Below are 115,343 nucleotides of genomic sequence, written 5' to 3'. Positions count from 1 at the left end.
CAAATAATTGCTTTTATTCAGTCTTTTTAATAGTATACTTTCTAAAAAACTCTTAGCCAAAATTATAACATTTTTTTAAAAATCCTTTGACATACCGACTGACGGCACTGAACCTATTATAGGTTTGGTGACTTTCTTTTATGGACTTTATTAATTTATAAGCTCATTTTACAGAAAAAAACCTCCCCAATCAGCTGGGAAGGCTTTACTAGTTTACATACTTGTATTCAGCGGTTTCTTTATATTTCTGTTTGCAAGACTGCTGGCTAAATAGATAGCAAACAGAAGCAGGAGCAGAATGCTGGAAAATCCGAATGTGGCATTGTAGCCGACCAGCCCTGCTACATTGCCGAGCGAAGCCGATCCAATGGCCATGCCCAGGTCCATAAAGCTTAATGACATGGCATTTGCAGTTCCCTTTTTATCAGGCGAAACCCTTTTGACAGCCCATGCCTGGAAGGTAGGCTGCATAACGCCATATGCCACACCATAAAAGATACCGGAGACGGCCAGCATTGAAAAGCTATGGGTACCCGCAAGAAACATAAGGCCAATGACTCCAAAAATGCTTCCGGGATAAATGAGATAGCGGTGGCCCAGGCGGTCAAAAATTTTCCCGGAGAAGGGACGAGTCAGGACCATCATTGCTGCAATAATAAGGAAGAACAAGGACACTTTTCCGCCAAAGTGATTTTCTGTTCCCAAGCCATCGAGAAAGTTTACGATGCCTGAGAAGGTAATGTAGAACAAGCACACTAAAATACAAGGAAGAAATGCCTTTTTATCAAACGCATAATCCACTAATGACTGGTTATTTCTCACAGGACGGGCCGTGGGAGCATTCTTTTTATTTTTAATGAACAGGCTTCCAATGACTGTGAGCACCACAATGACTAGTGACATGGCAATCAGGTTGTTGAAGGAATAGGAATGAACCATAAACAGTGCAACCATGGGGCCGAATGTCGTCCCAAGGCTCGTAGCCATTCCAAAATAACCGATTCCCTCTCCTGTCCGTTCACTTGGAATTAAATTGGTCGCAAGAGTCGCCAAAAGAGTCGTACTGATTCCAAAGCAAATCCCCTGGAGTATGCGCAAAAGAATTAAATAAGAGTAAGCTTCCTGGCCGAAGCTAAGAATGATGGTGACAAGCAAGAAAAGAACAGTGAGAATAAGAGTGGTTTTCATATTGAGCTTATGCATTAAAATTCCGATAAAGGGGCGGGTGATAATTCCCGCAAGCATAAAGGAGGTGGTCATCAATCCGCCTTTTGATGGATCATGCGTTAATCCGCTGACAAAAACGGGAAAGCCGCCCATCAATGCCTGCAGGCCAAGAAAAAATAAAAAGGTAATGAGTATGATAAGTACATACTGCCAAGTCCACAATTTTGTTGGTTCCTGTTGTTCCAAAATACAATCCTTCTTTCTAATAATTGGTTTATAGCGGCTGTTTTCACAAGACATTTATAACGTATACATGCCGAAATACATGCTTAGATTGCATTACGACTCAAAGCGAGGTTTACTCATAAAAGTCGCTAGTGAAAAGGGCGAGTAAAAGAAAAAACGCCTGTAAGGCATTTTAAAGAGAGGTCTTTACTGCAGATTTTGCAGGGGATTTTTAAAGAAGATCTCTTGCAGGGCTCACATTCTCGCCCAAATATCGATTCACACTTTGTTCGTGTAATGCTACTCCTGCAGCTCCTTAATGTTTTGCTGAATTTGCAGCAGGACTTCCATAAAGTTATCTAGCTGCTCTTTGGATAAATGGTTTAAGATTTTTTCATATAGGCCTTCAATATCCGGTATTACTTTCTCAACCAGCCTTCGTCCTTCATCAGTAATTTGAATACAAAAAGAACGTCGGTCTTCTGGATTGGGAAGCCTTACAATGAAATGATTCTGTTCAAGCAAATCCAATATCTTGGTGAGTGTAGCCTGGTCTTTATCTGTCCTTTGTGACAATTCCTTTTGATTGATGCCGCTGACGAATGACAGCTGTTTTAATACTGTCCATTGTTCAGCTGTAACATTGTAGGCTTTGAGTGATTTACTGACAAGTGCCTTGATTTTTTTGCTGGTGGTCGATGCGGTAAAACCTATATCATCCTTTAACATACATGATTCAGCTCCTTACCTTTCTTATTATACGCTTAAATATTATATGCGTAAATATAATTTGTATACAAACTATTTGAGGCAGTTTAGCAATTGCATGAAGCTCATTGAGCGTGCTCTTATCTTCCTGCTGGTTGGTTTACGCTGCAGCTTTCCGCTGAGCGGCCGGAAGCCTTCTCGTTCTAGCTCCTGTGGGGGGCTTCCTATGCCAGCTTTTCCAGCAGGAGTCTCGCACCTTCCTCTCCAATCAACCTTTGAGTTAAATCAAATTGGGAATTGTACATAGATAGAGACTGCGTTCTGTTTATCCTGCTGGGTTGATTTCCGCTGCAATCAACAAAGAGATCAGTTTAAAAATGGGCTTTAACAGAGACATTGGCAGTGTCGTGTATTTCCTGCAGGTTGATTTCCGCTGCTGGCACTCGCTTTCCGCGGGGCGGTAGTGGAGCCTCCTCGTCGCAAGCTCCTGCGGGGTCTCCCCTAACCGCTGATCCCGCAGGAGTCTCGTGCCTTTCGCTCCAATCAACTTTGGATTCAGTTCTACTCCAGGCTTTAATTGAGATAGGGGGGAGTGCTCCAGTCATCCTGCTGGTTGATTCTCTTCCAAGCATTCGCTTCCTCTTCCATCAAACAATTAGAATCCATACTAAGCCTTAACAGAGCTAATAAAAAAACTCCGTCCCATCTAGGAGCCGGAATTTTTTAAAGCTACTTCATCACTTCCATTTCATTAAACGGCCAAAATCGGACTTCTACCTTTCCTATTACTGCGTTCTTTGAAATAAAACCAAAGTAGCGGCTGTCCTTGCTGTTTGTCCGGTTATCCCCGAGGACAAACAACGAATTAGGCGGTACTTTTGACTTTCCGGTTAAATCCTTCAGTGTAAAATCCTCTGTTAAATTTACACCCGTCTTACGGTTCGGATTCAGATAGGATTCTTTGTAGCTTCTTCCATTTACATACAGCACATCATTTTTCATGGAAATGGTATCACCCGGAAGCCCGATTACCCGTTTGACATAATTGGCATTTTCATCAGGAGCTTTAAAGGTTATTTCATCAAACCGGTGAATGCTTCCAACCTTGCTTACGATCAGGCGGTTGCCATCCTGGAGATTAGGCATCATCGATTCACCGTGCACAATGGTGGGAACGAACAAGAAGGATCGGCAAATATAAAGAAGGACCAGCGCAACCACTATACTTTTAAACCAGGAAAACATTTCTCTTGTAAAACTGTTCATTATTTAACCTCCCTTAAATATGCATATAGATTTCCCGTCATACTCACCGCTCAATATAAAGGAAGATTACCAAATCGTATCAAAGCTTGTCCGCATAAAGTGAAAATGCTTTTTTGAAAAAAGCTCATTTGAGGCTTCATACTCCTTTTGTTCCCTCAGCGAAAGAGCTTCTTCTATGATTTTTTCCTTATTTTCTTCTGTCATATGCCCAGTTCCTCCTCCTGCTGTCTCCTTACTCTTATATATTCTGAGTCAAACAACATTTTCCTCTATAACCTTCCGTTGAAAAAAAGGATTTATCTGGATTATGTGATGACAGCTTACTCAAATAAAGTCCATTGAACGGCACATACGCCCGCCAGCCTTTTATCCATTTATAACGGACACCCTCTTTTATACTGCACCGGCATACGAAAGAAGGATTTCACTGATGTTATCCTTTTGCCCGTTCCTGTCTCAGATATTCCTCCAGCACCATGCGATGGCTTCCTATCATCCGTTCCGGAAACTCCTCGGGCTTGAAGAAACGAAAAGTAAGTGTTTCCGCTTTATCGCGATTCTCCAGCGTTCCGGTATATTGTTTTGAATAGTAAGCTGCGGTAACAACATAAAATTCATCTCCATTTGCCGCTTTTGTAAAGTGTTCAGGTCCCGAAAAAACGTGAATTAACTGCAAATCCTCGACGATCAGTCCTGTTTCCTCCAATACCTCTCTTCTCGCGGTGTCTTCTGTCGATTCGCCCAGCTCCATTAAGCCTCCCGGCAGCCCCCACTTCCCCCGTGGAAAAGTTCTTTCCTGAAGTAAAACGCGGTCCTGCTCATCTACAATCACTACGACAGATCCTACCAGTATGACAGGGCGGTGTCCGATCAATTTTCTTAAATCTTCTATATATCCCATTTCATTCATCCTTCCATATCTTATCTGCAGTACGCCCAATGTAAAAAATCATAGGGTGTCTGCCTTTCATGTCATCTTTCCTGCACAGGTTAGCTGATCCTGCCTGTTGACTGCCGCTTCAGACACTCGTTCTCCGCAATCAGCGATTGCAATCGAGGCGTACATCCTTAGCGAGTTAAACTATGTTTTCCATCCTGCTTTATGTACCTTATCATTATTTCCTTACCGTCTACGAAGGATTAGCTCCTCCAAATTGTTCAATATGGGCAGTACGTAATGGGCTTTTTTACAAATTTTGCTTCTCTAATGTATATTCCTCCCTTATTTCGAAAAAATAACATTAATATTGGAGGTGTCCCGATGAATGAGAAAAATGAGCCCTTGAATGCTGCTGAGCTTGCGAATATGTGGACGCAATATATGAATGATACGATGGCATATTGCTTTTTAGCGCATCTTTTAAAGCACTGTAAAGATGCGGAGGTAAAAAAGATACTAGAATATGCAAGAAGCATCTCTAAGTTTCATATAGAAAGCATAACCAGAATTCTGTCAGATGAAAAGTACCCTATCCCCCGAGGATTTTCAAAAGAAGATGTCTATATGGACGCCCCTCCCCTTTTTCCAGATAATTTAATATTGATCTATCTTCAGGTCATGTCTTTTCATGGGCTGAGTGGTTATGCTCTTGCTGCAGGAACGTCCATCCGCTCCGACCAAAGGGAGCATTTTGCAAAATGCCTGAAAGAAACAACAGATTTGCATGACAGGGTTGTAGGAGTCCTGCAGGAGAAAGGGATTATCAGCCGGCCTCCCCATATCCCTCCATCCCAAACAGTCGATTTCATAAAAGACGAAAGCTATGGAACGGGCTGGTTTGGCAAGAAAAGACCGTTAAATTCACTGGAAATATCTGGACTTTTCTATAACATGGAGAAAACGGTGTTAAAGGTTATGCTTGATGTAGGCTTTGGCCAGGTAGCCCATTCAAAGGAAGTGCGGGAGTATTTTATGAAGGGTGCGAAGCTATGCGAAAAACAACTGGAAATCATGTCTTCGATCCTAAGCAAGGATTTTCTTTCTGCACCGAAATATTGGCAGTCTGAAGTAACCAATTCTATTGTTGCTCCATTTTCCGATAAGCTGATGCTTTACCATGTGATTTCTTTAGTTTCTGTAGCTGTTGCCTATTATAGTGCTGCATTATCCGTTGGGCAAAGACGAGATTTAACCCTCGCCTATACCCGAATGATTGCAGATATCGGTCTTTTTGCTGAGGATGGTGTCCAGCTTATGATTAAAAACGGCTGGCTTGAAGAGCCGCCATCTGTCCAGGACAGGGAGGCACTTTCTAAAAGGGATTAAATGCAATAAGGTTGTTCGCATTGAAAACTTCAAAAAAATCATATTAAAAAGGATACCCTAAAAAAATTGCTGATCTTTCAGGGTATCCTTTTATTATTTCTTCAAATGAAATGGCACTGTGGTGACAATAACATTTCTTTTATAAAGCAAATAGGCTCTAATCAGAAAGCTTGATTGGTTGTGCAAAATATCATGCCATCTCTTTTTTGGAATAAACTGCGGAATGATAACCGTTACACAATAAGAGGATTCAGATGCCTTGTATTCAATGGTATCAATGAATTTAGTTAAAGGCTGAATAACGGAACGATAATGGGAATGCAGTGTCACAAGACGGACATCCGGCTGCCAAACCTTCCATTGTTCCTCAAACTTTTTCTCCTGCTCTCGATCAAAGGCAACATAGACTGCAATGATAACATCAGGATCCATGGACTTTGCATAGTTGATTGAATTTTGAACCACCTGTGTAATTCCTGCTACCGGAACGATGATAACATTTCCTTTTATCTGGAGAGCCTCGGCTTTTTCTTTAGGCTGAATCCTCAGTTGATCTCCCACACGGTCATAATGCCGTTTAATTCTGAGAAAGAGGACCACGATTAATGGAAGGAAAATCAGAACCGGCCACACCTGTGTAAATTTTGTAATAAAGAAAATCATGAGAACCGTAAAGCTGATCAAGGCTCCCACAAAGTTTGTAATTAGTTTTCCCATCCAGCCTTTTGGTTTTTCCCTCACCCATTTCACAAGCATGCCTGACTGCGACAAGGTAAAAGGAAGAAATACACCAACGGCATAGAGAGGAATAAGCGCCTCTGTCTTTCCTCCAAACGCAATAATTAACAGAACAGAAGCAATCCCAAGAGTAATAATTCCGTTTGAATACCCTAAACGGTCGCCGCGCATGGTAAACATTCTGGCAATATATTTATCCTTAGCAAGGTTAAAGGCAAGCTGCGGGAACGCTGAGAAGCCCGTGTTCGCTGCCAGTACCAGAATTAAGGCTGTTGTTCCCTGGATAAAGTAATACATGTAATTACGCCCAAAAGTATGATCGGCAATTTGCGAAACAACTGTTTCCTGTGAATTTGGGGCAATTCCATAATAATAAGCCATAAAGACCGTTCCGGAGAAAAGTACTGCAAGAATTCCTCCCATTAACAAAAGGGTTTTTGCAGCATTCTTTGGTGCAGGATTCTTGAAATTCGGAATCGCATTCGAAATGGCTTCTACTCCGGTCAAAGCCGAACATCCAGATGCGAAGGCTTTTAATAGCAAAAAGGTCGTAATTCCTGGAACCGGCGTCCCGATTGCAGCATGTGAAGAGGCAGGCACATCCCCGTGCATGATCCGGATTAAACCAACTACTATTAAAATAAGCAGTGCCAGCACGAACAAATAAACGGGATACGCCAAAATAGACGCAGATTCGGTAATACCCCTTAAGTTTAAGAGTGTAATAAAAATAACAAGAACGACAGCGATCGGTACATTATAAGGGTGCAAAAACGGAAAAGCGGATGTGATGGCATCGGTACCCGATGATACACTAACGGCAACTGTCAGTATGTAATCGACCAGCAGAGATCCTCCCGCTAAAAGGCCGGGCTTCTCTCCCAGGTTTTCCTTGGAAACGACATAGGCGCCCCCGCCATGCGGATAGGCAAAAATAATTTGCCTGTACGATAAAATCAGGGCTGTTAACAAAATTAATACCCCTACAGCAATGGGGATGGAATACCAGAAGGCCACCGCACTAATGGTCATGAGCACAATCAATATCTGCTCAGGACCGTATGCCACTGATGATAGTGCATCAGAAGAAAGGATGGCAAGTGCTTTAAAAATTCCAAGCTTTTGCTCTCCTAATTCTGTCGATTTCAGCGGTCTTCCAATTAAAAATCGTTTTAATGAAGTAAACATGCTATACCCCCGACTGGTGATATTTTTCTTTTATACTTCCCGTTTTAACGAGGAATAAATCTGTTCTTAAAAATAATGCATCTTGAGGATCCATGCTGGCCTGACCAAGAGGATGGAAACAACTCGTCCGGAAATCCAGGGTAAATGAGTCCCCTAAGAAGCTTTCGTATAGAACCAAGTCATCAAGCAGGATGAACAGAGCATAGATATCAAAACACGTTCATGCAGCAATGTATTCAAATCAATATCCTAATAATGGTTAGGATAATGCCGATAGCAAATCCGCAGACTGCACCATTTATACGGATCCATTGAAGATCCTTCCCTACATTGTTTTCAATTAAATAGATAAGCGTTTCGTTATCCAGCTTATCAATGTTTTCTTTTACCAAAATACCAATTTTAGAATGGTTTCGATCGATAAAAGCAGCGATTTGATCCTGAGTCCAGTTTTCGATACGGTTTGTTCTCGCTTCATCCTCCCTCCATTGAAGCAGGGATTTTTCAAGAAAAGGACCGGCGTACACATCAAAGAAATCCGGACCCTCGATAAACGTGAGGATTTTTTGGCGAAGCTGTTCCAACCCTTTATCAACGATCCCTTTTATCGGATATCCCTGTACCAGGCGGTCTTGCCATGCCTCCAGCTCCTTTTTAATTCCTTCCTGTTCCTTCAATTTATCCAGCTGAAGACGCAAAGGGCGGATTAAGACTTCTTGTTTTCTTTCATCATCCTGTTTCATATCATGAATGGATTGTAAAAGATAATTTTGAATAATATGTCCAATCTTTTCTTCGTTTACAATTTTAGTGAATGAACTAATGGCAAAACGGACAAAGCCGTCTCCATCTATCCGGTCCATCATCTGGATGGCTGTTCTTCCAAGCTTTAAAGCTGATTCTTCTTTGGAAAGCCAGTTTCCAGCTTGCCCCAATGCATAATCAATCGCCTTTTCATCGTATCCTCGGGAAACAATTTGATTAATCGCGGAATCGAATAAGGATGAGGGATCCAGCTTTTTAGCATAACCTCTGATTTCATTTTCAATAACAGGGGACACCTTTTCGAGATCAATCTGGCGGATGGTTTTGGCCGCAAAACTTTGAAGAATGCTTTTCACCATTCCCGAATGAAGCTCACGTTCCAGCAAGTCAAATACCTTGTCCACAATCCGGATCGATCTTAGCTTTATCACGATACTTTCTTTTGTCAGCCAATTATTCTCCAGTGTTGAGATTAATCCATTTGTCATCTTATCACGGTTCTTTGGCAAAAGAGCCGTATGCGGAATGGGCAGTCCAAGCGGATGTCGAAATAAAGCGGTCACCGCAAACCAATCTGCGAGCCCGCCCACAAGCCCTGCCTCAAATCCCCCCTGCAGGAGCTTGCCCCACAAAGTGCCTTGGACAGGAATGGTTAGCAGAAAGCCCGCTGCCATAATAAGCAAAAAGAACAGCGCGATATTTTTGGTGTTCTTTCTTTTTACTTGTTTATCCATGGTATTACTCCAATCTTTCTCTTAATAGTTACTCCTCCCAGGCTTCCGATTTCGCTGTCAGACAGCCGGGCAGAAGACTGTTTAGCAGTATGCTTTCGCATAAACCGCTATTTTCCGCACCTTTTCGTCCAATGCTTCAGGAGCTTGCATCCTGAACTATTTTTTGGGCACAAATAACAACAAAGCTTGCGAAAAGATGCCTGTAGTATTTACCTACCTTTTCTTTATTCATTTTAAACGAAACCAATGCCGTTGTTAATGTTTTACTTGACGAATGGGACAAAATTCAGCCAAATATTATTAGAAGCACACGAAAAGCGCAAGCGCCTTGCTCATTCCCCCAAAAAAATAGGATGACTCAAAAGGCCGGACTATGCGGCTAAATGGAGTCACCCTTTTCTTACTTATTTGTTGAAGTGAACAGACAGGTCAAACAGCAGCACGCTTATCTGAGTAGTACCCAATATTCGTTTTAAATTCAATTAAGGTTGGTTGGAGCGGATACGCGAGAGTCCTGCGGATAAGCATGTAAGGGAGACCCCGCAGGAGCTTGCAGCTTGCAACGAGGAGACTCCCGGTTGCCTGCGGAAAGAGAGTGCCTGCAGTGGAAATCAACCTGCAGGAATGAACAGGGCACTTCCCATGTCTCTCTTAAATCCTATTCTTAATCTAAACTCAATGTTGATTGAAACGAAAGGCACGAGACTCCTGCGGGATCAGCCTCTTTTTATTCCAATCAGTCCTATACATTAAGCATCTTCATGTAGAATGCCTGAATGCCCTCAGGCGGAAGAGGCTGGCTGAAATAATAGCCCTGCCCCATTTCACAGCCGTGCTCAGCCAAAAATTTAAACTGATCTTCCTCTTCAATTCCCTCTGCTATTACAGAAAAACCAAGGCTGTGCCCCATGGCAATAATCGCTTTTACAATTGAACCCTGAGTAGGATGGGCGATAATATCCTCCACAAAAGACTTATCAATTTTGAGATGATGAATGGGCAAATGTTTGAGATAGCTTAAGGAGGAATAGCCCTTGCCAAAATCATCTATGGAAAGCTCAACCCCAATGGCCTTCAGTTCATGTAAAATAACCATTGATTGGTCGATATTTTGCATAATACTCTCCGTGATTTCAATCTCTAAATAGCTAGGGCTTACGCCTGTATCAGTCAGGACCTGCTTGAGATACTGGATAAAATCTTCCTCTTCTATTTGGCGGACGGATACATTTACAGCTATTTTAACGGGACCTATTCCTGCCTTTAGCCATTCTATGTGCTGACGGCAGGCCTCCTTTATGACCCATTTCCCTAATGGAAGAATCAATCCCGTTTCCTCAGCGAGTGGGATAAATTCACAGGGTGGAATGATTCCAAGCTCCGGGTCATTCCAGCGAAGCAATGCTTCTACCCCTCTCATCCTTCCGTTTTCCAAATCTAGTTGAGGCTGATAGTGAAGCAATAGCTGCTCTTTTGCAAGTGCTCTGCGCAAGGCCGTTTCCAACTGAATTTTTCTAAAAGCCACCCCGTCCAGCATTGGCGTATAAAACTGAAATCGGTTGCCCCCAAGATCCTTTGCTAAATACATGGCTGTATCCGCATGTTTAATGAGCGACTCCTGGTCTTCACCATCCGCAGGATACAGGCTTATTCCTATGCTGGTTGTTACAAAAAACTCTTCTTCTCCCAGCACAATGGGCTGTGAAAAAGCCTGAATGATGCGATTAGCCATGTCAGAAGCCTGCTCTTTCCCAGCCTTCTCAAGCAGAATGACAAATTCATCGCCGCCCTGCCTGGATACAAAACCAGTTTGTCCAACCGTCGATTGCAATAATGCCGTTGTTTTCTTTAACAGCAAATCGCCAACCGTATGGCCTCTCGTATCATTGATAAGCTTAAAGCGGTCGAGATCCAAAAACATCACGGAGAGCTCCTGATGGTTATTTTTCTCAAGAAGGCTGTTCAGCTGTTTACGAAACATATTGCGGTTTGGCAAGCCGGTTAAAGAATCATAAAATGCAAGATGCTGAATCTTTTTCTCAGATTTTTTTCTTTCCGTAATATCCCTGCCTACTATCTGACGGGCTTTTCTTCCTTCATAAAAAATAGGCATCGTCGAAATCTCAATACACATTTTTTCGCCATCCAGCCGCTGTATGCTTACTTCAATCAGCCTGCTGCCCGGATTTTCCTTAATACTTTCATTTACTAAATCTGTCAAGCTGTTCAAAGACTCCTCTGTAATAAAGTCAAGTGCATACCTTCCAATGACATCGTCCGGGTGGGCAGCTGCAATCAGGCGGCTCCCTTCACCATTTATATACACAATTTTCCCATGTGACACTACAGCAATTAAATCAGGAGACATTTCTACAAGAGTCCGGTAGCGATCTTCACTTTCCTTCCGATTCGTTATATCAAACAAAACACTCGTAAATTCTACAAAGCTGCCATTCTCATCAAGTGTCGGAATGCCTCTGTCCTGAATCCAGCGCACTTCCCCATCAGGCCGTATAATGCGGTAGATACTTGTAGCCGGTTTTCCCTCTTGAAAAAAGGTTTCCCGATTTCTGACACGATGCAAATCAGAAGGATGGATGACCTTTTTCCATAAATCATGATCCTGATAAAAGGCCTCCAAAGAATGTCCATATAGCTTTTCAATTCCGGGCGTAATCAATAGTGTATTAGACTTCATATCGTGAAACCAGATAGCAACATCAAGGGTTTCAAAGATATGCTTCAATTTACCATCACTCGCTTTTAACGCTTTGGATGATTTTTTCATTTCCTGAAGAAGCAGAATGAAGGATAATAGAAACCCTGCCGTGCCGATCAATCGTGTGACTCGAAAAAAAATTTTGTGCCCGGAAAAAATGAAATGTCCAATCTCTCCCGAAAGTTCCACAATCACAAAGAGCAAGGCGGTAATGAATAATTTCTTGCGTGTTGTTTGGCTCTGTCCCGTTAGCATTTTCATCATTCTTCTCCCCAAAGTTCATTTAACATTCATTTTTATAAAAGCCCGCTTATCTTATTAGCTGCTGCTTTTTTCAGGTTTCAATATGTCAGTCTTATCCTTGAACTTATATTAGAAAGGCTTTTCGCTGCTTACTACTTGAACTATAGCAACAGCTTGTAGGATGGAGCCTGAAAGAATATAGTATATTCCTATAATATGGTATAATTGGCAATATGGAAATAAGGGAAAATTAAGGAAATTTTACTAGTTCACTCAGTTAAAGATGAAAAAGGATTGAGCAGCGGAGCCTTATGCTCATATTTATTTTCGAACAAGCCCTGCTAGCCAAAATAAATATGTACAATCTTATATGAAAACACTTCCCAAAAATATGCAATTTAGACGAATGCAGCCTTTATTATTTATGGGAAGATGGTATGATGTTTTCAAGAGAAAAAGTTGTATCTTTTTAAACAGAGGTGACGTGCAGAATGCTTACAGTCGTAAGGCTTTATAAAATGTTATTAGGAATTGTTGAATTATTTTTCGCCATCCCCTTTATAGGGGGTGCAGTCATTATTGCCCATGCATGGGCTCCGCTTGGTGTTTTGATTATGCTCCACTTTGTTGGGCTTGTCCTGTCTTTTGCAGTGGGAAAATCAAAATCGGGACATGTGTTTGGCATCATCGGAAATATCCTGGCCATTATTCCTGTAGTAGGAATGATTCTGCATTTGTTGGTTGGTGCAGTCAACCTTTACCAGGGTGCCAGGAACACTTGAAAAGGAAGGGTGCAGAACTCTTCCTTTTCTAGCTGCCTTCCTGCATTCCCTCACATCTTTCATTACAGCGAATCCAGCGATCTCCCTAAATTCCCACCTATTTCCCCTCAGTCTCGATGCCACTCATGTTAAACAGTCTATTTTGCCGTCGCAAATTGTTGTTTCGTATCTCTTTTGTATAAGTTTTGTATAATGTATTTTAAAATTCTAAATATTAGGCCATAATATAAATATACCTACCTATTAATCAGAGAAGGGAGAACAAGCATGAATATAGAAGAGGTCTCTTTTTTTCTGTACGAGCTTAATCGTCTTATGCTTGATTATCAAAAATGTTCTGATAAAAAAATAAGAAGAGAGATTCTTGAAGATATTCATCTGTTAAAGCACGCACTTCATTATTACTGCTGAAACTATTATTTCCCATCCCCCTCCCTATCTACCAGAAACAAATAATAAAGTTCTTATGCCGGACAAGTCTTTCTCCGCCGCTTGCCGCCCATCTCCAATTATCTGGCCTTTGTCTTTCGATAGTATCTATCATGCCTAAAAAACAGGTTTGCCGTTTTCAGGAAACGTGTATCCTATGGATAAAGAAAATGAAAGGGGAAATCTGTATGAATAAAGTAATTATTGCTGGAGCAGGTCCAACAGGGCTTATGCTCGCTAATCAGCTGGCTTCTTGCGGAATCCGTGTGCGTATTATCGAGAAAAAAACCGAAAGGTCTGTCCATTCCAAAGCTCTTGCCGTCCACGCCCGTACCCTGGAAACACTTGATATCCTCGGTATCGCTGAACGGTTTGTGAAAAACGGGATAAGAGTGGATCAAATGAATATCTTTCCGAATGGGCACGAAAAAATTTCTGTTCATCTTAATACATTAAAAGACAAAACACCATTTCCCTTTGTACTGGTCCTGCCGCAGGGGGAAACAGAAAGAATTCTTGAAGAAGCACTGAATGAACAAACTATTTTTGTAGAAAGAGAGACAGAAATTCTTGCCTGCCAGGAAGAAAACGATGGCGTTCTAGTAAAGCTGAAAAACAGGCAGGGAACGGATACTGTGAAGGCAAGCTATCTGATTGGCTGCGATGGCGCACACAGCACAGTACGAAAAACGCTCAATCTGGATTTTGCCGGAGGCGGTGAGAATGTTCATGCCATGATCGCAGACCTTCCTAGAGAGCTCCATCCTGCAGCAGACGGAAGCCTTTATATCTCAAGCGATGGTGTCTGTTTGCTTCTGCCTGTCGACCACTCTATTATGCGGGTAATTGCGATTGATAAACATCGCCAAAATTTTGATCAAAAACCGATTACACTTCAGGATGTCCAGTCGGCACTCGACCGAATTTCTACACGAACAATTCCCCTTAAAAACCCTGTCTGGCTCACGCATTTTTCCCTGTCACACCGTCAGGTACAGAGCTATGTGCATAGCCATATTATCCTGGCGGGAGATGCAGCCCATATTCATAATCCCATAGGCGGACAAGGAATGAATACGGGTATTCAGGATGCAGCGAACCTGGGCTGGAAGCTGGCCGCCGTCTTAAACGGCGACGCCTCTCCTTCCCTTTTGGATACCTACCAGGATGAACGCCGTCCCATAGCCAGATCCATCATTAAACAAACCAATTTTTTGATCCATGCCTTGATGATCCAAAAGCCTCTGATCATCAAGCTGAGGGAAGCTGTTATGAAAAGGATCCTTCCCCATCGTTTCATTCAGAAAAAAGGAGCAGAAAAAATTAGTGAGATCCATCTCCATTACCGCGATTCATCTGTTTGTAAAAGCCTATACAACAAGGAGCTCCCCCGCAAAGCTCTTCAGGCCGGCGACCGGATGCCAGACGCCAAGCTAAAAGGAATGAATGGCGATGTCCATATATATGAAGTGCTCGCTCCCAGCCATTTTACCGTGCTGATATCCGTTCCAGCAGACAGACTCGATTACGCTCGTAAACTGGCTGCAGGCCTCCCTAGCCTAGCCGCCGTCTTTTTCATTTCAGAGGACGGTTCCCCTTTTCAGACGGATCAATTAGTCGATTCCCTTAAGCAGTTTCAAAAAGGGACCGGTGCTCTCTCTGAAAGTGTGATCGGAATTCGTCCTGACGGGTATATTGCTTTCCATCACCATACGTTGGATGCTGGGAAAATAGAGAGTCTCCTTTCCGTGTGGTTGGGGTAGCTGCTCTTCTAAACACTACCGGGCACTTATCTCTATTAAAATTTTAATCTTATAAAGGATTCTGGTAAGAACATGCAGAATGAATCCTTTAGGAAAGGCTTTTTTCGTAAGCTTTGCTGCTATGTAAAATAAATTCAGACAAACGTTCAAGCATACAACGAACCGCTTAATACGCATAAACAGCAATCGCTGCGAAAACAACCCGAGAAAATGAATTCGTTCACGTAGGAGGCAGTAAATGCTAAATCATCAATTAGACGAGATTCGGAGGCTTCAGCTGGAATGCGAACAATACGATGGTATCCAGCTAAAATTAAATTGGGAGATGCTAAAAACCAGAAACAGCAAGGAGACAAACGACTTTTTCCATTATGAAAAGGGTGAGCTGACCGGATACTTAGCCTTATATGGCTTTGGCAGCAAAATAGAAATATGCGGCATGGTAAAGCCTGACAACAGGAGGAAAGGGATTTTTTCTAATCTTTTTCAGGAAGCGCTAAAAGAAATCACGGACAGAAGGTGCAAGGAAGTTCTATTAAATGCGCCCGCCGCCTCTCCATCTGCAAAAGGCTTTCTACAAACAACGGCAAGCAGCTTTTCGATTACTGAGTATCAAATGAAGTGGAACGGAACAGAGCCCATGGAGCTGGACCACTCTGTCTCTCTTATTCCGGCTGATCCTTCTGATAAAGACCTGGAGATAGAGCTGGATGTACAAGGGTTTGGCCTTGCACGCGAAGATGCAGAGGATCATTACCAGCGCGTTACGCGGGATGAAGCGAATCAGTTCTATATTATTTTATCCAACACCCATAAAGTGGGGAAAATGAGGGTTTCGCACGATGACGGCGAGGCATGGATCTATGGATTTGCCATTCTTCCTGAATTCCAGGCGAAGGGCATTGGCAGAAATGCCTTGAAATGGATCATAAAACAGGAACACAGCAAGGGCTACCCAATTTTCTTGGAGGTAGAAGCCCAAAATTCCAACGCTCTAAAGCTGTATGAGTCCTGTGGGTTCAGAAGCTTTCATGCGCAGGATTACTACCAATTGGATATTCAGGCTGCACTGTCACACGAAAAGCGGATGCGCCTTGCTCATCGGCGTACGGATTCCGTAGTCTTTGACTGAGATAAAGGAAACACAGCGAGGCCGTTCACGAGCTGATGTTGACTTATCATAGGGAAAAGACGGAGAAATCCGCTAGCCGATAGGTGCTGGAGCTGGACACGAAAAGCGGAAGCGCCATTATGTTATATAAAATGTATAATTTATGATAATCTAAAGGAACATCCCGCAGTTCACGGTCTGCGGGATGTTTAATTTAAGGACTGATTTTTGGTTATGGAACTCATATTGGTGGTTATGACATGAGAGAAGTCTATTAAAAAATCTCTTTTGTAAAAACATAACTGACCTGCTCATAGTCCATTTTATCTTTATAAAAACGATGGGCATCTTTTCTTTGCAGCCCGCTGGATAAGGAAACCCTGTTTACACCAATTCCCTTCGCCCACTCGTGAACATAAGAAAGGAGTGCTTTTCCATAACCCTTTGAACGTTGCGATTCGTCAGTGATAAGATCGCAAACCCATACAAAACGTCCATTATACAGTGTAACCATTGGCTGAAACCCGACTACTGCCTTAATTGAATGATCCACCTCTAGAGCCGCCAGCTGATATTGCTCCTTTTCTCTGCACTCCCGGACTAAGGCTACGTACTGCTCCTCATCCAAATGTGTGCGCAGCTGACCCATAACGGCAAACGCCTCGCGCCACTCCTCTTCTGTTTCTAAAATACGAATGACTTCTGATTGTGTTTGTGATTGATTCATACTTACAAATCCCCCCTTGTTTGGTATGATTATACGAAGAAAACTGATCCTGTTAACAGTCCCAGTTCCAAACATTTTTCTGGTAACAGATAGAAAGGAGACTTGAAGGATGGACTTCACGCCTCATTTAAATCCTGCTGCAAAAGAACCCTTGTATGTCCAGCTTTACCACTTTTTCAAAGAAGAAATTCGAAGCGGGAGAATTTCCGCTGGTGAAAAGCTTCCTTCGAAACGAAAGCTTGCTCTTCACCTAAATATAAGTCTGAATACGGTGAACGCTGCCTATGAACAGCTCATCATGGAAGGATATTTACACACAAGGCCGAAAAGCGGTGTGTATGCAAGTCTCCGCCAGCAGGACCTTCATACGGAACACCTGCATCCTCTCACTGCTGAACCACCGCCTGTCTCGGAAACAGAAGACATTCGTTTTGATTTCAGCCATGGGAAAATTGATCTCGGCTCCTTTCCGTATTCCATTTGGAGGCGGCTGACCCAGGAGCTTATATATGATGACCAAGCTGAACTATTACATTCGGGTGACGTCCAGGGTGAATCTTTACTTCGAGAGCAAATTGCAAAGTACATCTACCAGTCACGGGGTGTTCAGGCACTTTCCGAGCAAATCGTCATCGGGGCAGGCACACAGTATCTTCTATGGCTGTTAAGCATGATTTTAGGAAAGGGGCAGGTGATGGGTTTTGAAAATCCCGGCTACCATCGTGCTAAAATCACCTTTGAGCACAGCGGACTTTTAACCGTTCCCATTGAGCTTGATGAGCATGGTATCGATGTCCTTCAACTGGAGAAAAGCCCTGCCAATCATGTGTATGTGACACCCTCACACCAATTTCCATATGGTATGATTATGCCCATCTCAAGGCGGCTGGAGCTTCTGCAATGGGCGCAGCGGAATAACGGTTATATCATTGAGGATGATTACGATGGAGAATTTAGGTACAAGGGCAAACCGATCCCTTCCTTGCAGGGTTTGGATACGCTCCATCGCGTCATTTATTTGGGCACCTTCTCAAAGTCCTTAATCCCATCCATCCGTTTAAACTTTATGGTGCTGCCGCCTGAGCTTCTAGAAATCTATCAAAAAGAATTCACCATTTATAAGCAAACGGTATCCAGGCTTCACCAGCAAACCCTCTATCTTTTTATGAAAAAAGGACATTGGGAAACACATTTAAACAGAATGCGTACACTTTATCGAAAAAAACAGCAAAAACTTTTAACATCAGTCCAGTTTTTTATGGGCCAAAATGTCAAAATTATCGGCGAGCAATCCGGGCTCCATATTTTACTGCGCGTAAATACAGCAATGCCCGAAGAGGTACTTGTTCTGAAAGCAATGGAAGCCGGTGTCAAGGTCTATCCTTCTTCCGTTTATAAGGAGGGGCTCAAAACAGATTGTCCGGAAATTTTGCTCGGATTTGGGGGATTAACAGAGCAAGAAATCAAAAAAGGAATTGAAATGCTTGCCTCTGCATGGTTTGGAGTGTCATAAGACTGCAAAACCTCTCTTTTTATTTATTTTTATAAATTTTTTTACTGCTTTTTTCGAGTTAAAACATGCTTTTTACTGCCTAAAAAAACAAGATATTGTCGCTTGCTAAGTACATTCTCCATATATATAGAATTTCCGGCATTTCCCCGGCAATATTTGTAGATATTTGTTTTGTTTCAATTACATTTAATGGCGGTATTATATGAGTAATACAATAAATGGTAAGCATAATCTTCAACTCTATCAACCAGAACAGCATCCAGACAATTGGAAAAAAATTATCCTGAAAAGGAAAAAATGATAGAGAGGAGCAATAAAGATGAAAATAAAAGTGGGAAGCTGGAGGGCACTAACACAGCAGGACAAGCTCTTTATTTTAAAAGCAATCAGCTTAAATTCAAAACTAAAGAAAAGTGCCTAGCCCCGGATGGTATGGAAGATGTCGCGGAGCCGTCACTGGACCATTATAAAAAAACACGGCTTTCATCAAACCCTATATTCTGGTTAAAAGGAAAACAAACCCCCTTTTAGTTAAATTGTTTTCCTTTTTGCTTTGTCTTTTATGCCTAGGCTCAAGCTGGACGAAGGAGCGCTTCTAAAAAAACGGGATACACATATATTTTTCAAGATACATATAATGCTCTTAAGATGATATTTTTACGAGGGAATGATTAAAATGCCCGCTTTTATTGGAGCCGTACAAATCTTAAATGTCAGTGGGACAGCTGGTGTAACATTCGGTGATGCAGCCTTCATTTCTCCAAAAACCTCCTCAAAAACCTCAAATGGTGCAGGCGGAGGAAATGGAGGAGCTTTCGTTAACTCAAATAATGCCATAAGCACTAATAATGTAGTGGACACAAGTGTTGCAGAACAGCCTATCGTCGGCAATAACTAAAAGGCCCTCTCCTGGAGATGGGTTTTTTATTTTCACTGAGTTGCAGATACGAGGGGTGAAACGTTTTGATGCTGCCTGCTGCGGCGGGCGGGGATTGTTTTGAGCTCTCTTTCACTCGGTACGAGAATGCGGGAACGGGCAAGAATTTGTGCCTCTCTGAGGGGAGGTTACAAGAGAAACCGTTTGAAGAATATCTTCCCTGACTAATTTCTGAGTCATGGCTGAATGCCGCCATCATCATGAAGGACCCTTCTCTTGATCGTTCTCTCTCTTTAGGCCTTCATCACCCTTATGAAGGACTTTTCTCTTGGCGATCCTCCCATAGAAATAGATTGGAAGCCTCCAGAAAAGCGTCGGTAGCCTATTGGCAGGGTTAATCGGGTAAAAAGTGAAGTTAATCGGGTAAAAATGTTCACTAATCGGGCGAAAACTCGAATTTTTCGGGTAAAACAGGTATTTGTACCCACTATCCATTAACTTCACCCCACTAAAGGGGTCAGACCCCTTCTACGCGTTACCACTACACAGCACAAAAAGGGTCAGACCCCTTTCACACGTTACTCCATTAAAGCGCAAACAAACCACAAAAAAGAAGCCTGCTCCACACAGGCTTCTCCTCCCTCGGTCTTACACCCACCACATATCTCCAGGGACATCGTTGATTAAGACAGATTGTAGATTTTTCGCAGCACGCTGGAATCCTTCCTCAATTGACATTAACGGATCCTCGTGCTCGATGCTCACAACGTAATCATAGCCATACGTACGGAGCGCACTCATCATATCTGACCACTCCTGCAGGCTGTGCCCGCAGCCAACGGAACGGAACGTCCAGGCACGCGTTTGTACGTTATTATAAGATTGCATATCCAGTAATCCGTACATGTTCACATTTTCTTGGTCAATGTACGTATCCTTGGCATGGAAATGGTGGATAGCACCCGCTTTGCCGAGGATTTTGATTGCTCCAACAGGATCAATTCCCTGCCACCACAAATGGCTCGGATCCAAATTGGCTCCGATCGCCTCACACGTCGCTTCCCGAAGCTTCAGCAGAGTATACGGTGTATGTACTAAAAAGCCTCCATGCAGCTCAAGCCCAACTTTCACACGATGATCCTGCGCAAATTGGCCCGCTTCCTTCCAATAAGGAATCAACTTTTCCTCCCACTGCCACTTGAATACATCGCCGTACTCATTTGGCCATGGCGCAACTGGCCAGTTTGGATACTTAGCTCCTTCATGGTCACCCGCTGTACCAGAGAAGCAATTCACAACCGGCACTCCAAGCAACTCTGCCAGAAGCACTGTCTTTTTAAACGTTTCTCGGCACTCCTTCGCAAAAGCCTCATCCGGTGAAATCGGATTACCGTGGCAGCTGAACGCACTGATCGTTAATCCTCTGCTCTCTACTTCGTGCAGATAAGCATCACGCTTATCCTTGCTTTCCAAAAGCTCATCCAGAGGGCAATGGGCACCGCCAGGGTAGCCGCCAGTTCCGATTTCAACAGCTGTTAACCCGGAAGCTTTTACATAGTCCAGCATTTCAGTAAAGGATTTATCTGCGAATAGTACCGTGAATACACCTAATTTCATAAAAATTACTCCTCCCCGTCCTGATAATTATCTATTTTTTTCAATGTATTGCTTTCATAAATTTGCTCAATGATTTGGGATACCGTCATGGCCTCTTCAGGCTTCACAATTTGATTTGCACGGTTCAAGCACACATCAACAAAATGCTTTGCCTGAATATCTCCAGGGTCTTCCTCTCCCGGAATCCAGGTTGCCTCGCTGTTAAACAGCAGCCCGTGCTTTGCATAATTCAGGGAAAATGGGAAGACGTTCAGACCGCCTTTATCTCCGGAAATACTGACAATCTCCCTGTCTCCTTCAATGTTAGCAGACCAGGATACCTCTAGTAGCATCGACACGCCATTATCAAATTTCACATACCCCGTGACATGATCATCCACCTCAAAGGTTTCATGATTGAAAACGCCCCATTGGTTTACCTGACCTGCCTGCTTGCTCAATGTATTATACGTGGTGCCATTCACCTCTACAGGCTTTGGACTTCCAATCAGCCAAGTTGCCAGGTCAATTAAATGGCAGCCATAATCAATCAAACTCCCGCCGCCCTGCAAAGCCTTGTTGGTGAATACTCCCCAGCCTGGAACCTTTCTTCGGCGGAGCGCCTGAACCCGAACAACAAGCGGCTGCCCGATTTCTCCAGCGTCAATCATCGTTTTTGCAGCCTGCGATTCCTTCATATAGCGATAATGGAAACCAATATTCAGTACCTTGCTCGCTCTCTTTGAAGCCTCGATCATTTGGCTGCATTCTTCCACGGACATGGCCATCGGTTTTTCACAAAATACATGCTTTCCGGCATTTAAAGCGTCTATGGCAATTTCAGCATGAAACTTGTTCGGCGTACAGATGACCACTGCATCAACAGCAGGCAGCAGGTCATGATAATCCCCATATACCTTTGCAATGCCAAATTGATTGGCTGCTTCTTTCGCTCTTTCCTGATTCACATCCGAGACGGCAGTGAGTTCTACCTCATTTGAAAGTTTCGAAAAAGCAGGGAGGTGGCGTCCCACTGCGATTCCTCCCACCCCAATAAAGCCTAATCTCAATTTCTCCATTACGATCTCTCCAAAAATATTATTTTTGAACCTTTACGATTTTACCGGTTTTGCCGGATTCCAAAGCTGCTAAAATGACGTTTAAGGATTGGCTTCCCTCATATCCGCTAATTGCTGGTTCCGTATCCTCTTTAATGCTGTTTATGAACTTTTCAATAACATAAGACTGATTTTGGCCACCATCTTCATTGGATTGAATTTGTCCCAGTGCAAACTTTTCGGCTTCGCTGTTTGTATATTGAATAATAAGGGAGTATTCCGGATCATCCTCCAAACGGACCGTTGCCTTCTCAGCATAAATGACGGTTGAGTTATCCTCTTTTGCTGAGTAGGACCAGCTGGCAGCCAATGTCCCAATGATGCCGCTTTCCATCTTCAAAATACACACCGCGTTGTCATCCACATCTGATTCCTTGGCAAGCGTTTCAACAAAAGCACCTACTTCCGCGACTTCTTCTCCAAGAATATAACGGATCAGGTCTGCTTTATGGACACCAAGGTCACCCATCGCACCGATGAAGGCTTTTTCTTTTTGAAAAAACCAGCTGTCGCGTCCATCCACACTCCAGCCTTCCGGTCCGCCATGGCCAAAGGCTGTACGGAAGCTGTAAATCTTGCCAAGCTTTCCTGATTGGACGAGTTCACGTGCTTTTTCATGTGACTCGACAAAGCGCTGATTGTGGCCGATCATCAGCTTTTTGCCACTCGCCTTCGCTGCCTCGATCATTTTTCTGGCTTCCTCTTCGGACGTTGCCATTGGCTTCTCGCACAGCACATGCTTTCCGGCATTTAACGCCGCAATCGTAATCGGTGCATGCAGGTAGTTCGGCGTACACACGCTGACCGCTTCAATTTCCTCATTCGTTAACAGTTCTTCATAGCTTTGGTAGGCCTTGCCTCCATATTTTTTTGCCTTTTCCTCAGCTCGCTCCAGAATGACATCACAAAACGCGACAATTTCTACATCCGGATTGGCTGCATATTCCTTAATATGACGATGAATGGCAATACTTCCGCAGCCTATTACTCCAACCTTTACTTTTCCCATGGAAAGTCCCCCTTTTTAATGCCGGCCAGCCAGCTTTTTTATAAAGAAGCATCAATTTTTTTCTATGTTGGAAAACTCTTTTGTCCACATTCATTCGTGTGATTCAGCACGCACATTAGCTATGTTTCCTGCAGCAGCATCCCTTTTATTAAGAAATAGTAAGGTGCTCAAGAGGTTTTGCATTTCCATAGACAGGACGCTCACGTTCCACAGGCGCAGCCCATTTCACTGCATTGGCAATCACCTTTTGCACATCCTTGTTGTAGTAGGTAGGGAACGTTTCGTGTCCCGGACGGAAATAAAAGATTTTTCCATTTCCTCGTCGATAGGTCACACCGCTTCGGAAAACCTCTCCTCCTTCAAACCAGCTTGTGAACACGAGCTCATCCGGTACAGGAATATCAAAATGCTCCCCATACATTTCTTCATGCTCCAATTCAAAATACTCTCCGAGACCGCTTGCAATTGGATGGCTTGGATCGATCACCCAGATGCGCTCCTTCTCGCCGGCTTCACGCCATTTTAGATCACAGGAAGTCCCCATAAGCGTTTTAAAGATTTTTGAAAAATGTCCGGAATGGAGGACGATCAATCCCATGCCATTCAATACTCGTTCCTTAACCTTTTGCACCACCTCATCGGAGACCTCATCGTGTGCGACATGGCCCCACCAGATTAGTACATCTGTTGAGTTCAACACTTCATCGCTCAGTCCATATTCCGGCTCATCAAGCGTTGCTGTCCTTACCTGAAAATCATCGGCTAAAAACGATTGAATGGTGCCGTGAATTCCTTCAGGATAAACCTTTCTTACTGCTTCATTTATTTGCTCATGGCGGTTCTCATTCCATACTGTTACGTTGATCATTGTATTTCTCCTTTTCCCTAAATATTCGCAATAAAGTAAACGTTTACTAATCTTATTCTTTCACAGAACCTGATGTTAGTCCAGATACAATTCTTCTCTGGAAGATCAGTACTAATACAACAAGCGGAACCGTTACAATAACGGTAGCAGCTGCAATTTCTCCCCACGGAATCGTGAACTGCCCCTGGAACATGGCAATCCCGACCGGGACCGTTTTATAGTTATCCTGCGTATTGATGGTTAATGCAAACAGGAATTCATTCCATGCTGCAATAAAGGCCAAAATCGCTGTTGTAAAAATTCCCGGGCCTGCAAGAGGAAGAATGACTTTCCAGTATGTCTGCATCGTTGAAGCACCGTCAATTTTGGCAGCTTCCTCAAGATCGAATGGGATTTTTCTAAAGAACGTCACCAGTATCCAGATGGACAGAGGCAAAGTAATGGTTGTGTAAGGAATGATAAGCCCTAAATAAGAATTGGTCAGATTTAGATTTTTTAGAAAAATATACATAGGCGAAATGGTCGCAATTTGCGGGAACATGGTGACCGAGAGCACCAGGCCAAGAATAAAGGTTTTTCCTTTGAAATCAAGGCGGGCAATCGCATAAGCTGCAAAGGATGCCACAAACACCGTGTAAATGGTCGTAATCGAAGCGACCACAAAACTGTTCCATAAATAGTGGCCAAACGGATAATTTTTAAAGACTGAAACATAATTTTCAAAGGTAGGATGCGCTGTAAAAGGTGTAAAAGCCTTGTCTCCAAATAGCTCTGTAGCTGGTTTAATGGAGCTTGCCAGCATCCATAGAAATGGGAACATTACTACAAAGACAAATGCAATGAGTAATGTGTAAAATAGCCAACCTGTTTTCTTTTTCATTTTCTCTCACCTCTTTGCCTGCTATTTTCCTGCGCCGTCACCCAAAAGATCCTTGCCCAGAAACTTGATATAAATCATAGATATGATTGCGATACAGATAAAGACCAGAACCGATAATGCTGAGCCGTTTCCGAAGTCCATCTCGCTGAACATAGTCTTATAAGCATACAGTGAAACGGTTTCCGTGCCGTTCGCTGGACCACCGCCTGTCAACACGTAGATAAGGTCAAATACCCTGAATGCATCCAATGTCCGGAATAATAAAGCGACAAGAAGGCTTGTTTTTAACAAAGGCAGCGTGATGCTGGTAAATTGCTTCCACTTGCCTGCGCCGTCAATGGATGCTGCTTCATACAAGCTTTCAGGAATAGTCTGCAGGCCTGCAAGAAGGAGTAAAGCCATATAAGGAGTTGTTTTCCATACATCCGAGAAAATAACGGAAAACATCGCTCCAGCAGGAGATGTCAATAAATCCGCCATGTTATGGACAATGCCCAATTTCTGAAAAATCAGGGCCACAACACCATTTTGGCCGTCATAAAGGAATTTCCATATATAACCGGATACTGCTGTCGGGATGGCCCACGGAATTAAAATGGTCGCACGGATTAACCCTCTCCCAACGAATGCTTTATTAATGAGCAAAGCAATGCCAAGACCCAGAATGGTTTCAAAAAAGACGGATATAACAGTGAAAATGGCAGTATTTTTCAGTGAACTCCAGAACCTTGGATTGGTTAAATTGTCTATATAATGCTGAATGCCAACAAAGTTTGGCTTGATGACGGTTTGGCTGATTCCAGTCGCCAGCCCTTGCAGCTTAGTCCCCTGGTCCAGCTTCGTAGTTTTATTAATGGCGCCAATTTCCTTTGACACGCTGTCAGCCGTTTTTTGAACGGATAATGCTAAATTCTTGTTCATTTTTACAATGCCGATGCTGTCATCGACAGATTGATAGTTCATCAGCTTGTCATTCACAAGCTTGTAGTTATCCTTGATATCCGGATCGGTTTGAATCTGCTTATCCAGTGCCTCTAAATTAGCCTTGAGTTTGCCCAGCTGATCCGGTGCATGGTTATTGCGGATTTCCTGGTCAATCCCTCCAATCAAGAAAGGATAGCTGTCCAGATACCTTTCAAGATCAAAGCTGTACTTTAAATGCGCTTCCGATTTCGTCGGGCTGTTTAGCTCCAGATCAAATAAACTAAAATAAAAGGATTGGATGACTGGCCAAATCGATACAGCAAGGATCAAAATAAGTGCAGGTGCAATTAGACCGTAAGCCTTCCACTTATCCTTTGATTTTTTCTTATTCGTTTCAACTACTTTCGGCAAATCCAATGTTTGTTTCACCGGCTCGATTTTCATGCTCTCACTTCCCTTATTTGAAAGGATGATTTCATTCAACACTTTTTGTCATTGGCTGTTTTCACATAAAATGTTGCTTTTCGTATAATGTCAAAAATCCATATATTAGAGCCTTCTTCGTGGCATCATTTCGTAATTTTTCAACATTTTTTATGTTAGTAGAAACAAAGTTTATACGAATAATAGCCTTGTCATTAAGCCCTGTTTAAGAAAGAAGCAGAGAGCCGAACCCAGTGATTGGACCGGCCTCTGCCTTTGTTTACAATTATTGATTATTTATGACTTTTGTCATTTGATCCTGCATGTTTTTCGCTGCTTGTTCTACAGTTTCCTTGCCTGCAATGGCTTTGGACACTTCAATTTGAATAATTTCAGATATTTTTTGGTAGTTTGCTGCAACAGGACGAGGTACAGCTGCATTCAAACCGTTTTGGAAGTTTTTATCAGCAAATGTTGGGTTCGCTTTTAGAACATCTGGATCACTATAAAGGCTTGTAATGGTCGGAGCATTTCCGCCGTAGATGGCATCAATTTTTTGTCCTTGCGGTCCAGCCATGAACTTCAAGAATTCCCATGCTTCTTTAGGGTGCTTTGTATACTTGTTGATACCTGCAAGCCATCCGCCTAAAGCTGCTGCAGAGCCTTTAGGACCTGCTGGAAGCGGAGCGATGCCGACTTTGCCGACGATTTTGGATTTCGTTTTATCGTTGGCACTTGCATATTCATATGGCCAGTTGCGAAGGAATGGTGTTTGCCCTTCAATAAAGGCCTGATCTGATTCAGGTTCTGTAAAGTTTGTTACGTTGCTTGGAACAAAGTCAGCTGTTGCAAATTTCACTAATTCTTTTAAACCAGCGATAGCGGCAGGGCTGTCAACAACTACTTGGTTTTTATTGTTCACGAATTGGCCGCCGTATGATGCTACAAACTCAATAGCGTTACACACAAGTCCTTCGTATTGTTTTGCCTGCATCACATAGCCGAATTTTGTACCGCCTTTGCCTTTATCCTGTTCAGCCATTTTGTACAGGTCATCCCACGTTTTTGGAACTTGGTTTTTCGGTACAAGGTCAGTACGGTAGAAAAGAAGGCCTGCATCAATGAACTTTGGAAGCGCCCATTGTTTTCCATTGAACTGTGCTGCCTTTAAGGCACCCTGGTTATACTGGCTCAAATCAAAATTGTCCTGTTGGATGAAACGGTCAAGCGGCAGCACATAATCAGCTTGCGCAAACTCAGCCGGCCAAACAACGTCCATGTCAAAAACGTCTGGAGTATCTGATTTTGCATTTAATGCTGTTACGTATGCATCATGCTGCTGTCCTGAGTCGGATGGCATCTGCTGGAATTTAACCTTGATATTCGGATAAGCTTTTTCAAATGCTTCCACCATTTTGGTTGTACCCGGTGTAGAGTCTTTTCCTCTTGCGTAAATAAGCGTAACGGTTTTATTGCTGCTACCGCTTGAGCTTTTATTCGTATTCGATGCACTTCCGCTCGTCGTGCTCGAATTGGAACATGCAGCTAGGCCTAATGACAGCGTTACAGCTGCAGCCAAAACCTTGGCTTTTTTCAACTTTTTCATCATATATCCCCCTTAATTAGTAGGTTGTTTGGCGGAAGCCCTTTCAATCAATTGTAAAGGCAGCGTCACCAGCTTCGGTTGTTCTAATTCATCATTGAACTCTTTTATGAGCAGCTCCATGGCTGTCTTCCCTATTTCCTGGACGGGCTGCCGAATCGTCGTCAAAGACGGGACGGTAACCTCTGCAACAGGCTGATCGTCAAATCCGATAACCCCTAGATCCTCCGGCACTCTGAATCCAAGGCGCTTAGCCTCTACGATAATGCCTGCAGCCACCTGGTCGCTTCCGGTAAAAACGGCATTAGGCTTATCCTTCATATTGGCAATGTTTCTTGCCACCTGTTTGCCGCTTTGAAAATCCGTTGAGTTCCGAAAAACCCACTCTTCACGGCTGGATAAACCGTATTCTTCAATCGCAAGCCTATAACCTCGCTCTCTTTCCAGAGAAAGGCCGCTTGCATACTCACCCCTGCAGTATGCGATTCGATTGTATCCACTTTCAATTAAGTACCTTGTTCCGAGATACCCTCCGTACACCTGGTCCAAATAGACCTGAGATACATTGGCTGCACGGCAGTGTTCATTGCATAAAATGACTGGACCGTGCTTTGTATACTCTTCGATGTCCTCCCATTGATTTTCAATGGAAGCTAAAATAATGCCATCCACTTGTTTTGATTTCAATAAATTCAGATAATACAATTCCTTTTTCTTTTCATACCTTGTTTGACAAACGAGAAGCTGGAGCCCTGCATCAGTTGCTGCTTGGTCGATCCCTTCAAGCAAATAAGCGAAAAATGGATTGGTAAGAAGCGGCATACAAACCGCAATCGTATCCACCTTCTGGCCCCTTAATTTCTGTGCAGATGAATTGGGAAAGTAGTTCAATTTCTTAACTGCCTCTGCAACACGCTTTTTCTTATCCTCTGAAACGTATGGATGGTTATTTAAAACCCTTGATACAGTTGCCGGTGACAAGCCAGCCATCTTTGCTACATCAGAAATTTTTACTATCTCTCTCCCCCCTGTCTTGTTCACCCCTTCCCCCGAATTCGTAAACATCTATAGTTGAAATCGATTTCATGAAATCGTTTTCATATGTCAATATTATCTGACAATCTCCTAAATTGCAAGACTCTAAAAAAACTTTTTTTAGGCTTTACTCCACTAAAAGGGTCAGACCCCTTCTATGCGTTAAAGCGTAAAAGAGGTCCGACCCCTTTCACACTTTAACGCACGAAAGGTTTTGTTTGTGAGGCTACCCCAAACAAAGTAAAAAAGCCGATTACCACCTGCCGGTCATCAGCTTTCTTCCCACCACTATTAGAATACCTATCAGCGACATTACTGCCACTATATAAATTGGGGGAATCTTTTTCTGGGGTTCAGCCTTTACCGATTCGCTTGCCCTCTTCCAGCGTTCATGCAGTAACCGACTGAATTCCTGAACAGATACCATTGATTTGTACTGCAGCAGTCTGGATGGAACATCAAGCGACTTCACCTGATTGTGTGAGACTAAAAAATAATCCCCAACTTCAGTAATCAACGTATCATTCAGCGTGAGTTTTAACCGGGATAAAGTGGCAGGAAAGGTATTGGAGCTCCCTATTCCTTCTACTATATATGTTTTCTTTTCCGCCGCGAGAGAAATAACATTTTTAGGCTTTCCATCCTGATACACAACAGAAATCCATTGGCTTGGCTTATGAGTAACCAATTTTCCCTTTTTCCCCACAAAACCATACACCGGATACAAACGACTGAAGGAAATTTCTTTGCTTTTTGTAAAATGAAAATCTGCCCTGTCCACGTTGTTAATAAACTCTAAAACAAACGGCTTGAATTGCTCCCTTGCCACTTTCACTGCTCCTGGAGGAACAGATTCATCCGCATTAATCGCTTGAAAGCAATTCCCAAAACAAAACAACAAAGCCAAAATCAACACACTCCACTTCATCCTCTGCCCCTTTCATCATTAGCTTTTAGATGAGTAACACCCGCACCAAGCTTAATATACGTCCTTACATCGAAGTAATGTAAAGCAAAAGCAGCATAAAACCGGCTAAAAATAAGCTTAATAGAATACAAGGAATAGCTGAGATGAAATTATTCTTAAAATCTCTTATTCTTGCAATGAAACCAATCCCCACGACCGACCACCATACAATATCTATAAGAGGTCCCGGCGCTTTTTCAAAAGCTCCTTCCCAGAACAATACAAAAAGAGACACTTGAAGAAAAAGGACGGCAAAAACCGTCCAGTTTGGCTTATTTAAGTGAATTTTATTTTTTCTATATAACAAAAATCCAAGTATGTAGAAAGCAACAAGACAAAATAAATAAAATACAGTACAAAGCAGGGTTAATGCCACTTTGCCTCCCCCTTTTGCATTGCCTGGCCTGGCTCAAAGAGTATAAATGATTGCCAGACTGATTACACAAGGCACAGACATGATAAGAAAATTCCAAACCCATTTAAAGCGTTTCCTGCGCTCAGCGCTATCCTCAAAAGCATCGTTTGCTCTCGCCCGGTCACCATTGACAGCTGATCCTGATAGGAGGATGGCAATGGCGATGAGGACGACAGAACTTATTAGTAAGTAAAAACTGACCTTTTCCATTGAGTGATGAAGTCCTGCAAAAACAAAATTCAACGCAGCAACCATCATCCCTGCTAAAAAGCATATAAATAAACGCATCGAGCTACACTCCTTTAAGAAAAGCGCTAGTGCCTCGTTCATCGGCGTACGGAATCCGCAGTCTCCGACTGAGATAAAGAAAACACAGCGAGGTACGAGCTGATGTTGACTTATCTTAGGGAGGAGACCTAGAAATCTGCTAGCCGATAGGCGCTGGAGCTAGACAGAGACTACATTGGGTAAATACTTTATTTAATAGAAAATGAATTTACAACCACTACAAAAACCCTTTTATTACATTATATTCCATTATCAACAGAGTGTCTACGCTAAAGAAATCACCTGATTTCTTCTATAATATAGGAAGTTTTATATTCCCTCCGGCTCTTCTTCGTTCTGAACAGGGAGAGAAGTGTCCCTTTTTTGCACCACGACATGCAGCATGCTATAAAAGACAGCACAAAGTACGATTCCGACCAGATCAAACGTATACACATCAAGAAAGCTGCCCAGCCTATCCGGTACAATGAGACGATGCCATTCATCCACCCATGCGAAAAGAAAAGCCGCTGTACAGCTTGCGCAAATTCTTAAGACGAAAGGATAGTTTGAAAATCGGATGGACATCATCATAAAGAAGGTTAATATGGCGTATTCCGTTACATGTCCTGCTTTTCTAAGAATAAAATGAGTAAATACAGATGGCTGCTCGGTTGAAACATTTTCATGATCATAGCTAAAGTGAATGGATGGCAATTGGGCTGCAGTTCGACTAATGTATTTTTCCATTGCGGGCTTAATGTCCTGCTGGGAATAGGATGTCCCGGAAGTATGATAGATTATAAACATACATCCAATTGCCAGTAGCAGCCATACCATACATCTTGTCTTCATATACACGGCCGTAACCTCCCCTTCATTAAAAATGTGGTAAAATAAGCTTTCGTTCCTATCAGTATCGACATCAAGCAGAAAGCTATTCACAGCTCGAAGAGAAAGCTGCTTATGAAGCAGAACCTAAACGTGAAGCTTTATCCTTTAGCCCACTAAAGGTAAAGGGGTCAGACCCCTTTAACAGATTAAAGCACTAAATCACTCAGGCTAAAAAACAGAGTTTTAGCTCGGCAGCTGGTCAAATTAAATTCAGTTAAAGGGAAATGTTACAGTAAAAAAGAAAAATGTTGCCCCTACCCAGCACCCTCATAAAAAAAAGCACCTGTCCCATGCGGAAATCGTGCTCATTACTCTGTTTTGCTCAAGTCCACTCCCACCCCTTTATCCCTCCCTTTCTTCGTAACCGCTCATATAAACTATCACCTGTACCTCAAGTCTCCAAAAAAAAGTATAAAAATAAGCTGTGGATAAAAAATAGACGGGATTATTTTGGGCTGTGGGTAACTTAAAAAACCTGGATTTTCAATTGAAAATCCAGGTTTTTTCCACAGGGAGGGCGGGATAATGTGGATGAGAGCCTTAGTGAGCTCTCACTTATATCAATTGAGGTTGTGGATATAGTCTTAAAATGTGGAACATCAGCCTCCAGGTAGCTACCCATCCCCAATGGCCGGTACCCATCATCCTGTAATAAACAAGCAATAAAACGCTCCGCTTTCGACTCATGAACAAGCGCCTCGCTCATCAGCGTAAGGATGCTGTAGTCTTCACCTGCCATAAAAGAAGACCCTACTTTCTAAATCGGTCGATCGAAAACAAAGAAAGATCAAATTCCGTACGGCCGTGAATGGCCAGCTCAGCCAGCACCTCGCCCATCACGCTTCCAAACTTGAAGCCATGCCCTGAAAATCCGCATGCCAGAATGATATTTTCATGCTCAGGATGGTAATCAATAATGAAGTGGTGATCAACGGACTGTGTCATCAAACAGGTTTTCCCTTCCTTCAACCCTCCATTTGCTTCTGGCATATACGTCTTCAGAAAGTCACGAAGCTCCCCTTCATCCTCAGGATAGGCGCCAAAATTTTGCACATGCTGATCCGGATCGATGGGCTGCCCTCCATCCGTTCTCCCCAGCTTCAGCCCTCCGCCATTTAAGGTAGGAAAACCGTAAAACATCTTATCCCTATCCTCTACGTAAAACGATGGGAAGCGAGAAACACCAAACTCGTTTTCAGAGGCATCAAACCAGCCCATCACCTTGCGTACCGGCTGAATAGGGAGCTGCAGCTCGGGCATAAGCTTTGCTGCCCAAGCTCCAGCGGTCACAATCACCTTTTTTGAAAAAAACACTCCGGCTTCTGCTACAATCTTGATGATTCCATCTACCAATGGATCTATCCTCTGGACAGGTGAATGCGTGACAAGACTTGCTCCCTTTTCAAGAGCCTCTTCTTTCCAGGCCTTGAGTGCATTCTCGCTATAAACCAGTCCGGAATCTTTTTCAAAGCATCCAATGTAATCCTTTGGCATCGTCATGCCCGGCCATCTTTTCATCACTTCAGAAGAGCTGAGAATTTCGAGAGGCAGCCCATATTTTTCTGCCGCCATTCTAGTTTCTTTCAGAAAAACGGAATCCCTTGGCCCCAGTCCCAGGACACCAGTTTTCTCCAATATCTTCAATCCGCTCTTCTTTTCGAGTGCTTCCCAAAGCTCCTGTGCCCGCTTGACCAAAGACACATACTGCCTGCCTTCCCCATAGGCATGGCGGATCATCCTTGTTCCCCCGTGATGGCTCCCGTGATGATGCGGCGGATCAAAGGCATCAAGCAGCAGCGTCTTCCTGTTTTGTCCCGCTAAAAAAGCACCTGCTGCCATGCCCATTGTTCCTGCCCCAATAATCGCCGCATCATAGATCATATTCTTCTCCATCTCCATCCCCCTGTTCTCTGATACAACAAATGGCCTGCTACGAGAACAGGCCATTTAATTCTTTGCTATTATTGAACTTGCTTATAGTCGCTTAAATATGAAATTGGTTTTACAACTGGAATCGCTGCACCCTTATATTGCTTTTTGATGAAGTCAGTTACTTGTTTAGAGTGATAAATGTTCACAATTTCCTGGAACGATTTATCGTTCTTTCTGCTTGTTTTCGCAGCGATAATGTTTACATATGCTTTATTGCTTGCATCTTCGTGGAAGATTGGATCCTTAGTCGGATTCAGATTCGCATTGATCGCCATGTCACAGTTGATGATAGAAGCTGTAGCATCATCCAGTCCGCGTGCTGTTTGTGCCGCATCTACTGGAGTGATTTTCAGGTGTTTAGGGTTAGATTGAATGTTGTCCACTCCGCCTGCACCAGTAAATCCTTTTTTCATTGTGATAAGACCTGCTTTTTGCATTAGCAATAAGGCTCTTCCAAGGTTTGTAGAATCATTTGGAATGATGATTTGGTCGCCATCTTTAATTTGGCTTACATTCTTAATCTTTTTAGAATAGATTCCCATCGGCCAGATGGAAGTGGTACCGATAGCAGATAAGTTAAGGTTGTGCTGCTTCTTGAAGTCATCGAAATAGACAACTGTTTGGAATGCATTTAAGTCAATTTGACCGCTGTCTAGAGCAAGATTCGGCTGAACATAGTCATCAAAACGGACGATTTGAACATTGATGCCTTTTTTCGCAGCAAGCTGCTTAACAAGGTTCCAGGTTGGAACTTCGGAAGTAGTTGTTCCCACTTTTACTGTTTGGCTGCCTTTGCCGCCGGATGCACTCCCGCCGCCTTTGGAACCGCAGCCCGCCAGCACAAGAAGCAAGCCGAAAAGAATAATCGCTATTTTCTTCATTCTTGTAATTCCTCCATGTTGGTATTTTATTTAAAAAGTTATCCTAATAAAGGATTCCCTTTTTCACCTTATTTAAAGATGTTCATTTTTAAAAATGCTTTTTAGTTTCTTCTAAGCTTTTTCGCAATCAGGTTTCCGATTGATTGAACAAGCTGGACTATGACAACGAGCGCAATAACCGTGACGACCATAACTCCTGTTTGAAATTGCTGATAGCCATACGTAATTGCAAGATCTCCGATACCGCCGGCTCCAACTGCCCCTGCCATTGCGGTTGCCCCAATTAATCCAATGGTGGCAATGGTAAGTGCCAGTACAATGGAGCTTCTTGCTTCCGGAAGAAGAAAACGCCAGATGATCTGCCATGGAGTGGCACCCATCGCCTGAGCGAGTTCGATTGTCCCTGAATCTACTTCAAGTAATGAATTTTCCACAAGCCGTGCAATATAAAAAAGTGTGTAAAGAACGAGCGGCACAATGGCTGCGGTTGTCCCGATGGTTGTACCTATTATAAGCCGTGTAAACGGTATGATGGCGACAACTAGAATAATAAAGGGAACGGAACGGAAGATATTTATAATGACATTTAAAATGTTAAAAATGAACTTGTTTTGCAGTATCCCGTTTTCTCGTGTGACAACAAGGACGACTCCCAATGGAATTCCCAGAATAACGGAGATGATTAACGTAACAATCACCATATAAAACGTTTGTTCAATGGCCGCTGCAAATGTAGGCCAGAACCAGGACCAATCAAATGGCATCCTCGGACACCTCCTTAATAATCGCATCTTTTTCTTGAATAAAGGCTACGGCACGGTCAATTTCTTCCTTGTCGCCTTTCAGCTCCACCAGCAGATTCCCAAATGGAATGCCCTGAAGCTCTGTCACCATTCCGTGCAGCACATTTACATCAATCGAGAAGCGCTTGGCTGTATCAGAAAGCAGCGGGGTACTTGTAGAAGCACCTTTGAAAATAATCCGGTATACCCCGTGCGGATTGGCCTGACTGCTTTCATCGATTAATTTTTGAACGGAAGGCGGAATGGAATCATTTAAAACCGTCCGAACAAAGCTCTTCGCAATATCGGTTACCGGTTCTGTAAACACCTCAATAACCGGTCCTTGCTCAGCGATCATTCCATTTTCGATGACAGCGACCTTATCGCAGATATCACGGATCACGTTCATTTCGTGCGTAATCATCAAGATGGTGACGCCGAGTTTATCCCTTACCTTTCGCAGCAGCTCGAGAACCGCATTCGTAGTATTCGGGTCCAGTGCGGAGGTTGCTTCATCACAAAGGAGGATATCAGGATCTGTTGCCAGGGCCCGCGCTATGCCCACCCGTTGCTTTTGGCCGCCAGAAAGTTGCGCTGGATAGTGGTCAGCCCGGTCTTCAAGTCCTACAAAAGACAAGAGCTCGTTCACTCTTTTCTCAATTTCTTGTTTTGGCCTTCCTTCCAAAATGAGCGGCATGGCCACATTTTGGAAAATCGTCTTAGATTGCAGCAGGTTATATTGCTGAAAAATCATGCCGATTTTCTTCCGTTGCTGGCGCAGCTCTTTCTGAGATAATGAAAGCATATCTGTGCCATTGATCAGCACTTTGCCGGAAGTAGGGCGTTCTAAAAGGTTAACGCAGCGAATCAGTGTACTTTTTCCTGCACCGCTGAATCCGACAATGCCGAAGATTTCACCCTTTTCCACCATGAAATCAATGCCTTTCAAGGCTTCTACTCTCTTTTCTTTGCCTTTGCCATATGATTTATGGACATCTTCAAATACCAGCATTTTTTCCTCTCCTTTACTCATTTTTCCCGAATATTATGGACGAGCGGATTGCTGCCCTTCTTTTAAGCCGATTCTGTTCTGTCGGCATAATGTTTGATCTTAGTATGGCCATTTTCAAGGAATGGCCATAAAAAAAACCACTTTCCATTCCGAAAGAGGTTTATATGTTCGATCAACCTTATCTTTCAGAATAGAACCATTCTGCAGGAATTAGCACCTTTCATAAAATGATGGTTGCTGGACGTCATCGGGCCTGTCCCTCAGTCTCTCTGGATAAGTTATTAAGTTTTTTATGAGTTAACTTTTAAAATTCTAGTAGATTCATAAGAAAAAGTCAATTACTTTTTACTAAAAATTTTAAAATGACTATTCTCTCTGTGAAAAACAGGAGACAATAGATGTGCTTCTGATCTTTCCTGCTGGTTGCCTTATGCTGCAGGCACTCGCTTCAGTCAACTCTGGGTTCATTTCTATTTGAGATTTAACATAGACAATGACTGCGCTTCTATCCTTCCTGCTGGTTGATTTTGCTCCAGTTACCTGCTTCCATTTACTCTAATTTGGCTTTCACATTGACATTGGGCTTCGACACGATCCTTCCTGCTGGTTGCCTTACGCTGCAGGCACTCGCTTTCCACGGCCGGCCGGAAGCCTCCTCGTAGCATGCTCCTGCGGGGTCTTCCTATGCCTGCTTTTCCCGCAGGAGTCTCGTACCTTTCTCTTCAGTCAACTTTGGGATCAGTTCTAATTTTGGTTTTAACATAGACAAGGAATGCATGCGTTTAAACTCTTCCAGCTGATTGATTTTTGCTGCAAGTGCTTGTTCCCATTAATTTTGGGATCAAGTTTATACATAAACAAAAAGGAAATTGAATCTAAACGTGTTATTTTGTACTTTAGTGCATTTATTATTTTTTATTGCAAATGCAACAAAATTAGATTACATTTAAGGTACACCTTTTTTGTTGTATTTACAATAAAATTATGCCATAAGGAGTTTATTATGAAGGAAATTCTACGTGAAATTGGAATGATTGCGAGGGCATTAGATTCTATCAGCAACATAGAATTTAAAGAATATGACCTTACGAAAGGTCAGTATTTGTACCTTGTGCGAATATGTGAAAATCCAGGAATCATTCAAGATAAAGTAGCTGAGATGATAAAAGTAGACCGAACAACGGCAGCTCGTGCTATAAAAAAACTTGAGATGAATGGTTTTATTGAAAAGAAAGATGATGTACATAACAAAAAAATAAAAAAACTCTTTCCAACAGATAAAGGGAAGATGATATATCCTTTTATAATTAGAGAAAATGAGTATTCCAACATGGTCGCATTAAATGGATTTTCCGAAAGTGAAATAGAAACCATTTTTAAATATCTTCAAAGAGTAAGAAAAAATATAGAAATAGATTGGGAATTTGTCAAAAAGGGAAACAAGAGAAAATATTGAATGATGTAAAGGAGAAGGAATATTAATATGACGATATGTATAAAAAAGTGTATCCTTGAGGATTTACAATTACTTCATGAAATTAGTTATGAAACTTTTAATGATACATTTAAGCATCAGAATTCACCAGAAAATATGGAAGTATATTTGGAAAAGGCATTTAGCTTAACACAATTAGAAAAAGAATTATCCAATACCTATTCGGATTTCTTTTTCATTTATTTTAATACAGAAATAGCTGGATATTTAAAGGTTAACACCAATGAGGCACAATCTGAAAAAATGGGGAATGAATCACTTGAAATCGAAAGAATTTATATAAGGAATAGATATCAAAAACAAGGGCTCGGTAAATATCTGTTCAATAAAGCTCTGGAAATAGCAAAAGAGCGTAAAAAAATGAAAATCTGGCTGGGTGTATGGGAAAAAAATGAAAATGCAATCGCCTTTTATCATAAAATGGGGTTTGTCCAAACAGGAGCTCACTCTTTTTATATGGGTGATGAAAAACAAACAGATTATATAATGACCAAAATACTCAGATAACTTTGTTTGAGAGGGGAATTATAGTGTATATTCCAAAATACTTTAGGGTCACAGATGCTGAAGAAATTAGGGATTTTGTTCAAAAAAACTCTTTTGGCACAATTGTCACAACAGAACAGGGGAAACCCATTGCCACTCATTTGCCATTGCAGCTTATGAAAGAAGGAGATCAATACAAACTCACGGGGCATATGGCCCTCGGCAATCCTCAATGGAAAACATTCGATACCAGTAAGGATGTATTAGTGATGTTCCAAGGACCAAACGCTTATATCTCTTCTTCCTGGTATGAAAAGGAAAATGTCCCGACGTGGAATTATCAAGCTGTCCATATGTATGGAAAAGCAAGTATAGTAGAAAAAAATGAACTAATAGAAGACTTAACGGCAATGCTAGAAAAATATGAGCAAAAACGTGAGAATTCAGTTTTATGGGATAAACTATCACCTGAACTCTTAGAAAATCAGCTAAAAGGTATAATTGGTTTTAAGATAAAAGTAGACGAAATCCAGGCTGCATATAAATTAAGCCAGAATCGAAATGAGATTTATTATACTAACATCATTGATCAATTACAAAGAGAAGGAAATGTAAATTCAAATCAAGTTGCTGAACTGATGAAAAAGAGAGTAAATAATCACATTTAAGCCACTTACATTCGACTCTCACATACATCAAATGAAATCCGGAACAGAACTGTCATATGGGTAACTTTTCTCCAGATCATGAAACGGGCGTACAAAAAAAGATAGAAAGAGCATAATGTATCTTGTTCTTCTATCCTTTTTAAATTATCCCTTATAATGTCCTTTTACTCAAGATTCCCAAAGATCCTCTTGGTAACAATGATGTCAAAACTTCAATAAAATCTGTTACTTGAGCGCTGCAGGCACTCGCTTTCCGCGGGCGGCCGGAAGCATCCCCGTCGCAAGCTCCTGCGGGGTCTTCCTTTGGCCAGCTTTTCCCGCAGGAGTCTCGTGCCCTTCGCTACAATCAACTTTGGGTTCAGTTCTATTTTGAGATATTACAGAGATATTGAATGTGCTCCAATCCTTCCTGCTGGCTGACTTGCTTTCCAGGCATTTCCCCAACCTCCTTTTTTCAAAAATAAAAAGCTTTACCTCGGGGAATACTAAAGAATATTAATTTGTCAGGAGGAGCGAAATGATGAGTGCATCTGAGAGATTGTCCATATTTGCCCTGGGCGGGTTAAATGAAATCGGAAAAAATATGTATGTGGTTCAGTATGCCGATGATATTTTCATCATCGATTGCGGCGGAAAGTTTCCGGATGAATCCTTGCTCGGTATTGATTTAATTATTCCTGATATCACTTATTTAGAAGAAAACAGAAAGAATATCCGAGGAATGATTGTTACCCATGGCCATGAAGACCATATTGGCGGGATTCCCTATTTCTTGAAAAAATTGAATGTACCGATTTATGCAACCAACTTTACCTTGGGCCTGATTGACCTTAAATTGCAGGAGCATAGGCTCAGAAGAGAAACCAAACTGATTCCTATTCATTCAGAGTCAAAACTTGAATTAGGCAGAGTCGGCGTATCCTTTTTCAAAGTCAGCCACAGCATTCCCGATTGTCTCGGCATTGTCTTCCATACGCCTGAAGGGAATGTCGTTCATACCGGTGACTTTAAGTTCGATTTAACCCCGGAAAATAACCAATCTACCGATATTCATAAAATGGCCCAAATCGGTACCGAGGGCGTACTCGCTTTAATATCGGAAAGTACCAATGCAGAGCGCAAAGGACTGACACCATCAGAGCGGACGGTCAGCGGCCATATGGATGAAGCCTTCCATCGGGCAGAGGGGAAAATTTTTGTTTCCACCTTCGCCTCCAATGTCAACCGGGTCCAGCAGGTGGTAGCCTCCTGCATCAAAACCAACCGGAAGCTTGCCCTGCTTGGCCGCAGTATGGTGAATATTGTAGATGTTGCATTGGAGCGAGGTTATGTAGACATTCCGGAGGGGATGCTGATTGATGCAAGTGCTGTCGACAAAATGAATCCTGAGAAGGTTACCATTTTGTGTACAGGCAGCCAGGGTGAACCGATGGCCGCCCTTTCCCGCCTTTCCACCGGGAATTTCCGCGATGTTGCCATTTATCCTGGCGATACCGTCATACTGGCCGCCTCGCCGATTCCGGGAAATGAACGGGATGTATCCAAAATCATTGACAACCTCTTTAAGCTTGGAGCCAACGTCATCTACGGCTCTGGAAGTTCAACAGGCATGCATGTTTCCGGCCACGGCTACCAAGAGGATTTAAAGCTCATGCTTACGTTAATGAAGCCTACCTACTTCATTCCTATCCACGGAGAATACAGAATGCTGCATCATCACCGTTTGCTGGCAGAGTCCGTTGGAGTGGAAAAAGGAAACACGTTTATCATGCGAAATGGAGATGTTGTCGATATTGAGCATTCCACAGCCACCCAGACCAGAAGTGTCCCAGCAGGAGATACCTATGTGGATGGAATGGGCGTCGGGGATGTCGGGGAGATTGTGCTGCGCGACCGGAAACAGCTCTCGGAAGACGGCATGCTGGTAATTGTCATCACCCTGAGCAAAAGAGACCGAAAAATGATTTCAGGACCAGATATTATATCCCGTGGCTTTGTGTATGCAAAAAATTCCGATGATCTCCTCCGGGAAATGAACCAGCTTGTAAGCAAAACGGTGAAAGACCTGCACGGAGAAAGCCGGCAGTGGAACGTCTTGAAGAAGAGTATCAAAAAATCAGTCGGAGAATTTGTCTTCGCACAAACAAAAAGGAAGCCCATGATCCTTCCAATAATCATTGAGATTTGATCGGTATCGCATAATTCTCCTCGCCGATAAAGCGTTAAGAAAAAATCATATACTCCAGTTAAAAGCCCTGCTTAAAACAAGGGCTTTTTCCGTTATTAAGGTATTTTAGCTGAAAAATAAAGGAAGGAAACACATATCGTGCGCGTTCCCCTTTAAACATTACTATTATTGTGTGTCCTAAACACCGTTTATTTGACTTTACTTTATTTAATGCTTTGATGTCAGCTGCCTACATTGACTTCAGTATCAGTCTTCAAAAATCTTATAAGGAAATTGTGAACAAGCTCCCTTTGAGCAATTAATTGTCCTGCCGACAAAACGCGAATATTATACTATTTAAATTGAAATTAGTTTTTACTTATAAATTGGCTATTGATTTCCGCTGCAGGCACTCGCTTTCCGCGGGGCAGACAGGGAGCCTGCTTGTCCCGCAGGAGTCTCGTGCCTTCCGCTCCAATCATCATTGTAAAAACTTAAATTCAACATATATAAGACATTTTTATAGAACATGGAACCCTGACTTCTTGCACTGTTATAAGAGTCAACTTTTAATCTAGTTTCACTCCCTCTCCTTAAAGTGGATTGTTCACAATATACCTCTACAAAAGGGAAAGGCAATGCCTTCATAAGAGCATTGCCAGAGTATAGAGCAACAATTCCCTATCATTAAATTAGAAATCACCTTCAGTTGTGCCTTCTTTTATCACATAATGCCCAGATTTTGTTTATATGTGAAGATCTCATCTACTGCTCGCTGGTACCCTCCTGCCCCTTGGAAGGAATACCCAATATCAACACATGCCCTTTTGAATGACGGATCGCCCAGCACACATTCCGCCGACTTTCTAATCTCTGCCGCGGTTAAGTCATCTTGATTCAGGTGAATGCCCGCACCGATTTCAGCAACACGTCGCGCTACCATAGGCTGGTCGGCGGTTTGTGGAATCACTATTAACGGTACACCGTAATAAAGACCTTCACTTGTACTGTTCATACCTCCGTGTGTGACAAACAATTTGGCGTGTTGCAGTACTTCGAGCTGCGGTACGTAATTTCGGACAATGAAATTCGCTGGAATGTCTCCCAATTCAGTTATCTGTGTTCGTCTCCCCGCTGATAGAATGACTGTATACTTCGTGTTTGCAAACGCCTCAAAACAGAGCTTGTAAAAATCAATTGCTTGATTGAACACCGTACCGAGAGAAATATAAATCAGGTTGTCAGTGTCTATGTTAGAAAAATCAAAATCACTATTTGAGCGCGGAGCGACAGACGGTCCCACAAATTTGTACGATTCGTCAAAGCCTTCTCCAAAAGGTTGGAAGAGTTTCGATGTGTATACTATGGTCAATGGTGCAGGGTTATAGAAAACCTCGTAGCGGGAGCCAACTTGTACATGGTATTTCTCTTGCACGTTTGCGACCAGCTGTTGAAACTCCTGTTGTGCGCGCTCATTCACGTCTGCTGGAAATTGGCGCGCTAGGCTATTCATCCACATATCAAAGCCGAATTGATTCAATGCAAAACCCGTGGACGAGTTGATTGCCGGTAGGTTGAGTATTTGTGAAAGCAAACGACCAGATCCGAACATTGAATCATGAATCATATAATCAAAATGTTCTCCTTTTATTTGCTCCAGGACAGCGGGAATGACGACGTCTGCAGCGCGCAATAATCCACCCGCTATTGCCGCAGGTGAGCGTCCACCCGCAGTGAATTCTTGGAAATATTTAGAGACATCGAACGTAATTACCTTTGCGCCCGTTAACTCGACACGTTCACGCATTTGTTCACCTGTTAAATAAACTACCTCTTCCCCACGCCGGATAAGCTCTTTAACCACACCAATCGTTGGATTTATATGTCCTTCTCCAACACCGTTGATAAATAATGCACGTGCCATAAAGTATCACTCTCTTTCTTATATTTAGTAACCTTAATTTGTTGCATGTTTTCGCTGAGCATAACTCCTTATATTTGCTCAACTCGAATATAAGAATAAACTAGTTTTGTGTCCTTAATGTGACCTAACATATGTAAAAAATAAATTTCACATAAAAATTTAAAATTGGAATTTTTTAAATGAAGGCTGGTTTAAATTTTAATGTTGATAACTGCTCATTTTTTAGCTCATTTTACAGTAAAGAAAGGAACCTTTCAGCTGTGCTGAAAGGCGTGTGATGCGGCTGCTTCACACGAATGAGCTAAAAAACAACAATGTCGTTTTAACATGAAAAATCAATTATGCAGGAGTCCTCGTGGTTTGTAGAATAGCAAATAATTGAAGTTAAAATGCTCATTATTTTACAGGAATATTTAACCTTAATTGCTCAAAAACAATGAATCGGGATAAATCATTGCTTTAACAAATGTACCTGTTTCACAAATCACCACTAAACAATTACCAACATTTTGAATATCAACATAATTTAAGAGTAGGCGCTTGAACATTTACTGGCAATCCCAGTTTTGCTGTCAATCCAAGGAATCGAATCATAATAATAGATAAAAGGAGTAATCGACTATGAGTGGTGCACCCAGCTACCAGTATCGGACATGTCCCACCTAAAGGTATATGATTTCGATCGTTCTATCCGATTCCACACAGAGGTCCTCGGCTTTGATTTGGTGAATCAGCTGGGAAACAATATTACATTCTCGAGCTTTGAGGATATCATCATCACCTGGCATTGAACACCTTGGAAAGTGCTGGCGGTTTACCACCTGCACAAGAGCTTTACGGAGAAAACTAAATAGGACAAGGAAAATGAAAAAGAGCTGGATTGTTCTTTTTTTATTTCCCTTCTTCAACACCAATAACATCATTGCTCTCACATTGTTAATCCGGGAAATTTCCAGATGCACTGCCCACCCGATACGGCGTTGTGACACCTTGATAATCGACCGCCATATCCATTCCGTTATATGCATGACCCAGCATGTGACAGTGAAGCATCCATAATCCAGGATTATTAGCGACGAAAGCGATATCCACTGACTCGTGTGGATTAACCATAACCGTATTCATATAGATTGGACTTCCGCTCATAGGATGACCATTTTGATCGAGAACAATAAAATCATGTCCATGTAAATGCATGGCATGTGGTATATTGGTCGGGTTGTCAAAGTGTATTTTGACTTTGTCACCCAGTTTAACCATTAATGGGGGCAAATTTTCCATTGTTTTCCCATTCATGGTGAATTTCATGGTGAACGCCCCATTATAGAATCCAAGGCTGTTTCCAAGGATTATGTTGTCAACTACATTGAATTGAGTTTGATTCGATAACCCATCTGCCGTGGTGACCGGAATGCCGTAGGTACTATAATCAAAGAATTTCCATTTACGAACCTGAGCGGTGTTGATCTTGATTGAGCAGCTGCCAAACGTTGCGTTTAGCATTTTGTTCTCAGCACTAGAGTCAGGGGTAAACTGACTTGCAGCGCCTGAATCAACATTGATAAGCTTTACCACTCCGGTCTTCGGCATCTGGAATACAATGTCATAGCGCTGGCTAGGAGCAATTGGTAAGGTTTTGTTACTGATATCCGTTGGTTTGTTAATATTATTGGCATCAATCGCAATTACTTTAAACAAAGCGCCAACTAACGTCATGTCATGCTCGTTGTCCCCACTGTTAACAATCCGCAATCGGACAAACTCTCCTGGTTTTGCAGCAAAATGGGCTCCATCCGAAGTATCATTCACAGTAAATACAGTCTTACCCCAATCATGGAGTGTTGCTACATAGTCACGATCGTAATGAACTTCGGGCACCTTAGGATTCACGATGAGGACACCGAATAGTCCGCCATCCGTTTCTTTATAGCTTTCCTGATGTGAGTGGTACCAATATGTGCCTGGCTTGTTGACGACGAATCGATAGGTGAACTTCCCTTTCGGAGGAACGACATTTTGAGTAACACCTGCGACACCGTCATCTGCATTTGGAACATTTACCCCGTGCCAATGGATCGTCACGCCGACAGATGCGTGGTTAATGAGATGCACCTCAAGACAATCTCCCTGATTGATCACCAGTGTTGGTCCTGGAGATGCACCATTGAAGGTATACCCTTGAATCTTCTGCCCGGCACGATGAATCGTTTTATTTTCGGCGACCAATGTGAATTTCTTTATCGGGGCATTTGTACAACTTTGCGTCAAACTAGTGACGGAAGTGGTTTTTACATTATTGCTCATATTCATGTTTCCGCTCATACCCATCCCCATATTCATGGATGATGGAAACTTAGACATTTGCATCATGACAAATACTGTGACACCTATGATCATAATAAGGCATGCGAATCCAATCCCAATTCGCTTTAACCATTTTTTCATAGAAAAAACCTCCTATGGCGATACTCGAGTTGACATTGCGATTTTCATAATATAATAGTTTTGTGTCCTTTATGTGAACTTTCTCGTGTTTTAATAATCAATTTTGACATAAAAGAAGCCCCGACAGCTGAGCTTTCCACACTTTTTTCAAAAATACCTAATTGCACATACGTTAAGTCACATTGAGGACACAAAACTTTTGTATTGTAATTCTAATGACAAATGGAAAAAATGACATATATAAAACAGGAGGATTATGTTCCAAATGAAGACAACCGTTTTAATTGCAGATGACGATGTTAATATACGAAGAGTGACACAATTATATTTGGAGAAAGAAGGATTTCAAACGCTTATCGCCTGCGATGGAAAAGAGGCGCTTGAACTGCTGGAACAAGACAAAATCGACTGTGCGGTTATCGATTTGATGATGCCGAATGTAGATGGATGGGAACTTTGTGAAAAAGTTAAAGCTTATTATGAGATTCCCGTTTTGATGTTAACAGCAAGAGATCAACCGGAAGACACCATTAAGGGATTCAAACTGGGTACTGATGATTACGTCACAAAGCCGTTTCATCCAGTTGAACTTGTCATGCGAGTGAAGTCGCTGTTAAAAAGATACCGGGTTACTTCGGCAGGGAATATTGCTTTTAAAGATATTACTCTTGATAGCAGCAATTATAAAGTGCAAATAAAAGACACGGAATTTACGCTGCCAATTAAACAGTTTGACTTACTTTATACGCTTGCCAGTCAACCAGGGAAAATTTTAACAAGGGATCAATTGATCGAAAGAATTTGGGGACTTGATTATGAGGGCGATGACAGAACGGTTGATACACACATTAAAAAACTGCGCAAACAATTTAAAGATTATGAAGACATTCTGCAAATTGTTACTGTAAGGGGACTTGGTTACAAATTAGAGGTTTTGTCATGATTCGATCTATTTATTTCAAAAATAGCTTGAATTATTTTCTTGTTATAAAGGTTTCAGTGATTGTTTCTTTTATTATCACGTGGTTATTTTTTCAAAATCAATTCACCCAAATTCAAGAAAATGATATCATCAATCAGGGTAAAGCAATGATTAGTTTATATCAAAATTCAGGCTCGAAAGGGATTAATAATTATTTACAAACCTTATCCCCTATACCTTATGATGTCTATCTTTATGATCAACATGGTTTGGTTTTAAACACGCCTAATGCACCAAAAACGGAAAAATTAAGTGGAAAAACAATAAGGGATGTCATCACAGGTAATGTTTCTCGTCAAATGAAAATTGGTCCTCAAGATATGTTCATAGGACTGCCTTTTGAAACAAACACCGGAAGATACGCGTTATTTATTAAACCTAGATTAGATGGTCAAATTAATCAGCTAAGAAAGATATTATTAGTGTTCTTGCTTATCGTTTTATTTATCGGATTGTCACTTATTCTCATCACCACCCGGTTTTTGGTGAAACCCCTTGTACGAATCACAAATGCAACAAAAGAATTAGCGAGAGGAAATTTTCATATCCATTTGGATGTTAAAAGCAAAGATGAAATTGGTCAATTAGCCCAAAGCTTTAATTTCATGGTTGAGGAATTAAATAATACCGAGCAGATGAGAAAAGATTTCGTCGCAAATGTGTCTCACGATTTCCAGTCCCCTCTTACAGCCATTAAAGCGATGGCAATCGCATTAAAGGAGGGTGCTGTGGAATCAGCTGAACAAAAGCATTATGTCGAACTTATTGAACAAGAGAGTGAACGTCTATCCAATCTGACAAAACAATTGTTGAATCTATCCATGCTGGAAGCGAATAAGTCTCCATTTCATCCAAAGCGGTATCGCTTGGACCGGCAATTACGAAATCAACTTGTAGCCATGCAAACCCTTTGGATGGAAAGGAATCTCGAGATTGATTTTGACATTCCAAAGCTAGAAGTTTATGCAGATGAGTCATTGATGAATCAAGTATGGTCTAATTTATATTCAAATGCTATTAAGTATAATAATAATCATGGAAAAATATCCGTTCGAGGATACGATCGTGGTGACCATGTTGAAGTTTTGATTAGCAATACGGGGCATTGGATACCTAAAGAAGATATTCCCTATATTTTTGAACGGTTTTACCGAGTTGAGAAAGCCCATACAAGAACAACAGAAAGTTATGGACTTGGATTGGCAGTAGTCAACCGGATTATCGACCTTAACAATGGGAAAATATCAGTGGATAGTATCGAAGGGAAAGAAACAACGTTTAGAATATGTTTAAGAAATAATGAATAATTCTTAAAAGCAGTCCCTATAGCAGGGTCTGCTTTTTTCATTAATAATATTTATTAAGTTTTTCAACAGGTCACATTGAGGACACAGAACTATTGTATGCTGACTCTTGTGATTTAAATGAAAATTTGAAAGGGTGTTATGTTTGAACAAAATATTGAAATTTAGCTTAAAAAATACAATTGCAATTATTTTGCTTGCTATACTCGTCATTGTAGGAGGAATTTATTCTACAAATAACATAAAAGTTGAATCTTTTCCTAACCTGGTGATGCCAACCCTATTTGTACAAGCAACTTATGGAGGTCATTCAACTCAAGAATTGGAAGACCAACTGACCAATCCAATTGAAGATAGCATTAAGCAGCAAAAAGGTTATGATACCTTAACGAGTACATCAAGAAACAATTCGGCAACTATTACGGTTTCTTATCCATTCCATACTGATATTGACAAGCAGAAATCCACTCTGGAAGAGGCAATTAATAAGGTAACCATACCAGATGGCGCTAAGGTAGAAGTACAAAAACTTGATAATGCTGCACAACCAGTTTATGAGGTAGCTTTTGCAGGCAGTGGCAATCAAGATATCCAGTCATCGCTTGAAAATGATCTTGTTCCAAAACTTGAGAGGGTAAGTGGTGTTGGAACCGTTTCGCTTGATGGTACAAAAACGAAAAAAATTTCTATTGTAGTAAATCAAGACAAAGCAAATAAGTATGGTCTAACACTTTTAAACATTCAAGATGCTATTCAATCCAAAAACTATAATGTTGCATTTGGTCAGGTGAATAGTGATGGTACAAAGATTTCTCTAGTGATGGTAGGGAACAGCGGAAGTATTAAAGATTTGAAAAATACGGAAATTGCTGTTGGCGAAACAAACCAACAAACTAGTGGAACATCAAATTCTTATGCCGGGGCAACAAACCCACAGAATGGTGGAGCATCAAGCTTTTATATTGGATCGGGAAACCAGCAAACTGGCAGTGCAAAGGCTTCTGTACAACAACCAGTAAAGGTAAAGCTATCAGATCTCGCAAATATCCAAACAGTTTACAGCCAGGATGAGATTACTCGTTCCAATGGAAAAGACAGTTTATTACTTTCCGTAACCAAGACTCAGGATGCAAATACTACAGAAGTTGTAAATAACATAAAAGATACCATTTCAACCTTTAATAAAGATCACCATTACACCATTTATACAGTGACGGATCAAGGTAAAGATGTACAAGACTCTATTTCTTCCTTGCTTAAAGAAGGTGGCTATGGAATTCTATTTGCCATATTAGTAATTTTACTTTTCTTACGGAATATTCGCGCAACCCTAATCGCAATTGTATCTCTGCCATTATCCATATTGGCTACCATCACAGTTCTTAATCAAATGGATTATACCTTGAACATGATGACACTTGGCGGAATGGCGGTAGCAGTCGGACGAATTATTGATGACAGTATTGTCGTTATAGAAAATATTTTTAGATGGCGGCAGGAAAATAAACAGATTAGCATGAAAGAGGTAGCACTTCATGCAACAAAAGAAGTCTTTGGAGCAGTAACCTCCTCTACTTTAACGACGATGGTTGTATTTTTACCTATTGCATTTGTAACCGGGATTCTTGGAGAAATCTTCCGTCCATTTGCGCTAGCTGTTGTATTTTCCATCTTGGCTTCATTGATAGTCGCGATGATTTTGGTTCCGGTTTTAGGCAGCATATTTTTCAAGAATGTTAAACATGTGGAAAAACCCAGCAGAATTGTATGGCTTTACGAGAAAATTCTAAGAGGAGCTTTTCGTAAAAAAGCGCTTGTTATTATATTATCCCTTCTTCTTTTAGTCGGTTCATTTGCGATGATTCCTAAATTAGGGGTAGCGTTCTTGCCTTCAGATGATACAAATCCATCGATACAGGCAAACATAACCGTTCCAAGCTTTCTAAGTGTTGACCAAATGAATTCGGTGGCAAAGAATGTAGAAGCCTATTTGAAAAATAAAAAAGGGATCGACTATAGTCAAGTATCCGTTGGTATTTCAGGCGGGAGTGCCATGATGTTCGGTGGCGACAACAATGTCATTCAATTCTACATCCATTTTAAAAGCGGACAAAATATGAATAATCTGTTAGATGTATACCGAAATGATATTGAGAAAATCGCTCAAAGTGATTATAAAGATTCGGCTGTTACAGTTTCACAAGCACAAAGCAGTTGGAATCAAACTGGAAATAACATTGATATTCAGCTATATGGTTCTGATTTATCGAAACTAACAGATGCATCCAACCAAGTGACAAAGTTACTTTCGAAAAACAACCAATTAAAAAATATTACGAGTAATGTGGGCAGTAATCAAAAACAATGGAAGTTTGAAGTTAATTCAGCCGGGGACAAAGCAGGAGTAACTTACCAGCAGCTGATGTCAGCTATTCGTGATTATGTTTCAACAACAGTGGTTGGCAATTATGATATAAACGGGACTACTCAAGAAGTAGACTTAAGCTATGATAAACAAATAACTTCAAAAGCTGACCTTGAAAATATTGAAATGAAAACATCAGAAGGTACTAAAAAGGTAAGTGATGTTGCTACAATAACAGAAGTAAATGTTCCGACAACATTGTACCAAGACGACGGTAATCAACTAGTCAAAATATCAGCAGTTATAAAAGGAAACGACACAACAAAAGTAACCGATGAAGTGAAGAAAGATATTAATACTTTATCATTACCTAAAGGCATAACCGTATCCTATGATGGTGGAGCTAAAATGACTTCCGATGGGTTATCAAGTCTAGGACTTGCAATGGGAGCGGCCGTTGGTCTTGTATTCATTGTGTTAACTGTAACTTTTTCAGGTATTCTGACACCACTTGTGATCTTGTCATCCCTTTTGTTCGTTCCAATTGGAGCCCTTGGAGGTTTATTAATTAGCGGACAGCCAATTTCAATGAGCGCGATGATAGGGATGTTAATGCTAATTGGTGTCGTTGTTTCCAATGCCATTGTATTACTCGACCGAGTTGAAAAAAATCGAAAACGCGGAACGGAATTGCAAGAAGCCATTGTTGAAGCAGCAAAGATACGTTTACGGCCCATTTTAATGACAGCATTTGCAACCATCTTTGCTCTTATTCCATTGGCAACATCTACATCATCATCCGGTCTAATATCAAAAGGATTAGCCGTTGCCGTTATTGGTGGTCTAACCACATCAACATTGCTAACCTTAATATTTGTGCCTGTTCTATATTCACTAGTCGGTAAATTTAGAAATAATTTAACAGATGATGATCTTAAATAAACCATTTTGGGAACTAAAACTTCGGTACCATACAATGTAGGCACTTTGTAGCAGGAAAGACTCATAGTTAAACGCCAATATCAGAAAAGGATATTGGCGTTTTTCACAATTAATATCTTAAATTCCGCTCTAAATATTCAATACTGCAATTGCTTGGTTTGAAATCTTTAAGCGAAATGATTTTATAAACTTTCGAACCACTGTATCGGTGCGATGACACGTCTCGATTGTGGTTTACGGAGAATTAATAGAGAGCTCTGGGGATATTTTGGACTTTGTTTTATTTTGCAAACTTTTCCTGATGCCAAAACCTCAATTGTGATTCGTGTACCTGGGACTGAGGGTTTGTCTAGGGCTTCCTTCTAATCCATTCTCCATGGACACCCTTGCCTACGACTAATGGTTCGTATATCTCACCGACCATAACGCACCTTTTACCGGCTAATCGATGAAGATGCAAGGCACATAAAAAGGGAAACACGTGGCGTGCTTCCCTTAAACATATTTCTTAATTTGTGCTTTTTGCTGTACCTGTTTATTTGATAGCGATCGTTAGTGTTTGCCCAGTTTTCAACTGATTGGACTTTAGTTTATTTAATGCTTTAATATCAGCTGCCTTCACACCATATGTTTGGGCGATATGATTCAGATCATCGCCTTTTTTTACAATATAGGAAAAGGTTTTTGTACTGATAAGGCTGCTGTCGCCATCATATGCAACATAATTGATGCTGGCGTTTTTCTTCACTTTATACTTCTTCATGAAAGCAGTAGTTGAATTGGCCAATTGCTGCGACTGCTTATCGCCTTTCGTGACTAAACTGCTCATTTGATCATCAAATTTTTTCATCTGTGATTCGCTTGGATTCTTTACACTGAACATTTGAAGCTCCAGGTTTTCCAAATCTATCACAGTATTGACTAAGGATACTTCCTCATTCTTTAATGGAAGGATCTCTTTATTCTTTACAGGATAGCTCTTTATTTTTTGTTGAATAGCTTTCATCTCAGCTAAATAGCCCTTTGCTTTAGAAGGATTTTCAGCAGCAGCGGCCATCTTGTTCGCTGCATCCTCCACTCTTTTCAACAGCAGTGCATTGTACGCCATGTAATTGTAAAAATCAGCCTGGTTATACTGCATTACTTGAGATTGAGTGGATGAGACGCTTGCTGCTTGTACAGGAATATTAACGGCAGGTACAGCAAACGCAAATCCTGCTGTCAATGCAGCAGAGGCTGCGATCGTTGTCATGAATTTTTTGGATGTAAACATATATTTTCCCCTTTTTCCTTTTTATTAGAAACCCATCCCAATTATACCAGCTAGTCCTTCTTAACGTGAAAACTGTAAAAATTGGTTATCTCACAGCAAATGGATAGGAAGACTGTTGCTGCTCGCGTTCCATGCCGCAAAGAATCTGATCTCCTTTTTTCAAGCCGTCACCCGCACGATAAGCTATGCGTTTCATTATACTTTCTATCTTTTGTCACGGTACATAAGCAATTGAATGAATACGCCAAGAGCAAGTCCTACGTTTACGGCTTCTGTAATAATGCCCATATATACGCCAAACTTTACGAATAAAAGAATGTTATAGATTAGGAATAAGCTAAGCGCTGAAATCAATAGAATCGAGAACCATACGAACATATCACCTTTAACTTTTTACGTTTAGCAAGGTGAGTGATTGGTAGCACATAACAGGCTGCCAGCACTACAGTTACTATGATATCTGGTAGTACCGCTATTAAAATATTAATCATGTTATACCCTCCTTCTTTAAGTTGGATATAACGTAAGGGCTTAAAAAATAGAGTGTCAATACCGCAAAATAAAAACCCTCCAAAATAGAAGGGTCTCTATCTTTATTATTTATCAACCGTATAACTTTCATTTACAGATTGGGCAGTTGTTCCTGCAAAGTTCCATAAAACTGTGCTAATGATGGTTACATGGTAAGAGTAAGCAGTATAACCTCCAAGCATATATTTGACATCATAATCACCCTGACCATTTATATCATATCCTACCTTTTCAGCTCTAGCGTCTGTACGTTCGGCTTTGGCATCAATTGAAGTTGGATAAAAATAAGATGTTCCAGCTGTAGAAGTTGATGTTTCTCTTAACCCATCTTTTGCTACATTATAATATGTAACTAAACCACAGGAAGAATCAGGATATGCAGTTGCATATATTGTGTATTTAACCTTGTAAGAATAGTTACCAAAATAACGACTGATATTTAGAAGTTTTTACCTTTAAATAATGATAGAATAGAAGAACAAATTTAAAGAAAAAGGGGTTAAGGGGAATGCGTTTTTTTCCAATCGTCATCATGATAATTTTACTTATTGTCATTATTACCGCTGTTTCTTTTATTCTCAAATACTTTAAACTAGCAAAGGAAAGAAATGAGATTTTAAAAGATAATGCCAAAAAAGATGATTTAGATAAATAAAAAACTCTTCTATGTGAAGGGTTCGTAAACTACGATATAATGTTTCTCGTAATGATATGGGTGTCAATGGCTTAGTCCGTTGGCTTTTTTATTTATATTAAACCGATACGAGCTCTTTCATAGCCTTCCGGTTTCTTTCTAGTACCGCTTCTACTATTTTATCGGTTACGTCTTCCTTGGTATCTCTTAGGTAATGCCCATCCTTTGTGACGGAAGTAACCGAGTTAATTTTGCTGTCCAAAACTCTATACGTAATCCTTTATCCACTTCGTATCTCCCCTTTTTTAGAAAGGCTTTTTAGTTTTTTATCCTAATACAAAAGGCAAGGAACTTAAACACTTACCTTCTTAAATTAGCATAAACTGTTTATTAAGCTATTAACTGGCTGATTCCAGTGCTTCTTCTACACTATAGCCTTCTTCATCAACAGACGCACCATCCGGAAGTTCTACTTCTACTCCACGAATCTTGGCTTCCAGTTCATTGAGAATCTCTTCATTTTCATGAAGGAATTCAACAAGCTTAGCCTGTCCATTAAACTTCAAATCTTGTCCGTTGTATTCACGAATCTCACCAGTTTTATCATCAATAATGCGATACCATGCACCCGCTTATAGTACGATACAGGCATGGACAGCCACTTATGCGATTTCATCTATGATATTAACTTAACGACTTTAATCTTGAACTCATGACCGATAATCTCACCATTCTATTTAATGTACTCTCCCATTTTCATATCCCTGTCTTATACCAGCGAGTAAACCTATTGGCAGACGCATGTTCAAAAGGAACACAAAAAAAGAGCGCAAAATCATAGATTTCACACTCTCATCAGCTTTTATTTAATACCCGAAGTAGATATTCCTTTTACAAATTGCTTTTGGAAAATAAGGAAGATGATAATCATCGGCAGCGTTAACATGATAACACCGGCCATTACGCTGTTCCAATAGGCACTGTATTGTCCATAGAAGGAATTCAAGCCGACAGGCAATGTGTATTTGTCGGAGCTGGTTGATAAAAGCACCGGCCATAAGAATGAATTCCAGTTTCCCTGGAACGTAAAGATAATTTGTGTTGCCAAAAGCGGGCGGGAAAGCGGCAGGAATATTTTAAAGAAAATCCCCCATTTTCCTAACCCATCTATTTGGGCTGCTTCCTCAAGCTCCTTTGGTACGCCAAGGAAAAACTGTCTCGCCAGGAAAATCATAAATGGACTCATTAAGAATGGAATGGTCAATCCTTTATAAGTGTCAATCCAGCCCAAATTAGCCAGGAGCATATAAATAGGAATGAGCAGTACTTGTCCAGGTATCATCATGATGGCGAGAAATACATAAAACAGCACGCCGCGGAGCGGAAACTTGAATCGTGCAAAAGCATACCCTGCCATTGTATTGACAATGAGATTTCCGATTGTCACAATAATGGCCACAAGCAAGCTGTTAAACAGCCATTGCCCAAATGGAAAGTTTTTCAAAATATAACTATAGCTTGAGAAGCTCAGCTTGTTTAAAGGTGTCCAGAAGTTAAAGACTTCATCCGTTGGTTTCAGGGATGTATAGATCGACCATAGAAATGGTATGAGTGTTAAAAACGAGTAGATGATTGCGACCACATAGAGGGCTACACGGTTTTTCTTCAATTTCCTTTCCCCCTTAATCCTCTTCTTTCCCTAAGAAAAGGTTCTGTAAAAGCGTTAAGATCAGAATGATGCCAAATAATACGAATGCCATTGCTGAGGCGTAGCCCATTTGCATGGTTTTAAAGCCCTTATTAAAGATATCGAGCACGACGGATAAGGTAGAGTCTAACGGTCCGCCATTTCCACCTGAAACAACGTATACCTGGTCGAATACCTGGAAGGTGCCGATCATCGACATAACTACATTCAAGAAGGTCGTGCGGCGCAATAAAGGAATGGTGACATAGCGCAGAAGATTCCAGCCTCTTGCACCATCCAGTTCAGCTGCCTCATACACTTCTTCCGGAATATCCTGAAGGCCCGCCAAATAGATGATCATGAACTGGCCGACACTGGACCAGACCGCCATGGTCATAATAGCTGGAAGTGCAAAGGTCGGACTGTTGAAATAGTTGGGCCCGTGGATGCCAAAGTTGGCCAAAAGCTTATTTAATATGCCATCAGGCTCAAAAATAAACATGAACATGACGCTGACCGCTACGGTCGAAGTGACAGTAGGCAGATAATAGGCCACCCGGAAAAACGTCTTGCCCCTGATATTGTTGACGATCAATGCTAAAAACAGCGCAATAGCGGTTTGAACAGGTACCACCACAATGGTATAAAGAGACGTATTTCCTAAAGCTCTAAGGAATTCTGGATCACTGAATAAATGGATATAGTTCGATAAACCTGCAAATTTTTTATTTTGCGGATCTAAGAATGAAAAGTGAAAAAAGCTAATGTAAAATGCGTACAAAATCGGCCCAATCAAAAAGACCAGTAATGATACAAGAGCTGGCAATAGAAAAAGATAGCCTGCCATTCCCTGATCCCAATTATTCTGCCTGAGGCTTCGTCTTCTTATTTTCTTCATGTTTTATCACTTCCTAACAGAAAATGATTCAAACAAATGCAAACCATGACGGTTTGCATTTGTTCGGAGTCACATTCATATTATTGGTTCGATTGGCTTTGGACTGTTTGCTGTGCTTGAGACAGAACCTTTGAGGTAGAAAGCCCTTGTAAAGCACCCGCTTCTGTTGCTTTGTTAATCGCATCCACGAAGTTTTGTCCATATGTTCCGTACTGATAAGGAGTTGCGTTGGCAACGCCATTTACGAATGCTTTATAGCTTGGATTTTTACTTAAGAAAACATCCTGCTGGCTCGTACGTGAAGGAATAGCAAGACCGGACTCAGCCGTCATTTTTTCTGCATCTTTTCCTGTCATGAAGAACAATAATTTAGCTGCTTCTTTTGGATGCTGTGTAGATTTAGCCATAGAATAGCTTACTGTATAGGTTACATTGGAGCTCTTTCCGTTAGCTGTCGGGAAATCTGTGATGCCATATTTCATGTTTGGTGCGGATTGTGTCATAAACGGAATGATCCATGCTCCTTCAAGCGCCATTGCCACTTTCCCTTGGGAGAAAGGCACACCTGCCCAGTCACCGCCTAAATCCTTCGGTACAACGATGTTTTTATTTTTAACGTTATCTAAAAAGTACTGTAATCCCGGTTTGTTAGAAGGATCATCCAATGTTACTTTATTGTTGGTAGCATCGTAGTAGCTGCCGCCAAAGTCTGTGATAAGCGGATAGTAGCGGGCTACATCGTTTGGCATAGACAGCGGTGCGATCCCTTTCGCCTTTAACAATGCTGCATCCTTTTCAAACTCTTCAAACGATTTTGGCGGCGTTTTGATGCCAGCCTTCGCGAGTAGTGCCGGGTTGTATTCAAGCGCCATTGCATTTATGTCTTTAGGCAGGCCGTAAGTAGTGCCTTTCCATTGGAATGCTTTTAAAGCAGCTGGCGCAAAATCGCTTGTGTCCACATTTTGGTCTTTAATATCACTGTCAAGCGGTGCTAATACTCCTGAATCCTCCAGTGTTGGTGCATAGGAAGAATCGACATAGAAAATATCAGGCGCTGTTTTTGATGCAAGCATCGGCTGAAGGGCCTGAAGATAGTTCCCTGTAATAACCTGCTCTTTAACGGTGATATTTGGATTTGCTTTTTCAAAAGCTGCAATTTGTTTGTCCACCAATTGCTTTTCAGCTGGACTGGATGCCCACATGCCAAGCTTTAATGTTACCTTGCCTCCGTTTGAACTGCTGCCGGAACCGTTTGAACTGCATCCCGCAATTAATCCTGCACTTAGTACAACGGCTGTTGCTGCTCCAATAATTCTGTTTTTCATGTTTAATCCTCCTCAGGACAATGAATGAATAATTTAAAATTTTTACATCAGAATTACCTAAAACAAAACTACTTACTTACAACCTGATAGCCTGTCGTGTTTTCCGTCACTTGGACATCAAGGCCGCCCTCATTGCGTGTAACGGAAACCGATAAGAATCCTTCACCTATGGAAATATGGTTCACTTCCAGGACGTTCATTGAATCCAGCAGAGTTGGAGAAAGTGTAATCTCCTTCTTCAGCACATCCGGATAGAGACCCAATAAAGATTGTACCATTAATAATGGCGTTCCTGCCGCCCAGGCCTGCGGTGAGCAAGCAACCGGATACTTGATTGGCTTGCCGAGAGAATCGCTGTAGCCGCAGAACAATTCAGGCAGTCGGTTATACTCAAAGCCCTTGGCAGCTTCCAAAAGTCCATTCATGACAACAGAGGCAGCATCCGTATAACCGGCTTTTGACATCCCCAGTAAAATCATGCTGTTATCGTGCGGCCAAATGCTTCCATCATGATAGCTCATTGGGTTGTAAGCAGCTTCGCCTTCCCCCATGGTGCGGATTCCATAGCCCGAGAACATTTTTGGAGAAACAAGCGTTTCCACCACCGCTTTTTCATTTTCTTTCTCTAGCATACCGGAAAGAAGAATATGTCCAGGATTGGAAGTAATAGTGCCCACCTGCTTTTTGTCCTGGTCAAGTGCAATCGCATAAAACCCATGCTCTTCCATCCAAAAAGCTTCGTGGAATTTCACTTTCAATTCTTGAGCCTGTTCACGCAAGCGCTTGGCAGCTTCTGCTTTTCCCAATGTTTCAAAAATATCCGCAATCCCCATTTTTGCCTGGTATACATACCCTTGGACTTCAGCCAATGCAATCGGTGTCTTTGCATAGTCACCGTTTCTGTGAACAACGGAATCACCGGAATCCTTCCATCCCTGGTTGGCAATGCCCTTGCTGGATTCCTGATGGTATTCGATAAACATATCCTCATCACGGTCACCGTACTGATCGATCCAATTCAGCGCAGCATCAATGTTTCCTCTTAATTCCTCTACGATTCCTAAATCACCCGTCCATTTTACATATTCCGTTAACAGCATAAGGAATAATGGCGTGGAATCAATCGATCCGTAATAAGGCGTGAAGGGAACTTGATTCGTATTTGCTAACTCCCCGAAACGAATTTCGTGCATAATTTTTCCTGGCTGCTCATCCCGCCACTCATTGACTTCAGTACCCTGTTTATCAGCAAGCGTTTTCAGAGTTCCCTTTGCAATTTCCGGATTAAAGGCAAGCATTTGCAAGGCTGCAATCAGGCTGTCCCTTCCAAACGGAACGCCAAACCATGGAAGCCCCGCCGTTGGAAAGCTGCCGTGGCCAATATCTGTTAAAAGAACCTTTATATCAGCAAGTCCCCGGTCTACAAGCTTCTGCAGCTCCGGATGATCCGTCCGGACGCTTGCCGTTTTCTCTTCCCACTCTGCATAGGATGCCTTGAGCCTGCTCATCGCTTCTTCTTTTGGAAGCACTTCTTTGCGGCTTCCGCTGCCTGTTTCAGGACGAATGGTCATGGTTACGGATTCTTCCTGTCCGTTTTCCAATTGGAAGTGGAACACAATTTCACCGTTCTCGTCTACTCGCTTTTCTTTGCGGTCCCATTGGATATACGTAGAGCGATCGACATCATCTGCTCCAACGTAATGGAAGGAAAGCTGCTGTCTGTCGACTTTCTGCCCTGTACGGTTCCCGATTTCCCCATATTGGAAACCCCTTATGATGAACATGTCGGCAAAATCCACATCCACTAATACGTTTACATCAAATTCCACTGGCTTTGGATAATAGTTTTTAACAGTAATAGTTTCATATAACACATAATCATGGATAAAACGCTTTCTTCTAATTTCAACTGATTCTCTCCAAAGCACCAGCTCCCCCTCTTTTTCCATATGAGGGTTCGTTAAGATAATATTAGCTTCATAGTTTTCAGAAGCATCAGATGAAAGAAGAATAGGCTCTTCTCCGTTTATTTTCACATCCAGCTTACTTAAAAAACGAGTATCCTTCGAGTAAAGCCCTAGTCCATAGGGATGGTTTTCCGGGATATTGCCCGAGCTGTCTGTTAATAAAAATAGGTCATTCTCTTTAATCACTCGATAATCCATGTCATCCTCCTGCCACCCGAAACGTTTTGGATTTTCCGCAAAAAAATATTTTATTTGTTAAAACCCAAAAATGAAAGCGATTTAATTTATACTGGAAACGTTTCGGATCCGATGTATATTCAGATTATACGAAACGTTTCGGATTATGTCCAGAAAAAAAGTTAAAAAATTAAGTACCTTTTTATTTCTGGCTTTTACAATTATTTAAGGGGTCTTCTTTTAGCAGTTGAAGAGCGATTCACAAGAGCTGTATCCAAAATAACATTGTGTGATTCCGCCCGGCCTTCCAGCATCTCAACTAATAGTTTAGAGGCATGATAACCGAGTCTGCTGACATCCTGGGCTATCGTTGTCAACGGAGGATTGGAATAGGATGCAAGTAAAATATCATCATATCCAACAATGGATAGATCCTCTGGAACCCTTAATCCCCGTTTTTTTGCAGCAGACATGGCTCCAAACGCCATGAGATCGCTTGCACAAAAGATGGCTGTAATTTCAGGATGATTCTCCAGCAGGTTCCATGCTGCTTTTTCGGCTTCCGCTTCCTCAAAAAATCCCTTTACCACCCAGTCACTCCGAAAAGGAATGCCTGCAATCTTAAGCCCAAGCTTATATCCTTCCAGCCGCTTTTGGCTGACAAAAGCAAAGTCGTGCCCATTAATCATCGCAATATCGCGATGCCCCAGCTCCACTAAATGCTGAACAGCCTTCTTCGCTCCCATAATATTATCGGTTGTCACATAGCCGACGGTATCCGACTCAACCGAAATATCAATTAGCACACAAGGGATATCACTCTCGATTACTTCATGCAGATAAGGATCATCCGTTCGAATTCCCTGTATAATTGCTCCATCCACCCGCCGCTCACGGCAAAGCTGAGAATAGGTTTTTTCCCGCTGCTTAGTGGAGTTCGTACTGAAAAGAACGATATCATAATCCGTTTCTCCTGCGTACTGGTTAATGCCTGCAAGCACAAGGTACGTAAAATTGTCTTTCACACTCTCCTTGCTCATGCCAGATACCAATAAACCAAGGGTATTGCTCTTATTCATGACAAGTCCTCTGGCCAAAGTATTCGGGCTGTAATTCAACTCTTTGGCTACTGCCATGATCTTTTTACGTGTCTGTTCATTTACATCTGAATAACCATTTAAAGCCCGGGAAACCGTGGTTACGGAAACCCCTGCCCGTTTCGCAATATCTTTTATTGTTGCCAATGCTGTTCACTCCACTACCCTTTCTGTATTTAGTTTGATATTACTGGATAAAAGATGGATTTGCAATCGTGTATGTATAGGTAGAAAGACGGCAGGATGCATACTATATTGAAGAAACACTGCCTTACATATTTTTTTAAGGCGCCTTCATCACCTTTCACAACGTAAACTTTGTTGCTAATTGATAAAGGCTCTGTTCATCATGACTGTTGATTCCTGATGTAAGCACTCGCTTTCCGCGGGCGGCCGGGAGCATCCCTTCTCGCATGCTCTGCGGGGCCGCGCTTTTCCTCCAGAGGTCTCGTGCTTTATGCTTCAATCAACTTTTGGACCAGATCAATATTGGCTTTTGCAGAAGTAATGGTTGCTCCTTGTTCTTCCTGCTGGTTGATTTTCCGCTACAGGCACTCGCTTTCCGCGAGCGGTCGGGAGTATCCTCATCGCAAGCTCCAGCTGGGTCTCCCTAAGGCCAGCTGATTCCACAGGAGTCTAGTGCCATACGCTTCAATCAACATTGGGGTAAAATCAATATTAGGTTTAGCAGAGATAATGGATTTGCTCCGAACCTCCTGCCTGTTGATTTCTCCTTTCATGTTCAAAGGGTGCTCCTCCTTTTTTTCAATACAACTGACCGTACCACTTTGAAAGAAATACCAAACATCCATTCAATAAATTAGAATAAAATGGAAAAAACGATGTTTCTAACTTGTCTTAAAGGAAATTTTCATGTTATTTTAATGTAAAATGGGTACAATAGCACTAATCCAAGTGATGGCCCGCTGCAACTACAGGCTAAATTAATAGAAAAAAAGCTATTAATCCCATAAAAATAGGGTATACAAATATATGTATAGACAAATTTTTAAAGAGATGATAAGATTCATTCACCCCTGCAAGAGGGGAAAAATTCACACTATAAATCTATAAATTAGATAAAAGATAGGAGTTTTCAGCATGAAGAAATTGATGCTTGCACTGTTCGTACTTCTAGCCTTTGCGGTGCCAAACGTTGCGCAGGCAAAAGGCTTCAGCGGAGGCCATAGTTCCTTTGGTTCACATTCGATCACGAGCCATTCTACAGGAACCTATCACTCTGGCTATAGATCACCATCCAGCCATGTATCTCGCAATAACAGCTCATATACTCACTCTAGCTCTTACAACCAGCCATCCCGTGCCAAATCATTTGCTACACACGCAGCTGCCTTTGGTGCCGGCGCTCTGCTTGGCTCCATGTTCCACCCATTTGGCGGCGGCGGTTACAGCTACGGCGGCGGATATGGAAATGGCGGCGTACCATTCTTAGGTATCCTAATTGACGTATTAATTGTCGTTGTTATCATTTGGATCATTAGAAGAATCTTCGGTGGAAGAAGAAGATACTAAGGGGAGTTCAAGATGGAAATACGATTCAATGAGCAGGATTTAATCGATAGTGTTTGCGTATATACAGCAGAACAGCAAAACATGGACCCTGAATATGTAGAAGTCGACCTGGAATTCAATCAATCCTACGGTGTTGCAGCCACAGCTATCGCGCATGGCCGCACCTACCGCTTCAATGAACAAGATGTGATTGATGCCGTAGCCGTCTACCTGCAAAGCTATCACAACTTTGCGCCAGATCGTCTCCTCGTAGATTTATCCTTCGAAGAACGTGAAGGCATTGGAGCGTCCATAATAGTAAGATAATGTTTAAAGCCAGCCCTCCGGTTTGAGGGCTGGTTTTTTGTTTGGGATTTTTGTGTTTTGATGATTTAGAGCCGCAGAACATGTTGAGCGGGATTGAAAATGCTCATTTATGCTTTAAAAGTGTGTCATCTACTTGTAACGGAAGCCCTTAAAAGGACAGCGTATGCTATTTCGTTGGATATTCGGGCGAAAATGGTGGGTTTTCGGGCGAAAATCAACATTTATCGGGCGAAACAGGTAAAAAGACCTATAATCACCCACGCTCGCGCACGTCGCTTCATCACTTTACTTCACTAAAAGGGTCAGACCCCTTTCGTCCTTTATCACACCACAGCACACTCCCCACCTCCTCCCCTGCAATCCCAAATAAAAAAGGCCAGCCATCCCACCCAGGGACGGCCAGCCCGCACTCATCTTCCTAATAAACCCCGCGAATCAAATGCTCGACCTTTTCCTTATAAAACGCTTCAAGCTGATCTTGCTCTTCCTCCGAAAACGGCCGAGCCTCCAGCGCCTGCAAATTGCTCTCTATTTGCCGCTGATTTTTAAATCCCGGAATCACACAAGAAACCTCTTCCTGATCCAATATCCAGCGCAGGGCGGCACTCGCCATGGACGGACGTCCCTCTTCTATCCAGCGCAGCTGATCCGAAAGTTCCACGCCATTCTCAAAACCAAGACCAGCAAAGGTCTCACCTACATTAAAAGCTTCTCCGTTTTCATTAAACCGGCGGTGGTCATCCTTTGCAAAAACATGGTCCTTCGTAAACTTTCCTGACAGCATGCCGCTCGCCAGCGGCAAACGCACAAGGATGCCGACTCCCTTTTTATGAGCCTCAGGTAAAAGCTTCTCCAGCGGTTTCTGTCTGAACATGTTAAAGATCACCTGCAGGCTTTTCACATTAGAATACTCCAGGCAAATCAGTCCTTCCTCTACCGACTCTACACTGACGCCATAGTGACGGATTTTCCCTTCGCTTTGCAGCCTGTCCAGCACGTCAAACACCTGCCCGTCACGAAGAATTTCTGTTGCAGGACAATGAATCTGGTACAAATCAATCGCTTCCCGGTTCAAACGGCGAAGACTGTCCTCACAATATGAACGAACCGTTTCATAGGAATACGTCGCCGGATCATGGATATCTCCTTTTCGGCAAAACTTTGTCGCTATATGGATTCTGTCTTCTATTCCCTTTGTTGCCTTTGCCAAAAGCTCTTCACTATGGCCGTTCCCATACACATCCGCCGTATCAAAGAAATTCACGCCTTGCTCAATCGCGAACTCAAGCGACTTCAAAGCATCACGGTCATTTGTTTCTCCCCAGTCTCCGCCGATTGCCCACGTCCCAAAGCTAACCTCGCTGACCAGAAGCCCTGTATTCCCTAATTCCCGGTATTTCATCTCCGCCACTCCTCCTCGAATATTTAAAAAACAACCCCGTTTAACCTAGCGTACCAGCCCTTTTCTTTCCCCTCTTTCAGATTCAACAAACCTGTACAAGAAGGAAACAATCTTCCGACTCATGACCGCCTGCAATCTTCGTGGTAACGTCCTCCTATAGCATACTTTTTTGTGTTTATAAGCGAGTTTCATCCATTTAAATAGAATCAAACGCCCGCGCATCCTGCTTCAACGAAACATGATCCGACTCCATCAAAAAGTGATGAATCACAAAGGATGCAGCACCTAGGGCCGTGGCATTGCGGTGCAGCTGGGACAGATAAATTTGATGACTTTGATGGACATACCTTGTGATCCTTGCTGAAATGGTATTTTGGATCGAATTTAGGACAATCGGGTTTGATTCAATGAAATTGCTCCGTAAGACCACAGCTTCCGGATTAAAGGTATTAATGATATTGGTCAGGCCGATCCCAAGGTAATAGCCGAATTTCTCCAGCTCCTCCATCGCCTCGCCGTCATGCTCCTGAATCAATTTGCTGATTTGCTCCAGATTCATCTCGTCCAAATTCTTCAATGCCGCCATCTTCTTGAAAAAGGCTCCTTCTGACGCATACAGCTCCCAGCAGCCGTAGTTTCCGCAGCCGCACTTACCTCCGTTTAAATCAATCGTCATATGGCCCATTTCACCCGAAAAGCCCTCGGTTCCCCGATAAAGCTCGCCGTTCATAATGATGCCGACCCCAATTCCCATTCCTACACTGACAAAAATGCAATTGCTGCAATTCTTAATAGCGCCAAACAGCTTTTCGCCATATGCACCTGCGTTTGCTTCATTTTCAATCAAAACAGGACAATGAAAATGGCTTTCCAAGGTCGTTTTCAACTCAACATCCTTCCATTTGGAATGAGGAGTCAACACAATCAACTCATCATTGTTCACAAAACCGTGCACGCCGACCCCGATTCCAATGATGCCATAGGGTGAAGGCGGGGCCATTTTCGCAATAAGCTCAATTCTTTCAATCAGGATTGGCTTAATCGATTCGATGGATGGATTCGATGTTTCTACATAATCATGAAAAAGAATATTTCCTTCGAGATCCGTTAAAAGTGTCAATATATAGTGGACACCCAAATCTACGCCGATAACATACCCGGCATTTTTATTAAACTCCAGCATCACAGGCCTTCTGCCGCCGCTTGATATTCCGGTCCCAATTTCATAGATCAGCTCTTTTTCCATTAAAGACGCCGTCTGCGATGAAACCGTCGCTTTGTTCAACCGGGTCATTTTCGATAAATCCGCCCGTGAAATAGGATGGTGCTGAATAATATGGTCTAAAAGAATTCGTTGATTATGTGTTTTGATATAGGTTTGGTCCGCTGTATCCAATGTTATCCTCCTCGCGGAAGTTTGTTTACCCAATAAACAAATAAGTAGAGTGGTTGTATATAATTACTATCTTATCTCATTTATTTTCGAAAAAATATATTGTATTTAAAAAAACATCATGCTAGTATGAAAATAACTTAGTTTAACAATCAAACTAAGTTAATCGCACATTATTTTTTTAACACTTAATGAATCCGTTTACAAAAAAAGATACATAATTAGGGAGGAATCTTACATGACGTATTTTCCGAATGTCAGCAACATCCACTATAAAGGCCGGCAACTAAAAAATGAGCTTGCCTTCAATTACTATAATCCGGAAGAAGTAGTTGCCGGGAAAACGATGAAAGAGCATCTTCGCTTTGCTGTAGCGTGGTGGCACACGTTTACAGAAGAAGGCAATGATCCATTCGGTGTAGCAACAAAGCTTCGCCCATGGAACCGCCATCAAGGGCTGGATGCAGCAAAAGCACGTGTAGAAGCTGCCTTTGAATTTTTCGAAAAGCTAGGAAATCCATTCTTCTGCTTCCATGACGTGGACATCGCACCTGAGGGTGATACGTTGCGAGAATCCAATAAGAATCTTGACGTCATTGTAGCGATGATCAGGGATTACATGAAAACGAGCAATGTAAAGCTATTATGGAATACAGCCAATATGTTTACAAATCCACGCTTTGTGCATGGTGCAGCAAGTTCTTGCAATGCAGATGTTTTCGCTTATGCTGCTGCCCAGGTGAAAAAAGGTTTGGAAGTCGGCAAAGAACTGGGTGCTGAAAACTATGTATTCTGGGGTGGCCGTGAAGGCTACGAAAGCCTGCTGAATACAGACATGAAGCTAGAGCAGGACAACATCGCCCGCTTCTTCCATATGGCGGTTGATTATGCCAAAGAAATCGGCTTTGATGCCCAATTCCTGATTGAACCAAAACCAAAAGAACCGACAAAACACCAATATGACTTTGATGCGGCTACAACGATTGCATTCTTAAAATCCTATGATTTGGATTCCTATTTTAAATTGAATTTGGAAGCGAACCATGCAACTCTTGCCGGCCATACCTTCGAACACGAAATCCGTGTGGCTAGAACACATGGGCTTCTCGGTTCATTGGATGCCAACCAGGGCGACATGCTTCTTGGCTGGGATACAGATGAATTCCCGACAGATCTGTATTCAACCACTCTGACCATGTATGAAGTCCTGAAAAACGGCGGACTTGGACGCGGCGGCTTGAATTTCGACTCCAAAACACGCAGATCCTCATTCGATGAAACCGATTTGTTTTATGCCCATATCGCCGGCATGGACAGCTACGCGCTTGGTTTGAAAGTGGCGAATCGCCTGATCGAAGACCGGGTATTCGATGACTTTATCGAGAATCGCTATTCAAGCTTTAAAGAAGGCATTGGCGCCGATATTGTAGCAGGCAAAGCCGACTTTACATCACTTGAAAGCTATATTATTGATAAAAAAGACATTACTAACCAATCCGGCAGACTGGAAATGCTGAAAAATACGCTTAACCACTATCTTCTTGAAGAAGCAGGAAAGTAACGAGTATCATAGTTTCATATACACAGGGATCTGAAGGGCTCGCTAAGAACAGCCGTCTATCCCTTTTTACTTCATTAAAAGGAGATATAAGCATGAAACATGTCATTGGGGTTGATTTGGGGACTAGCTCAGTTAAAGTCCTTCTGGTCGATCAAACTGGAAAGGTTGTTCATTCCGTTTCGAAGGAGTACCCTCTCATCCAGCCCAAGCCTGGATACAGTGAACAAAATCCTGAAGAATGGGTCGAAAAAACGATACAAGCACTGAAGCAGCTGGCGGATGAGGCAAAGGTGAATCCAGGCGATATTGAAGGATTAAGCTTTTCCGGGCAAATGCACGGATTGGTTCTCCTTGACGAGCATCATAAGGTCATCCGAAACGCGATATTGTGGAATGACACAAGAACCACTGCTCAATGTAAAAAAATTGAACAGCTCTTGGGTGAAAAGCTGCTGCACGTCACAAAAAATCCTGCTCTCGAAGGCTTTACCCTTCCGAAACTGCTGTGGGTACAAGAACATGAACCGGAACATTTGGCAAAAACAAAGGTCTTTTTGCTTCCTAAGGATTACCTGCGCTTCCGTTTAACCGGCGGCCTTCATGCAGAGTACTCGGATGCAGCCGGTACACTCCTCATGGACATAGAAAACAAGTCCTGGAGCATGGACATTCTCAGTACCTTTAAGCTCCCTGCTGCTATTTGTCCGCCTTTAGTTGAGCCGGACGATTTTACAGGGACTCTTCTTCCGGAAATCGCCGATGCAACAGGCCTATCTGCAGACATAAAGGTGTTTGCAGGCGGAGCAGATAATGCCTGCGGTGCCATCGGGGCAGGCATCCTATCTGACGGCCAGGCACTATGCAGCATTGGAACCTCTGGTGTGTTTTTATCCTATGAAAAGGACAGCAGCCGCGATTACGGTGGCAAGGTCCATGTATTCAACCATGGGCAAACGGATTCCTACTATAGTATGGGTGTCACCCTTTCTGCAGGGCACAGTCTGACATGGTTTAAAAATACATTCGCCGAACACGAAAGCTTTGATCAATTAGTCGAGGCAGCTGCCCTTTCGCCTCTGGGGGCAAATGGTCTTCTTTTTACCCCTTTCTTAGCAGGCGAACGCACTCCTTATGCCGATGCAAAAATCAGGGGAACTTTTACGGGCATGGACAGTGCGCATCAAAAGCATGATTTCACCCGTTCCGTTCTGGAGGGTATTGTCTTCTCCATTCATGAAACAGTGGAGATATTCCGCAGCAATGGCAAAGAAGTGGATACGGTCATCTCCATTGGAGGAGGAGCAAAGAGCGATTTCTGGCTGCAAATCCAGGCAGACATTTTTAACGCAAAGGTCATGAAATTAACAAGTGAACAGGGGCCCGGAATGGGAGCTGCCATGCTTGCAGCTACAGGCCTGGAATGGTTCCCATCCCTTCAATCCTGTGCAGAGGTCTTCCTTTCAACCGCTTGCGTGTTTGAACCGATTCCAGAAAATGTGGAACGTTATAAAGAGCTCTACCAGATCTACAAAGAGGTCTATCCTCAAACGGCTGCCATCAATCATCGATTATTTGAATTTAAAGAAAAGTAAGAAAAGCGGAAGCGCCTTGTTCATCGATGTACGGATTCCGTAGTCTTCGACTGAGATAAAGGATACACAGCGAGGAACGAGCTGATGTTGACTTATCGCAGGGAGAAGACAGAGAAATCCGCTAGCCGATAGGCGCTGGAGCTGGACAATGAAAAGCGAAAGCGCCTTGTTCATCGGTGTACGGATTCCGTAGTCTTCGACTGAGATAAAGGATACACAGCGAGGAACGAGCTGATGTTGACTTATCGCAGGGAGGAGACGGAGAAATCCGCTAGCCGATAGGCGCTGGAGCTAGACAAAGAACATGATCCTCTAAAAATAACCGACTCCCGCTTTGAGCGGGGCAAATCACAACAGAATAGGAGCCGACCACCATGAAATTTAAAATGAATAATGGACTTATTTATTTTTTCGGAGCCCTTGGCGGATTACTATTTGGTTATGATACAGGCGTGATCTCCGGCGCCATTTTATTTATAAAAAAGGATTTGCATCTTACCTCCTGGACAGAGGGAATCGTTGTCAGTTCCATACTGCTTGGCTGTATGATAGGCGCTGCCATCAGCGGCCCATTGTCAGACAGATGGGGACGCCGGAAAGTGGTGCTGTTGGCGGCAGCCATTTTTTGCATCGGCGCTCTTGGAACCGCTTTATCTCCTAGTACCGAAATTCTCATTTTATTTCGTGTCATTCTCGGCGTTGCTGTTGGAAGCGCTTCAACACTTGTCCCTATGTATCTATCAGAAATGGCACCGACCGCTATCCGCGGAGCCCTATCAAGTCTCAATCAATTAATGATCATGACAGGAATTCTGCTTGCCTATATTGTCAACTACCTCTTCAGCTCAACAGGAGGCTGGCGCTGGATGCTGGGCATTGCCTTTATTCCCGGACTGCTGCTGCTAATCGGAATGTTCTTTTTACCCGAAAGTCCCCGCTGGCTTTTAAAGCAGGGAAAAGAAAAGGAAGCACGCTCGATCCTGAATTTTATGAGAAAAGGTGCGGGTGTTGAAAAAGAAATCAAAGAAATTCAACTGGCTAACAAATTGGAGCAGGAACAGGGCGGTTTAAAAGAAGTAAAAGAAAAATGGGTGCGCCCTGCATTGATTGTAGGGGCAGGCCTGGCCATCTTCCAGCAAATCATTGGCTGCAACACCGTTCTTTACTACGCTCCCACCACCTTTACTAATGTGGGACTTGGTTCATCAGCGGCTATTTTGGGAACAGTGGGGATTGGAGTCGTCAACGTCATCATAACCGCTGTCGCCGTCAGCCTCATTGATAAGGTCGGCAGAAAACCGCTTCTCTTGATCGGGAATGCCGGCATGTCTATTTCTTTGTTTGTCCTGGGAATTGCAAACGCTATTATGGGCCATACTGCCGGTGCTGGCTGGATCACCGTGATCTGTTTAGCCGTTTACATTGCCTTCTTTTCTCTCAGCTGGGGACCGGTTGTCTGGGTGATGTTATCCGAAATCTTCCCTCTCAGCATCCGCGGAATCGGAATGGGAATTGGAAGCGTCGTCAACTGGCTGGCAAACCTAGTCGTCTCGTTAACCTTTCCAAAGCTGATCGAACAGTTCGGAATTGGCACCATGTTTATCGTCTATGGACTCATGGGAGTTCTTGCTTTTGTATTCGTATCGCTGAAAGTGGATGAAACCAAAGGAAAGAGCCTTGAACAAATTGAGCTGGACTTGAGAAATAAAAATGAAGAAACGGGAGCATTAAGGCTCTCTAGAAAGATCTAAATGAGTAAGAAGGCAGCGTCTGTGGGCGCTGGCTTCTTTTCTTTTTCAAACAGGAATACATACATGTTTCTAGAATTATATATACATGCATTAAAAAAAGAGCTAAAAATAGGAGGAACGATAATGGAGGAAAAATATCCAGTCCTGCAAAATGCAGAACCTTTCTACTTTGAAGGAAATGAGATCGGCATTTTAGTTTCACATGGATTTACAGGCTCCACCCAAAGCATGCGCCCTCTTGGTGAAGCCTATGCGAAAGCGGGCTATAGCGTTTGCGTCCCTCGGTTAAAAGGACATGGCACGCATTACGAAGATATGGAGCAAACCACCTACCAAGACTGGATTGACTCAATTGAAGATGGATATGAATGGCTGAAGAAGCGCTGCGGCACCATTTTTGTCACGGGATTATCGATGGGAGGCACGCTCACCCTCTACACTGCCCAAAATCACCCTGAAGTAAAAGGCATTATTCCTATCAATGCAGCCGTCGACATCCCAGCAACGTCCGGAGCACCAAGCACTGAAATCCCCCGTTTCCTTGATGCTATCGGCTCTGATATCAAAAAACCAGGCATCATTGAACTCGCATACGAGAAAACACCTGCTAAATCCATCGGTGAAATAAACCACCTCATGGAAAAAGTGAAAGGGAATCTCAGCAGCATTACATGTCCTGCCCTTATTTTCGTATCGGATGAGGATCATGTCGTTCCACCTGGAAATGCGCAAATCATCTATGACGGAATTTCTTCAGAATTAAAAAAGATCGTCCCGTTAAAAAACAGCTATCACGTGGCAACATTGGACCATGACCAAGAGTTAATCATTGAGAGTACGTTGGCGTTTATCAAGCATCATAGTTAAGGGAGTATGGCAAATCCAGGAGATTGGATTTTTGAACTAGAGTTTTACAGCATAGAAAAAAAGGGCTTTCTAGTCCCCTTCAAAATCTAGAAAGTCCCTTTTCCCTGCCTGTCTGCCACTTCAACTAAATCCTCCAGCCTATCAATTTTCACATCCGCCCCCGCCGTCTCCTCTTCATCACCAAACCCGTATAAACAGCCAACCGTAAACAACCCGTTCACCTTGCCCGCTTCCATATCCGAATGACGGTCCCCGACCATCACACCACCGCCACTCAAGGAATGCTCCTTCAGCAAATGTCCAACCAGATCATTTTTACTTCCCGTCTGATGCTCGCCGGCACTATAAACGCCCGTAAAATACTCACGCAGCGAGAAAGACTCCAGCACCTTATGGACATAGGGCTTGCTGCCATTGCTTGCAATAAAAAGCGGATGTCCCTTTGCTGTCAGTCCCTCAAGAACCTTTTCCACTCCATCAAAAAGCTTTCCTGACTTAGGAATAAGCTTGTATTCAATGTCTATTAACAGCTTCTGCGCCTCCTCCAGCACCTCCTTGTTTGCCCCTGGCAAAAGCTCGGCAAAAATATCCTCCTCTACCCTACCAAGAAAGGATTCGTACCGGCTGAACCGCTGAATCTGGATACGATCGCCATACTTTGCTTCCAGTGAATCCAATACATGGGGCAACGTCTGGTTGGTTAGTTCCAAACAGTCAAATAGTGTTCCATCCAAGTCAAAAATAATAGGAAAATGCTGTTTTCTCATATAATCATCCTTCCGCTTATTATTTGGTTTATTATAACACGCAGCCGGCAGCCTTCACGATGAAGCATCATACACATAGAAGGTTGCGTTTTTAGGGAAATACAAAGAGTTTCAAGTAAAATGCGGGTGATTTTAGAAAAATACAAGAACTTTGCGAAAGAATACCGGTACTTTTTAAAAAAATGCCAAAACGAGCGTAAGCCAGGGACCAAGCTGGCCCCTCGGAAATGAGCACCTGCCACAATTGAGCTGCCACCGCTTTTAAGTCATAAACAGAATCATCACCCAACACTTTTTTAATAATGCTCATTCCCCAAAAGCACCCTCACTTTTCGGATTTCCCTCATCCTCAAAAGTCGATTCATAAAATATTTCCAAGGAAATTGGCGAAAAAACGATTGTCCTGGTAAATCATTTTCCTCACCCAATATGCAGGTTAAGGTTCTCGCCTTCTTAGCCTTTTTACACCCGGCTAAGATAAATTAGTGAGAATACATATGCAAGTCCAACTTAAAAGCATATACATAATGTATAAATCATTAGGGGGAGAAATAAGGACGATAACCTGGTAAAAACCAGCTAAAAGTATGGACAGGTATTGGTTGGCAGCTTCAAGCAATGGACTCTCAGCCTTGGGAAAGGGATTTGCTACTGAGGGTGGAAGCTACTTTTTTAAGAAAGCAGGAAGTACGATGAAAAAATGGATTATTCCAGCTGCACTCGTTCTTATGCTGACGGGCAGTTCTGCAGCGGCAATTAACGCGAGTCCCGCTAATCATTCTGCAGCCAAACAAAAAATAGGAAAAACCAGCTCCATTGATGGCCCTGTCTATACTCTCGATCTTAAGCGATTTGGTGTATACAATGACGGGACACACGCTGACAGCACCACAAATGGAATCAACGCTGCTCTCCGATGGGCTCAAGCCAACGGCTATAAAACACTGCAAATTCCAGATGGCACCTATCTCATTTCAAAAGGGATCAAGGAAGCAGATCCGGACGCACGAATCAATATGGTAAGCAACATGACCCTGCTGTTAAGCGATAAAACGGTACTTCAAAAAGAAACGAATGGATTTGAGATTTACTCCGTCATCTATCTTGGACCCGATGTCACAAATGCTGTGATTAAGGGAGGGACACTGCGGGGGGACCGTGATACGCATGATTATTCTCAGAAGGGACCTGGCTTGGATGGAACGCACGAATGGGGAGACGGCATCTTTACAGAAGGCCCTCAAAATGTCGTGATCGATGGAGTGAAAATCCTCAATTTCACAGGGGATGGCATTGAAACAGGGGGAGCGGCTATATATGGGCAGTACATTACCTCCAAGGATGTAGAAACAGGCGGTATTGATGACAACGGAAATCCTATTCCCCAAAAAGGAAAAGTCCGCTCCAATAATTATAATGTAGAAAATTTCAGCAACCCCATTTACCAAAATGCTCATTACCGAAATCTTATGATGTGGCTCCCTAACGGAGTAACAGGCTACTATGATTTATTCTATTACCGCAAGGATGGCAGCTTTATTAAAGCAGAAAAGAACCAGCACTTTAATTCCACCTGGGGATATTCGCACATACCGCAGGATGCCGATTACTTCCGGGTCGTATTCAATGCTAATTCCACAAAGAATGTAAACGTCAACCGGATGTCCGTAGCTGTCACTGAAAACATGACCATTCAAAACTGTGATATCGGCTTTAACCGGCGGCAGGGTATTACTGTCGGTGCAACGGATAATCTGCAAATCATCAATAATCGTATTCATGATATCAGCGGAACCGATCCTCAAAGCGGAATTGATATTGAGCCGGGATTTTATCCAGCCATTCACACACTCATTAAAGGAAACCAATTTAACAATAATGTCATTCAGATGGTCCTTTCCTATGGCGGAGATGCTACGGTAACCGATAACTATTTCGGGCCAGGCGGACAGTTTTCCGTTAATCCTTCCTATATAGGAGCCCTTGTGCAAAACAATACCTTTGACCACACAGACGTTGATGCCTTCGGAAACACTCAATTTCTGCAAAATAAACTCATCTCCAGCTCTGCAAAATTTGAAGGCGGATTAAATGTTACGGTCGATGGAATCGACGGAACCGACTCGAGTGTCGGATTCACTCAAACGGTTAAAAATGGTATCCAGGCATCCAATCTATCTTTTAAATCATCCAGTAATTCAACCAGCACAGGAGGCATCAGTGTGGATGGAATGCCTATCACGCTGACCAATATCACACTGAAGGAAAATAACAGCTTCAGCGGAAATGGAAACAGCCAGAACGCCTACAATAATCTTACATTAACCAACACACCGGAAATGAGCCTGCCGGCAGGCGTCTATACAAATGCCACAAGCAGCAATGGCGTATTCGAATTGAACAACCCAGGCAAAACTGTGTTGAACAAGTGGAGATTCAATGATTCGACTCTCTATACCTACAGCCTTAACACTCAAGCTACCATTCAAAATTCCACTTTCACCTACACGAAGGATTTAACAGGGCCTACAATTGTCGCACTGCAAGCCAAAGCAATAAATGTCCTCAATAATACGTTTACAGATATCACAAAAGTGAAGGCAGATCATGCGATTATCCAAATTGGCAGGGATTACTCCGCAACCGATCCAACAAGCATTTACGCAGCCTCTGTAAAAGGCAATACCATCCAGGCAAAAGTCAACCGTGAAGGAATCGATACCATTAATGGCGGAAAAGCCGCTCCACCATATGATATTGAGAACAATACACTCATCAACACTACGTTGCATTTAAAAGCGTCAGATATAAATAAAAACAACCAAATCATCAAGCCATAAGAAAAGCGCATGCGCCTTGTTCATCGGCGTACGGATTCCGTAGTCTTCGACTGAGATAAAGGAAACTAGATGTTGACTTATCGCAGGGAGAAGACGGAGAAATCCGATCGGCGCTCAGAAATCACATTGTTATCATAAATAAAGGAGCCGGCATCCACTTGATGCCCGGCTCCTTCTATGTTCACTCAATCGTTTAAAAACACAGCCTTCTTCTCCCTGCTGCTCTCCAACGCAGCATGTATGACTTCTATCGTTCTCAGCCCGTCTTCCCCTGGTACAGGACAAGGCGCACCGCTTCTGATATGCTCATAGACCTTTTTATAGTAGGTTTGGTAGGAACCAGGGATGGTCTCTACTTTTTTCACGACATCCTGTCCATCTGCCTCCACCGTTAATTCACCGTAGAACTCGGGCTTGTCCTCTCCCCAGCCTTCTCCGGCAGGAAGCTGTCCTGCTCTTAAGGCATCCTCCTGACCATCTATTCCATATTTCACAAAGCTGCCATTCCGGCCATGGACAAGATACCGCGGGCTTTTGCCTTTTACAATGGAGCCCGAATGCAAAATGACGCGCAGCTTTTCATAGCCCAGGATAATATGAAAATAATCATCCACTTCTCCGTGGGGACGCTGTGGAAAAACATCCGCCTGCACGAATTGCGGCTTTCCAAATAGATGAAGTGCCTGGTCAATTAAATGAGCACCCAGATCATACAGCATGCCCGCGCCTTTTCCAGGCTGTTCCCTCCAGCGATACCGCACTTCCGGACGGAACCGGTCGAAATGAGCTTCGTATGTGGCAATATCTCCTAAATCTCCATTCGTAATCAATTGCTGAATGGTTAAAAAATCACCGTCCCACCGGCGATTTTGGTAGACACTTAACATGAGTCCCTGCTCTTTCGCCAGTTGAATCAGGTCCTTCGCTTCCTCCGGATCAATGACCATAGGCTTTTCTATAATCACATGCTTCCCGTGGGATAAGCTTTTTTTCGCCATCTCATAGTGAAGCGGATTTGGAGTCGTGATAATCACCAATTCTATAGAAGAATCCTCTAAAACATCTTCCAGGTTCGGAACGACTTCTACGTCCTTTAGATTTTCATGGACCTTTTCAGGATGGGACGACATCACTTTAACTAAGTCAAACTCCTCCAAGACTTTTAAAAACGGTGCATGAAACGTAGCACCTGAAAATCCATACCCGACTAATCCTGCTTTTATTTTATTCATCTTCCTCACGCTTCCCTTCGTTTGGTATTGTAATGTGCTCGATCTCATGCATACGCATCAGCTGCTGCATTTCTTCATCCGGCCATTCATCGGTAATGACCGTATCAATCACGGATAAATCGCAGACCCGATGAAAGAAATCCTTGTGGAACTTTGTATGATCCGTCAGTACAATAACTTTCCGTGCTGCTTTAATCATGCTTTTTTTTACAAAGGCTTCTTCTTCATCCGGTGTCGTCAGACCGTTGCTCCCTAATCCGCAGGCTCCGATAAACAGGATATCGGCCTTGTACTTTTCCAGCTCCTCCGCGGTATGGAAGCCCACAAAATTACGGTTGAAGGCGTTAAATCTTCCGCCGGCCATATACACCTTAACTTCCGGACGCTCCGCTAAAATATTCACGATATCGATTGAATTTGTGAGAACCGTAGCTTCTTTCGTTTTCATATACTTGGCCGTGAGAGCGACCGTTGTCGACGTATCAAAGAGGATAAAGTCAAAATCCTGGATAAAGGTGCTGGCTTTTTGGGCAATTTTTTCTTTTGCCACTGTCTGATCCCGCTTATGGTATTGCTTTATCTGCGGAACCTCCTTGGATAAAATAGCGCCGCCCTTCACACGGATCACATCGCCATCCTCCTCCAGCTTCACCAGATCACGCCTGGCTGTATCCCGCGAAACCTCGAATTCCTCCATCAGGCCCTCAAGCGTAATTTCCTTGTGAACGGCAAGCCATTCACGCACTCTTTCCAAACGCTGCTTTTGGGACATCGCTCCACCTCCTTCGCACGTTTTGCTTTCTTCTAGAATAAAGCAGAATGCGAGTAGAAATCAAGTAAAAAACTTAATATAAGTTTTTTACTTAAATAAAACAAAAAAGAGGAACCGAATTGGCTCCCCCCTTTTCTCTATAATATGGAGTGTCTTTACCTAGACTCTACCCATTTTTCGAAAAAATCAAACATTTAAAGCGAAACTTCCTTTGTCTGCAAGTCCGTTTTCAAGATGTGTCCTTTACTCTTTCGCGCGTTCAGTTCTGCCACAATCTCTTTATATCGGCTGTCGGAAAGCTTGTACCAGACCGCCATAACGATGATGGTCGCAACGGCCAGCACTCCGGGATAAATAAACATCAAGCCCTTGATGCCCGCTATTGCTTTCATGCTTTGTGCAGCATTCGGCACATAACCTACAAAGCTTAAGACCACACCGGGAACAAATCCTGCGACCGCCGAGGATACCTTGCGGAAAAAGGTAAAGAAAGAATACACCACTCCCTCTGATCGCTGGCCGGTTTTCCATTCTCCATATTCCACGGCATCGGATACCAGAGCCCAGTTTAGACTGTTGACAAAGGAGCTTCCGAAATAAGCCAGGCATGCGAAGGCAATGAACGTCACAGCATTATGGGCAAAAAGGAACGCCGCAAGATCTCCCGCTGACCAAATCGCACATCCAAGCATATAGGTCGCTTTTTTCCCCATTCGTTTTGAAAGGAATGGTACAATCGCACAGCCGATAAAGACACATCCCATACTGAAGAATCCCATATAAGGAACGATTGAAATATTCTTCAACACATACTGGCAATAGTACACCTGAACAGCAAGCTTTACATTAAAAGCAGAAAAGGTAAACAGGTTCACCAGGCACAGGACGAGCAGCGGCCTGTTTTTAAAAATCGCTTTATAGCTGTCGCTCATCTTCATTTTGGCTTCAGCTGGTTTTTCCTCGGCATATCTTTCTTTAATATTGGCGTAGGAAATGATTTGGATCAAAGCTCCCGCCACGGCAAAGATGGACACCGCCAAAAGGTAGCCATTCGTATTGTTATGGGCGCTTAATACAATGGGCATGAATCCAACCGTTGAAATCAGCAGACCCAAATTAGAACCCGCCTGCCTAAAAGAAGCCAGCTGTGCCCTTTCTGCCGGATCCTTCGTCATTGCCGGAATCATGGACCCGAACGGAACATTTGAAATACTATAGATGGTTCCGAACGCCATATAGGTTAGATAGGCCCATATCAATTTTCCGGTAATCGTAAAATGAGGATTCGTAAAGCTTACAATGGTAATCAGTGCAAGCGGAACGGCTGTATACAGGATAAACGGCCTGAACTTGCCCTTCCTTCCAATTCGCTTGCGATTGTCCACCCAGGTGCCAACGGAAATATCCGCAATCGCATCCCACACCTTTGATATTAAAAAGACCAGCCCTGCAGCCGCAGAAGGCAGCCCAAGGGTATCCGTATAAAACTTCAATAAATAGATTTGGCCCAAATCAAATAAAAAATTATTGCCCACATCCCCTAATCCGTAGGCAATCTTCTCTCTCAGCCTAAGCTTTTCAGGCTTCCCTGAAGAATGACCAAACGGCTCCACCGCATGATTACCCATATTCCATTTTCCTCTCTCTACTGGACTTTTAAACTATAATACCTTTTGTGTCTACTTTCTAAACCTGTAAAGAAATGGGTAAATGTTGTATATTAATGCAAATGATTATATAATTATTCATATCTATTAATTTTAAAGGGAACTCGATTTGTGTTGAAGAATACTATTAAAAAGAATGCACAGAAAACGGAGGATACGCCATGTTAACAGCTGCATTAGTAGATTCACAATTAAAGGACTGGGCGATTGAACAACGCAGACACCTGCACAGGCACCCGGAGCTTTCAGGACAGGAATACAATACAGCCGCTTATGTAAAAGAAAAGCTGGCTGAGTTTGGCATTCCATTAGAGCCGCAGTTTTCACCTCCGAGTGTTGTGGCCTTTTTTAAAGGAACAGAAGGTGCTAAGACAATTGCACTTAGAGCCGATATGGATGCACTGCCCATTACTGAAGAAAACGATGCGCCCTATCAATCTACCGTTCCGGGAGTCATGCACGCCTGCGGACACGACGGACACACTGCCATCCTGCTTTCCGTATCGAAATGGATGAGTGAAAATCCTCACTTGGTAAAAAACAATATCCGCCTGATTTTCCAAAGCTCTGAGGAAGCCTCTCCAAGCGGTGCCCAACAGCTCGTGCAAGAAGGAGTGCTGGATGGTGTCGATGCCATTTACGGCATCCATTTAATGTCCGGCCTGGAGCTTGGAAAAATTGGCTTTGCGGTCGGACCATCCAGAGCCTCCTGCAATGATTTTGACATCCGCATCGAAGGCGTCGGCGGTCACGGAGGCCAGCCGCAAAATGCAGTCGATCCAATTTACGTAGCGTCACACCTAATTCAGGCGTTTCAATCCATCATCAGCCGCAATCTTCATCCGCACGAAGCAGGCGTGATTTCATTCGGCGGCCTTCAGGCAGGGAACTCCTATAATGTCATTCCGTCTGAAGCAAGGCTTAAAGGAACCATGCGCGCCATGACATACGAAGCAGCCGAACTTCTGAAGACCAAAACGCAGCAGCTGACAGAAATGCTTTGTGCCAGCTTTGGCGCGAAAGGGCATTATGAATTTATCGAAGGCACCATCCCGCTCTACAACCATCCGGAAGCCTGCGAATTTGCCCAAGGCATCATTGAAAAAACCTTCGGACCAGATGTCTTTGTTTTACAGGAGCCATCAACCGGAGCCGAGGACTTTTCCTATTACCTGAAAGAAAAAACCGGCGCCTTCATCGATGTCGGCATGAAAAGCGAAAAAAGCCAATACCCTCACCACCACCCGCGCTTTGACATCGACGAAGATGCCATCCCAACGGCCATCGAATTGATGATCCAGCTGGCGCTGAATGCTTAATCGTTTTGCACTCTCCTTGGGAGGGTGCTTTTTTTTGTGCGGGCGGCGGTGCAGGAGTGGCGGGCGGAGTGCAGATTTACTTGTGTGGGGCAGCACGTGGTGAGGGGAATGGCTATTTTCTATGGTTTGCAACATTAATGGAGATTATTGCAACATTCTTTCCGTTTTACGAGTATGTTTCGGCATATATAAAAAAAGAAAAGCTAGAAAGCACTGAAATTCAATTATCATCAGCACTTCTACTTTTCAATTAATTTAGGCGCAAAAAAGGCTAGACTTTTTACATCTTCTTTATCTTGAAAAATATTCAATACCATACTTTATTAAATTATTTATCTTTTAAAAGTATCCAAGCTTGCCATCCTTTGTGAAATAGTAGGTAATTCTAGCTTGATTACCATAATGAACTCTCAGTATTCAATGCCGCACCCTTTAAAAATTTGATAAAAATATAAACATTAACAATTGCACTTTTGGCAGTTCCAAATACTTCGAGTCTTGCCGATAACCCTGGATAAGCACTTATTGTTTGTACCAATGCCCCAAGTACACCGTTTAATTCATTTCTCCTACTCTATATTATTTCCATGCGTACTGTAATTCTGTTAGCAAATCCTTTAAAGCCTGAGCCGATACTTTAAAAAGTTCTGGTCCGCTGAAGCCTGAAAACGTTCCGGACGCAGCCAAATGAGGTTCAAGGGATAGATACCCATTGTATCCTCTGTTTATTAGCGCACCTAACACTTCCTGCACTTCACCATCTCCTTGTCCTGCCGGTACTTCTTTTCCATCTATAAACAATGCATCCTTAATATGAACATACTCTATATAGGGCTGGAGCAAGGGGTAAGCTTCCGAATAAGGTTTTACACCACATTGCACGAAATTAGCAGGGTCAAAAGCGCTCTGTAAATGAGAAGAATGAATGGTCTTCATTATATCCAGGCAACGTTCAGCGTTGTCACCATATGTGTCTTTTTCATTTTCATGAAGGAGCACAATTCCTTCCTCTTCCGCTTTTTTCACCAGTTTTGACAGCCTGCGCATCACTTCATCCCGATAAAATTCAGGATCTTTACCTCCAGGAATATAGAAAGAAAAGATACGAATATATTTTGTATCAAAAAACTTAGCAACGTAGATTGCCCTTTCAAATCTTTTAACATGTTCTTCGAAGTTATCAATTATACTAATTTTCCCGATTGGAGACCCAATGGAAGATATTCGAAATCCCTTTTGATGTAATACTTTTTTCATTTTTGTCAATTCATTATCTGTCAAATCAAGAACATTCTTATTCCAAATCCCCCTGAATTCAATATATCTAATTCCTTCTGATTGCAATATGTTCAATTGAACATCTAAATCTGATGAAATTTCATCAGCAAAGCCAGATAAGGTCACCATTACTTTACCTCCTTATGAATATCTTGTATTATTACGAGCTTCTTAAAAGGAAGAATGATTGCTATGATTACTTGAAATACTTATATATTCGTTATTTACTGTATTCTAATGGCGTTACCTTAATTATTTAAGATTCATAAATCAAATCAGCAATTCCTTTCATTCACATATCGATCCTTTCCGGAAAAGCGTTGTTTTTCGGTCCAGAATGATGTGCCTTATAGGAAGAGCAGACAAGATATAAGACAGTTAATATTCCAGGGTCTTAGTAAACATGAAAAAAGTATTAAAAAGCCGCTTAGAGTGAATATCTAATCTTTAAGCGGCTTGCTTTTACAGACATGTTAACGATTTTGCATATTCTTTCTTCAACTTTACTTTATTTCTTTACGAACTTTAGATGATTGAATCAATTGTTCCAGGTATCGTTCGAACTCATTTGCGTCATATGGAACCTCAACGATGTTTTTGGTAAACGATGAAAGCATAATTCCGTTCGCAATTATAATAGATTTAATTCCTTCTGTACCATGAGCAATTAGATTATCATCTCCATTGAGAATCGAAGAAATAAAATTTTCCGTCACGACTTTATGCCCCGTAGGTTTGTTTTGATCTACATGAATTTCCTCTTCTATCGTTTCCAGATTTGTAAAATAACCATTTGTTTCCTCAAGGTGTTTCAAAACAGAAATCGGGTTTCGATAATGGATCATCCTCCCATCTTCATAGAGAATTCTCCCATTCTCCCCAACTATCTCTAGTCGGTTGGTTCCCGGTGATTCGGCAGTCGACACTATGAAATGTCCCACCATGCCGTTCTCGTGTTCAAAGTATGCGGTAACTTCATCCTCAACCTCGATATTGTGATATTTACCAATAGATGCATGTCCGCTAATGCGGGTTGGGACACCGAATGCCCACTGATAAAAATCAAGGTTATGTGGGCATTGATTCGTTAATATTCCACCCCCTTCCCCAGCCCAAGTTGCCCGCCAACCTCCACTTTCATAGTAGGCTTGAGATCGAAACCATGCTGTATTGATCCAGGTTGCTCGCATAATACGTCCCAACACTCTTCCGTCCAATATCTCTTTAATTTTTTTGTAAAAGGGGAGTGTTCTTTCTTGAAACATTATCGCAAATACTAAACCAGGATGATCTTGCTTTGCAGCTTTATAGGCCTCAATCGTGCGATGAGCTTCGTTTACATGGACTGCTAACGGCTTCTCGCAAAGCACGTGCAGTCCCCTCTCGAACGCATCGATTGCAATCGTAGAATGATGATAATGTGGAACAGCGATCATAACTGCTTCTAGTCCTGATTGATTGAAAAGATCGATATGGTTATAGTATGGGGTTGTTTTGGCTTTAGCAGCATAATCATCTGCTCTTTTCTTATCAAAATCACATACGCCTACAAGCTCAATCTGTTCGAGTTCAGCTAAGATTTCAAAGTGTGTCTGTCCGATATTGCCAAGCCCAACTAAGCCCATTTTAATTTTTTTTTCATTCATTTGTTTCCTCTCCTTATACTCTTCTCAATTTTCAAGTTGTTCATGAGATTTCTCACATTTTCTACAGCTTAAAGCGAAAAGAGGATAGACTCCCTCGGAAGCCTATCCTGAACGGAGATAATCAGTTCAACAACATTTCGTTGCATCTCATTCATTTGATCGCTTTATGTATGCCTAGATAGAATATGTTTTTTTCTTGTCTAATCAACTCATGCTCTGAATGCTTGGTTCACTCATTGTCTTTGGACCAAGCAGTTCAATAAATTATTGGTAATGAAGCAATTGAATCATGCTTTCCGTCTTTGAATTCGTTTGAAATGCTGCTTCCTTCCCCTATTCGATTTCCTGTATCATTTGTTTAAGATAATCAATCGATATCCTGGTATCTTCCACCATCGTCCGTTGCGGATGATTATCCTCTCGATGCCACAACTCAAGAGTAAGCCACCCTTTATATCTGATATCCTTCAACACGTGGATGAGTTTTCGCATGTTAATTTCCCCATCAATCAGGTCTTCTGTTGGGATTCGGCCCTTTTGGTTTCTTAAATGAAACGTGTGTAGTCTATCTGGATATTTCTGTATCCACTCAATCGGATCGTATCCCGCAACGTATGCCCATCCCGTGTCGATACAGAGCCCGACTTCGGGACTGGAGTATTCAATCACAGAGCGAAGATCCCCTTCTGCATTGTGCTTATCATCGGCATGGTTATGCATACTTACTTTCAAACCGAGCGTTCCTGCAGCGATAGCAATTTGGGATAAATGATCTCCTTGACGTTTAAACTCATCTTCCGTTTTGGGAAGAGAGACACCCCAGCCTCCCTTCGGATCGGCATTCACCACCAGATCTTTACCTCCGGCCTCTGACAATCTTCTTGCTACCGGCATAATGTCTTTTTCTACATCAAGTGCCGCTTCATGAAGCTGAAGCCCCACATATGCACTGGAAACAGATAATCCGAAAGATTTTGCCAGTTTCACCAGGTTGGGAGATGGATCTAGTTCTACTGCATCCACCCCTGCCTCTGCACAATCACGAAATATGTCCTCCCACGAGGCTTCTTTTTTGTAGTCGAGCCAATATCTCTCATTCCAGCCGTACATTCCTGTGGAGAATCCTAGAATATTCATGCAACCGACCTCCTCATCATTTCATTACTGGGTTCGATTGGATCCCGCCAACAGTCACTGTCTGTAACATTCCAGTATCCGCACACTCGTACAGAGCCTGCAAGCACGAAAAATTAAAGACCGTTTGCTCATTAATCAATGCAGGTGATGGTTCTCCCTTTACTTTGTGATAGAAATAATAGATTGGGTGATCCATTACACCGATGTCACTTTTATTATTAATATCCTTCTCATTTATAACAACTTCGCCATCTTTATCTGTTCTGCAGATGACCTTGTCAGACTCGAAATAAGGCGACCATTCAAGGGCTCCACGTGTTCCTTCTATTTCAACCAGATGATATGGTTTGCCGTGTGTACAGGATGCACGCTCGTAGTGTACCCATATCGTCTTGCCATCAAGATGATATTTCATCATCGCTCCTGCATGGCCTTCTACGTCGTATGTCGTATTCACAGGATCGGCTTGTGTTTGAGGTTTGCTTACCCATGCTGCTGCTATATCAATGGACGAAGGTTTAAAAACGTCATTCAATATCGCAAAATCATAAGGTCCCCAATCCATGACAACCCCGCCGCCACTCTTGGAACGATCCAAAAACCATCTGCTTTCTGGTTGGTACTCCACTCCAGCTCTAGATCTTTGCCCACGGTAAGTAAATGTCACTTTATATATGTCTCCTATTGCATCAGATTGAACCAGCCGCTTGATTTCTTCTGTTTTGGGCAGGCCTATGAATCTATCACTGCAGCATCCCAGCAGACGATTCTTTCTTCTGGCACATTCAAGCAGGTCATCAGCCTCCTGACGATTCATGGCTAGTGGTTTTTCACATAATACATGCCTCCCGGATTCCAGAGCCATTCGGGACAGCTCATAATGTGTAAAAGGAGGCGTGCAGATGACAACAATATCGTCTTTTTTCGCTTCTTCCGCAAGCATTGTTCTTGCATCTGAAAATGTAACTACATCAGGGTAACGTTCCACAAACCCACTTAATGCCTGTGGGTTAGGATCCGCGACCTTCATTTCTATTTCATCAAAATTTGGAAGTTTACGGATAGCTTCTGCGTGCGATCTCGCAATCACTCCCGCGCCAATTATATAAAATTTCATCGTGTCACCTCTTTATTGTTTAAATTTCCCTTTTTAACTCATCTGAAAAATCTGACTATTATTAAGACAGCTTCACTTTACTGCCTATTTTTTTGTTGCAACGGCAAAAGTAAAAGCAAATTGGTGTGATACCCATTTCTTCCATAGGACCTGTAATTTATCCTTTATCTGCCGCTCCTTTTAAGAAGAGAGTGGCTAATTGCATCAGTCGGGAAATTTTTTCATCTAATGTAGTTGCTTAACTTATTTGAATTTTATTTAACTTTATCCGCAAAGCATACATTCTTTTGTTACTTTGCACATGAACCACTTACAAATCTTCTAAACGTAGAAACGTTTCTATAGCATACACAAATAATTTTAACCGCTTTCTTAAGCGGAGTCAATAACAAAACCTACTTAAAACAGAATAATCAAAAAATTATTGCAATCATTTTTGCCGTATTTTATACTGATTTTGTGAAACGTTTCTATGGTTATTATGCTAAATAGGTATCTTAATAAAAAAGGGGGCTGGTCAAACAAAAAGTTTTTATACATAGCTTTCATATTTTATCATTGCGTTCTCTATTGTTATCACGTGAAGGGGGTATATCTATGAAAAGAAAATTTCTCATTGGATTAACTGTAACCGCTCTCATGAGTTTAGCTACTCTTAGTGGATGTAGTTCAAGTGTTAATGGTACTGCTGATAATAGTACAGGGCAGAAAGTGAAGATCAACTTCTGGTACACTTGGGGAGGAAAAGAAGGCAGTGTCATGGATCAGTTGATCAAGGAATATAACGCGAGTCAAAATAAAATACAGGTCGTTGGTTTAAGTCAAGGCGACGAGCAAAAACAAATGACGGCAATCGTTGGGAACAACCCTCCAGATCTGGCTAGTCAATATGATCAAGACAACGTCGCTTCTTGGAGTTCCAAAGGAGCTATGACACCCCTTGATGACTTTATGAAAAAAGATCATTATGATACCAGCGATTTCTTGCCTGCAGCTCTTAAAGCTGTGCAATATAATGATAAAACCTATGCACTCCCAATTGTCATGAATACCTGGATGTTATATTACAACAAGGATCTATTTAAAAAAGCAGGGATTGCTAATCCACCGCAAACAATGCAAGAATTGAAGGCCGACGCTGATAAATTAAGCATTGTAGATAAAAAGGGGAATTTGGAACGGATAGGATTGTGGCCTGAACAGGATCCGACGATGTATATGTTTTCTTTCGACGGAAGCATATGGGATCCGGCTAAAAAAGAAATAACACCGGATAATCCTGGATTTAAAGCTACCGTACAATTTTATAAAGATATGTGGGATAAATATGGTTCCAGCAACCTTGATCGATATGGTTCCGGTCTTGGGAATTATGCTTCTGCTCAAAACCCGTTTTTCACCGGACAAGCTGCAATGGCTTTTGACGGAGAATGGTTGACAACGTTTGTTAAAGAATATGCCCCGAACCTGAATTATGGCGTTGTACCGATCCCTTATGATGAATCGCATCCAGATGCGAAAAATGCTGGGTATATCAATGTAGGTGCGCTTTATATTCCTAAAGGTTCAAAGCACCCTCAAGAGGCCTGGGAGTTCTTGAAATGGTTAACCTCTAAAGCACAAATGGTAAAACTCGCTACCTCTCTTGGTAACCTGGCACCAAGAAAGAGTGCCTTAAATGATCCATCATTTAAAAGAGTACCAGGATTTACAGAGTTCTTGAAATATTCACAAGGTCCGAAAATGAGCATGCAGCCACAAGTACCGTTTTTGAATGATTATTTAGCTGAAATCTCTACAGAGTATGATGCAATCCTGCGAGGAAAAACTTCAGTTGATAGCGGATTGAAAGCCATTAAAGACAAGATTCAACCATTAGCCCAAAATACCAATTGATAAATATTTTTGATGCTGGGCCCCTCCTGTTATTGCAAAATGACAGGAGGAGTTTTTACAAAAAGGAACCACTCTGATGAAACTGATGAAATCACCCACATTACCTTTATCACGATCGAGAAACAGAAGAACGTCGTTAAATAAGAAGGAAACTAGGAATTTTAAACTGTACCCTTTGTAAAGGACATTTTCAAAAAAACTTAGGCAGTTTTAAGAAGATGATCTCTGTATTGAACAGGGGGGTCATCTTTTTTAATTCCATTGGTATCTATATTGATTGTAATAAATCAAGTATTGTTTAATTTCTTTTTTTAATTCATCAAAAGTTGTACATGCTTTAATATCTTTAAGATGGCCAAAGAAAGATTTTTGAGGAGCTTTATCCCAACAGTTTCCTCTTCTTGACATAGATTGGCGTAGCCCAAGTTTTTTTATTGCTTTTTGAAATGCCTGATGAGTTTTCGGCGCCATTGGTTGCCTATTCGATTTCGAAAATCCAATGGAAAGTAAGCAAGCCCCTTTTCCTAATCATTATCGTGACAATGATTCTACCGCCAGAGGTTAAAACTGGGTCTGTATTTACTGGATTAAAAGAAGGGAAGAGCACATAAAAATTCATGCTCTTCCCTTTTTTGTTGGTTCTTAATAGGTGTGCAAATAGAGTTTGCACATTTATAGTTCTGGAAAGCCGTTAAACATCTATCTATCTTTTGCCACTTATCTTAGCTCAAGGGTCTAAATCAACCTTCATATTTTATTTCCACTCAAGTTTAGGCAGGATATCCTGTTGCAGCTTACACATTTCATCAATCATGGCACATGCTTGATAGTAGCTCGGTGCTTGAGGATCCAGTAATATGGCTTGCAGCAATTTCGTTTTTGAACCTTCAAGAAATGCCTCAATTAATAATTGATGAATGGTTCCTTGTATATGGATGGTTCCAATGATGGCTGTTGGAAGGTCTACCGTCATCGGCTTTAATGTAATGCCATTCCCATTTACAATGGCCTGCGTTTCCACTACCATATCATCCGGCAGCCCTTTTATCGCTCCATTATTCGGCAGGTTTACTGCATTTAATTGAATCTCTTCATCAAAATAGATCGCTTCAATAATCGGAATGGCGTATTCATTGCTGATTCTGACATTATCTTTGTCAAAAACATACGCTTCTTCTGTCCACACCTCTTGAGTTTTGACTTCAGAGAACAGACCTTTATCCAGGGTGTTACCGCTTGCACAATAAATAAAATCAGGTGTTCTAGAATCCTCTTCCCAAAGCTTCTCATTGATTGGATCATATCTAAACTGTAATGACAATCCTGCATAAAAGTCTTCAGCATAGCTGACATACTCTCCACAGTGATTCGTGCCTGGATATGGATAATACCCATATATTTGATACATTGTCCTTGATAGTGCCATGTGATCAAAATGAGCTAAACGATTAGCTTTCTTTTCTTTTTCATGGAACAGTGGATATAAGTCTTCATTTGTATTTCGATTCCAGATCTTCGTGAAGAATCCGAAATGATTCAATCCTCCACCTTCAACGGCAATTTCTTCTTTGTCCATCTCTAAAAATTCAGATAATTGTTCGATTCCCATATCCAGCCCATGGCATAAACCGACAATTTTAATGGAGGTTAACTTTGATACAGCCTCAACCAGTTTTGCCTCTGGATTGGTATAGTTAATAAACCATGCATCTGGACAAACCTTTTCCATTGTTCGAGCAATCTCAAGCATTGGCCTTAAGTTTCTTAATGTGTGGAACATGGACCCCGGGCCGCCATTCTCACCATAGATTTGCTTGCTTCCAAATCGTCGTGGAATATGGAAATCCTGTGACCAGTAAAAATATCTATTTACTTCAATGGCTACAATAACAAAATCAGCATTTGTCAGTGCAGATGGTAAATCTGTCGTTTTCCATATATTCGCAGGATGCTTAAACTCCGTAAACATTTTATTTGCATATTGATAGGTTCGATCAAGATTTTCTTCAACAATATCCATTAAGGCAATTTCTAAATTCACTTGATTCCTAAGTTTCTCAGATAAAACCAAATCCTGCAAAGCTCCAAGCGCAAAGGATATACTCCCAGCACCAACTAAAGATACTTTTAAATTCTTCATCTTATCTTTCTCCTTCATCCGTATTGTTTACAGCTATGTATCCGGCACCAATCATTCCGGCATCTGGACCATATTTAGAAAGCACGATTTTCACTTTATCCTTTAACTGTTCAAACACTTTATTCTCTGTGCTTTTGATTATTTCATTTATTAACCATTGATTGTGGTAGATGACAGAGCCTCCAAAAACAAATATCTCCGGATCAATGGTTTGCATAAGAGAGGCAATGGCACTTGAAAAATGGTCTATCCAGGCCTCCATTACATGAACGGCTCCTGCATCACCACTTTTATATTGTTCAAACAAATGCTTTGCTGTAGCACCTTCACCATAAAGCTTTGCACTTTCTTCATTTAAAGAGTTTCCACTGCATAACGATTCCAGCGTTCCGTTATACAGTAATAGATGATTTTTATTTTCATCGGAAATAATCATACTTCCAATTTCCCCTGCATACCCATGTGTCCCCCGGAAAATGGATTGGTTGAAAATCATTCCGCTTCCAATTCCAGTACTAACAGTGATGTAAATGGAATGTTCATATCCCCTGGAGGCTCCATGCTTTGCTTCTAATAAGGCAATGACATTCACATCATTCTCGAAATACACTTCATATTCCGGAAAAAACGCTTTAATATCGCTGAAAAGCATACCTTCTAATAATGGAAGATTAGTAGAATCCGAAATTTTGATCATGTCATCTTTCCATGGTATCGGCAGTGCCATTCCAATTTTCCCAGCTTCCTTTTGGGCATCCACTCTTTCAATCATATTCTTGATCCCTTTGAAGAAAGCACTTACAGTTTTGAATTCAAATGCTAGCGCTGTGTCTTTTTTAAGCACCTGAAATGTATGAATATCAATTAAACCTACTCTAATGTTCGTTCCACCAATATCAACCCCTATTACTTTGTCTCCCATTTTAAACTCCCCGCAGTATTTATTTATTCAAATATCTTGCTGCTGCCATATCCAGATAAAAGTCAATATGGTCGTACCCAAGTAATTCTTGAGCTGGTAAATGAGTATCTGGATGATGAAATATTTGCTTTACAATTTCGGCTTTTCTTTCACCTGTAATCGCAACTACTACTCTTGAGCTATTTTTGATCTGATCTAATCCTAATGTGATCCCATCGCTTAAGGTTGTAGGCTCATCGAAATACTTTTGAGCCACTTCCTTAGTGGTCTCAGATAACGGAATAACACTGCTGTAATCTAATACAGGTGAACCCGGTTCATTTAATCCGATATGTCCATTCATCCCTACACCCATTAAACTAAAGGTTATGGGATTATTTCGAATGAAACCATCCATTCTCTCACACTCACGCTTCATATCTTCTGCGGTTCCGTTAAAAAAAACGATTTGGCTTTCATCTAGTTTTAAAGGAGAAAATAAATCTTCATTTAGCATTTGATAGCAGCTTCCGGTTGAATTGCGATCGATTCCAATCCATTCATCCAGGCTTACGACCTTGAGTTTTTTACGATCCGAACTATTTTCCATGTTTTTCACAAACTGAAAATAGCTTTTCTGCGGTGTGCTTCCAGAAGCTAAACAAAATACCGGGTTGGGCTGATTTCGTAATTGCTCCTGCATTTCTTTTGCAATTTCTATTGCAACTGCTTCTTCATTTTCAAAAATCTTCAACATAAAAATCCTCCCTGTAAAAGCATTATCCAGAAAGCACTTTGGACATTTCTTTTTGCAAAGAAAGTATACCTGCGCCAACTGCTGTTGCATCGTTGGAAAAACTTGCTGAAATATTCGGTTCCCAGCCAGTAAATTGGTTCACATACTTTTTTATTTTTTCTACTATTTGTTTATGTGAAAATAAAATGATCGTTTTCCCGCTGACAATAACATGATTAATATCCAACAAGCTGATAATATTGGTGATGGATAACGCTAAATATTTTGAAATGTAATCAACGCACTGATCAGCATCGGCGTCAGACATTTCCTCAATATGATTCGCTTTAAATCCAAAATGTTTTGATAGGTAATCGAGATTTAATTTACTTTCCAGCCAGCCTACAGATAAAGGTGACTTCATATGTTCCGTATCGAAACACATGTATTCCAATTCTCCGGCACTGGCATTGTAGCCCCTGTGCAGCTTTTTATCGATAATGATCCCTGCTCCAATTCCTTCCCCTAGAGCAATCTGAACCAAATCACTTGGCCCTTCTCCAAACCGATCAAGCTTACTGAACTCTGCAATAGTTGAAGCGTTCACATCGTTTTCCAAAATAATCGGTAAACCTACTGTGTCTTCCAGGCTTTGTGTAATTTTCTCATAAGGGTAATCTTCTTCTTTGTTTTCATCAATTTTCATTCTGATGGTTTTTTTCCTATTATTAATCGCTCCATCTACACCAATACCAACGCCAACAATTACAGCTTTCTTTTCTTCCGCTCTTTTCTTCATAATATAGATGATCTCAGCAACATGTGGAATGAACTCATCACTGTAAAAAGTGATATCCATATCTGCTGAATAGGAGCTGATTACCTCACTATGCAAATTAACCAGAACTGCAAGTATTTTTTTGCCAATGATTTGAATTCCTATCGTGACAAAGCTATTTTCATTGAAACGATAGACAGACCTTTTACGTCCTAAACCGCCACTGCCATCGCGGCTCTCACCACTTGTAGAAAGAATTCCGATCTTCTCAAAGAAAGTGACAATTTTGCTGACGGTTACAAAGCTCATCGTCGTTTTTTCTGTAATTTCAACTTTGGCAATCTCAGGATTTTGCAATAAGATCTCAAAAATTATTTTTCTATTTTCATCTTTAATATCATTTGGTAAAAACGATTTCAAATTTTCACACCCTTATATAAAAAACATAATTAATTAATTTAGTTAAATAATTATTTAAAATAAATAGGTACCTCTGTACCTATTTTTAATTATAAAGATTTCTCACATTCAAAGTCAATCCAAAAATATCAAATTTTTTGCATAATTTTTCTATATTAGACTTCTATCTAAGCAGCATCTACCCTATATCACATTTATTTCGTTTTCAAGTATTTAACATGGTTTAATTTTCCTAATATATTGGTATCTAAATAAAGAGTATTTATTTAGTAGCCCAGAAAGGGGATACCCGTGAAAAAATTACTGGCTATATACCGAGGAGAGAAATACACCATCATCCATAAATATCAGTCGGGGTATTACGAGATTCAGAGGTATGCCAATACGAAAATAGAGTTGGTCCATAAATCGGAGTTGACGTTCTTATGCTACCCGGAAAAGTCTACATCCTAGTCACCCATCCATTAAACAATTCCCTTTCTTGCAGGTTTCCACCATGCCGTTTGCAACATTTTTAAAGATTTCTGCATCGTTTTTTCGTTTTATTGCAACTTTTATTCATTTTATTGCAACATTTTCGCCCTTTTATGCAACATTTTTCACCATTTCTGCAACATTCCCGCTCCCCGTCCAGCATCTACCCTTTTTCTCCACAAAAAAGCAGCCCAATCAGGCTGCTTTCTTCTACTTATATACCGGTACATCATACGCCAGCGTATAACAGGTGACTAAACTATAAAGATTTTGCATCTGTACGATCTGCTTGTCGGCCCAGCCGATATCGGTCGCATATTGATGGGCTGCATTGCCCCTGGCATCCGCTGCATCCGGGTTCCATCTCATTTTATACAGCGTATTTTGTCCGGCATTGATATAGTCCTGCGCAATAAATTGCGCTCCGCCTATAATCGCCTGCTCAGGGGTAAACCATCCTGCATTATAAGCGAATTGGGCACCGGAATTAAGCGGATCTGAATCATAGGCACCAATTCCATACATATTATAAACGGTTTTGCCGTTGACCTGGACACCGTTAGCCAGCTGGGAAGTGCCATTGCCGGTTTCCAAAAGCGCATGGGCAATCAAATAGATTTCGTTAATATGCAGGGTTTGACCTGCCTGGATAAAGGATGAAGCCTTTCCGGCAAGGATTCCTTTTCCAGAGAGAATACGAGAGTTGACCTCATCCGCCTGCAGATTAGTAGAAGCCGCCAAATCCAGGAACTGATAGGATTTTATCGGATCACTTTCAAAATTAGAGGGATCAAGGTAATACTTCACATCATCCGGGCTCGCATTGACCCATGTCTGATTGATTTTCACCTGATACCACATATGGCCGTCAGAGCCCTTCACTGCTGATAAAATACTTAATACGGTTCCGTTGTTTACCTGTGTGACCGTCCAGTAGCTGGTACCGGGGCCTCCCCTTACATTCCACTTATCCCCTTGAACGGTTCCGGATGTTGGGTTAGACGCATTATTCAGCTGTAAGGCATCATCGCGCAGGTAGGTATTGTACTGGCGGTCCGTCTGCGGTCCCGCATTCATTTCAATATTGACCATGTCGTTTAAAGATACAGTGTATTGCTTATACGTGTAGCTCTTTGATCCATTTGCCAATCCGGGAGGTGTTGCGAGAGTATCCGATAAATATTGACTGCTCACATAGCCGATTTTTCCATTTACCGAAACCTTCGACCAGCCGCCTGCCTCTGATAAAACCTTCACCGCTGTTCCAGTGGCTAGACTGGATAGAATATTGCCGGTAACAGAGGCTGAATCGCGCAAATTCAAATTAGATTGACTGTTTACATCCACGTACTTAATCACGTCTTGCTGATCACCTGCACTTCCATTACTTCCACCTGCTCCTGTATTGCCGGTTGGCTTTGTTTCTGTTAAAAGCGCCGTGTGAACATAGCCGTCCTTCCCGTATGCCTGAATATAAGACCAGCCACCTGCCTCTGACAGCACCAGCACCTGGTAGCCCTGTGAAAGCTTAAGAATCACAGATGCAGAATCGGAAGGCTTTGTATACATACTTACTCCAGAAACGGAGGATACATTCACATATTTTGTGTCTGATGATGCGGTAACAGGATCCGGCAAAGTAAGAGTCAGATATTGGCTGTTCACATAGCCGGTTTTTCCATTCACCAGCACCTTCGACCAGCCATTCGACTCGGACAAAACGGTTACCTTCGTCCCCAAGACAAGCTTGGATAAAATACTTCCGTTAAGGCTTGCAGAGCTTCTTAGGTTTAGCGAATCACTTGCGTCCACCACTACATACTTTGTAACAGTTTTTACTGGCGCAGGCGTACTGGTTCCTGCTTCTGTTCCTGCCGGTTTTGCCGCCGTTAAAAATTGGCTGCTCACATAACCCGTTTTCCCGCTGGCCTGAACCTTTGACCAGCCATTTGATTCGGAAACGACTGTTACAGCCGTATTATTTGCCAGCGTACTGATAATGCCGGCTTTTGTGCTGCCTGCTGACCTAAGATTCAGCATGCCACCAGTACCCACCTTTACATACTTCGTGACAGTTGCTGTGCTTTTAGGCGGTGCTGAGATGGAAGCAGCACTTGCCCCAGATGAAGACGTTGTCTTGGCACTGCTTCCGCTTGGCTTCGCTGCCGTTAAATACTGGCTGCTTACATAACCGGTTTTTCGGTTCACTTGAACCTTTGACCAGCCTTTTGATTCAGAAAGCACCTGTACGGCCGTTCCTTTTTTCAGCCAGGCGATAATGCCAGCCTTCGTGGAGCTGCTGCTTCTCAGGTTCAGCGTAGATCCTGTCTGTAAATTCACATATTTTAGAGTAGTTTTTGCTGAAGATGGCTTCTGTATACTGCTGATGCTTGCTTGTGGTGGTTTTTGATTGGCTGGGGATGCAGCTGATGCTGGTTTTGAAGCCGTTAAATACTGGCTGCTTACATAACCGGTCTTCCCGCTCACTTGGACCTTCGACCATCCCTTTAATTCGGAAAGCACCTGTACGGCCGTTCCTTTTTTCAGCCAGGCGATGATGCCGGCCTTTGTGGAGCCGCTGCTTCTAAGGTTCAGCGTAGAGCCTGTAGAAACGTTAACGTATTTGGTAACGGATTTTACTTCAGATGATTTCACCGTAACACTGCTGGGTTTCACTGTGGTTTTACTTGGAGTGCTGCTTGATGGGGTCAAATATTGACTGCTTACATAACCGGTCTTTCCATTCGCAAAAATTTCCGCCCAGTCCTTGGACTGAGATAAAAGGGTGACGGGTGTTCCTGCTGAAAGCTTCAAGAGAATCGTGGCTTTCTCAGAAGCACTGCTTCTCATATTTAAATAGGATCCTTTATGTACTTCAACATATTGAACTGGATTTTTGGTGCTCACTGCACTTGCCGAAGGATGCAAGGTGTCAGCATGGACTGTTTTTGCAAAGGCGGCAGACGACAATACTGCAAAACAAAATGCAGGCAATACGACACGTTTCTTCATTTTATCTCCCCTAAATCGCTTATTATCTATAACTCTATCATACTTTTTATCTAAAAAACGGTTGAATTGTCAAAAAATAATAAAACCACTCGAAACAGGAGAATTGACTTATCCTTCCATCCTAATAAAATTATCTGAAAGTAATACAACCCATTCCCTCTTCTTTTATCGGACAGGAATCTACATTCTTTAGGAAAATGTTACATCCAGTTATTGGTGAATAACCGCCTATCTAGTTTTCCTTTAATTTTCAGTTAAAATAAAAAAACCTTCCAAAGCGGAAGGCTGCTAAAATAATTAATGACAAAAGACTTGTACTTATTGTCCTATTTGCGAAGAGTGGATTCCCACCATACTTTCATGCTTCCTCGTATATACTGCTGAATAAGCGGAGCAAGCGGAGAAGGCTCAAGCTTTGCCTCCAGTAAATCTTTTTCGTGGCACCAGAAAAAGTGCAAATGCCCTTCCCTGGATGGAGGGTCCATTTCAGCATCCAATTCATCTGACGTAACCGCAAACAGCTGGTTCAGCTCACAATGAAGCTGGCCGCTCTCCTCCCATTGATGCTCACAAACGCCAAGAAAATCCCCTATCTCACACTTCACTCCCAGCTCTTCCTCGATTTCTCTTGGCAAAGCCATCTTTGCGCTTTCTCCAAATTCAATATGGCCGCCCGGTAAAAAGCTGTTGGAATAGCCATCTGCTTTTAACAGCAAAACCGACTGGCCTTTTTGTATAATGGCCCTTGCTACATGATGAAATTTCCCGCTTTCGTATTCGTTCATATGAACCTGCCTTTCTATCGTTTTGGTTATTCCTATTTTGCCACAAAATCGGTTTTAATAAATAGTTTAGCGATTTTCCTAATCCCCCCTCTTTCCTTACTCTATTATTTAAAATCGTTTGTTTACAGTCATTCACCGTCATATTGCAGCATGTCAATGCGATCAATGTGTTAACCATCCATTACGAAGGACAGCATTCATTAGTATCAATCCTAAAGAGGAGTTTCCATTTAAAAGCAGAATACTACAAAGGAGATTGGAAAAAACAAGGAGATAAAAAATGAAAATCAAACGGATTGTTCTTCCATTTATTCTATTAGCAGCCGTATTCCTCTTGTTGCATTCGACCCCTTCCCTGGCTCTAAGAACACATGTCTTCATTATGGGACATCCAATCACTGCGTGTACAAGCGGAGTACAAGAGGGTGTATCTCATGTGATTATTAATAAAGAGAAACTGATTCAGCTGCATGAAAAGGCCTATTCTTTAACCAAGCCTCCCGCGGATAGTGCTGGTGGCGGCGGGCTGCTGGAAAACTACCTAGTCAAAAGAGATGGATTTTTATATTTTGCAGAGTATATTGGCTACGAATAATAGTGAGGAAACCTCTTCATACTTGAGGTTTCTTTTTTTCGTCACGAAGTAAACATATGTAAATTTTGGCATTGTTACTAATCTATTCTTTTTTTAACTAGTAAGTGGTAAAATTTCTTTGTACTAGAAGAAAAATGAAGTTTTCCCTTTTTGTCTGACAATTATATTTGAGAGAAGCAATTTACGAAGAGGTTTAAATAGAGAGTGGAAGAGATTCATATTTTTTTGGTCATTCAATAGGCATATTTTCACGTTAAATTTGTCCCTGTTGTTTTTCGCTTTCCTATCAGCCTCCGTTGACCTGTGTCTCACTTGTCCAGTCAGACTCCACTGGATTATTTCGCATGCTCAACATGTTTAGAAGCAGCGTTTACGAATGCATCCAGATTATTTACTCTTGAAAGGAAATGGATTAACATGAAAAAACTCATCACCTTTGTTACCGCATTTGCATTATCACTTGGTATTTGGACCGGTACTGCAGCAGCTCAGCCTGCCCATGCATCTGCTAAGGCTGCGAGCGTTTCCGTTCAGGTTGTCAGCTCCGATTTGTATGTACGCCACGGCCGCAGCGCATCTGTAACAGTAAGAGGGGCCCGACATGCCCGCGGTACCATTACCGTTTATTACAATTCTGGGCCAAGCAAAGCCAAGGGTTTGTATGCAAAAACATCAGACAGCAGCGGCTATGTTTCCTGGAGCTGGATTGTAGGCTCACGCACTAGGCCTGGTACCTACATCGTTCATATTATACTGGGCGGCAGATCCGTTAACGCCCATCTTCATGTCAGCTAATTTCACGGGCCCTTTTTAAAAGGGCTTTTTTGTTTGAGGTTTCAAACAGAAATACAAACGTACGTTCTTATTTTTAGTATACAGCTCACTCTCCTTTATGTCAAAGCATGCCCCTCGAAAAGAAAAAAACTGCCGAAACGGCGGCACACACTACTCTATTCTCTTACTCTTTTAAACTCCAGCTTACCTTCTTTGAAGCTTTTCCTTAATAATCAAAACGGACAATGCCCCAAAGACAATCAGGATACCTGAAACCAAAAATCAAGGCCGGTATAGATGCTCCGATAGCCAGAAAAAGAACAAAGCTTAGGCAGGAAGCCACGATTTGCGGCAAACAAATGCTTCCGTTGAATAGTCCAAAGTATCTTCCCATATTTTCGCCTGATAGAGCATTGGTCACCATGCTTAATGGGATTCTATCTTTGGGTAAAATACCCGTCAAAGAATCAACCGCAAGTACACAATCCATTCAAATAATTACCTTCCATTTATTGGTTAATGTTATATATTCGTTCAATGCAAAAAAGGCAGCACATTTGCATTTATAATGTTTCTTCATAATCAAGTGTCAAGTGTTTACCTTTATTTTTGTAATTTCTTTATTGTTTTTTATCCCTTTTCCTGCTTTATCCGCCACTTTCAGAGTAAAATCCGATTAAAAACATAATTCAACATAATATTAACTTTGTTGATTTATAGCGATAGTAGCTTTCCAATAAATTCGAATAACAACAATGGCAACAGCAATCCTAATCTATCATGAAAAAACTCTATAGCAAATGCCATAGAGTTTTTTCAATTTATCTATTCATATGAAATTAGCAAAGCGATTCTATTGAAAATTTTTAGTGATGATACTTTTTAATTTTTGCGGATCAATAACAATTTCATCATTATTTGCTTTAAGAATATCATCGTACATCACTTCTTGAGTCCCTGGGATTTGCTGATAATGTACTTGTTTGTTTGGATTAATATTTTTCACAGCAAGGGCCAGACTCAACATATCCGAAGTGGACATATTGGTGCCAATCATATATTGGTATACGGAATTAACGAGTGAAGGCAGTTTAGGGATGTTTCCAGGTCTGAGTGCCTCTTTGCCAATTCCCTTCAAAACCTCCAACTGAGCCATTTGACGCGCATAATCGCCATCTGCAGCGGTATGGCGTTCACGGGCAATGGCTAAAGCCATAGTTCCGTTAACGAAATGAGGACCTGCATTAATCACTTGAGAGTTTATTTTAATTGTCTCCGGTACATTCATTGTGATTCCGCCTAAAGTATCGACCATGGCTTGAAGGCCCCCAAAATTGGTTTCTGCATAATAATTAATCGGTACACCCGTTAATTTACTTATTGCATTTACTGTCTCTTCTATTCCCTGTTTGGGACCTTTATTAGCCTGCAAAATATACTGGATACTTGTAAGTTTCGTATATCCATAACCATTTAAATAGACACGTGTATCACGCGGAATACTTACAACATTCAGTTGATTTTTTCCCAAATCAACATGAACCAGCATCATGCTGTCTGAATGACCAGCTGTTTCACCTGGTCTTGCGTCTGAACCCATTATTAAAACATTAAATGCAGTGTCATTCGAATTGCCTTGCTGAACTGTTTTGTCTGAATTGTTTCCCGAAGAAACAACAGGAATGGACTTGAAGTGATTCTTCGGTTGAAGTTGGTAATATTCATACCCGAGTACTGAAACCGCAATAATAACTATTCCTAAAAAGCTGTAACCAAATACTTTCCATTTGTTTTTTTTCTGCATAATTCCTCCGCTATGTTTCTCTAATGTTCATCTTATGAATATCTTTCCTATAATATATTTTACTTTCATTTGGGAGCATCTGTCATTAGTAATTTTGGAAGTTTGTTTCTTGCAGCACTCGCTGTTCTGATTCTTAGTTTGCCATTAAATCTCTTCGCTATTATCATACAAGTCATTGGTGGGGTTCTGATGCTGCCACTGCTTATTTTCATGGTTATGATGACGAGTAATAAGGAGTTGATGGGAGAGTACAGTACCAAGTTGTTTGGAAGGATATGGGGTTGAGCAATGGTGAATCTGCTTACGGGATTGACTGTAGCTTCTTTTTGACAGACGTTTCATTAATTTTTAAGGAAACTTGTCCCAACATTAGCTCCAGAAAAAGGCATGTGTTTTATAAAAGGAGTTTCTCCCATTCTTCAAGAATAGTATTAGCTAGAACCCCGAAAAGGGGGCGATTTTTTTGAAAAAAACATTTAGTAGACGGTTTGCAGCTTTTAAAAATAAACGAAAGGGGTTTTCTAATTGAATCATGCATTACTCGTAATTGATGCTCAACAGGAGCTTATCGAAGGGAAAGACGGTGAGGAAGCAGTTTGGAAGAAGGATCACCTGATACAGAATATCAATGAAGCGGTGGAAAAAGCGCTAAAAGAGGAGCATTTCATTGTCTTCATACGGGATTTGGATGTAGCAGAGGGCAAGGGAAAAGGCTTTGACATTCACCAGGCCATCAAGGTTCCGGCCGCTTCGAGGATTTATGATAAAAAAGCGACCAATTCCTTCTATGGAACTCCATTATTGGATGTGCTGAAAGAAAACAAGATCGGCCATCTCGTTATCATGGGCTGCAAAACGGAGCACTGCATTGATTCGGCTGTAAGAACGGCTACGGTTAACGGTTTTGACGTCACCCTCGTAGAAGATGGACATTCTACATCAAGCACAAAAGTGTTACCGGCCGAACAAATTATAGAACATCACAACCAAATCCTTCATGGCCATTACAATGTCGATCATTTTTCCGTTGTACGAAAGGCCAAAGATGATTTATTTGAGCCGCCCCACGATATGTACAGACAGCAAGGCTAATGTATTCAATAAAAAAACAAGAGGCCAGGAGAGCACCCATTCTCCTTGCCCTTTTACAATAACAAAAGAACCCCTTCTTAAAAATCATACATAAAGAAAAGCTGGGATATCATATATTTTCAGAGAATGACCCCACAAAAAGGGAGGGGATTCCAAGATGATTGTCGTAAATGAAAAAATACTGGGTTCCAATGACTATCACCATTGGACTTCATCAAAAGAAAAAATGTCCATACTTGAAATGATGGGACAGTACAGCCAGAAGTATGAATATCAAACAATGAGCGAGATTGATTTTGAGCTGGAGATGAGAGTTCAAATTATGAAGGCTGCGGTCGCGCTGGACAGGAGTGATGCAGAATTCACAACCTTAAGGACGTCTATATGCAACCCAAGATACTGGATGCGCCACCCAAGCGGTGCGTTTATCATTAGAGACGATGTGCCTCCTCATGCTGGCCTTACAGACATTTTTATAAGTGGGAAGAAATACGCGTTTGAATGTGCCACGGCAATGGTGATCATCTTTTATAAGGCGATATTGGAGACGCTGGGGAAAAACGTATTTGATGAACTTTTTGCAGGGCTTTTTCTTTACGATTGGCAGCATGATCAGGATCTTGATCTTCAGCTTCATTCAGGGAGGGATTATCTGCCGGGAGATTGTGTTTATTTTAAAAATCCTGCCGTCAATCCCAAAACGCCCTATTGGCGAGGGGAAAATGGGATTATGATGGGGAAAAATCTTTTTTTCGGACATGGAATGGGAATGAGAACAAGCCAGTTCATTATTAAGTTTTTGAATAGTAAAAGACTTCCGTATTCACAGGAGCCTGCCTATTTAACGACTGACATTACTCGGATGAATTTTCAATATTTACGCCAGTTTGCACAGAGTGGTCCGAGGTATCCTTCCTCCCTTCCTTCTCAGCCTTCTAATCTTGTCAGGGCTGAAATTGGTTCGAGGACGTATATTACTTAAAGCACTGTTCTACCTTGGTTGTGCCCTGGTCTTTCTGCTGGTTGATTTCCGCTTCAGGCACTCGCTTTCCGCGGGCGGCCGGGAGCTTCCTCGTCGCACGCTCCTGCGGGATCTCCCTCTGGCCAGCTTTTCCCGCAGGAGTCTCGTGCCTTTCGCTTCAATCAACTTTGGATTGAATTCAATATTGGGATTAAACTGTGATATTTGGCAGTACCCCTTATCATCCCGCCGGTTGATTTCCACTCCTGATACTCCCTATTCGCGGACGGTCGGGGAGCCTCATTGTCGCTGTGCTCCTTTGATGTCTGGCATATGCCGCGATTCCGCAATAGTCGCATACCAACACTTTATTCAAATTGAATTCAGCTTAACATTAGGCTTTAACCTAGACTTTGATAGTGCACTGATCTTCCTGCTAGTTGATTTCCGCTTCAGGCACTCGCTTTCCGCGGGCGGCCGGGAGCTTCCTCGTCGCACGCTCCTGCGGGATCTCCCTCTGGCCAGCTTTTCCCGCAGGAGTCTCGCGCCTTCCGCTTCAATCAACATTGGATTGAGTTCACTATTGGGATTAAACTGTGATATTTATAGCGTTCTGATCTTCCTGCCGATTAATTTTCACAATACTGAGCGTTCCAATCACCAAGAAATTAAACTTAAACAGTCCCTAATAAAAAGAAAAAACGCATGTAACATGCGTCATTTCCCTTACCTATTTACATTCTCCCGCGTCCATCAAGCCTGCCCCACTAGCTCCCCGCTTTTGACTCTTAGGTCCTTCTCGATCACACCGTCCTTGGCGACGAGTACAATGTTGCGCTCATCTTCAAGTGACCGAATGTTCTCCAGCGGGTTGGTTTTGACGACCACAAAGTCGGCCGCTTTTCCTTTTTCAAGGGTACCGACCCGGTCGCCCCAGCCCATACATTCTGCTGCCACTTTGGTTGTGGCCACAAGAGCTTCCATCGGTGACATGCCGATTCCGCACATGAGCCCGAGTTCGCGGAGGTTGGTTCCGTGGGGCATGACACCGGCATCGGTTCCCATGGCGATTTTCACACCGGCTTTATAGGCTTTTGCCACACTTTCACGATGGATATCGACTACTTCACGGGCTTTCGCTACAGCATATTCCGGCATGTCATCTGTTTTTTCACTGGCTTCTAGCACAGAAACCGGTGCGAGCAGTGTCGGCACAAGATAGGTGCCTTTTTTCAGCATGAGCTCGATCGCTTCATCATCCAGGAAGATTCCATGCTCGATTGAATGGATTCCTGCCCGGACGGCATTTTTCACACCCTCCGCTCCCTGGGCATGTGCCATGACCTTGACGCCGCGCCTGAACGCCGCCTCCTGCACAATGATCAAGAGCTCTTCTTCCGAGAACTGCGTGAATTCCGGATGGTCCGTTGGGCTCATCACGCCGCCCGTTGCATGGACTTTAATAATATCCGCACCAGCCCTCAGCATTTCCCGCACCTTTTTGCGGACCTCCTCCGGGCCGTCACACAAGCCGGATGGCATGCCCGGATAGCTTTGGCGCGTCACATCCATTCCGGAACGCATCCAGGAATCGCCGTGGCCGCCGGTAATGGTCAAAGGATTGATGCTGACCTGCATGCGCGGTCCCTTAATCAGCCCTTGCTCCACAGCCACCTTCACGCCATAATCCGTAAAGCCTGCATCCCGGACAGAGGTAATGCCGACATTCAAGGTTCGCTTCAGGTACTCAATCGCCTGGTAAAATTGAAGCGCAAATGGCGTCACCAGCGTTTCCCGCATGTCCTTTACTTCAAACATCATATGGACATGGGTGTCAATCAGCCCTGGCAGAAGGTAACCGCCTTGTGCATCGATGACCTTCACTTCCCCATTCGGCACTTTTACGGTATCCTGCGTTCCCACCTCTACAATCCTGTTATCCTTTATCAGCACTGCTGCATTTTGCACCGGATCCTTGCCTGTTCCATCGATCAGTGTTGCATTTTTAATCAGCGTGTATCCCATTTTCCATTCCTCCTATTATAAGGTTTTTACAAGAATGCTAGCGATAATGACAGAACCAATCGTAACGGATGTAAAACCTCCAATGAGCATTGGCGGCAATATTTCCCCAAGGATTTGATCTTCTTCTTCCTTCGTTCTACCCATACTGCGGCTGACTTCTTTTGAAATCAGGAAGTCGCCGGGAAATCCATACATGGCCGTCAAAGCAACGGCGATGCCTTTATTTGGATCCCATTTAAAGAGCTTGGAACCAAGGTAACCGCCAAGCACCAGACCGATAGAGCCGACGACAATAATCAAGGCAACGGCAGGCAGGACGCTGATGATGCTCTTGATTGTCACAGCGGCGATCGAGCTCAAAACCGTGAAGACCACTCCAACCATGGCAATGCTGAATCCATTTGCCTTTTCCAGCACCTTTTGAGGATAAAATCCTAAGTAAGAACCCAGGATACCAATGAGCAGGCCCCAAAGGCTGTAGCTGATGCCGGTTAATCCCTGCATGGTAACGGACAGGGCGCTGCCGATAAAAATCATAAATAAGAGAACAAAGCTGCTTTGCTGAAAGCGTTCAGGAATCAGGCTGCGCTTCTTGGTTTCCGTACGGCCAGACTCTGCTTCGAGCATATCAGCCGTTGCCGCATCGGCCGCAGTATAGGTGCCCGCATCCATCGTACGGCGAAGATTGGCAGCATGCCTTCTCAATAAAAAGGCGGTCAGCGGCATTCCCACCACACTGTGAAGCGTCAGGACAATGACCGGAATCACAATTAAAGCAGCAAACCCGGCATTTTTAAGAGCATCGGCCGTTAAAAGATAAGCAATGATTCCGCCTGTCATCGGGCCGGCGCCTGCGACAGCTGTTTTGTAGCCAAAGAAAATTGGAACAATCAGGAGCATTAAGAGAACCGCAAAGGCCAGTCCCAATAGCGTAATCAAAACGGCCTTATATTGGCTTTTCATCACTTTCATCGGAATCAGCGTCCCCATGTGAACAAGGAGTGCGGGCGTCAATACCGCTCCGATGACGGCAAAGGTTGAAGCCTGGATGATGCTGCTTGGAACCACACCTGTTTTAAAAAGAATAAAAACCCCCACCATTGCCACGAGCAACGACGGCACCTTTGCCCTTGTCACAATGGAAACAATTTCCCCTATTGCAATAACCCCCAGGATGATTAAGCTTGCGTACACGGGATTCATCATCTCACGACCTGCCTTCTCTTATAATTTAGTTTTTTTGCTGCCTTTGAATCTCGTTTCCACTCTCTTTCTTGCAGGCTGCCCTGCTTGTTCATTTCTGCTCCAGGCGGTATGGGAGCCTGGAGCTTTTTCAAGTCCTTCTTTTTAAATAAACCCTTCACTCTCTATTCAAATAGAGCGGTGCATGGACCAGGATACTCAGCCCGTGCTCGAGTGCCGCCTCATCCACGCTAAATCGCGGATGATGGTGCGGATGCACAATGCCCTTTTCTTCATTTCCAGCTCCCACCAACAGGAAGCAGCCAGGAACTTCATTGGAAAAAGCCGAAAAATATTCGCTTCCCATCAGAGAACACGGCGGCAAATGAAGAAGATACTCATCACCGAGGGCTTTTCCAACCACTGTTTCCAACTTGGCGGTTAGCTTCTCGTCATTCACGACACTTCCATAGCCATATTCATACTGAAAATCGTACGTGGCTCCGTGTGCTTCCGTAATCCCCTTTACGATCCGCTCCATCAATTCCGGTATTTTCTTGCGTACAGCGGGATCAAAGGTTCTGACGGTGCCGTTTAAGAAAACGGATTGCGGAATGATATTCTGTGCCGATCCCCCGTGAATCTGTGTCACGGAAAGCACAGCTTTTTCCCTTGCAGCAATGTTCCGCGACACGATTGATTGCAGGCTTGTCACCACCTCAGCACTGATGACGACAGGGTCAATCGCCGTATTCGGCTGCGAGGAATGGCCGCCTTTCCCATTGATATTGATGGTGAAGACATCGCAATTTGCCGAAAGCGTTCCATAGGCAAGCCCGATTTTCCCAGTCGGAATCGGCGAGGATAAATGAAGGCCAATTACCTGATCGACTCCTTCCAGTACACCTGCTTCCACCATTTCCACCGCGCCTCCTGGAGGAACTTCCTCTGCATGCTGAAAAATAAACCGGACCTCTCCCGGCACCTGATCCCGAATCTTGGAAAGAACCTTTGCGGCCCCCAGCAGCATCGCCGTATGGCCATCATGGCCGCAGGCGTGCATGACACCTGGATGTTGTGAGACGAAATCAAACTCATTTTCCTCTTGTATAGCGAGTGCATCCATATCCGCGCGCATCGCCAGAACCCCTCCAGGCCGGCCGCCCTTTAACGTCGCCAACACACTGGTTTTCGTCGGTCTCGTAATCTCTAAGCCTCCAAAGCTCTCAAGCGTATCATAGACAAACTGGGAGGTTTTCTCCTCCTCAAACGACAGCTCTGGATACTGATGGAGATACCTTCTCCAGCCCGTGACGGTCTCTTTTACTTCATCCATTAAATCTTCTATCATGAGGACTTCATTCATCCGGCAAACTCCTTTCTATGAATGGTTTAGTCATTTAGTATTTTTTTCGATAGATTAATAAAAATCCTTACGCCATCCTCCAAGGCATCCTCGTCGATATTAAAGCGCGGATGGTGATGCGGATACACAATGCCTTTCTCCGCATTTCCCGCTCCCACCGGAATAAAGCAGCCCGGCACCTTTTGCAAATAAGCGGAAAAATCCTCTCCACCCATGGAGCCTTCTCCTCTCACGACATGCTCGCTGCCAAACTCTCCAATCAGGAATTCTTCGACCTTTTTGGTAAGCTCAGCATCATTGATGACAGAGCTGTACCCCTTATGGTAGTGAAACTCATAGGAACCGCCATGCGCCTCCGTAACTCCCTTGGCAACGCGTTCGATTAGGGATGCTGCCTGTTTTCTTACCTCTGGCAGGAAGGAACGTACCGAGCCGCCAATATGGACAGATTCCGGAATCACATTTTTGGCAATTCCCGCCTGGAGGGTGGTCGTTGACACCACAAGCTTTTCACCGGGATCCACGTTCCTTGAAACAATTTGCTGAAGGTTGGTGATAAAATGTGCAGCCATCAAAACGGGATCGATAGAATTTTCCGGCTGTGAGGAATGACCTCCCTTTCCTATGATTTTAACATCGAAGGTATCGGAGTTAGCAGTAACCGGGCCATAGACAACACCGATTTTTCCACGTGGGATGATCGACATGAGGTGGATTCCGACGATATAATCCACATCATCGACCACACCAGCATCGACCAATTCCTGGGCACCTCCCGGCGGCAGCTCTTCTGCATGCTGGAAAATAAACCGGATTTCACCCTTGATTTCATCCCGCTGCTGGCTTAGGCGTTTTGCTGCTCCCAGAAGCATGGCTGTATGCCCATCATGGCCGCAGGCATGCATGACGCCCGGCGTTTCAGAGGCGTACTCCACCGGCGTTTCCTCATGAATCGGAAGAGCATCCATGTCTGCCCGCAGGCCCAGTACCTTTCCTGGCTCGCTCCCCATTAAGGAAGCCACCACACTGGTTTTCGTTGGGCGCGTCACCCGAAGCCCTCCAAACGACACCAGCTGGTCATACACGAATTGAGCCGTCTTTTCTTCTTCAAATGACAGCTCAGGGTGGCGGTGGAGATACCGCCTCCATTCCTTAACCTTATCGATAATCTCCGTCAGCTCATCAACTCTCGTACTTGGCATGCTTATCACCTGTTTTCTGAATAATTTAAATGTTCATTAAACAAAGGATAGCATGCCCACTCTATCAAGTAGTAATAGAAATTTTTTATACCCTCCAAAAGGCTTATTTTAATAGAGAGACTTTGTGAACTTTTCCGCCCAGTAGCGCAATTTCTCCGTCTCTTTTCTATTAGAATATGTACATTGGGTAGTAGCGTTCTATACTTCCTGCTGGTTGATTTTCGCTGCAGGCACTCGCTTTCCGCGGGCGGCCGGGAGCTTCCTCTGGCCAGCTTTTCCCGCAGGAGTCTCGCGCCTTTCGCTTCAATCAACTTTGGGTTCAATCTACAATCGGCTTTAGTTCATAGATTGGCAGTGCCCTGATCTTCCTGCCGGTTGTTTTACATTACTGATAATCTCTTTTCGCGCAGGTATTTCGCACCTTTGACTTCAATAAACTTTAGATTTAGGATATTTATATTAAGGTGAGGTAAAGATTGTAAAAGAATGTACTTAAGCGAACGGGACAGTTTAGTTCAATTACAATCTGTTTACACCTTCGATTGAGCCCAACGGGGGAATTATTCTGGAAAAACCAAACTATAAAAGATAAACTTGACAGGATTCCATCACATTAAGTTAATTGTAATCCCACGAATAAATTAAATTGGGACTTATTAAAAGTAAAAGGTACACCACTATATGTTAGTGAAGTACCTTTTACTTTTAATATCAAATATTCCAAAAATGTTTTTTCCTAGAATTAAACGTGCCTTGTAATATCCAAGTTGTTGATTCGTGTTTTTCGAAACTTCCACCTAACCCCAAACCGTATTCTTGGACTTTGGCTCTAATACTAGCATTAACATTAAAGTCCTCTTTATAATGTAGTTCCAGAGAAAAGTCTTTTAAATTAGAATTTAATCTACCATCTGCTATCTCCTTCCAGGTTTCCTCATGATGATACCACACAAGGTTGTCTGGTAACTTTGGTACTTTATTATTTTCCGGAAAATGAAATTCAGTAATAATATCACTAGTAGAGTTTCCCATAGATTGGTAATTCACTTCAGAATCAACAGGTATACCATCTAAAGGGACACCTAAATTCAAGTTAGCCGCAAACTCTCTTTTCCAGCCCGTTTTATGTATAACTTTAATTTCAATAGCCCCTAAGTGACGTAACAGTCTCATAACTTCTGCCCACTTGTGTTCAAAGGTAAACCTATGAAAATTAGCAAATGGGAAATAAGTTCCTTCCTTTACCGGATGTGCAACATAAACTGTGTTTTTCAACGGATGACCAACTTGAAATTTAAGCTTAGTATTATGATCCAAAACCATAGGCTTAATGTCTTCATTTTTCCAAACTTCAATTTTTGAAAGATCTTTCTCATCAATTTTTCCCTGTATTTTTTCAAATGCATTTGTTACAAGATTTACTTCACCAATCAATGGTAATTTCCACCACTTCCCTTGTTGCCAATTTTCTCCTATTCTCCAAGGATTCCATGTGTCTTGTAAAGTATCTGTAAACGTATTAAAGACAACATCTCCAGCATCTTGAAAAAAATTACCATTCCTTGATTGTAAACCATTGTAGTCATCGACTATATAAATAAATTGCCTTTGACGATATGGAAGTGATAAAAGCTGTTCTTCTCTGTTCATAATGCAACTCCTAGGATGATATTTTGTCAAATTTTATCATAATACTATGATTATATTACTATTATCCTTAAATTTACAGAACCAATTACATTAAAATACTATTAAAGACGTAGGGAAATCGTGGAGTTTGATTCGAAGAATGAACCGTGATATTTACGCAACTTGGAAATTATGTATTTGAGTACTGCTTGACCTTATTAACCGAAGGCACGAAGTTTTTCCATCATATGTTTGTTCCCGTGCTCAAATATTTGTTCGTGGGATATTAAGACCGCGGGCTTTTATGTAGAAATGTAAAATAATGTGCACATAACAAACGGAGGTATTTGGCACTTTGTGAATGTTTTCACTTAAAATTACGGGTGCGTGAGTGGAATAAGCTCCAAACTTAAAATTGGAATTAGCTTAGTTCAAAGGGGACTAGGCTATTTTATTTTCTAAAGCAAAACACACCGCAAATACGGTGCGAATTGATATACATTTTACTTTGCATTTTTAGTTGTAAATTCTAGTTTTGTGATAGGATACAGAACCAGTTAGACTACGGGGCTTTTCTACTTTCCGTATATCCTTTAGACCATGCCTCACGATACACTTAAACTTCCCGAACTGATTCTGTCCCCTCGGAGATAGACTTTCACCATTGCTTCTTTTGATTAATCCTTAGTATTCTGGCCTTAAAAAAGCACGACTGCCTTTTACACAAAAAAGGAACGGATCTCTCCGTTCCTTTTACTTGTTTAAGAATCTATGAAATTAAGATAAATAACCGCCCAGGGCCACCATTGCTTTTCTTAATGCTTGATCATAAGCTTTGTCTTTGCCAATGACTAAACGGAAATCTTCAATATCGCGAACGGTAGAGCGTCCTTCGATTTCGTATCCATTATCAAAGATTAATAGACAGATGGTTGATTTATCACTCATGCGGTGGAACTTTTTCTCGACAATCATTTCTTCCAGCTTTTGACGCTTTTCGTTGGTGATTTCGTGCTGGCGGGAAGTGGGTGTAACCAAGTGCTTGTAGATATGATTATTTTTACACGTAATAATCAGGGATTCTTCCCCATGATGTTCTACGTGGCTAATTTCTTCACATTTTGGGCAAATACTATCAATAAAGACCATGTTCAATCTCTCCCTTGCTCTGGATTTTGTCCATACTTCATAATACTACAGAAATCTCGCAATGAAACTACCTAAAAGACAAAAATTTTTGGTAAAAATAGTACTTACAATTAGAAAAGCTGGATTTATAGTAAATGAAATCCAAAGGAAAATACTGTCGGAATTTTTCGCCATCTATTTGATTTATTCAACACAGATATATAGTAATATAGAAGTTAGTAGAAAGCTGATTACGGATACTCTCTTCTCCCGAATAAGCCCAAGATAGGATGTGCTGGAATGGATATTGAAGGAATCGAGTCATTTTTAACCGTTGCCCATATGAAAAGCATCTCCAAAGCCGCTGCCTCTCTGCATATCACGCAGCCGACACTAAGCACACGAATTCGGAAGCTGGAACAAACCCTCGGATTCCCCTTGCTGGAAAGAAGCTGGAACGGTGTCAGCCTGTCCAGGCAGGGCCACTACTTTTTGCCGTATGCCATCGATTGTCTGAGGGAACTAACCAATGCCTCGACCACCTTAGGAAGCTTTCACGAGCTCATGGCCCTTGATGAGAGCCTTGCCGAAAAAGCCCTGCCCCGGACAGAAAGCATCAAAATTGGCATGAACATTTGGCTGGCCCCTTTCTTCACCGATGCTATTCTAGCCGAATTAAACACGCATTTCCCAAAACTAGACTACCAATTCTTCACCAAGCCGACCGATACCCTAAAGGACATGCTGACGTATAACGGCATTCACATGGCAGTGTTCTATCAGAACGAACGGAAAACAGGGCTGTACAGCCGGAAGCTGTTTGAAGACGAAATGGTCCTCCTCTGCTCTCATGAAGATTGGATTTCAATAGATAAGGACGTCCGTAACGTGGGAGAAATGGACAAGCCCTTTCTTGTGCTCGATAATCCTGTTCTCGCAAACAACCGGCGCCTTATTCAGTCCATCCGAAGCAGGCTCGATATCAAACGCTGCCAAATCGTCGACAACATCAATGTTATGAGCTCCATCATTATCTCAAAAAAAGGCTACACCATACTGCCAAGAACCGGGCTTTCCCAGATCGCCCATCTCTCTTCTCTTCCATTAAAAGTTATTCCGCTCGAAAGAAGAGTTCCAAGCATCGCCATCCATATGGAATACCATGCAAGCTCTCCATTCCTCGAGCCCATCCAGCTTATCGAAAAACGGCTCTCGGCATTTCAGTCGGTGTATGCCAGTTAAAGCAGATTCGGGGAAAACGCTTCGCTTTCCATTTAAACAGGCCCGCTCTCTATTCTGAGCGGACCTTCTATATAAAAAAGATTCCTTTATTCTCTTAAACTGCTTGCTGATAATCAGAAATAATTCCTCTGCTGACAAGCTCTCTTTCAGTTTGATCATCCGCAGGACGGTATCCTTTTTCCAGCAAATCTTTAATATGTATTTTGTTATATACAAATGAAAAAACAATACCCGTAATTCCAGCTCCTATTCCAAACGTAAAGGAACCAAGAACACCTTCAATAATAAGCATAATAGCGGCCCACTTTAAATCCCCTCTAAATAAAGCTGGAAGAAACCCAAAGAAAAAGGTAGTCCAGCTAAAGCCTACTTTTACTTGTTTTACGACCCCTGCATCATTCTTTAATCTTGCTTTCATCCTTTTTATTAACCCCATTTCATTTATTATTCCATTATTATTATAAACACTAATGGTATTTTTGTAATTAAATTTCTATTTTTGAAGTTTCATCCATATGATAAAATGGGTAGGAAATTATACTTAGCCTAAAACATTCGTATTTCGAATATTTTTATTTTATAATGAATAGGATTCTAATACTTTTTTAATTTATCTCTTATATAATAAATCAGTAGTTCTGTGTAATGAAAAAGCCTAAAAATGTACAATCATTCCATTCAGAGTGATGGGAGTTTTAAAAATATTCAAACTAAAAGAAAGCTGGAGGATATATGGGAAGAGCAGAAAAACATACACGTACCAAACGAAGCAAACTCAAGATCTTTGGCTATAGTTTTCTATCCTTTATAGTGATATTGGTTGCGGGAGGCAGCTATATATACTACCAATTGCAGCCGAAGAACCATTTTAAAAATGTGCCGGTGGTCGGTTCCACTGACGCAAACGCATCCACCCTTCCAAAGCTGGCGTCCAATACATTCAATATATTGTTAATGGGCTCCGATGAACGAAAAGGAGAAAAAATTGGACACTCCGATTCCATGATGCTAATCCATGTGGATTTAAACAACCACCAATATCAGGCGGTAAGCATTCCGCGTGACACCCGTGTCCACCTTGCAGGCTACGGATATACAAAGCTCACAAGCGTTCAATACATCATCCAAGCCACACAAGGGCGCCTGGAAGGTGTAAAAGCAGCCGTGCAGGCCATTGGCGAGCTGACTAACGTTCCAATCAACTATTATGTTGAGACAAACTATGAAGGCTTCCAATCTATGGCCAATGCCGTAGGAAATGTAGAAGTGCACGTTCCATTTGATGTCACCCTGACCCATCCATGGTACAAGGCCAACAAAGGCAAGGTCATCCCGAAAGGAACGCAGGTATTAAGCGGACAAATGATCACCGAACTAGTCCACGAACGGGATTCCTTAAAAAACACAGACTACGGAAGACAGCAGCTACAGGAGGTTGCACTTGAGGGCATCGCTAAATCAGCGCTGCAGCCAGGCAATATCGCACACCTGCCGGCATTGATCAGCTCCCTGTCTGACTATCTTGTTGCGACCAACATGACCAAAGAAGACATGATCAGCATGGGACTTGCCGTCAAGAACTTCAATCATAGTCAGCTTCACTATCATCAGCTGCCAGGAGCAAGCAAGGTTATGTATGATGATGTATTGAAAAACAATAACGATGAGGTTGTGCTCGATCCTCAGGAAATTAATAGTGTTATGACAAAGTACTTTGTCAATTAACCAATAAGAAACCCACCCTTTCTGCAAAGGGTGGGTTTCTTATTTTCTTCTTTTATAACTTTTCCAACTATGAAAGTTATTTTTAGTTCATTTCAATTGGCTAATTACTGAACAAGGGTGGGCCCCTGCAATGGAATCTTATTCATAAGCATTAGCATTTCTAACCCTGTCATTTCGGGAAGTTTTTTTACAAATGCCTTTGCTGATTGGTAAGAGGAGAATTGAAATGCTTCTAATTCTGCGGTAATCTGAAATTTATTATTTTTAGCGTTTCTTCGTGTGTGATAAATTCGAACGATATTTGCCTTTGACTGAGGTTTCACCTCTTCTCCCATTACTAAAAAAGCGATATTTGGGTTAAACGGTGTTGTAATAGATGTTAACACTTTTGAATGCTTTAAAATATTATTATCAATACTAAAGTTTAAATCTCCCATTATTATCCCCTTTGTTATATTTATAATATTTTTATAATTTACCATATTTTAATATTAACAGATAATATTTGGAAATAACAAGCATGGGATTTATAACTAGCCAGACTTTTTATATGCTTCTTTAAGTAAAATTACTATTACCATTAGATGAAAATTTCTAGTTAAAAGTAAATGAGACAGAAAAAATTGACCAAACCAAATAAATGCAGCCCACTTAAAAGTAGTAGGCTGCATTTATTTCAATTATGACAATGTATCAATCTTTAGCTTGCTTTATAGTTTGTCCCCACTTCAATAAGAAATACACACACCATATTCCTATGGAATCGATGCACATGTCATACAGTCTTCCATCTCGTCCGAAGAACAGCTGGAAGAATTCCGTCATAAACGCAAAAATCATAGAAAACAGAATGGATCGCTTATGGCTTCTAGTGAGGTTATAAATGAGTAGATCCATAATTGCAAACCCCATAAAATGTCCAGTTTTCACAAGGATGAAATCTGGATCAATGGTGGTTAGATCATTCATATTAAAAAAGGATAAGTAATCTGGCTCCCAATTCCAATGGAAACCAACCGATTGAAAGCTCATTAACGACTCCAGATTTTCTGTAAAGGTATTGATGCAAAGAACCAGTCCCCATAACAGAATCATGGCCCACTTGAGACCTAACATTTTTCTATTTCGATGCTTTTTAAGAATCATTTGAGGCATAATGCACACTCTTCCCATTTTTAGCTTTATATCTTTAGCTTTTCCATAAAAGGACAGCGATAAAAGTGCTTTCGTTCATTGCTATGCAAAAAAGGAGAAGACAAACTCCTCCTTAAATACGATCATTCTTTTGAATATAACCCACTCGATTGCCCACCAAAACCTGATAGAAATCCCCTGCTACGGAAAGATAGGCTATGGATTGATGCTGGCTGATCATTCCTATCAATGCACTGTTTTTCGAAGAAGTGCTTGTAATCGTTGCATCTCTTTTTAGCGTGATAACCCCTGCTTGTTTCACGGTCCCGCTCGTAAAGCTTTGCGATACGGCAGCATACGGAGTGACGTCTGACATTTTGACATATCCTTTGGTACTTCCCCACTGTAGTTCTATCCATTGACCTTTCATTGCCATACCTTTAAACATTTGTCCCTTAGATAGCTTCCCGATTGAAAGCAGAGACCCAGTGGTACTTTTGTAGACCAAGGCTGTATTATTTGTTTTGACATAGCCTGCACTGTATTTCGCTAGATGCTCCTTATATACAATAGAAGCAAGATCCGCAATCACTTTTTGCGATTTTGCATAACTGATCCGGTTTGTCATCACGGCAAGCGCAAACGGATGGGAATCATATACTATTCCGACATCATTATAAACAAGTGACATCGGGATCAAGCCTACCTTATGGGCAAGCAACTTCTAGATTGACTTCTACTAATCCCTACTGAATAAATCCCTTGTATACACCTTATCTTTTACTTCAATTAAATCATCCGATAATCTATTTGCTACAATCACACCACTTATTTCTTTAAATTCTTCAAAGTCATTAACAACTCTAGAATTATAATATTTTTCTTCATGGAGAGCTGGCTCGTATACGACTACTTCAATTCCCTTTGCTTTAATACGCTTCATAACACCTTGAATAGCTGACTGTCTAAAGTTATCTGAATCCATTTTCATGGTAAGTCTATAGATACCAACTATCTGAGGTTTTCTCTTTAAAATCATTTCGGCAATGTGATCTTTTCTAGTTCGATTGGCATCTACAATGGCTGTCATGATATTATTAGGAAGATCTGAGTAATTGGCTAATAACTGCTTCGTATCTTTTGGCAGGCAATAGCCACCATAACCAAAGGAAGGATTATTATAATGATTCCCAATCCGCGGGTCGAGCCCTACCCCATCAATAATTTGCTTCGTATCTAACTCTCTTATTTCTGCATATGAATCTAGTTCATTAAAAAACGCCACCCTCATTGCAAGGTAAGTATTAGCAAATAGTTTAATGGCTTCCGCTTCTGTTGAATTCGTAAGTAAGACTGGAATACCCTTCTTTAAAGCCCCTTGCTCTAATAAATCAGCAAATACCCTAGCCCTATCTGTTTGTTCTCCCACAACAATTCTTGAAGGATACAAGTTATCATAAAGTGCTTTTCCTTCTCTTAAGAACTCTGGTGAAAATATAATATTCTCAGTTTCAAACTTGGCTCAAATCTAGATTATCAAAAACATTTGGGCCACTTGTCTATAATTTTATAAAAATGTAAATATTGCATGATGTATTAATTCGAAATCGAACACTAGAGAAACAATACTATTTAGTTTTACTAGAACCACCTGGTGTCGGGAAAACATCCCTAGCCAAAGGGATGTTTACTATCCTGAATACTTCAACACACACGAAACTGTTTTTAGGCAGCTTGTTAGGAGCAATATCAGTACTAACCTATAACATTACATCTTCTTTATTTTATAATTTTTTATTTTTCAGGCTTGAGAGTATTTCAAAAAATAAGGTAGGCTAAGTGGATTAATTAATACTGAAGATTTAATACTCGATTTTATTACTCTACAGTAGGAGGGTAGTGCTCATTGCTGAACAAAAATGAACATTTTTTGGGTAAAAGCACCTTCGAATAATTTACATATATTAC

Annotated in this window: 102 protein-coding genes, 2 pseudogenes and 1 riboswitch; of the genes and pseudogenes, 32 read left to right on the top strand and 72 right to left on the bottom strand. The window is 42.1% G+C overall.

The genetic code is table 11. The annotated features are described in order from the left end of the window. Nucleotides 1-213: 213 nt before the first annotated feature. The 6 genes from A5N88_RS18215 to A5N88_RS18190 form a co-directional block, all read right to left on the bottom strand. Nucleotides 214-1,413 (bottom strand): MFS transporter, encoded by a 1,200-nt coding sequence (locus tag A5N88_RS18215; protein ID WP_066268599.1) that lies wholly within the window; start codon nucleotides 1,411-1,413, stop codon nucleotides 214-216. Nucleotides 1,414-1,692: 279 nt separating this feature from the next. After that, entirely contained in the window at nucleotides 1,693-2,121 is a 429-nt protein-coding gene (locus tag A5N88_RS18210; protein WP_066268598.1) for a MarR family winged helix-turn-helix transcriptional regulator, read from the bottom strand. A 350-nt stretch (nucleotides 2,122-2,471) separates the two neighbouring features. Next, a complete protein-coding gene (locus A5N88_RS18200) occupies nucleotides 2,472-2,732 on the bottom strand; it encodes a hypothetical protein (RefSeq protein WP_066268594.1) in 261 nt (86 codons plus the stop codon). 97 nt (nucleotides 2,733-2,829) lie between these two features. Further along, nucleotides 2,830-3,369, bottom strand: a complete 540-nt coding sequence (gene lepB, locus A5N88_RS18195; protein ID WP_412733813.1) for a signal peptidase I — start codon at nucleotides 3,367-3,369, stop codon at nucleotides 2,830-2,832. Nucleotides 3,370-3,432: 63 nt separating this feature from the next. Beyond that, nucleotides 3,433-3,570 (bottom strand): hypothetical protein, encoded by a 138-nt coding sequence (locus A5N88_RS25080; RefSeq protein ID WP_157090718.1) that lies wholly within the window; start codon nucleotides 3,568-3,570, stop codon nucleotides 3,433-3,435. A gap of 229 nt (nucleotides 3,571-3,799) precedes the next feature. Beyond that, nucleotides 3,800-4,267 (bottom strand): NUDIX hydrolase, encoded by a 468-nt coding sequence (locus A5N88_RS18190; RefSeq protein ID WP_066268586.1) that lies wholly within the window; start codon nucleotides 4,265-4,267, stop codon nucleotides 3,800-3,802. 360 nt (nucleotides 4,268-4,627) lie between these two features. Here A5N88_RS18190 and A5N88_RS18185 point away from each other — a divergent pair, with 360 nt between their 5' ends. Continuing rightward, a complete protein-coding gene (locus A5N88_RS18185; protein WP_066268585.1) occupies nucleotides 4,628-5,632 on the top strand; it encodes a DUF3231 family protein in 1,005 nt (334 codons plus the stop codon). Between the two features lie 93 nt (nucleotides 5,633-5,725). Here A5N88_RS18185 and A5N88_RS18180 read toward each other — a convergent pair whose 3' ends face one another. The 3 genes from A5N88_RS18180 to A5N88_RS18170 all read right to left on the bottom strand — a co-directional run bounded on the left by A5N88_RS18180 (nucleotide 5,726) and on the right by A5N88_RS18170 (nucleotide 12,037). Then, a complete protein-coding gene (locus A5N88_RS18180; protein ID WP_066268579.1) occupies nucleotides 5,726-7,558 on the bottom strand; it encodes an APC family permease in 1,833 nt (610 codons plus the stop codon). Between the two features lie 236 nt (nucleotides 7,559-7,794). After that, nucleotides 7,795-9,057 (bottom strand): DUF445 domain-containing protein, encoded by a 1,263-nt coding sequence (locus A5N88_RS18175; protein ID WP_066268578.1) that lies wholly within the window; start codon nucleotides 9,055-9,057, stop codon nucleotides 7,795-7,797. Between the two features lie 742 nt (nucleotides 9,058-9,799). After that, nucleotides 9,800-12,037: an EAL domain-containing protein gene (locus tag A5N88_RS18170; protein WP_232317593.1), complete on the bottom strand. Its 2,238-nt coding sequence runs from the start codon at nucleotides 12,035-12,037 to the stop codon at nucleotides 9,800-9,802. A 473-nt stretch (nucleotides 12,038-12,510) separates the two neighbouring features. On the opposite strand from A5N88_RS18170, the gene A5N88_RS18165 reads away from it, so the two are divergent. The 4 genes from A5N88_RS18165 to A5N88_RS18155 all read left to right on the top strand — a co-directional run bounded on the left by A5N88_RS18165 (nucleotide 12,511) and on the right by A5N88_RS18155 (nucleotide 16,125). Further along, nucleotides 12,511-12,801: a hypothetical protein gene (locus A5N88_RS18165; RefSeq protein WP_066268577.1), complete on the top strand. Its 291-nt coding sequence runs from the start codon at nucleotides 12,511-12,513 to the stop codon at nucleotides 12,799-12,801. A gap of 267 nt (nucleotides 12,802-13,068) precedes the next feature. Continuing rightward, entirely contained in the window at nucleotides 13,069-13,212 is a 144-nt protein-coding gene (locus A5N88_RS25075) for a hypothetical protein (RefSeq protein WP_157090717.1), read from the top strand. Nucleotides 13,213-13,418: 206 nt separating this feature from the next. Then, the gene (locus A5N88_RS18160) at nucleotides 13,419-14,993 is read left to right on the top strand and encodes an FAD-dependent monooxygenase (protein ID WP_066268573.1); all 1,575 of its coding nucleotides are present in this window, start codon (nucleotides 13,419-13,421) and stop codon (nucleotides 14,991-14,993) included. Nucleotides 14,994-15,231: 238 nt separating this feature from the next. After that, nucleotides 15,232-16,125, top strand: coding sequence for a GNAT family N-acetyltransferase (locus A5N88_RS18155; RefSeq protein ID WP_066268571.1), 894 nt, complete (start codon nucleotides 15,232-15,234; stop codon nucleotides 16,123-16,125). 253 nt (nucleotides 16,126-16,378) lie between these two features. Here the strand turns inward: A5N88_RS18155 and A5N88_RS18150 are convergent, their stop codons facing one another. Continuing rightward, entirely contained in the window at nucleotides 16,379-16,831 is a 453-nt protein-coding gene (locus A5N88_RS18150; protein ID WP_066268567.1) for a GNAT family N-acetyltransferase, read from the bottom strand. Nucleotides 16,832-16,940: 109 nt separating this feature from the next. On the opposite strand from A5N88_RS18150, the gene pdxR reads away from it, so the two are divergent. The 3 genes from pdxR to A5N88_RS18135 all read left to right on the top strand — a co-directional run bounded on the left by pdxR (nucleotide 16,941) and on the right by A5N88_RS18135 (nucleotide 19,242). Then, complete coding sequence (gene pdxR / locus A5N88_RS18145) at nucleotides 16,941-18,344, top strand: MocR-like pyridoxine biosynthesis transcription factor PdxR (protein ID WP_066268565.1); 1,404 nt, start codon at nucleotides 16,941-16,943, stop codon at nucleotides 18,342-18,344. Nucleotides 18,345-18,611: 267 nt separating this feature from the next. Beyond that, entirely contained in the window at nucleotides 18,612-18,875 is a 264-nt protein-coding gene (locus A5N88_RS18140; protein ID WP_066268563.1) for a hypothetical protein, read from the top strand. 145 nt (nucleotides 18,876-19,020) lie between these two features. Further along, the gene (locus A5N88_RS18135) at nucleotides 19,021-19,242 is read left to right on the top strand and encodes a spore germination protein (protein ID WP_066268561.1); all 222 of its coding nucleotides are present in this window, start codon (nucleotides 19,021-19,023) and stop codon (nucleotides 19,240-19,242) included. 627 nt (nucleotides 19,243-19,869) lie between these two features. Here the strand turns inward: A5N88_RS18135 and A5N88_RS18125 are convergent. The 17 genes from A5N88_RS18125 to A5N88_RS18045 all read right to left on the bottom strand — a co-directional run bounded on the left by A5N88_RS18125 (nucleotide 19,870) and on the right by A5N88_RS18045 (nucleotide 35,827). After that, a complete protein-coding gene (locus A5N88_RS18125; RefSeq protein WP_066268559.1) occupies nucleotides 19,870-20,838 on the bottom strand; it encodes a sugar phosphate isomerase/epimerase family protein in 969 nt (322 codons plus the stop codon). A gap of 5 nt (nucleotides 20,839-20,843) precedes the next feature. Next, nucleotides 20,844-21,896 (bottom strand): Gfo/Idh/MocA family protein, encoded by a 1,053-nt coding sequence (locus A5N88_RS18120; RefSeq protein ID WP_066268557.1) that lies wholly within the window; start codon nucleotides 21,894-21,896, stop codon nucleotides 20,844-20,846. Nucleotides 21,897-21,915: 19 nt separating this feature from the next. Continuing rightward, nucleotides 21,916-22,944, bottom strand: coding sequence for a Gfo/Idh/MocA family protein (locus A5N88_RS18115; RefSeq protein WP_066268553.1), 1,029 nt, complete (start codon nucleotides 22,942-22,944; stop codon nucleotides 21,916-21,918). 148 nt (nucleotides 22,945-23,092) lie between these two features. Continuing rightward, nucleotides 23,093-23,812, bottom strand: coding sequence for a ThuA domain-containing protein (locus A5N88_RS18110; protein ID WP_066268551.1), 720 nt, complete (start codon nucleotides 23,810-23,812; stop codon nucleotides 23,093-23,095). Between the two features lie 52 nt (nucleotides 23,813-23,864). Then, nucleotides 23,865-24,692, bottom strand: coding sequence for a carbohydrate ABC transporter permease (locus A5N88_RS18105; RefSeq protein ID WP_066268548.1), 828 nt, complete (start codon nucleotides 24,690-24,692; stop codon nucleotides 23,865-23,867). A gap of 21 nt (nucleotides 24,693-24,713) precedes the next feature. Then, a complete protein-coding gene (locus A5N88_RS18100) occupies nucleotides 24,714-26,060 on the bottom strand; it encodes a carbohydrate ABC transporter permease (protein WP_066268546.1) in 1,347 nt (448 codons plus the stop codon). Nucleotides 26,061-26,325: 265 nt separating this feature from the next. After that, nucleotides 26,326-27,645 (bottom strand): ABC transporter substrate-binding protein, encoded by a 1,320-nt coding sequence (locus tag A5N88_RS18095; RefSeq protein WP_066268545.1) that lies wholly within the window; start codon nucleotides 27,643-27,645, stop codon nucleotides 26,326-26,328. Between the two features lie 12 nt (nucleotides 27,646-27,657). Continuing rightward, nucleotides 27,658-28,683, bottom strand: coding sequence for a LacI family DNA-binding transcriptional regulator (locus A5N88_RS18090; RefSeq protein ID WP_232317592.1), 1,026 nt, complete (start codon nucleotides 28,681-28,683; stop codon nucleotides 27,658-27,660). Nucleotides 28,684-28,930: 247 nt separating this feature from the next. Continuing rightward, the gene (locus A5N88_RS18085; protein WP_066268541.1) at nucleotides 28,931-29,605 is read right to left on the bottom strand and encodes a hypothetical protein; all 675 of its coding nucleotides are present in this window, start codon (nucleotides 29,603-29,605) and stop codon (nucleotides 28,931-28,933) included. A gap of 64 nt (nucleotides 29,606-29,669) precedes the next feature. Next, the gene (locus tag A5N88_RS18080; RefSeq protein WP_066268539.1) at nucleotides 29,670-30,020 is read right to left on the bottom strand and encodes a hypothetical protein; all 351 of its coding nucleotides are present in this window, start codon (nucleotides 30,018-30,020) and stop codon (nucleotides 29,670-29,672) included. 33 nt (nucleotides 30,021-30,053) lie between these two features. Beyond that, nucleotides 30,054-30,347: a DUF5316 family protein gene (locus A5N88_RS18075; RefSeq protein ID WP_066268537.1), complete on the bottom strand. Its 294-nt coding sequence runs from the start codon at nucleotides 30,345-30,347 to the stop codon at nucleotides 30,054-30,056. Between the two features lie 309 nt (nucleotides 30,348-30,656). Next, nucleotides 30,657-31,181: a VanZ family protein gene (locus A5N88_RS18070; protein ID WP_232317639.1), complete on the bottom strand. Its 525-nt coding sequence runs from the start codon at nucleotides 31,179-31,181 to the stop codon at nucleotides 30,657-30,659. A 505-nt stretch (nucleotides 31,182-31,686) separates the two neighbouring features. Beyond that, nucleotides 31,687-31,959 carry a hypothetical protein gene (locus tag A5N88_RS18065; RefSeq protein ID WP_066268533.1) on the bottom strand — a complete coding sequence of 91 codons (273 nt, stop codon included), beginning with the start codon at nucleotides 31,957-31,959 and terminating at the stop codon, nucleotides 31,687-31,689. An 11-nt stretch (nucleotides 31,960-31,970) separates the two neighbouring features. Beyond that, nucleotides 31,971-33,113: an N-methyl-L-tryptophan oxidase gene (solA, locus tag A5N88_RS18060; protein ID WP_066268531.1), complete on the bottom strand. Its 1,143-nt coding sequence runs from the start codon at nucleotides 33,111-33,113 to the stop codon at nucleotides 31,971-31,973. Nucleotides 33,114-33,181: 68 nt separating this feature from the next. Then, nucleotides 33,182-34,033: a MetQ/NlpA family ABC transporter substrate-binding protein gene (locus A5N88_RS18055; RefSeq protein WP_066268529.1), complete on the bottom strand. Its 852-nt coding sequence runs from the start codon at nucleotides 34,031-34,033 to the stop codon at nucleotides 33,182-33,184. A 101-nt stretch (nucleotides 34,034-34,134) separates the two neighbouring features. After that, nucleotides 34,135-34,797 (bottom strand): methionine ABC transporter permease, encoded by a 663-nt coding sequence (locus tag A5N88_RS18050; protein WP_066268528.1) that lies wholly within the window; start codon nucleotides 34,795-34,797, stop codon nucleotides 34,135-34,137. Next, nucleotides 34,787-35,827: a methionine ABC transporter ATP-binding protein gene (locus A5N88_RS18045; RefSeq protein WP_066268527.1), complete on the bottom strand. Its 1,041-nt coding sequence runs from the start codon at nucleotides 35,825-35,827 to the stop codon at nucleotides 34,787-34,789. The genes A5N88_RS18050 and A5N88_RS18045 overlap by 11 nt, the downstream gene beginning before the upstream one ends. 175 nt (nucleotides 35,828-36,002) lie before the next feature. Then, nucleotides 36,003-36,107: riboswitch (SAM riboswitch) on the bottom strand. Between the two features lie 723 nt (nucleotides 36,108-36,830). Here A5N88_RS18045 and A5N88_RS18040 point away from each other — a divergent pair. The 3 genes from A5N88_RS18040 to A5N88_RS18030 are packed head-to-tail and all read left to right on the top strand — an operon-like array spanning nucleotide 36,831 to nucleotide 38,476. After that, a complete protein-coding gene (locus A5N88_RS18040) occupies nucleotides 36,831-37,283 on the top strand; it encodes a MarR family winged helix-turn-helix transcriptional regulator (RefSeq protein WP_066268525.1) in 453 nt (150 codons plus the stop codon). Nucleotides 37,284-37,310: 27 nt separating this feature from the next. After that, nucleotides 37,311-37,829: a spermidine/spermine N(1)-acetyltransferase gene (paiA, locus tag A5N88_RS18035; RefSeq protein WP_066268523.1), complete on the top strand. Its 519-nt coding sequence runs from the start codon at nucleotides 37,311-37,313 to the stop codon at nucleotides 37,827-37,829. 23 nt (nucleotides 37,830-37,852) lie between these two features. Next, nucleotides 37,853-38,476, top strand: coding sequence for an FMN-binding negative transcriptional regulator (locus tag A5N88_RS18030; protein WP_066268521.1), 624 nt, complete (start codon nucleotides 37,853-37,855; stop codon nucleotides 38,474-38,476). A 225-nt stretch (nucleotides 38,477-38,701) separates the two neighbouring features. Here the strand turns inward: A5N88_RS18030 and A5N88_RS18025 are convergent, their stop codons facing one another. Beyond that, a complete protein-coding gene (locus tag A5N88_RS18025; RefSeq protein ID WP_066268517.1) occupies nucleotides 38,702-38,920 on the bottom strand; it encodes a hypothetical protein in 219 nt (72 codons plus the stop codon). A gap of 76 nt (nucleotides 38,921-38,996) precedes the next feature. Here A5N88_RS18025 and A5N88_RS18020 point away from each other — a divergent pair, with 76 nt between their 5' ends. Next, complete coding sequence (locus tag A5N88_RS18020; protein WP_412733812.1) at nucleotides 38,997-40,664, top strand: ribonuclease J; 1,668 nt, start codon at nucleotides 38,997-38,999, stop codon at nucleotides 40,662-40,664. Nucleotides 40,665-41,033: 369 nt separating this feature from the next. On the opposite strand, the gene A5N88_RS25605 is transcribed toward A5N88_RS18020, so the two are convergent. From A5N88_RS25605 to A5N88_RS18005, 3 genes are all read right to left on the bottom strand, one after another. Continuing rightward, nucleotides 41,034-41,174 carry a hypothetical protein gene (locus A5N88_RS25605; protein ID WP_198160316.1) on the bottom strand — a complete coding sequence of 47 codons (141 nt, stop codon included), beginning with the start codon at nucleotides 41,172-41,174 and terminating at the stop codon, nucleotides 41,034-41,036. Nucleotides 41,175-41,367: 193 nt separating this feature from the next. Further along, nucleotides 41,368-42,567, bottom strand: coding sequence for a macrolide family glycosyltransferase (locus A5N88_RS18015; protein WP_066268513.1), 1,200 nt, complete (start codon nucleotides 42,565-42,567; stop codon nucleotides 41,368-41,370). A gap of 936 nt (nucleotides 42,568-43,503) precedes the next feature. Then, the gene (locus A5N88_RS18005) at nucleotides 43,504-45,012 is read right to left on the bottom strand and encodes a multicopper oxidase family protein (protein WP_066268509.1); all 1,509 of its coding nucleotides are present in this window, start codon (nucleotides 45,010-45,012) and stop codon (nucleotides 43,504-43,506) included. Nucleotides 45,013-45,277: 265 nt separating this feature from the next. Between A5N88_RS18005 and A5N88_RS18000 the strand changes: the two genes are divergently transcribed. From A5N88_RS18000 to A5N88_RS17990, 3 genes are all read left to right on the top strand, one after another. Beyond that, complete coding sequence (locus tag A5N88_RS18000) at nucleotides 45,278-45,955, top strand: response regulator transcription factor (protein ID WP_066268507.1); 678 nt, start codon at nucleotides 45,278-45,280, stop codon at nucleotides 45,953-45,955. Beyond that, complete coding sequence (locus tag A5N88_RS17995; RefSeq protein ID WP_066268505.1) at nucleotides 45,952-47,301, top strand: HAMP domain-containing sensor histidine kinase; 1,350 nt, start codon at nucleotides 45,952-45,954, stop codon at nucleotides 47,299-47,301. Before A5N88_RS18000 ends, A5N88_RS17995 begins: the two co-directional genes overlap by 4 nt. Before the next feature lie 142 nt (nucleotides 47,302-47,443). Continuing rightward, on the top strand, nucleotides 47,444-50,605 hold the full coding sequence (locus tag A5N88_RS17990) for an efflux RND transporter permease subunit (RefSeq protein ID WP_066268503.1): 3,162 nt from the start codon (nucleotides 47,444-47,446) through the stop codon (nucleotides 50,603-50,605). Between the two features lie 535 nt (nucleotides 50,606-51,140). On the opposite strand, the gene A5N88_RS17985 is transcribed toward A5N88_RS17990, so the two are convergent. Further along, nucleotides 51,141-51,878: a LysM peptidoglycan-binding domain-containing protein gene (locus tag A5N88_RS17985; protein WP_066268499.1), complete on the bottom strand. Its 738-nt coding sequence runs from the start codon at nucleotides 51,876-51,878 to the stop codon at nucleotides 51,141-51,143. A 1,039-nt stretch (nucleotides 51,879-52,917) separates the two neighbouring features. On the opposite strand from A5N88_RS17985, the gene A5N88_RS25070 reads away from it, so the two are divergent. After that, nucleotides 52,918-53,064, top strand: coding sequence for a hypothetical protein (locus A5N88_RS25070; protein ID WP_157090716.1), 147 nt, complete (start codon nucleotides 52,918-52,920; stop codon nucleotides 53,062-53,064). A 97-nt stretch (nucleotides 53,065-53,161) separates the two neighbouring features. On the opposite strand, the gene A5N88_RS25065 is transcribed toward A5N88_RS25070, so the two are convergent. The 8 genes from A5N88_RS25065 to A5N88_RS25055 form a co-directional block, all read right to left on the bottom strand. Next, complete coding sequence (locus A5N88_RS25065) at nucleotides 53,162-53,305, bottom strand: hypothetical protein (protein WP_157090715.1); 144 nt, start codon at nucleotides 53,303-53,305, stop codon at nucleotides 53,162-53,164. 136 nt (nucleotides 53,306-53,441) lie between these two features. Further along, nucleotides 53,442-53,609 (bottom strand): hypothetical protein, encoded by a 168-nt coding sequence (locus A5N88_RS25060; RefSeq protein ID WP_157090714.1) that lies wholly within the window; start codon nucleotides 53,607-53,609, stop codon nucleotides 53,442-53,444. 296 nt (nucleotides 53,610-53,905) lie between these two features. After that, nucleotides 53,906-54,712 carry a carbohydrate ABC transporter permease gene (locus A5N88_RS17980; protein ID WP_066268497.1) on the bottom strand — a complete coding sequence of 269 codons (807 nt, stop codon included), beginning with the start codon at nucleotides 54,710-54,712 and terminating at the stop codon, nucleotides 53,906-53,908. A gap of 13 nt (nucleotides 54,713-54,725) precedes the next feature. Then, the gene (locus tag A5N88_RS17975; RefSeq protein ID WP_066268496.1) at nucleotides 54,726-55,628 is read right to left on the bottom strand and encodes a carbohydrate ABC transporter permease; all 903 of its coding nucleotides are present in this window, start codon (nucleotides 55,626-55,628) and stop codon (nucleotides 54,726-54,728) included. Nucleotides 55,629-55,708: 80 nt separating this feature from the next. Continuing rightward, on the bottom strand, nucleotides 55,709-56,953 hold the full coding sequence (locus tag A5N88_RS17970; protein ID WP_066268492.1) for an ABC transporter substrate-binding protein: 1,245 nt from the start codon (nucleotides 56,951-56,953) through the stop codon (nucleotides 55,709-55,711). 68 nt (nucleotides 56,954-57,021) lie between these two features. Beyond that, nucleotides 57,022-59,118, bottom strand: coding sequence for an amylo-alpha-1,6-glucosidase (locus tag A5N88_RS17965; RefSeq protein WP_066268490.1), 2,097 nt, complete (start codon nucleotides 59,116-59,118; stop codon nucleotides 57,022-57,024). Between the two features lie 200 nt (nucleotides 59,119-59,318). Continuing rightward, nucleotides 59,319-60,341 carry a LacI family DNA-binding transcriptional regulator gene (locus tag A5N88_RS17960; protein ID WP_066268489.1) on the bottom strand — a complete coding sequence of 341 codons (1,023 nt, stop codon included), beginning with the start codon at nucleotides 60,339-60,341 and terminating at the stop codon, nucleotides 59,319-59,321. Between the two features lie 437 nt (nucleotides 60,342-60,778). Beyond that, complete coding sequence (locus A5N88_RS25055; protein WP_157090712.1) at nucleotides 60,779-60,940, bottom strand: hypothetical protein; 162 nt, start codon at nucleotides 60,938-60,940, stop codon at nucleotides 60,779-60,781. A 355-nt stretch (nucleotides 60,941-61,295) separates the two neighbouring features. Between A5N88_RS25055 and A5N88_RS25905 the strand changes: the two genes are divergently transcribed. Continuing rightward, complete coding sequence (locus A5N88_RS25905; RefSeq protein WP_066268488.1) at nucleotides 61,296-61,727, top strand: hypothetical protein; 432 nt, start codon at nucleotides 61,296-61,298, stop codon at nucleotides 61,725-61,727. Between the two features lie 12 nt (nucleotides 61,728-61,739). Then, nucleotides 61,740-62,033, top strand: a complete 294-nt coding sequence (locus A5N88_RS17950; RefSeq protein ID WP_066268487.1) for a DUF2653 family protein — start codon at nucleotides 61,740-61,742, stop codon at nucleotides 62,031-62,033. A 418-nt stretch (nucleotides 62,034-62,451) separates the two neighbouring features. Here the strand turns inward: A5N88_RS17950 and A5N88_RS17945 are convergent, their stop codons facing one another. Both A5N88_RS17945 and A5N88_RS17940 read right to left on the bottom strand, forming a co-directional pair. Beyond that, a complete protein-coding gene (locus A5N88_RS17945) occupies nucleotides 62,452-63,435 on the bottom strand; it encodes an aldo/keto reductase (RefSeq protein WP_066268485.1) in 984 nt (327 codons plus the stop codon). Between the two features lie 196 nt (nucleotides 63,436-63,631). Further along, nucleotides 63,632-64,831, bottom strand: a complete 1,200-nt coding sequence (locus A5N88_RS17940) for an ROK family transcriptional regulator (protein ID WP_066268483.1) — start codon at nucleotides 64,829-64,831, stop codon at nucleotides 63,632-63,634. A 235-nt stretch (nucleotides 64,832-65,066) separates the two neighbouring features. Between A5N88_RS17940 and xylA the strand changes: the two genes are divergently transcribed. From xylA to A5N88_RS17920, 4 genes are all read left to right on the top strand, one after another. Further along, nucleotides 65,067-66,389, top strand: a complete 1,323-nt coding sequence (gene xylA, locus A5N88_RS17935) for a xylose isomerase (RefSeq protein ID WP_066268480.1) — start codon at nucleotides 65,067-65,069, stop codon at nucleotides 66,387-66,389. Nucleotides 66,390-66,481: 92 nt separating this feature from the next. Further along, nucleotides 66,482-67,981, top strand: coding sequence for a xylulokinase (xylB, locus tag A5N88_RS17930; RefSeq protein ID WP_066268479.1), 1,500 nt, complete (start codon nucleotides 66,482-66,484; stop codon nucleotides 67,979-67,981). A 374-nt stretch (nucleotides 67,982-68,355) separates the two neighbouring features. Then, a complete protein-coding gene (locus A5N88_RS17925; RefSeq protein ID WP_066268478.1) occupies nucleotides 68,356-69,732 on the top strand; it encodes a sugar porter family MFS transporter in 1,377 nt (458 codons plus the stop codon). Nucleotides 69,733-69,855: 123 nt separating this feature from the next. Continuing rightward, nucleotides 69,856-70,599, top strand: a complete 744-nt coding sequence (locus A5N88_RS17920; protein ID WP_066270659.1) for an alpha/beta hydrolase — start codon at nucleotides 69,856-69,858, stop codon at nucleotides 70,597-70,599. Between the two features lie 86 nt (nucleotides 70,600-70,685). On the opposite strand, the gene A5N88_RS17915 is transcribed toward A5N88_RS17920, so the two are convergent. Both A5N88_RS17915 and A5N88_RS17910 read right to left on the bottom strand, forming a co-directional pair. After that, nucleotides 70,686-71,366, bottom strand: coding sequence for an HAD family hydrolase (locus A5N88_RS17915; RefSeq protein WP_066268476.1), 681 nt, complete (start codon nucleotides 71,364-71,366; stop codon nucleotides 70,686-70,688). Nucleotides 71,367-71,457: 91 nt separating this feature from the next. Then, complete coding sequence (locus A5N88_RS17910; RefSeq protein WP_066268474.1) at nucleotides 71,458-71,676, bottom strand: hypothetical protein; 219 nt, start codon at nucleotides 71,674-71,676, stop codon at nucleotides 71,458-71,460. Between the two features lie 382 nt (nucleotides 71,677-72,058). Between A5N88_RS17910 and A5N88_RS17905 the strand changes: the two genes are divergently transcribed. Beyond that, a complete protein-coding gene (locus tag A5N88_RS17905) occupies nucleotides 72,059-74,206 on the top strand; it encodes a right-handed parallel beta-helix repeat-containing protein (protein ID WP_066270656.1) in 2,148 nt (715 codons plus the stop codon). A 185-nt stretch (nucleotides 74,207-74,391) separates the two neighbouring features. On the opposite strand, the gene A5N88_RS17900 is transcribed toward A5N88_RS17905, so the two are convergent. From A5N88_RS17900 to A5N88_RS17890, 3 genes are all read right to left on the bottom strand, one after another. Then, the gene (locus A5N88_RS17900) at nucleotides 74,392-75,438 is read right to left on the bottom strand and encodes an oxidoreductase (RefSeq protein ID WP_066268473.1); all 1,047 of its coding nucleotides are present in this window, start codon (nucleotides 75,436-75,438) and stop codon (nucleotides 74,392-74,394) included. Next, nucleotides 75,431-76,210 carry a DeoR/GlpR family DNA-binding transcription regulator gene (locus A5N88_RS17895; protein ID WP_066268472.1) on the bottom strand — a complete coding sequence of 260 codons (780 nt, stop codon included), beginning with the start codon at nucleotides 76,208-76,210 and terminating at the stop codon, nucleotides 75,431-75,433. The genes A5N88_RS17900 and A5N88_RS17895 overlap by 8 nt, the downstream gene beginning before the upstream one ends. 194 nt (nucleotides 76,211-76,404) lie before the next feature. Then, nucleotides 76,405-77,838: an MFS transporter gene (locus A5N88_RS17890; protein WP_066268467.1), complete on the bottom strand. Its 1,434-nt coding sequence runs from the start codon at nucleotides 77,836-77,838 to the stop codon at nucleotides 76,405-76,407. 200 nt (nucleotides 77,839-78,038) lie between these two features. On the opposite strand from A5N88_RS17890, the gene A5N88_RS17885 reads away from it, so the two are divergent. After that, nucleotides 78,039-79,196: a M20 metallopeptidase family protein gene (locus A5N88_RS17885; RefSeq protein ID WP_066268465.1), complete on the top strand. Its 1,158-nt coding sequence runs from the start codon at nucleotides 78,039-78,041 to the stop codon at nucleotides 79,194-79,196. 68 nt (nucleotides 79,197-79,264) lie between these two features. Then, the gene (locus A5N88_RS25595; RefSeq protein WP_198160315.1) at nucleotides 79,265-79,450 is read left to right on the top strand and encodes a hypothetical protein; all 186 of its coding nucleotides are present in this window, start codon (nucleotides 79,265-79,267) and stop codon (nucleotides 79,448-79,450) included. A gap of 325 nt (nucleotides 79,451-79,775) precedes the next feature. On the opposite strand, the gene A5N88_RS17875 is transcribed toward A5N88_RS25595, so the two are convergent. The 4 genes from A5N88_RS17875 to A5N88_RS17860 all read right to left on the bottom strand — a co-directional run bounded on the left by A5N88_RS17875 (nucleotide 79,776) and on the right by A5N88_RS17860 (nucleotide 84,374). Then, the gene (locus A5N88_RS17875) at nucleotides 79,776-80,603 is read right to left on the bottom strand and encodes a sugar phosphate isomerase/epimerase family protein (protein WP_066268459.1); all 828 of its coding nucleotides are present in this window, start codon (nucleotides 80,601-80,603) and stop codon (nucleotides 79,776-79,778) included. 374 nt (nucleotides 80,604-80,977) lie between these two features. Beyond that, nucleotides 80,978-82,120 (bottom strand): Gfo/Idh/MocA family protein, encoded by a 1,143-nt coding sequence (locus A5N88_RS17870; RefSeq protein ID WP_066268457.1) that lies wholly within the window; start codon nucleotides 82,118-82,120, stop codon nucleotides 80,978-80,980. A 333-nt stretch (nucleotides 82,121-82,453) separates the two neighbouring features. After that, a complete protein-coding gene (locus A5N88_RS17865) occupies nucleotides 82,454-83,257 on the bottom strand; it encodes a sugar phosphate isomerase/epimerase family protein (RefSeq protein WP_066268455.1) in 804 nt (267 codons plus the stop codon). A 16-nt stretch (nucleotides 83,258-83,273) separates the two neighbouring features. Then, a complete protein-coding gene (locus A5N88_RS17860) occupies nucleotides 83,274-84,374 on the bottom strand; it encodes a Gfo/Idh/MocA family protein (RefSeq protein ID WP_066268452.1) in 1,101 nt (366 codons plus the stop codon). Nucleotides 84,375-84,971: 597 nt separating this feature from the next. Between A5N88_RS17860 and A5N88_RS17855 the strand changes: the two genes are divergently transcribed. Then, the gene (locus A5N88_RS17855) at nucleotides 84,972-86,270 is read left to right on the top strand and encodes an ABC transporter substrate-binding protein (protein ID WP_066268450.1); all 1,299 of its coding nucleotides are present in this window, start codon (nucleotides 84,972-84,974) and stop codon (nucleotides 86,268-86,270) included. A 200-nt stretch (nucleotides 86,271-86,470) separates the two neighbouring features. Here the strand turns inward: A5N88_RS17855 and A5N88_RS17850 are convergent. The 7 genes and pseudogenes from A5N88_RS17850 to A5N88_RS17820 all read right to left on the bottom strand — a co-directional run. Further along, nucleotides 86,471-86,729, bottom strand: a pseudogene (locus A5N88_RS17850) (IS3 family transposase); the annotation flags it as partial. Between the two features lie 295 nt (nucleotides 86,730-87,024). Continuing rightward, nucleotides 87,025-88,410, bottom strand: coding sequence for a family 4 glycosyl hydrolase (locus A5N88_RS17845; protein ID WP_066268446.1), 1,386 nt, complete (start codon nucleotides 88,408-88,410; stop codon nucleotides 87,025-87,027). Between the two features lies 1 nt (nucleotide 88,411). Next, entirely contained in the window at nucleotides 88,412-89,332 is a 921-nt protein-coding gene (locus tag A5N88_RS17840) for an ROK family protein (protein WP_066268444.1), read from the bottom strand. 19 nt (nucleotides 89,333-89,351) lie between these two features. After that, nucleotides 89,352-90,068: a 6-phosphogluconolactonase gene (locus A5N88_RS17835; RefSeq protein WP_066268442.1), complete on the bottom strand. Its 717-nt coding sequence runs from the start codon at nucleotides 90,066-90,068 to the stop codon at nucleotides 89,352-89,354. 22 nt (nucleotides 90,069-90,090) lie between these two features. Beyond that, nucleotides 90,091-91,245 (bottom strand): ROK family protein, encoded by a 1,155-nt coding sequence (locus A5N88_RS17830; protein ID WP_066268440.1) that lies wholly within the window; start codon nucleotides 91,243-91,245, stop codon nucleotides 90,091-90,093. Between the two features lie 684 nt (nucleotides 91,246-91,929). Next, the gene (locus tag A5N88_RS24470; RefSeq protein ID WP_083953208.1) at nucleotides 91,930-94,731 is read right to left on the bottom strand and encodes an SH3 domain-containing protein; all 2,802 of its coding nucleotides are present in this window, start codon (nucleotides 94,729-94,731) and stop codon (nucleotides 91,930-91,932) included. Between the two features lie 326 nt (nucleotides 94,732-95,057). Further along, nucleotides 95,058-95,516 carry an NUDIX domain-containing protein gene (locus tag A5N88_RS17820; RefSeq protein ID WP_066268438.1) on the bottom strand — a complete coding sequence of 153 codons (459 nt, stop codon included), beginning with the start codon at nucleotides 95,514-95,516 and terminating at the stop codon, nucleotides 95,058-95,060. A 280-nt stretch (nucleotides 95,517-95,796) separates the two neighbouring features. On the opposite strand from A5N88_RS17820, the gene A5N88_RS17815 reads away from it, so the two are divergent. Both A5N88_RS17815 and A5N88_RS17810 read left to right on the top strand, forming a co-directional pair. Next, entirely contained in the window at nucleotides 95,797-96,111 is a 315-nt protein-coding gene (locus A5N88_RS17815) for a YjcN family protein (RefSeq protein WP_066268433.1), read from the top strand. Nucleotides 96,112-96,528: 417 nt separating this feature from the next. Beyond that, nucleotides 96,529-96,906: a hypothetical protein gene (locus A5N88_RS17810; RefSeq protein WP_066268431.1), complete on the top strand. Its 378-nt coding sequence runs from the start codon at nucleotides 96,529-96,531 to the stop codon at nucleotides 96,904-96,906. A gap of 205 nt (nucleotides 96,907-97,111) precedes the next feature. On the opposite strand, the gene A5N88_RS17805 is transcribed toward A5N88_RS17810, so the two are convergent. Further along, entirely contained in the window at nucleotides 97,112-97,375 is a 264-nt protein-coding gene (locus A5N88_RS17805) for a hypothetical protein (RefSeq protein WP_066268429.1), read from the bottom strand. A 363-nt stretch (nucleotides 97,376-97,738) separates the two neighbouring features. Beyond that, a complete protein-coding gene (locus A5N88_RS17800) occupies nucleotides 97,739-98,689 on the bottom strand; it encodes an LCP family protein (protein ID WP_066268427.1) in 951 nt (316 codons plus the stop codon). Between the two features lie 525 nt (nucleotides 98,690-99,214). On the opposite strand from A5N88_RS17800, the gene A5N88_RS17790 reads away from it, so the two are divergent. Together A5N88_RS17790 and A5N88_RS17785 are read left to right on the top strand one after the other, a co-directional pair. Beyond that, nucleotides 99,215-99,781 (top strand): isochorismatase family protein, encoded by a 567-nt coding sequence (locus A5N88_RS17790; RefSeq protein WP_066268423.1) that lies wholly within the window; start codon nucleotides 99,215-99,217, stop codon nucleotides 99,779-99,781. A gap of 157 nt (nucleotides 99,782-99,938) precedes the next feature. Continuing rightward, the gene (locus A5N88_RS17785; RefSeq protein WP_066268421.1) at nucleotides 99,939-100,763 is read left to right on the top strand and encodes a protein-glutamine gamma-glutamyltransferase; all 825 of its coding nucleotides are present in this window, start codon (nucleotides 99,939-99,941) and stop codon (nucleotides 100,761-100,763) included. A 9-nt stretch (nucleotides 100,764-100,772) separates the two neighbouring features. Here the strand turns inward: A5N88_RS17785 and A5N88_RS17780 are convergent, their stop codons facing one another. From A5N88_RS17780 to A5N88_RS17750, 7 genes are all read right to left on the bottom strand, one after another. Then, nucleotides 100,773-101,006 carry a hypothetical protein gene (locus tag A5N88_RS17780; RefSeq protein WP_066268418.1) on the bottom strand — a complete coding sequence of 78 codons (234 nt, stop codon included), beginning with the start codon at nucleotides 101,004-101,006 and terminating at the stop codon, nucleotides 100,773-100,775. 489 nt (nucleotides 101,007-101,495) lie between these two features. After that, nucleotides 101,496-102,767: a metal-dependent hydrolase family protein gene (locus tag A5N88_RS17775; protein WP_066268416.1), complete on the bottom strand. Its 1,272-nt coding sequence runs from the start codon at nucleotides 102,765-102,767 to the stop codon at nucleotides 101,496-101,498. A 15-nt stretch (nucleotides 102,768-102,782) separates the two neighbouring features. Next, complete coding sequence (locus A5N88_RS17770; RefSeq protein WP_066268414.1) at nucleotides 102,783-103,973, bottom strand: hypothetical protein; 1,191 nt, start codon at nucleotides 103,971-103,973, stop codon at nucleotides 102,783-102,785. Nucleotides 103,974-104,127: 154 nt separating this feature from the next. Further along, nucleotides 104,128-105,315 carry an amidohydrolase gene (locus A5N88_RS17765; protein WP_066268412.1) on the bottom strand — a complete coding sequence of 396 codons (1,188 nt, stop codon included), beginning with the start codon at nucleotides 105,313-105,315 and terminating at the stop codon, nucleotides 104,128-104,130. A 26-nt stretch (nucleotides 105,316-105,341) separates the two neighbouring features. Continuing rightward, a complete protein-coding gene (locus A5N88_RS17760) occupies nucleotides 105,342-106,517 on the bottom strand; it encodes a M20 metallopeptidase family protein (RefSeq protein WP_066268410.1) in 1,176 nt (391 codons plus the stop codon). Nucleotides 106,518-107,228: 711 nt separating this feature from the next. Continuing rightward, the gene (locus tag A5N88_RS17755) at nucleotides 107,229-108,167 is read right to left on the bottom strand and encodes a hypothetical protein (RefSeq protein WP_066268408.1); all 939 of its coding nucleotides are present in this window, start codon (nucleotides 108,165-108,167) and stop codon (nucleotides 107,229-107,231) included. A 756-nt stretch (nucleotides 108,168-108,923) separates the two neighbouring features. Further along, a complete protein-coding gene (locus A5N88_RS17750; RefSeq protein WP_066268406.1) occupies nucleotides 108,924-109,295 on the bottom strand; it encodes a Gp49 family protein in 372 nt (123 codons plus the stop codon). A gap of 279 nt (nucleotides 109,296-109,574) precedes the next feature. Here A5N88_RS17750 and A5N88_RS17745 point away from each other — a divergent pair, with 279 nt between their 5' ends. Then, the gene (locus A5N88_RS17745; protein WP_066268404.1) at nucleotides 109,575-110,516 is read left to right on the top strand and encodes a LysR family transcriptional regulator; all 942 of its coding nucleotides are present in this window, start codon (nucleotides 109,575-109,577) and stop codon (nucleotides 110,514-110,516) included. A gap of 94 nt (nucleotides 110,517-110,610) precedes the next feature. On the opposite strand, the gene A5N88_RS17740 is transcribed toward A5N88_RS17745, so the two are convergent. Next, entirely contained in the window at nucleotides 110,611-110,934 is a 324-nt protein-coding gene (locus tag A5N88_RS17740) for a hypothetical protein (RefSeq protein WP_066268402.1), read from the bottom strand. A gap of 314 nt (nucleotides 110,935-111,248) precedes the next feature. On the opposite strand from A5N88_RS17740, the gene A5N88_RS17735 reads away from it, so the two are divergent. Next, entirely contained in the window at nucleotides 111,249-112,241 is a 993-nt protein-coding gene (locus A5N88_RS17735) for an LCP family protein (RefSeq protein WP_066268400.1), read from the top strand. Nucleotides 112,242-112,345: 104 nt separating this feature from the next. Here the strand turns inward: A5N88_RS17735 and A5N88_RS17730 are convergent, their stop codons facing one another. The 4 genes and pseudogenes from A5N88_RS17730 to A5N88_RS17715 form a co-directional block, all read right to left on the bottom strand. Next, on the bottom strand, nucleotides 112,346-112,678 hold the full coding sequence (locus A5N88_RS17730; RefSeq protein ID WP_066268398.1) for a hypothetical protein: 333 nt from the start codon (nucleotides 112,676-112,678) through the stop codon (nucleotides 112,346-112,348). Nucleotides 112,679-112,934: 256 nt separating this feature from the next. Continuing rightward, complete coding sequence (locus tag A5N88_RS17725; protein ID WP_232317591.1) at nucleotides 112,935-113,396, bottom strand: VanZ family protein; 462 nt, start codon at nucleotides 113,394-113,396, stop codon at nucleotides 112,935-112,937. 112 nt (nucleotides 113,397-113,508) lie between these two features. Then, a complete protein-coding gene (locus A5N88_RS17720) occupies nucleotides 113,509-114,066 on the bottom strand; it encodes a hypothetical protein (protein WP_066268394.1) in 558 nt (185 codons plus the stop codon). A gap of 48 nt (nucleotides 114,067-114,114) precedes the next feature. Further along, nucleotides 114,115-114,894: pseudogene (locus tag A5N88_RS17715) on the bottom strand (nucleotide sugar dehydrogenase); the annotation flags it as partial. Nucleotides 114,895-115,343 lie beyond the last annotated feature (449 nt).

The sequence above is a fragment of the Heyndrickxia acidicola genome (assembly GCF_001636425.1).
Classification (GTDB): Bacteria; Bacillota; Bacilli; order Bacillales; family Bacillaceae_C; genus Bacillus_AE; species Bacillus_AE acidicola.
The sequence above is the reverse complement of the archived record's forward strand: the minus strand, read 5'-3'. Positions and strand labels throughout refer to the sequence as shown.

Coding starts and splice junctions, on each gene's coding strand:
- A5N88_RS17965 (WP_066268490.1), bottom strand. CDS start 59,118: ATGGATTATCGAGTGATTAAAGAGAATGACCTATTTTTATTAACAGAC.
- A5N88_RS17760 (WP_066268410.1), bottom strand. CDS start 106,517: ATGCCAAGTACGAGAGTTGATGAGCTGACGGAGATTATCGATAAGGTT.
- xylA (WP_066268480.1), top strand. CDS start 65,067: ATGACGTATTTTCCGAATGTCAGCAACATCCACTATAAAGGCCGGCAA.
- A5N88_RS25605 (WP_198160316.1), bottom strand. CDS start 41,174: ATGTTCTATAAAAATGTCTTATATATGTTGAATTTAAGTTTTTACAAT.
- A5N88_RS17735 (WP_066268400.1), top strand. CDS start 111,249: ATGGGAAGAGCAGAAAAACATACACGTACCAAACGAAGCAAACTCAAG.
- A5N88_RS17845 (WP_066268446.1), bottom strand. CDS start 88,410: ATGAAGAATTTAAAAGTATCTTTAGTTGGTGCTGGGAGTATATCCTTT.
- A5N88_RS17785 (WP_066268421.1), top strand. CDS start 99,939: ATGATTGTCGTAAATGAAAAAATACTGGGTTCCAATGACTATCACCAT.
- A5N88_RS17945 (WP_066268485.1), bottom strand. CDS start 63,435: ATGAAATACCGGGAATTAGGGAATACAGGGCTTCTGGTCAGCGAGGTT.
- A5N88_RS18050 (WP_066268528.1), bottom strand. CDS start 34,797: ATGCCATTTGATTGGTCCTGGTTCTGGCCTACATTTGCAGCGGCCATT.
- A5N88_RS18120 (WP_066268557.1), bottom strand. CDS start 21,896: ATGGAGAAATTGAGATTAGGCTTTATTGGGGTGGGAGGAATCGCAGTG.
- A5N88_RS18045 (WP_066268527.1), bottom strand. CDS start 35,827: ATGCTGGTATTTGAAGATGTCCATAAATCATATGGCAAAGGCAAAGAA.
- A5N88_RS17975 (WP_066268496.1), bottom strand. CDS start 55,628: ATGAAGAAAATAAGAAGACGAAGCCTCAGGCAGAATAATTGGGATCAG.
- A5N88_RS17870 (WP_066268457.1), bottom strand. CDS start 82,120: ATGAATGAAAAAAAAATTAAAATGGGCTTAGTTGGGCTTGGCAATATC.
- A5N88_RS17740 (WP_066268402.1), bottom strand. CDS start 110,934: ATGAAAGCAAGATTAAAGAATGATGCAGGGGTCGTAAAACAAGTAAAA.
- A5N88_RS18125 (WP_066268559.1), bottom strand. CDS start 20,838: ATGAAATTAGGTGTATTCACGGTACTATTCGCAGATAAATCCTTTACT.
- A5N88_RS18210 (WP_066268598.1), bottom strand. CDS start 2,121: ATGTTAAAGGATGATATAGGTTTTACCGCATCGACCACCAGCAAAAAA.
- A5N88_RS18100 (WP_066268546.1), bottom strand. CDS start 26,060: ATGAAAATCGAGCCGGTGAAACAAACATTGGATTTGCCGAAAGTAGTT.
- A5N88_RS17775 (WP_066268416.1), bottom strand. CDS start 102,767: ATGGGATACACGCTGATTAAAAATGCAACACTGATCGATGGAACAGGC.
- A5N88_RS18065 (WP_066268533.1), bottom strand. CDS start 31,959: ATGGCAGGTGAAGACTACAGCATCCTTACGCTGATGAGCGAGGCGCTT.
- A5N88_RS17840 (WP_066268444.1), bottom strand. CDS start 89,332: ATGGGAGACAAAGTAATAGGGGTTGATATTGGTGGAACGAACATTAGA.
- A5N88_RS17800 (WP_066268427.1), bottom strand. CDS start 98,689: ATGCAGAAAAAAAACAAATGGAAAGTATTTGGTTACAGCTTTTTAGGA.
- A5N88_RS18000 (WP_066268507.1), top strand. CDS start 45,278: ATGAAGACAACCGTTTTAATTGCAGATGACGATGTTAATATACGAAGA.
- A5N88_RS18005 (WP_066268509.1), bottom strand. CDS start 45,012: ATGAAAAAATGGTTAAAGCGAATTGGGATTGGATTCGCATGCCTTATT.
- A5N88_RS18150 (WP_066268567.1), bottom strand. CDS start 16,831: ATGAATCAATCACAAACACAATCAGAAGTCATTCGTATTTTAGAAACA.
- A5N88_RS17995 (WP_066268505.1), top strand. CDS start 45,952: ATGATTCGATCTATTTATTTCAAAAATAGCTTGAATTATTTTCTTGTT.
- A5N88_RS18095 (WP_066268545.1), bottom strand. CDS start 27,645: ATGAAAAAGTTGAAAAAAGCCAAGGTTTTGGCTGCAGCTGTAACGCTG.
- A5N88_RS18085 (WP_066268541.1), bottom strand. CDS start 29,605: ATGAAGTGGAGTGTGTTGATTTTGGCTTTGTTGTTTTGTTTTGGGAAT.
- A5N88_RS17875 (WP_066268459.1), bottom strand. CDS start 80,603: ATGGTGACCTTATCTGGCTTTGCTGATGAAATTTCATCAGATTTAGAT.
- A5N88_RS18135 (WP_066268561.1), top strand. CDS start 19,021: ATGCCCGCTTTTATTGGAGCCGTACAAATCTTAAATGTCAGTGGGACA.
- A5N88_RS17860 (WP_066268452.1), bottom strand. CDS start 84,374: ATGAAATTTTATATAATTGGCGCGGGAGTGATTGCGAGATCGCACGCA.
- A5N88_RS17885 (WP_066268465.1), top strand. CDS start 78,039: ATGTTAACAGCTGCATTAGTAGATTCACAATTAAAGGACTGGGCGATT.
- A5N88_RS18040 (WP_066268525.1), top strand. CDS start 36,831: ATGAAGGAAATTCTACGTGAAATTGGAATGATTGCGAGGGCATTAGAT.
- A5N88_RS24470 (WP_083953208.1), bottom strand. CDS start 94,731: ATGAAGAAACGTGTCGTATTGCCTGCATTTTGTTTTGCAGTATTGTCG.
- A5N88_RS17985 (WP_066268499.1), bottom strand. CDS start 51,878: ATGTTTACATCCAAAAAATTCATGACAACGATCGCAGCCTCTGCTGCA.
- A5N88_RS18070 (WP_232317639.1), bottom strand. CDS start 31,181: ATGAAGACAAGATGTATGGTATGGCTGCTACTGGCAATTGGATGTATG.
- A5N88_RS17750 (WP_066268406.1), bottom strand. CDS start 109,295: ATGGTCTTTATTGATAGTATTTGCCCAAAATGTGAAGAAATTAGCCAC.
- solA (WP_066268531.1), bottom strand. CDS start 33,113: ATGGAGAAGAATATGATCTATGATGCGGCGATTATTGGGGCAGGAACA.
- A5N88_RS17950 (WP_066268487.1), top strand. CDS start 61,740: ATGGAAATACGATTCAATGAGCAGGATTTAATCGATAGTGTTTGCGTA.
- xylB (WP_066268479.1), top strand. CDS start 66,482: ATGAAACATGTCATTGGGGTTGATTTGGGGACTAGCTCAGTTAAAGTC.
- A5N88_RS17905 (WP_066270656.1), top strand. CDS start 72,059: ATGAAAAAATGGATTATTCCAGCTGCACTCGTTCTTATGCTGACGGGC.
- A5N88_RS17745 (WP_066268404.1), top strand. CDS start 109,575: ATGGATATTGAAGGAATCGAGTCATTTTTAACCGTTGCCCATATGAAA.
- A5N88_RS18180 (WP_066268579.1), bottom strand. CDS start 7,558: ATGTTTACTTCATTAAAACGATTTTTAATTGGAAGACCGCTGAAATCG.
- A5N88_RS17810 (WP_066268431.1), top strand. CDS start 96,529: ATGAAAAAACTCATCACCTTTGTTACCGCATTTGCATTATCACTTGGT.
- A5N88_RS17805 (WP_066268429.1), bottom strand. CDS start 97,375: ATGGATTGTGTACTTGCGGTTGATTCTTTGACGGGTATTTTACCCAAA.
- A5N88_RS18115 (WP_066268553.1), bottom strand. CDS start 22,944: ATGGGAAAAGTAAAGGTTGGAGTAATAGGCTGCGGAAGTATTGCCATT.
- A5N88_RS17820 (WP_066268438.1), bottom strand. CDS start 95,516: ATGAACGAATACGAAAGCGGGAAATTTCATCATGTAGCAAGGGCCATT.
- A5N88_RS18055 (WP_066268529.1), bottom strand. CDS start 34,033: ATGAAGAAAATAGCGATTATTCTTTTCGGCTTGCTTCTTGTGCTGGCG.
- A5N88_RS17910 (WP_066268474.1), bottom strand. CDS start 71,676: ATGAGCATTATTAAAAAAGTGTTGGGTGATGATTCTGTTTATGACTTA.
- A5N88_RS18020 (WP_412733812.1), top strand. CDS start 38,997: ATGAGTGCATCTGAGAGATTGTCCATATTTGCCCTGGGCGGGTTAAAT.
- A5N88_RS18200 (WP_066268594.1), bottom strand. CDS start 2,732: ATGCTTGGAAGAGAATCAACCAGCAGGATGACTGGAGCACTCCCCCCT.
- A5N88_RS17865 (WP_066268455.1), bottom strand. CDS start 83,257: ATGAATATTCTAGGATTCTCCACAGGAATGTACGGCTGGAATGAGAGA.
- A5N88_RS25075 (WP_157090717.1), top strand. CDS start 13,069: ATGAATATAGAAGAGGTCTCTTTTTTTCTGTACGAGCTTAATCGTCTT.
- A5N88_RS17755 (WP_066268408.1), bottom strand. CDS start 108,167: ATGAACAGAGAAGAACAGCTTTTATCACTTCCATATCGTCAAAGGCAA.
- A5N88_RS17895 (WP_066268472.1), bottom strand. CDS start 76,210: ATGTCCCAAAAGCAGCGTTTGGAAAGAGTGCGTGAATGGCTTGCCGTT.
- A5N88_RS17900 (WP_066268473.1), bottom strand. CDS start 75,438: ATGAATAAAATAAAAGCAGGATTAGTCGGGTATGGATTTTCAGGTGCT.
- A5N88_RS18105 (WP_066268548.1), bottom strand. CDS start 24,692: ATGAAAAAGAAAACAGGTTGGCTATTTTACACATTACTCATTGCATTT.
- A5N88_RS25070 (WP_157090716.1), top strand. CDS start 52,918: ATGCGTTTTTTTCCAATCGTCATCATGATAATTTTACTTATTGTCATT.
- A5N88_RS18075 (WP_066268537.1), bottom strand. CDS start 30,347: ATGCGTTTATTTATATGCTTTTTAGCAGGGATGATGGTTGCTGCGTTG.
- A5N88_RS17925 (WP_066268478.1), top strand. CDS start 68,356: ATGAAATTTAAAATGAATAATGGACTTATTTATTTTTTCGGAGCCCTT.
- A5N88_RS17815 (WP_066268433.1), top strand. CDS start 95,797: ATGAAAATCAAACGGATTGTTCTTCCATTTATTCTATTAGCAGCCGTA.
- A5N88_RS18190 (WP_066268586.1), bottom strand. CDS start 4,267: ATGGGATATATAGAAGATTTAAGAAAATTGATCGGACACCGCCCTGTC.
- A5N88_RS17720 (WP_066268394.1), bottom strand. CDS start 114,066: ATGTCACTTGTTTATAATGATGTCGGAATAGTATATGATTCCCATCCG.
- A5N88_RS18015 (WP_066268513.1), bottom strand. CDS start 42,567: ATGGCACGTGCATTATTTATCAACGGTGTTGGAGAAGGACATATAAAT.
- A5N88_RS18165 (WP_066268577.1), top strand. CDS start 12,511: ATGCTTACAGTCGTAAGGCTTTATAAAATGTTATTAGGAATTGTTGAA.
- A5N88_RS18185 (WP_066268585.1), top strand. CDS start 4,628: ATGAATGAGAAAAATGAGCCCTTGAATGCTGCTGAGCTTGCGAATATG.
- pdxR (WP_066268565.1), top strand. CDS start 16,941: ATGGACTTCACGCCTCATTTAAATCCTGCTGCAAAAGAACCCTTGTAT.
- A5N88_RS25905 (WP_066268488.1), top strand. CDS start 61,296: ATGAAGAAATTGATGCTTGCACTGTTCGTACTTCTAGCCTTTGCGGTG.
- A5N88_RS17970 (WP_066268492.1), bottom strand. CDS start 56,953: ATGAAAAACAGAATTATTGGAGCAGCAACAGCCGTTGTACTAAGTGCA.
- A5N88_RS18160 (WP_066268573.1), top strand. CDS start 13,419: ATGAATAAAGTAATTATTGCTGGAGCAGGTCCAACAGGGCTTATGCTC.
- A5N88_RS17920 (WP_066270659.1), top strand. CDS start 69,856: ATGGAGGAAAAATATCCAGTCCTGCAAAATGCAGAACCTTTCTACTTT.
- A5N88_RS17765 (WP_066268412.1), bottom strand. CDS start 105,315: ATGAATGAAGTCCTCATGATAGAAGATTTAATGGATGAAGTAAAAGAG.
- A5N88_RS17770 (WP_066268414.1), bottom strand. CDS start 103,973: ATGATGAATCCCGTGTACGCAAGCTTAATCATCCTGGGGGTTATTGCA.
- A5N88_RS17725 (WP_232317591.1), bottom strand. CDS start 113,396: ATGCCTCAAATGATTCTTAAAAAGCATCGAAATAGAAAAATGTTAGGT.
- paiA (WP_066268523.1), top strand. CDS start 37,311: ATGACGATATGTATAAAAAAGTGTATCCTTGAGGATTTACAATTACTT.
- A5N88_RS17835 (WP_066268442.1), bottom strand. CDS start 90,068: ATGTTGAAGATTTTTGAAAATGAAGAAGCAGTTGCAATAGAAATTGCA.
- A5N88_RS17915 (WP_066268476.1), bottom strand. CDS start 71,366: ATGAGAAAACAGCATTTTCCTATTATTTTTGACTTGGATGGAACACTA.
- A5N88_RS25080 (WP_157090718.1), bottom strand. CDS start 3,570: ATGACAGAAGAAAATAAGGAAAAAATCATAGAAGAAGCTCTTTCGCTG.
- A5N88_RS17855 (WP_066268450.1), top strand. CDS start 84,972: ATGAAAAGAAAATTTCTCATTGGATTAACTGTAACCGCTCTCATGAGT.
- A5N88_RS17730 (WP_066268398.1), bottom strand. CDS start 112,678: ATGGGAGATTTAAACTTTAGTATTGATAATAATATTTTAAAGCATTCA.
- A5N88_RS17890 (WP_066268467.1), bottom strand. CDS start 77,838: ATGGGTAATCATGCGGTGGAGCCGTTTGGTCATTCTTCAGGGAAGCCT.
- A5N88_RS18170 (WP_232317593.1), bottom strand. CDS start 12,037: ATGAAAATGCTAACGGGACAGAGCCAAACAACACGCAAGAAATTATTC.
- A5N88_RS18110 (WP_066268551.1), bottom strand. CDS start 23,812: ATGATCAACGTAACAGTATGGAATGAGAACCGCCATGAGCAAATAAAT.
- A5N88_RS18175 (WP_066268578.1), bottom strand. CDS start 9,057: ATGGATAAACAAGTAAAAAGAAAGAACACCAAAAATATCGCGCTGTTC.
- A5N88_RS18155 (WP_066268571.1), top strand. CDS start 15,232: ATGCTAAATCATCAATTAGACGAGATTCGGAGGCTTCAGCTGGAATGC.